At 63.2% G+C, this 113,465-nt stretch carries 118 protein-coding genes and 1 tRNA gene; 30 read left to right on the plus strand and 89 right to left on the minus strand.

Features of this window, described 5'->3' with window-relative positions:
• Positions 1-98 precede the first annotated feature (98 nt).
• On the minus strand, positions 99-1,046 hold the full coding sequence (locus OCL88_RS04970) for an N-acetylglucosamine kinase (RefSeq protein ID WP_264961805.1): 948 nt from the start codon (positions 1,044-1,046) through the stop codon (positions 99-101).
• Between the two features lie 40 nt (positions 1,047-1,086).
• On the opposite strand from OCL88_RS04970, the gene OCL88_RS04975 reads away from it, so the two are divergent.
• The 4 genes from OCL88_RS04975 to OCL88_RS04990 are packed head-to-tail and all read left to right on the plus strand — an operon-like array spanning position 1,087 to position 4,596.
• Entirely contained in the window at positions 1,087-2,118 is a 1,032-nt protein-coding gene (locus tag OCL88_RS04975; protein WP_264961806.1) for a nitronate monooxygenase, read from the plus strand.
• Between the two features lie 9 nt (positions 2,119-2,127).
• Positions 2,128-3,357: an MFS transporter gene (locus OCL88_RS04980; protein WP_264961807.1), complete on the plus strand. Its 1,230-nt coding sequence runs from the start codon at positions 2,128-2,130 to the stop codon at positions 3,355-3,357.
• 42 nt (positions 3,358-3,399) lie between these two features.
• Positions 3,400-4,038, plus strand: a complete 639-nt coding sequence (locus tag OCL88_RS04985; RefSeq protein ID WP_264961808.1) for a TMEM175 family protein — start codon at positions 3,400-3,402, stop codon at positions 4,036-4,038.
• A gap of 51 nt (positions 4,039-4,089) precedes the next feature.
• The gene (locus OCL88_RS04990; RefSeq protein WP_264961809.1) at positions 4,090-4,596 is read left to right on the plus strand and encodes an Lrp/AsnC family transcriptional regulator; all 507 of its coding nucleotides are present in this window, start codon (positions 4,090-4,092) and stop codon (positions 4,594-4,596) included.
• Between the two features lie 41 nt (positions 4,597-4,637).
• On the opposite strand, the gene OCL88_RS04995 is transcribed toward OCL88_RS04990, so the two are convergent.
• The gene (locus tag OCL88_RS04995) at positions 4,638-5,873 is read right to left on the minus strand and encodes an MFS transporter (protein ID WP_264961810.1); all 1,236 of its coding nucleotides are present in this window, start codon (positions 5,871-5,873) and stop codon (positions 4,638-4,640) included.
• Between the two features lie 173 nt (positions 5,874-6,046).
• Here OCL88_RS04995 and OCL88_RS05000 point away from each other — a divergent pair, with 173 nt between their 5' ends.
• From OCL88_RS05000 to corA, 3 genes are read left to right on the plus strand one after another with little or no spacing between them, the layout of a single operon-like run.
• The gene (locus OCL88_RS05000; protein WP_021472509.1) at positions 6,047-6,559 is read left to right on the plus strand and encodes an Lrp/AsnC family transcriptional regulator; all 513 of its coding nucleotides are present in this window, start codon (positions 6,047-6,049) and stop codon (positions 6,557-6,559) included.
• 10 nt (positions 6,560-6,569) lie between these two features.
• Positions 6,570-6,995 (plus strand): DUF1761 domain-containing protein, encoded by a 426-nt coding sequence (locus tag OCL88_RS05005; protein ID WP_264961811.1) that lies wholly within the window; start codon positions 6,570-6,572, stop codon positions 6,993-6,995.
• A 10-nt stretch (positions 6,996-7,005) separates the two neighbouring features.
• A complete protein-coding gene (gene corA / locus OCL88_RS05010; RefSeq protein ID WP_264961812.1) occupies positions 7,006-8,001 on the plus strand; it encodes a magnesium/cobalt transporter CorA in 996 nt (331 codons plus the stop codon).
• An 11-nt stretch (positions 8,002-8,012) separates the two neighbouring features.
• Here the strand turns inward: corA and OCL88_RS05015 are convergent, their stop codons facing one another.
• From OCL88_RS05015 to galU, 12 genes are all read right to left on the minus strand, one after another.
• Positions 8,013-8,543, minus strand: coding sequence for a ferritin (locus OCL88_RS05015; protein WP_031216600.1), 531 nt, complete (start codon positions 8,541-8,543; stop codon positions 8,013-8,015).
• Positions 8,544-8,575: 32 nt separating this feature from the next.
• Positions 8,576-8,947: a fluoride efflux transporter CrcB gene (gene crcB, locus OCL88_RS05020; RefSeq protein ID WP_264961813.1), complete on the minus strand. Its 372-nt coding sequence runs from the start codon at positions 8,945-8,947 to the stop codon at positions 8,576-8,578.
• On the minus strand, positions 8,944-9,396 hold the full coding sequence (locus OCL88_RS05025; RefSeq protein ID WP_264961814.1) for a fluoride efflux transporter FluC: 453 nt from the start codon (positions 9,394-9,396) through the stop codon (positions 8,944-8,946). The genes crcB and OCL88_RS05025 overlap by 4 nt, the downstream gene beginning before the upstream one ends.
• The gene (locus OCL88_RS05030) at positions 9,393-9,923 is read right to left on the minus strand and encodes a universal stress protein (RefSeq protein ID WP_264961815.1); all 531 of its coding nucleotides are present in this window, start codon (positions 9,921-9,923) and stop codon (positions 9,393-9,395) included. The genes OCL88_RS05025 and OCL88_RS05030 overlap by 4 nt, the downstream gene beginning before the upstream one ends.
• 35 nt (positions 9,924-9,958) lie before the next feature.
• Positions 9,959-11,665: an ABC1 kinase family protein gene (locus OCL88_RS05035; protein WP_264961816.1), complete on the minus strand. Its 1,707-nt coding sequence runs from the start codon at positions 11,663-11,665 to the stop codon at positions 9,959-9,961.
• A 4-nt stretch (positions 11,666-11,669) separates the two neighbouring features.
• Positions 11,670-12,209 (minus strand): PadR family transcriptional regulator, encoded by a 540-nt coding sequence (locus OCL88_RS05040; protein ID WP_264961817.1) that lies wholly within the window; start codon positions 12,207-12,209, stop codon positions 11,670-11,672.
• A gap of 80 nt (positions 12,210-12,289) precedes the next feature.
• A complete protein-coding gene (locus tag OCL88_RS05045; RefSeq protein WP_264961818.1) occupies positions 12,290-12,736 on the minus strand; it encodes a VOC family protein in 447 nt (148 codons plus the stop codon).
• A 109-nt stretch (positions 12,737-12,845) separates the two neighbouring features.
• A tRNA-Ala gene (locus tag OCL88_RS05050) sits at positions 12,846-12,918 on the minus strand.
• Between the two features lie 38 nt (positions 12,919-12,956).
• The gene (locus tag OCL88_RS05055; RefSeq protein WP_264961819.1) at positions 12,957-13,757 is read right to left on the minus strand and encodes an SDR family oxidoreductase; all 801 of its coding nucleotides are present in this window, start codon (positions 13,755-13,757) and stop codon (positions 12,957-12,959) included.
• Between the two features lie 4 nt (positions 13,758-13,761).
• Positions 13,762-14,685 (minus strand): hypothetical protein, encoded by a 924-nt coding sequence (locus OCL88_RS05060; RefSeq protein WP_410868347.1) that lies wholly within the window; start codon positions 14,683-14,685, stop codon positions 13,762-13,764.
• A gap of 98 nt (positions 14,686-14,783) precedes the next feature.
• Positions 14,784-15,410, minus strand: a complete 627-nt coding sequence (locus tag OCL88_RS05065) for a GNAT family N-acetyltransferase (RefSeq protein WP_021472497.1) — start codon at positions 15,408-15,410, stop codon at positions 14,784-14,786.
• A gap of 5 nt (positions 15,411-15,415) precedes the next feature.
• Complete coding sequence (gene galU / locus OCL88_RS05070) at positions 15,416-16,321, minus strand: UTP--glucose-1-phosphate uridylyltransferase GalU (protein ID WP_031216593.1); 906 nt, start codon at positions 16,319-16,321, stop codon at positions 15,416-15,418.
• 134 nt (positions 16,322-16,455) lie between these two features.
• Between galU and OCL88_RS05075 the strand changes: the two genes are divergently transcribed.
• The 3 genes from OCL88_RS05075 to OCL88_RS05085 all read left to right on the plus strand — a co-directional run bounded on the left by OCL88_RS05075 (position 16,456) and on the right by OCL88_RS05085 (position 18,327).
• Entirely contained in the window at positions 16,456-17,058 is a 603-nt protein-coding gene (locus OCL88_RS05075) for a 5-formyltetrahydrofolate cyclo-ligase (protein ID WP_264961820.1), read from the plus strand.
• Positions 17,059-17,211: 153 nt separating this feature from the next.
• Positions 17,212-17,478, plus strand: coding sequence for an FmdB family zinc ribbon protein (locus OCL88_RS05080; RefSeq protein WP_264961821.1), 267 nt, complete (start codon positions 17,212-17,214; stop codon positions 17,476-17,478).
• A 66-nt stretch (positions 17,479-17,544) separates the two neighbouring features.
• Positions 17,545-18,327: an RcpC/CpaB family pilus assembly protein gene (locus OCL88_RS05085; protein WP_264961822.1), complete on the plus strand. Its 783-nt coding sequence runs from the start codon at positions 17,545-17,547 to the stop codon at positions 18,325-18,327.
• 3 nt (positions 18,328-18,330) lie between these two features.
• Here the strand turns inward: OCL88_RS05085 and OCL88_RS05090 are convergent, their stop codons facing one another.
• From OCL88_RS05090 to OCL88_RS05170, 17 genes are all read right to left on the minus strand, one after another.
• On the minus strand, positions 18,331-22,602 hold the full coding sequence (locus tag OCL88_RS05090; RefSeq protein WP_264961823.1) for a DUF4011 domain-containing protein: 4,272 nt from the start codon (positions 22,600-22,602) through the stop codon (positions 18,331-18,333).
• 153 nt (positions 22,603-22,755) lie between these two features.
• Positions 22,756-24,345, minus strand: a complete 1,590-nt coding sequence (gene guaA, locus OCL88_RS05095) for a glutamine-hydrolyzing GMP synthase (RefSeq protein ID WP_031216589.1) — start codon at positions 24,343-24,345, stop codon at positions 22,756-22,758.
• A 123-nt stretch (positions 24,346-24,468) separates the two neighbouring features.
• Positions 24,469-24,969 carry a DUF3817 domain-containing protein gene (locus tag OCL88_RS05100; protein WP_264961824.1) on the minus strand — a complete coding sequence of 167 codons (501 nt, stop codon included), beginning with the start codon at positions 24,967-24,969 and terminating at the stop codon, positions 24,469-24,471.
• Positions 24,966-25,865: an SURF1 family protein gene (locus tag OCL88_RS05105; protein ID WP_264961825.1), complete on the minus strand. Its 900-nt coding sequence runs from the start codon at positions 25,863-25,865 to the stop codon at positions 24,966-24,968. The genes OCL88_RS05100 and OCL88_RS05105 overlap by 4 nt, the downstream gene beginning before the upstream one ends.
• Positions 25,866-25,908: 43 nt before the next feature.
• Positions 25,909-26,397 carry a PTS sugar transporter subunit IIA gene (locus OCL88_RS05110; protein WP_021472486.1) on the minus strand — a complete coding sequence of 163 codons (489 nt, stop codon included), beginning with the start codon at positions 26,395-26,397 and terminating at the stop codon, positions 25,909-25,911.
• A 60-nt stretch (positions 26,398-26,457) separates the two neighbouring features.
• A complete protein-coding gene (locus OCL88_RS05115) occupies positions 26,458-28,212 on the minus strand; it encodes a glycerol-3-phosphate dehydrogenase/oxidase (protein ID WP_264961826.1) in 1,755 nt (584 codons plus the stop codon).
• Between the two features lie 103 nt (positions 28,213-28,315).
• A complete protein-coding gene (locus OCL88_RS05120) occupies positions 28,316-28,963 on the minus strand; it encodes a hypothetical protein (protein ID WP_031216587.1) in 648 nt (215 codons plus the stop codon).
• Positions 28,960-29,592 carry a hypothetical protein gene (locus OCL88_RS05125; RefSeq protein ID WP_062097422.1) on the minus strand — a complete coding sequence of 211 codons (633 nt, stop codon included), beginning with the start codon at positions 29,590-29,592 and terminating at the stop codon, positions 28,960-28,962. Before OCL88_RS05125 ends, OCL88_RS05120 begins: the two co-directional genes overlap by 4 nt.
• A 48-nt stretch (positions 29,593-29,640) precedes the next feature.
• The gene (locus OCL88_RS05130) at positions 29,641-30,450 is read right to left on the minus strand and encodes a hypothetical protein (protein ID WP_264961827.1); all 810 of its coding nucleotides are present in this window, start codon (positions 30,448-30,450) and stop codon (positions 29,641-29,643) included.
• A gap of 212 nt (positions 30,451-30,662) precedes the next feature.
• Positions 30,663-31,799, minus strand: a complete 1,137-nt coding sequence (locus OCL88_RS05135; protein WP_021472481.1) for a GuaB3 family IMP dehydrogenase-related protein — start codon at positions 31,797-31,799, stop codon at positions 30,663-30,665.
• Positions 31,800-31,868: 69 nt separating this feature from the next.
• The gene (locus tag OCL88_RS05140) at positions 31,869-33,728 is read right to left on the minus strand and encodes an ABC transporter ATP-binding protein (protein WP_021472480.1); all 1,860 of its coding nucleotides are present in this window, start codon (positions 33,726-33,728) and stop codon (positions 31,869-31,871) included.
• A 178-nt stretch (positions 33,729-33,906) separates the two neighbouring features.
• On the minus strand, positions 33,907-35,415 hold the full coding sequence (guaB, locus tag OCL88_RS05145) for an IMP dehydrogenase (RefSeq protein ID WP_021472479.1): 1,509 nt from the start codon (positions 35,413-35,415) through the stop codon (positions 33,907-33,909).
• 210 nt (positions 35,416-35,625) lie between these two features.
• Positions 35,626-37,683, minus strand: coding sequence for an acyltransferase family protein (locus OCL88_RS05150; protein ID WP_264961828.1), 2,058 nt, complete (start codon positions 37,681-37,683; stop codon positions 35,626-35,628).
• Positions 37,680-39,743: an acyltransferase family protein gene (locus OCL88_RS05155; protein WP_264961829.1), complete on the minus strand. Its 2,064-nt coding sequence runs from the start codon at positions 39,741-39,743 to the stop codon at positions 37,680-37,682. Before OCL88_RS05155 ends, OCL88_RS05150 begins: the two co-directional genes overlap by 4 nt.
• Before the next feature lie 443 nt (positions 39,744-40,186).
• Entirely contained in the window at positions 40,187-41,800 is a 1,614-nt protein-coding gene (groL, locus tag OCL88_RS05160) for a chaperonin GroEL (protein WP_021472476.1), read from the minus strand.
• An 86-nt stretch (positions 41,801-41,886) separates the two neighbouring features.
• Positions 41,887-42,183, minus strand: coding sequence for a co-chaperone GroES (gene groES, locus OCL88_RS05165; RefSeq protein ID WP_011775524.1), 297 nt, complete (start codon positions 42,181-42,183; stop codon positions 41,887-41,889).
• A 198-nt stretch (positions 42,184-42,381) separates the two neighbouring features.
• Positions 42,382-42,801 carry a hypothetical protein gene (locus OCL88_RS05170; protein ID WP_264961830.1) on the minus strand — a complete coding sequence of 140 codons (420 nt, stop codon included), beginning with the start codon at positions 42,799-42,801 and terminating at the stop codon, positions 42,382-42,384.
• A gap of 68 nt (positions 42,802-42,869) precedes the next feature.
• On the opposite strand from OCL88_RS05170, the gene OCL88_RS05175 reads away from it, so the two are divergent.
• A complete protein-coding gene (locus tag OCL88_RS05175; RefSeq protein ID WP_264961831.1) occupies positions 42,870-44,102 on the plus strand; it encodes a THUMP-like domain-containing protein in 1,233 nt (410 codons plus the stop codon).
• A gap of 41 nt (positions 44,103-44,143) precedes the next feature.
• On the opposite strand, the gene OCL88_RS05180 is transcribed toward OCL88_RS05175, so the two are convergent.
• The 3 genes from OCL88_RS05180 to OCL88_RS05190 form a co-directional block, all read right to left on the minus strand.
• Positions 44,144-44,962: a shikimate 5-dehydrogenase gene (locus OCL88_RS05180; protein ID WP_264961832.1), complete on the minus strand. Its 819-nt coding sequence runs from the start codon at positions 44,960-44,962 to the stop codon at positions 44,144-44,146.
• Between the two features lie 78 nt (positions 44,963-45,040).
• Positions 45,041-45,163 (minus strand): type B 50S ribosomal protein L36, encoded by a 123-nt coding sequence (gene ykgO, locus OCL88_RS05185; protein ID WP_021472472.1) that lies wholly within the window; start codon positions 45,161-45,163, stop codon positions 45,041-45,043.
• 25 nt (positions 45,164-45,188) lie between these two features.
• Complete coding sequence (locus OCL88_RS05190) at positions 45,189-46,319, minus strand: GTP-binding protein (RefSeq protein WP_264961833.1); 1,131 nt, start codon at positions 46,317-46,319, stop codon at positions 45,189-45,191.
• Positions 46,320-46,480: 161 nt separating this feature from the next.
• Between OCL88_RS05190 and OCL88_RS05195 the strand changes: the two genes are divergently transcribed.
• Positions 46,481-47,632: a glutamate--cysteine ligase gene (locus OCL88_RS05195; RefSeq protein ID WP_062097439.1), complete on the plus strand. Its 1,152-nt coding sequence runs from the start codon at positions 46,481-46,483 to the stop codon at positions 47,630-47,632.
• Between the two features lie 42 nt (positions 47,633-47,674).
• Here OCL88_RS05195 and tsaD read toward each other — a convergent pair whose 3' ends face one another.
• The 6 genes from tsaD to OCL88_RS05225 all read right to left on the minus strand — a co-directional run bounded on the left by tsaD (position 47,675) and on the right by OCL88_RS05225 (position 53,000).
• Complete coding sequence (gene tsaD, locus OCL88_RS05200; protein WP_071416252.1) at positions 47,675-48,811, minus strand: tRNA (adenosine(37)-N6)-threonylcarbamoyltransferase complex transferase subunit TsaD; 1,137 nt, start codon at positions 48,809-48,811, stop codon at positions 47,675-47,677.
• Positions 48,808-49,311: a ribosomal protein S18-alanine N-acetyltransferase gene (gene rimI / locus OCL88_RS05205; RefSeq protein ID WP_021472468.1), complete on the minus strand. Its 504-nt coding sequence runs from the start codon at positions 49,309-49,311 to the stop codon at positions 48,808-48,810. Before rimI ends, tsaD begins: the two co-directional genes overlap by 4 nt.
• Positions 49,311-49,982 carry a tRNA (adenosine(37)-N6)-threonylcarbamoyltransferase complex dimerization subunit type 1 TsaB gene (gene tsaB, locus OCL88_RS05210; RefSeq protein WP_264961834.1) on the minus strand — a complete coding sequence of 224 codons (672 nt, stop codon included), beginning with the start codon at positions 49,980-49,982 and terminating at the stop codon, positions 49,311-49,313. Before tsaB ends, rimI begins: the two co-directional genes overlap by 1 nt.
• The gene (gene tsaE / locus OCL88_RS05215; protein ID WP_264961835.1) at positions 49,982-50,569 is read right to left on the minus strand and encodes a tRNA (adenosine(37)-N6)-threonylcarbamoyltransferase complex ATPase subunit type 1 TsaE; all 588 of its coding nucleotides are present in this window, start codon (positions 50,567-50,569) and stop codon (positions 49,982-49,984) included. The genes tsaB and tsaE overlap by 1 nt, the downstream gene beginning before the upstream one ends.
• Complete coding sequence (gene alr, locus OCL88_RS05220) at positions 50,566-51,843, minus strand: alanine racemase (protein ID WP_264961836.1); 1,278 nt, start codon at positions 51,841-51,843, stop codon at positions 50,566-50,568. Before alr ends, tsaE begins: the two co-directional genes overlap by 4 nt.
• Positions 51,844-51,905: 62 nt before the next feature.
• Entirely contained in the window at positions 51,906-53,000 is a 1,095-nt protein-coding gene (locus tag OCL88_RS05225; protein WP_264961837.1) for a carbohydrate kinase family protein, read from the minus strand.
• Positions 53,001-53,046: 46 nt separating this feature from the next.
• Between OCL88_RS05225 and OCL88_RS05230 the strand changes: the two genes are divergently transcribed.
• On the plus strand, positions 53,047-54,444 hold the full coding sequence (locus OCL88_RS05230; protein WP_264961838.1) for a 6-phospho-beta-glucosidase: 1,398 nt from the start codon (positions 53,047-53,049) through the stop codon (positions 54,442-54,444).
• On the opposite strand, the gene OCL88_RS05235 is transcribed toward OCL88_RS05230, so the two are convergent.
• Entirely contained in the window at positions 54,441-54,956 is a 516-nt protein-coding gene (locus OCL88_RS05235) for a GNAT family N-acetyltransferase (RefSeq protein WP_264961886.1), read from the minus strand. The genes OCL88_RS05230 and OCL88_RS05235 overlap by 4 nt on opposite strands.
• A 92-nt stretch (positions 54,957-55,048) precedes the next feature.
• Here OCL88_RS05235 and mshA point away from each other — a divergent pair, with 92 nt between their 5' ends.
• A complete protein-coding gene (gene mshA / locus OCL88_RS05240) occupies positions 55,049-56,305 on the plus strand; it encodes a D-inositol-3-phosphate glycosyltransferase (protein ID WP_264961839.1) in 1,257 nt (418 codons plus the stop codon).
• A 78-nt stretch (positions 56,306-56,383) separates the two neighbouring features.
• Positions 56,384-58,072 carry a formate--tetrahydrofolate ligase gene (locus tag OCL88_RS05245; protein ID WP_264961840.1) on the plus strand — a complete coding sequence of 563 codons (1,689 nt, stop codon included), beginning with the start codon at positions 56,384-56,386 and terminating at the stop codon, positions 58,070-58,072.
• 185 nt (positions 58,073-58,257) lie between these two features.
• Here the strand turns inward: OCL88_RS05245 and OCL88_RS05250 are convergent, their stop codons facing one another.
• The 8 genes from OCL88_RS05250 to glmS form a co-directional block, all read right to left on the minus strand.
• Entirely contained in the window at positions 58,258-59,343 is a 1,086-nt protein-coding gene (locus tag OCL88_RS05250) for an inositol-3-phosphate synthase (protein WP_021472459.1), read from the minus strand.
• Between the two features lie 308 nt (positions 59,344-59,651).
• A complete protein-coding gene (mgrA, locus tag OCL88_RS05255) occupies positions 59,652-60,689 on the minus strand; it encodes an L-glyceraldehyde 3-phosphate reductase (protein ID WP_264961841.1) in 1,038 nt (345 codons plus the stop codon).
• Between the two features lie 82 nt (positions 60,690-60,771).
• Entirely contained in the window at positions 60,772-62,538 is a 1,767-nt protein-coding gene (gene treZ, locus OCL88_RS05260) for a malto-oligosyltrehalose trehalohydrolase (protein ID WP_264961887.1), read from the minus strand.
• Between the two features lie 96 nt (positions 62,539-62,634).
• Positions 62,635-64,947 carry a malto-oligosyltrehalose synthase gene (treY, locus tag OCL88_RS05265; RefSeq protein ID WP_264961842.1) on the minus strand — a complete coding sequence of 771 codons (2,313 nt, stop codon included), beginning with the start codon at positions 64,945-64,947 and terminating at the stop codon, positions 62,635-62,637.
• Positions 64,944-67,256, minus strand: a complete 2,313-nt coding sequence (gene glgX, locus OCL88_RS05270) for a glycogen debranching protein GlgX (protein WP_264961843.1) — start codon at positions 67,254-67,256, stop codon at positions 64,944-64,946. The genes treY and glgX overlap by 4 nt, the downstream gene beginning before the upstream one ends.
• Positions 67,257-67,325: 69 nt before the next feature.
• Positions 67,326-68,897 (minus strand): NAD(P)H-hydrate dehydratase, encoded by a 1,572-nt coding sequence (locus tag OCL88_RS05275; RefSeq protein WP_264961844.1) that lies wholly within the window; start codon positions 68,895-68,897, stop codon positions 67,326-67,328.
• 18 nt (positions 68,898-68,915) lie between these two features.
• Positions 68,916-69,263, minus strand: a complete 348-nt coding sequence (locus tag OCL88_RS05280) for a holo-ACP synthase (RefSeq protein WP_011775548.1) — start codon at positions 69,261-69,263, stop codon at positions 68,916-68,918.
• A gap of 4 nt (positions 69,264-69,267) precedes the next feature.
• Positions 69,268-71,148, minus strand: coding sequence for a glutamine--fructose-6-phosphate transaminase (isomerizing) (gene glmS / locus OCL88_RS05285; protein ID WP_062097453.1), 1,881 nt, complete (start codon positions 71,146-71,148; stop codon positions 69,268-69,270).
• Between the two features lie 136 nt (positions 71,149-71,284).
• On the opposite strand from glmS, the gene coaA reads away from it, so the two are divergent.
• Both coaA and OCL88_RS05295 read left to right on the plus strand, forming a co-directional pair.
• On the plus strand, positions 71,285-72,259 hold the full coding sequence (gene coaA, locus OCL88_RS05290; protein WP_170828570.1) for a type I pantothenate kinase: 975 nt from the start codon (positions 71,285-71,287) through the stop codon (positions 72,257-72,259).
• A 5-nt stretch (positions 72,260-72,264) separates the two neighbouring features.
• Entirely contained in the window at positions 72,265-73,104 is an 840-nt protein-coding gene (locus OCL88_RS05295; RefSeq protein WP_264961845.1) for a D-alanyl-D-alanine carboxypeptidase family protein, read from the plus strand.
• Between the two features lie 70 nt (positions 73,105-73,174).
• Here the strand turns inward: OCL88_RS05295 and glmM are convergent, their stop codons facing one another.
• The 3 genes from glmM to rplM form a co-directional block, all read right to left on the minus strand.
• On the minus strand, positions 73,175-74,539 hold the full coding sequence (gene glmM / locus OCL88_RS05300; RefSeq protein ID WP_264961846.1) for a phosphoglucosamine mutase: 1,365 nt from the start codon (positions 74,537-74,539) through the stop codon (positions 73,175-73,177).
• A 153-nt stretch (positions 74,540-74,692) separates the two neighbouring features.
• A complete protein-coding gene (gene rpsI / locus OCL88_RS05305) occupies positions 74,693-75,199 on the minus strand; it encodes a 30S ribosomal protein S9 (RefSeq protein ID WP_021472449.1) in 507 nt (168 codons plus the stop codon).
• 37 nt (positions 75,200-75,236) lie between these two features.
• The gene (gene rplM, locus OCL88_RS05310; RefSeq protein WP_021472448.1) at positions 75,237-75,680 is read right to left on the minus strand and encodes a 50S ribosomal protein L13; all 444 of its coding nucleotides are present in this window, start codon (positions 75,678-75,680) and stop codon (positions 75,237-75,239) included.
• 283 nt (positions 75,681-75,963) lie between these two features.
• On the opposite strand from rplM, the gene OCL88_RS05315 reads away from it, so the two are divergent.
• From OCL88_RS05315 to OCL88_RS05355, 9 genes are all read left to right on the plus strand, one after another.
• The gene (locus OCL88_RS05315; RefSeq protein WP_193593156.1) at positions 75,964-76,608 is read left to right on the plus strand and encodes a prepilin peptidase; all 645 of its coding nucleotides are present in this window, start codon (positions 75,964-75,966) and stop codon (positions 76,606-76,608) included.
• A 339-nt stretch (positions 76,609-76,947) separates the two neighbouring features.
• Positions 76,948-77,142 carry a Flp family type IVb pilin gene (locus OCL88_RS05320; protein ID WP_264961847.1) on the plus strand — a complete coding sequence of 65 codons (195 nt, stop codon included), beginning with the start codon at positions 76,948-76,950 and terminating at the stop codon, positions 77,140-77,142.
• Between the two features lie 86 nt (positions 77,143-77,228).
• Complete coding sequence (locus tag OCL88_RS05325) at positions 77,229-77,630, plus strand: TadE/TadG family type IV pilus assembly protein (protein ID WP_062097462.1); 402 nt, start codon at positions 77,229-77,231, stop codon at positions 77,628-77,630.
• Complete coding sequence (locus OCL88_RS05330; RefSeq protein WP_394357963.1) at positions 77,618-78,664, plus strand: pilus assembly protein TadG-related protein; 1,047 nt, start codon at positions 77,618-77,620, stop codon at positions 78,662-78,664. The genes OCL88_RS05325 and OCL88_RS05330 overlap by 13 nt, the downstream gene beginning before the upstream one ends.
• 41 nt (positions 78,665-78,705) lie before the next feature.
• Positions 78,706-79,473: a Flp pilus assembly protein CpaB gene (locus OCL88_RS05335; RefSeq protein ID WP_062097466.1), complete on the plus strand. Its 768-nt coding sequence runs from the start codon at positions 78,706-78,708 to the stop codon at positions 79,471-79,473.
• Positions 79,470-80,669 carry an AAA family ATPase gene (locus OCL88_RS05340; RefSeq protein WP_062097468.1) on the plus strand — a complete coding sequence of 400 codons (1,200 nt, stop codon included), beginning with the start codon at positions 79,470-79,472 and terminating at the stop codon, positions 80,667-80,669. Before OCL88_RS05335 ends, OCL88_RS05340 begins: the two co-directional genes overlap by 4 nt.
• Positions 80,666-82,120, plus strand: a complete 1,455-nt coding sequence (locus tag OCL88_RS05345; protein ID WP_264961849.1) for a CpaF family protein — start codon at positions 80,666-80,668, stop codon at positions 82,118-82,120. Before OCL88_RS05340 ends, OCL88_RS05345 begins: the two co-directional genes overlap by 4 nt.
• Before the next feature lies 1 nt (position 82,121).
• Positions 82,122-83,063 carry a type II secretion system F family protein gene (locus tag OCL88_RS05350; RefSeq protein ID WP_243541154.1) on the plus strand — a complete coding sequence of 314 codons (942 nt, stop codon included), beginning with the start codon at positions 82,122-82,124 and terminating at the stop codon, positions 83,061-83,063.
• A 9-nt stretch (positions 83,064-83,072) separates the two neighbouring features.
• The gene (locus OCL88_RS05355; protein ID WP_264961850.1) at positions 83,073-83,951 is read left to right on the plus strand and encodes a type II secretion system F family protein; all 879 of its coding nucleotides are present in this window, start codon (positions 83,073-83,075) and stop codon (positions 83,949-83,951) included.
• A 130-nt stretch (positions 83,952-84,081) separates the two neighbouring features.
• Here OCL88_RS05355 and OCL88_RS05360 read toward each other — a convergent pair whose 3' ends face one another.
• From OCL88_RS05360 to OCL88_RS05395, 8 genes are all read right to left on the minus strand, one after another.
• Positions 84,082-84,972, minus strand: a complete 891-nt coding sequence (locus OCL88_RS05360; RefSeq protein WP_071416230.1) for a tRNA pseudouridine synthase A — start codon at positions 84,970-84,972, stop codon at positions 84,082-84,084.
• A gap of 20 nt (positions 84,973-84,992) precedes the next feature.
• Entirely contained in the window at positions 84,993-85,553 is a 561-nt protein-coding gene (gene rplQ / locus OCL88_RS05365) for a 50S ribosomal protein L17 (protein ID WP_031216566.1), read from the minus strand.
• A 66-nt stretch (positions 85,554-85,619) separates the two neighbouring features.
• Complete coding sequence (locus tag OCL88_RS05370) at positions 85,620-86,630, minus strand: DNA-directed RNA polymerase subunit alpha (protein ID WP_021472436.1); 1,011 nt, start codon at positions 86,628-86,630, stop codon at positions 85,620-85,622.
• A 137-nt stretch (positions 86,631-86,767) separates the two neighbouring features.
• Positions 86,768-87,169, minus strand: coding sequence for a 30S ribosomal protein S11 (gene rpsK / locus OCL88_RS05375; RefSeq protein ID WP_021472435.1), 402 nt, complete (start codon positions 87,167-87,169; stop codon positions 86,768-86,770).
• A gap of 51 nt (positions 87,170-87,220) precedes the next feature.
• Positions 87,221-87,598: a 30S ribosomal protein S13 gene (gene rpsM, locus OCL88_RS05380; protein ID WP_021472434.1), complete on the minus strand. Its 378-nt coding sequence runs from the start codon at positions 87,596-87,598 to the stop codon at positions 87,221-87,223.
• Between the two features lie 194 nt (positions 87,599-87,792).
• On the minus strand, positions 87,793-87,906 hold the full coding sequence (gene rpmJ / locus OCL88_RS05385) for a 50S ribosomal protein L36 (protein WP_011775570.1): 114 nt from the start codon (positions 87,904-87,906) through the stop codon (positions 87,793-87,795).
• Between the two features lie 70 nt (positions 87,907-87,976).
• Positions 87,977-88,198, minus strand: a complete 222-nt coding sequence (gene infA, locus OCL88_RS05390) for a translation initiation factor IF-1 (protein ID WP_011775571.1) — start codon at positions 88,196-88,198, stop codon at positions 87,977-87,979.
• Between the two features lie 195 nt (positions 88,199-88,393).
• Positions 88,394-89,326: a P1 family peptidase gene (locus tag OCL88_RS05395; RefSeq protein WP_264961851.1), complete on the minus strand. Its 933-nt coding sequence runs from the start codon at positions 89,324-89,326 to the stop codon at positions 88,394-88,396.
• 224 nt (positions 89,327-89,550) lie between these two features.
• Here OCL88_RS05395 and OCL88_RS05400 point away from each other — a divergent pair, with 224 nt between their 5' ends.
• The 3 genes from OCL88_RS05400 (at position 89,551) to OCL88_RS05410 (ending at position 92,794) form a co-directional block, all read left to right on the plus strand.
• The gene (locus OCL88_RS05400; RefSeq protein WP_264961852.1) at positions 89,551-90,453 is read left to right on the plus strand and encodes a carbohydrate ABC transporter permease; all 903 of its coding nucleotides are present in this window, start codon (positions 89,551-89,553) and stop codon (positions 90,451-90,453) included.
• 65 nt (positions 90,454-90,518) lie between these two features.
• On the plus strand, positions 90,519-91,394 hold the full coding sequence (locus OCL88_RS05405) for a carbohydrate ABC transporter permease (RefSeq protein ID WP_264961888.1): 876 nt from the start codon (positions 90,519-90,521) through the stop codon (positions 91,392-91,394).
• Positions 91,395-91,447: 53 nt separating this feature from the next.
• On the plus strand, positions 91,448-92,794 hold the full coding sequence (locus OCL88_RS05410; protein ID WP_069695776.1) for an ABC transporter substrate-binding protein: 1,347 nt from the start codon (positions 91,448-91,450) through the stop codon (positions 92,792-92,794).
• A gap of 102 nt (positions 92,795-92,896) precedes the next feature.
• Here the strand turns inward: OCL88_RS05410 and map are convergent, their stop codons facing one another.
• The 28 genes from map to rpsJ all read right to left on the minus strand — a co-directional run bounded on the left by map (position 92,897) and on the right by rpsJ (position 111,451).
• Complete coding sequence (gene map, locus OCL88_RS05415) at positions 92,897-93,724, minus strand: type I methionyl aminopeptidase (RefSeq protein ID WP_264961853.1); 828 nt, start codon at positions 93,722-93,724, stop codon at positions 92,897-92,899.
• 31 nt (positions 93,725-93,755) lie between these two features.
• Positions 93,756-94,667 (minus strand): NAD-dependent epimerase/dehydratase family protein, encoded by a 912-nt coding sequence (locus tag OCL88_RS05420; protein WP_264961854.1) that lies wholly within the window; start codon positions 94,665-94,667, stop codon positions 93,756-93,758.
• Entirely contained in the window at positions 94,664-96,451 is a 1,788-nt protein-coding gene (locus tag OCL88_RS05425) for a class I adenylate-forming enzyme family protein (RefSeq protein WP_264961855.1), read from the minus strand. The genes OCL88_RS05420 and OCL88_RS05425 overlap by 4 nt, the downstream gene beginning before the upstream one ends.
• A complete protein-coding gene (locus tag OCL88_RS05430) occupies positions 96,441-97,622 on the minus strand; it encodes a cytochrome P450 (RefSeq protein ID WP_166183591.1) in 1,182 nt (393 codons plus the stop codon). The genes OCL88_RS05425 and OCL88_RS05430 overlap by 11 nt, the downstream gene beginning before the upstream one ends.
• 2 nt (positions 97,623-97,624) lie before the next feature.
• Entirely contained in the window at positions 97,625-98,428 is an 804-nt protein-coding gene (locus OCL88_RS05435; RefSeq protein ID WP_193593139.1) for a glycosyltransferase, read from the minus strand.
• Positions 98,425-99,480 (minus strand): 3-oxoacyl-ACP synthase III family protein, encoded by a 1,056-nt coding sequence (locus OCL88_RS05440; protein WP_264961856.1) that lies wholly within the window; start codon positions 99,478-99,480, stop codon positions 98,425-98,427. Before OCL88_RS05440 ends, OCL88_RS05435 begins: the two co-directional genes overlap by 4 nt.
• Before the next feature lie 112 nt (positions 99,481-99,592).
• Positions 99,593-100,162 (minus strand): adenylate kinase, encoded by a 570-nt coding sequence (locus OCL88_RS05445; RefSeq protein WP_193593686.1) that lies wholly within the window; start codon positions 100,160-100,162, stop codon positions 99,593-99,595.
• Positions 100,163-100,167: 5 nt separating this feature from the next.
• Complete coding sequence (gene secY, locus OCL88_RS05450; protein ID WP_031216558.1) at positions 100,168-101,478, minus strand: preprotein translocase subunit SecY; 1,311 nt, start codon at positions 101,476-101,478, stop codon at positions 100,168-100,170.
• 188 nt (positions 101,479-101,666) lie between these two features.
• Entirely contained in the window at positions 101,667-102,137 is a 471-nt protein-coding gene (gene rplO / locus OCL88_RS05455) for a 50S ribosomal protein L15 (protein WP_021472421.1), read from the minus strand.
• Positions 102,137-102,343 carry a 50S ribosomal protein L30 gene (rpmD, locus tag OCL88_RS05460; RefSeq protein WP_003803757.1) on the minus strand — a complete coding sequence of 69 codons (207 nt, stop codon included), beginning with the start codon at positions 102,341-102,343 and terminating at the stop codon, positions 102,137-102,139. Before rpmD ends, rplO begins: the two co-directional genes overlap by 1 nt.
• A 2-nt stretch (positions 102,344-102,345) precedes the next feature.
• Positions 102,346-103,017, minus strand: a complete 672-nt coding sequence (gene rpsE, locus OCL88_RS05465; RefSeq protein ID WP_170828566.1) for a 30S ribosomal protein S5 — start codon at positions 103,015-103,017, stop codon at positions 102,346-102,348.
• Between the two features lie 29 nt (positions 103,018-103,046).
• On the minus strand, positions 103,047-103,430 hold the full coding sequence (rplR, locus tag OCL88_RS05470) for a 50S ribosomal protein L18 (RefSeq protein WP_021472419.1): 384 nt from the start codon (positions 103,428-103,430) through the stop codon (positions 103,047-103,049).
• Positions 103,431-103,433: 3 nt separating this feature from the next.
• Positions 103,434-103,970, minus strand: a complete 537-nt coding sequence (rplF, locus tag OCL88_RS05475; protein ID WP_021472418.1) for a 50S ribosomal protein L6 — start codon at positions 103,968-103,970, stop codon at positions 103,434-103,436.
• A gap of 18 nt (positions 103,971-103,988) precedes the next feature.
• Positions 103,989-104,387, minus strand: a complete 399-nt coding sequence (gene rpsH, locus OCL88_RS05480; RefSeq protein WP_062097496.1) for a 30S ribosomal protein S8 — start codon at positions 104,385-104,387, stop codon at positions 103,989-103,991.
• A 78-nt stretch (positions 104,388-104,465) separates the two neighbouring features.
• On the minus strand, positions 104,466-105,041 hold the full coding sequence (gene rplE / locus OCL88_RS05485) for a 50S ribosomal protein L5 (protein WP_021472416.1): 576 nt from the start codon (positions 105,039-105,041) through the stop codon (positions 104,466-104,468).
• Positions 105,041-105,400: a 50S ribosomal protein L24 gene (rplX, locus tag OCL88_RS05490; RefSeq protein WP_021472415.1), complete on the minus strand. Its 360-nt coding sequence runs from the start codon at positions 105,398-105,400 to the stop codon at positions 105,041-105,043. Before rplX ends, rplE begins: the two co-directional genes overlap by 1 nt.
• A gap of 3 nt (positions 105,401-105,403) precedes the next feature.
• On the minus strand, positions 105,404-105,772 hold the full coding sequence (rplN, locus tag OCL88_RS05495; protein WP_003803789.1) for a 50S ribosomal protein L14: 369 nt from the start codon (positions 105,770-105,772) through the stop codon (positions 105,404-105,406).
• A 353-nt stretch (positions 105,773-106,125) separates the two neighbouring features.
• Positions 106,126-106,425, minus strand: coding sequence for a 30S ribosomal protein S17 (rpsQ, locus tag OCL88_RS05500; RefSeq protein ID WP_021472414.1), 300 nt, complete (start codon positions 106,423-106,425; stop codon positions 106,126-106,128).
• Positions 106,422-106,742, minus strand: coding sequence for a 50S ribosomal protein L29 (rpmC, locus tag OCL88_RS05505; protein ID WP_021472413.1), 321 nt, complete (start codon positions 106,740-106,742; stop codon positions 106,422-106,424). The genes rpsQ and rpmC overlap by 4 nt, the downstream gene beginning before the upstream one ends.
• Before the next feature lie 2 nt (positions 106,743-106,744).
• Positions 106,745-107,161, minus strand: a complete 417-nt coding sequence (gene rplP / locus OCL88_RS05510) for a 50S ribosomal protein L16 (RefSeq protein ID WP_021472412.1) — start codon at positions 107,159-107,161, stop codon at positions 106,745-106,747.
• Positions 107,162-107,983, minus strand: a complete 822-nt coding sequence (rpsC, locus tag OCL88_RS05515; RefSeq protein ID WP_021472411.1) for a 30S ribosomal protein S3 — start codon at positions 107,981-107,983, stop codon at positions 107,162-107,164. It lies immediately after the preceding gene.
• Positions 107,984-108,349 carry a 50S ribosomal protein L22 gene (gene rplV, locus OCL88_RS05520; protein WP_021472410.1) on the minus strand — a complete coding sequence of 122 codons (366 nt, stop codon included), beginning with the start codon at positions 108,347-108,349 and terminating at the stop codon, positions 107,984-107,986. It abuts the gene before it with no gap.
• Positions 108,350-108,387: 38 nt separating this feature from the next.
• A complete protein-coding gene (gene rpsS / locus OCL88_RS05525; RefSeq protein WP_003803803.1) occupies positions 108,388-108,669 on the minus strand; it encodes a 30S ribosomal protein S19 in 282 nt (93 codons plus the stop codon).
• A gap of 12 nt (positions 108,670-108,681) precedes the next feature.
• Complete coding sequence (gene rplB, locus OCL88_RS05530; RefSeq protein WP_021472409.1) at positions 108,682-109,521, minus strand: 50S ribosomal protein L2; 840 nt, start codon at positions 109,519-109,521, stop codon at positions 108,682-108,684.
• A gap of 29 nt (positions 109,522-109,550) precedes the next feature.
• Complete coding sequence (gene rplW, locus OCL88_RS05535; RefSeq protein WP_021472408.1) at positions 109,551-109,856, minus strand: 50S ribosomal protein L23; 306 nt, start codon at positions 109,854-109,856, stop codon at positions 109,551-109,553.
• Positions 109,853-110,470 (minus strand): 50S ribosomal protein L4, encoded by a 618-nt coding sequence (rplD, locus tag OCL88_RS05540; RefSeq protein ID WP_264961857.1) that lies wholly within the window; start codon positions 110,468-110,470, stop codon positions 109,853-109,855. Before rplD ends, rplW begins: the two co-directional genes overlap by 4 nt.
• Positions 110,471-110,474: 4 nt before the next feature.
• Positions 110,475-111,125 (minus strand): 50S ribosomal protein L3, encoded by a 651-nt coding sequence (gene rplC, locus OCL88_RS05545; protein ID WP_021472406.1) that lies wholly within the window; start codon positions 111,123-111,125, stop codon positions 110,475-110,477.
• A 17-nt stretch (positions 111,126-111,142) separates the two neighbouring features.
• Positions 111,143-111,451: a 30S ribosomal protein S10 gene (gene rpsJ / locus OCL88_RS05550; RefSeq protein ID WP_003803825.1), complete on the minus strand. Its 309-nt coding sequence runs from the start codon at positions 111,449-111,451 to the stop codon at positions 111,143-111,145.
• A gap of 384 nt (positions 111,452-111,835) precedes the next feature.
• On the opposite strand from rpsJ, the gene OCL88_RS05555 reads away from it, so the two are divergent.
• Positions 111,836-113,275: a GH1 family beta-glucosidase gene (locus OCL88_RS05555; protein ID WP_264961858.1), complete on the plus strand. Its 1,440-nt coding sequence runs from the start codon at positions 111,836-111,838 to the stop codon at positions 113,273-113,275.
• A gap of 55 nt (positions 113,276-113,330) precedes the next feature.
• Here the strand turns inward: OCL88_RS05555 and OCL88_RS05560 are convergent, their stop codons facing one another.
• The gene (locus OCL88_RS05560; RefSeq protein ID WP_021472403.1) at positions 113,331-113,456 is read right to left on the minus strand and encodes a hypothetical protein; all 126 of its coding nucleotides are present in this window, start codon (positions 113,454-113,456) and stop codon (positions 113,331-113,333) included.
• Between the last annotated feature and the right edge of the window lie 9 nt (positions 113,457-113,465).

Genomic DNA, 113,465 nt, shown 5'->3' on the forward strand with positions numbered 1-113,465 from the left:
GACCGACGCCCGCTGGCATGACCGACGCCCGCTGGCATGACCGACGCCCGCTGGCTTGACCAGGCCGGGGCCTGACCGACAGCCGCCGGCGCTGACCGTCAGGCGCGCTGTTCGGCCACGAGCCGTGGCACGCCGAACACGGGGTCTTGATCAAGGATCCGGACGTCCGTGATGCCGCACTCAGCCAAACGGGCCTTGAACGCCTCTTGGATTGGCACCACGTTCATCCCCAAGCCGCTGCCGAGGATCACCGGTCCGTCCAGGCCCAGTTGACGCACGGCTTGGGCGGCAAGGTCCGCGAGGTCGTTGCCCGCTTGAACGAGCAACCGTTGGCTGGTTTCATCGCCCGCGGCGGCCGCCTCCACAACAAGCCGGGCCTGCTGCGCCCAATACCGGCGACCCGTGTCCGGGGAGTGGAAAAGGGCGATCAGCTTTCCCGGATCATCAACGCCGCAGGAGTCCAACAACGCCTGGCTCAACGCGTCAGGCTCCAGGCCCTGGTTCATGCGCCTCAGGCTGTGGCGTACGGCTTCCCTGCCCAACCAATAGCCGCTGCCTTCGTCCCCCAACAAATAGCCCCACCCACCGGCTCGGGCTTCCTCGCCGGCCTGGTTCCGGCCCCAGGCAGCCGATCCTGTGCCCGCAATGACAGCCACGCCCGAACTCGCTCCACCTGCTGCCAGCAGGAGCCGCGAATCGTGCACCACCGTGATCCGGGCACCCGGCACATGGGGGGCTATGAGATCCGCGAGCGCCTTGGCGTCTTCATCAGTGTCAATCCCGCCGGATCCTGCGTAGACCTCATCCACGGTTCCCCCGCCGATCTTGGCGAACAATTCGGCCAGGTTGGCCTTCGCCTGTTCCCGGGTGACGTTCTGGACGTTGGAGCTCCCTGCACTCTCATCCCGGACGGGAACGCCGTCCTGGAACCTGACGCCGCGCGTCTTGGTGCCGCCAATGTCCAGCCCGATCACCGTGCCGGCCGGGGCAGCCAGGCCAGAGGAGGAGTTGGAAGGGGAATGGCTTGCGGAGTCAAGGTTGTTCACCGTGAAAGACTAGCTTGGAGCGCCCCTAGGAGAAACCGCCATGCCCTTGTTCGACACTCCCTTCATCGCGGCACCCATGGCCGGCGGAACGTCCACCACGGCGCTGGTCCGCGCTGTCCAGGAAGGAGGCGGCCTGGGCTTCCTGGCGGCCGGTTACAAGAGCACCCAGGCCATGGCGGCAGAGATTGCCGCCGCCCGGTCCGAAGGCCTCCGCTTCGGCATGAATGTCTTTGTGCCCGACCCCGGCCAACTCCACCCCGGCCCCGCAGTCCTGGCACAGCTGGAGGCCTACCGGGCGGAACTGCAACCTGACGCCGCGCGCTACTCAGTGACCCTGCCCCCGCTGCGCCTGGATGACGACGACGCATGGCAGGAAAAGATCGAAGCTCTCCTGGCAGATCCGGTTGAATACGTCAGCTTCGCCTTCGGGCTCCCCGGCACCTCCGTGGTCAAAGCCCTGCAGGAGGCAGGGAGCGTCGTGATCACCAGCGTGACCACCGTCGAAGAGGCCCGGGCGGCCGCTGAAGAAGGCCCGGACGCACTGGCCGTTCAGCACAGTTCGGCAGGAGGCCACACCACGGCCTTCCTCCCGCGCGCTTCCGGGGGCGCCACCGCACCAGGAACGACGGCGGCGCTCCTCACCCAGGTGCGCTCCGCCGTCGACCTTCCCTTGATAGCCGCAGGCGCCATCACCGACGGCGAGGCCCTCAGGGAAGCTCTCGCCGCAGGCGCTTCGGCAGTCCAGGTTGGCACCGCCCTGGTCCGGACCGAGGAAAGCGGTGCCCGGCAAACCCACAAAGACGCCTTGGGCGATGCGCAATTCAGGGAGACTGCCATGACGCGTGCGTTCACCGGCCGCCTGGCGCGTTCCTTGGTGAACGACTTCGTCCGCGATCACGCCAACGCACCTGTTGGGTATCCGGCCATCCACCACCTGACAGCACCCGTGCGTGCCGCCGCGTCGGCCGCCGGCGACCCGCACCGCCTCAACCTGTGGGCCGGAACCGGTTGGCGGACCGCCCGGACCGGCTCAGCAACCGACGTCGTCAAGGACTTCCTCGGCGGGGCATAACCTGAAACGGTGACAAAAGCACCTGACACCACTGCCGCAACCGATACCTGGGACGGCCACCCCAAAGGCTCCAGTGGCTACCGCCGGATCCTGGCGGCCCTGGCAATGGCAGGTGTAGCCACGTTCGCCCAGCTGTATTCCACCCAAGCAATCCTGCCCCTCATGGCCGCTGACCTCCGCATCTCCGCCGCGGACGCGGCACTCAGCATCTCCCTGGCCACCGTGGGCCTGGCCGTCACCGTCCTCCCCTGGTCTTTCCTCGCCGACCGCATCGGCCGGGTCCGCGCCATGGCAATCGGAATCGGCGCCGCCACCGTCCTTGGACTATTGGTTCCACTCTCGCCCACCGTTCCGGTCCTCCTGGGCCTGCGGGCCCTCGAGGGCATGGCATTGGGAGGAATTCCCGCCATAGCCATCGCCTACTTGAACGAGGAAGTCACCAAAATCCACACGGCACTCGCCGCCGGCAGCTACGTGGCCGGCACAACCCTGGGCGGATTGGCCGGCCGGCTGGTGGCCGGCCCCGTGGGCGAGCTGTGGGGGTGGCGGGCGGCTGCGCTTGCGGTGGCCGTGCTGGCCACGTTGTCAGCAGTCCTGTTCCTGGTCCTGGTCCCCAAGCAGCGGCGCTTCACACCGGCTCCTGTCCAAGGCCTTCGGGGCGCGTGGCGCACCTTGAGCGGACACGCAACCAACCCCAAGCTCTTCGCCCTCTACCTCCAGGCCTTCCTGCTCATGGGCGGGTTTGTGGCGGTCTACAACTACCTGGGCTTCCGCCTGCATGCCGAACCGTTCAATCTTCCAGCGACGCTGGTCAGCCTCATCTTCCTGGCCTATCTCTCAGGCACGGTGACGTCACGGTGGGGAGCGGGACTGACGACCCGGTTTGGTCGCCGCAACGTGCTCCTGGCCGGCATCGGCGTGATGTGCGCCGGGCTTGCCCTGACTCTTTTCGATCACCTCGTGGCCACCTTGGCAGGACTCGTGGTCTTTACCGGTGGCTTCTTTGCCGCGCACAGCGTTGGGTCAGGATGGACAGGGGCCATCGCCACGAAAGGCCGGGCACAGGCTGCCTCTCTGTACAACCTCTCCTACTACATGGGCTCGAGCATCATCGGATGGGCAGGCGGGCTCGCCTTCCAGGCCTATGGGTGGACAGCTTTGGCATTGGCCGTAACCGCCCTGGCCATCACGACGGCCGTTGTCACCGCGGTGGTTCACCGAACGGTTCCCAAGGGCTAATGACAGGCTGGTTTCGGCGAGGAACCCCCTACAATCAGTCTCATGGCACAGGTCACCAGGCCCCGGGAACTGTCCTCGCCGGAGCGGCTTCAGGCATTTACCGACGCTGTTGTGGCGATCGCCCTGACGTTGCTGATCCTCCCGCTCATGGAGAGCGTGGGCGACCTCGCCGACGAGGATGGAACCACCGCCGAATGGTTCGACCATGAGCGGTTTGCCTTGTTGGGCTTCGCTCTGAGCTTCCTTCTAATCGCAGTTTTCTGGGTTCACCATCACCGTCTCTTCCGGGTAGTGCGCCGCGTGGATTCCGGTTTGCTCTGGCTGACCGTGGGGTGGATGTTTACTATCGTCTGGATGCCGGTGGCCACTGCCCTGTCAACACAGATGCATCCGGACTGGGCCCAACCACTGGTCTACATCGGCACCTTGCTGGCCACCAGCGTCATGCTCCTGGCCGCCCGCCTGTACTTGCGCCGCCACCCGGACCTCCACACCATGGACCGCGTGGAGTCCGCGGCCGGAATCCTTTCCGGGGCCATTGTGGCGGGCCTCTTCTTCCTGGCGCTCATCGTTGCCCTCATCGCTCCCGGCCTCGGCAATCTGCCGTTGATCCTCATGGTGGCCAGCGAACCGCTGCAGCGGCTCTCCACCAAACGCCTCGAGGGGGCGGCAACCGCTTAGTTGCAGGGAATTCACCGTTATGATGAACAAACGGCAATTTCAGGAGGACAAGTGAGCAGCGCCGCGAAGAATATTCGATCCAGCCCGGGGAACGCGGAGCCGCTGGACGCTATCGACGAGCGAATCCTTGCCGCCCTGGTGGAGGACGCCCGCATCTCCAACAAACAACTGGCTGAACTGGTGGGCATTGCCCCTTCCACGGCGTTGATGCGGACCCGGGCTTTGTCAGAGCGCGGCATCATCGAAGGGTTCGAGGCCGTGCTGAGCCTGCCCGCAATCGGCCGTTCGGTGCAAGCACTCATCGCCGTGCGCCTCCGCGCCCACGACCGCGATCAGATCGACCGCTTTACCGCCCGGGTGCCCAAGCTGCCGGCAGTGATTTCCACGTTCCACACCACGGGTTCCGTCGACTACCTGCTGCACATCGCCGTCGCCAATACGGACGATCTCCGCAACTGGCTGCTGGACAATCTGGCCACCGACCCCGTGGTGGGCCATACGGAAACCACCATGGTTTTCCAGCACATCCCGGGCAACCGGGGTCCCCTCCCCGAGTAAGCACGGTTGGACCGGGCTGCCCAGGTGCGCGACCGGCGTCGTTAGCCCTTACGGGCAACCCGCAGCGAAACGGCGGCGAGCAGCAGCGCCGCCACCCCGCACAGGACCGTGAAACCCACGACGGCGGCCTGAAGGCCCACGGCGGTGACGGCGAGTCCCAGCCCAATCACCGGGACGGCGCTGCCCATATAGGTGATGACGTAGACGGTACTGATGACCTGCGCGTGGCGGGCGCTTTCGACCTTGCCTGCGACGTCGTTGAACACCTGCCGGAACGCAACGCCCTGGCTGGCTCCCGCCGTGATGCTGACCAGCACCAACAGAACCGGGCTGGACCAGGCCGCAGCGGCCCCCAGCAGGCCAACCGATACACCCAACAGGGCCAGAGCCACGGGAACCAGGTACTTTCCCCGGACGCCCACCAACTGGCTCATCGCCGAGGCGCCCAGAGTGAGACCGGCGAGCAAGCCGATGAGCGGCCGCGAGTCCGCTTGCACAATGCCCGCAAAGTAGCCCGGCGCCAGGGAAAGGCAAAATCCGAAGACCGCGAAGCTCAGGAACCCCACCGAGGAAGCCATCCAGAAGGCACCCCGGGCAGCCCGGGAAATGGCAGGACGCCTGGGAGCAAGGACCTTGAAAGCCGGCTTGCCCGGGGCGGGCGCAATAGCGGGCCGTGCCTTGAGCAGCCACAGCGGCAAAAGCGCAGCAAGCAGGACTGCGGTGTGGATGTAATAGGGCGTGCGGGTGGGATCGGGCAGGAGGGACAGCAGACCGCCGATGAACGGGCCTGCCGCCACTCCCCCGGCAGAGGAGAGCAGCGTGAACCGGGACGCCCAATCAGGCCGGTGCGGCAACAACTCCCGCAGCGCAGCCGAACTGGCGCCGGTTGCCAGGCCAACCGCCACGCCTTGGAGCGCGCGACCCACCGACAGTGCGGGAAGGCCGCCCGCGTTGGCGAAGATGATGCCGCCAAGAAGGCCCACCAGGACAGCCAGCACCAGGGCAGCGCGGCGTCCGATGTGATCCGACCAGTGGCCGGCAACCATGAGGACGAGGATCAGCGCCAGCACGTAGCTTGAGAACGCGACCGTCACGTCGAGGGAAGACAATCCCATCTGTGCCTGCAACAACGGATACAGCGGAGTGGCCAGGTTGGCGCCCACCAGCAAGGTGAAAATCACCACTCCGGACAGGACCAGCCGTGCCGTGGTTCCGGCATTCCAGCTCCAGCGGACGGCTGTGGCCGGACGCATGCGGAGCTCGCTCAAGACAGTCATTACATGCCTTCATTGCTTCGTGGCCCCACCGCCTCCTTGTGGGAGGGTCTGCGGCCAAGTGTGTTCATAGGTGGCAACAGGATGTCGCATCACTGAGCGTAAAGAAGAACTTGGATGAGATGATTGAGCGAAAACATCAAAGTATTAGGATCTAAGTGAGCCAGAGTGATCATTTGAACAGCTTGGACCCCATGGATCTGCGGATCCTGCTGGAGCTCATCAAAGACCCCCGCATCCAGATAGCGGAGCTCAGCGACACCCTCGGCATCGCCAGGAACACGGCGCAGAGCAGGGTCAAGAGGCTGTTGCGTTCCGGCGTGCTGCAGGCCGCGGGCCGTGAAGTGGACCTCGAGAAGGTCGGCTATGACGTGGTTGCCTTCGTGACCATCGAAGTGACACACCGCGAACTCGATGGAGTGATCGGAGCCCTGCGCCTCATTCCCCAGGTCTTGGAGGTTCACGAGATCTCCGGACGAGGCGATCTTTGGTGCCGGGTAGTGGCAACAGACACCCACAACCTCCAATCGGCGCTTCGATCCGTGCTTCGCACCAAGGGCGTCATCCGGACGGAGACCGTCCTTGCCCTGCACACCCATATCCCCTACCGCACTGAACCCTTGATCAGCCGGATGGCGGCCCCAACACGCGGTCGTCAGGACCACGTACAGAACGGTTCCGGGACCTAGGATTTTGGGTATGGACTGGCTTTCACACATTTCCGACATCAACTGGCTCGCCGTGCTTCTGGCCTTCATTTCCAGCATGGTGGTTGGGTTCGTCTGGTACATGCCGGCGGTCTTGGGACGCAAGTGGATGGAAGCCATCGGCAAGACCGAAGACGACCTGAAGAACATCGAAGGCGGAGCGGGCATTTGGCTTCCCATGACGTTGGCCGCGGCCATCACGAGCATTCTCCTGGCAGTGTTCATCAGCGCCTTGGACGCGAACACCTTCTGGGGCGGAGCCTTCCTCGGCATCATCATCGGCCTGATCTTCCGGGCAGGCGGCCACGTGATCCACAACGGTTTTGCCGGTCGGCCGTCCGCTGTGACCTTGATCGACTCCGGTCATGACGTGCTGGCCCTGGCCATCGCGGGTGCCATCATCGGAGCCATCCAGTAGCGTTCCACCAGTGACCATCATCGATAACGCCGTCTATGTGGACGGTGTCCGCACCGCCACCCCCGCGAGCCTGGAGCAGACGTTCGAAACACTCGCCCGGCACGGCGGTATGGCCTGGATTGGGCTCTACCGTCCAACGCAAGAGGAGATGGCGGGCGTCGCCGCGGAATTCGGGCTCCATGAGTTGGCCGTCGAGGACGCTGTGTCCGCGCACCAGCGCCCCAAACTGGAGAGGTACGACCACAACCTCTTCACCGTGCTTCGTCCTGCGAGGTATGTGGACCACACCGAAACCGTGGAGTTCGGGGAGTTGCACGTCTTCACCGGACCGAACTTCGTGGTGACCATCCGGCACGCTGAAACGGCTGGCGTCGCGCAGGTCCGCAAACGCTTGGAGGGCAGGCCCGACCTCCTCAGGCACGGGCCGGAAGCAGTGCTGTACGCCCTCGTAGACCAGGTGGTGGATGACTATGGCCCGGTTGTCGCCGGCCTCGAGAACGACATCGACGAAATCGAGGACCAACTCTTCAGTGGCGACACCAAAGTATCGCGCCGCATCTATGAACTTGCCCGTGAAGTCATCCAGTTCCAGCGTGCCATCCACCCACTGCCCGAAATGATGACGCTCCTGGAGAAGGGGTTCGAAAAGTACGGCGTGGACATTGAACTTCAGCGCTCCCTGCGCGACGTCGAAGACCATGCCCAGCACTTTATTTCCCGGGCCAACTCTTTCCGGGACATCCTGCAGAACGCCCTCACGCTGGATGGCACTCTCACGGCTAACCGTCAGAATGAAGCCAGCGCCGCCCAGAACGAGCAGGTCAAAAAGATCTCATCCTGGGCGGCGATCTTCTTCGCCCCGTCGTTCGTGGCCGGCGTCTACGGCATGAACTTCGACGTCATGCCGGAACTGCATTGGGATTTCGGTTACCCCATGGCGTTGGCGTTCATGGTTGGCTCGGCGCTGCTGATGTATGTGATCTTCAAACGCAAGGGGTGGCTCTAACGTACCCTCGGCTAGAGGGCACCGCCTGCCGCTGATGGCGCTCCGGAGTCGTGCCCGCCGTCGCCCACGGCCTCGCGAGCCACATAGTTCTCAATGTCGAACAGGTTCTCGGCACGCTCGGTGATGTTCAGCAGCGTCGTCATCGATGCCACTTCTTCGACCTGCTCTTTCAGGAACCACAGCATGAACTGCTCACCGAGGGCGTCACCCTCTGCACGGGCCGCCCGGAACATTTCCTCGATGTTCCGGGTCACTTCCTTTTCCTGCTGCAGGGCCAACTCGATCGGTTCCCTGGCATTGGCGAAATTGTTGCGCACCGGTGCTACGCCCGGGATCTCCACGCGCAGGTTCCTGTCCAGCATGTACTGGACCATCATCATGGCGTGATTGCGTTCTTCCAAAGCCTGGCGGTAGAAATGTCGCGCCAATTGCGGCAGGTCCTCTCCATCGAAGTACACCGCCACGGCGATGTACTGCTGCGAGGCTGCGAACTCATTGGCGACCTGCGCGGACAACAACTCAGTGAATCTATTCTTAGCCATGGCCTGATCCTACAACCGCGTCGCCACGGTTTTCAGGGCAAGGCGAAAGCAATCCATAAGCCCGCACCGGCCGCCCCGACACTCGCCACCAGAGATCCCAAGGCATTGGCCAAGGCCAACCCCGTGCGCCCGCTCTGCACCAACCTGATCGTCTCAACGCTGGCCGTGCTGAACGTGGTGTAACCACCCAGGAAACCGGTACCCAGAACCAACTGCAGCGAATCCGGAGCGTGGCCCCGCACCACCAGCCCGCCCACGAACCCCAGGACCAAGGACCCGGAAACGTTGATCAGGATGGTGGCCCACGGCAGCGCCGTGCGCAGCCTGCTCCGGATCAGGCCGTCCACAATGAACCTCACTGCCGCGCCCACGCCGCCGGCGAGCGCAAGGAAAACCACCGTCATGGCTCCACCGTGCCATCCCCTGGGCCTCCATGGGCCAGGGACCTGCGATGCTGCCTCGCGGCGAGCCAGATGCCCGCGATAGTCGCCACGGCGCCGCCAACAACGGTGGCCCCCGCGTACCACACAGCTCCGGCCAGGTCGGCGGAGGTCATCAGATGCACTGTATCCAGCGCCAAGGTGCTGTATGTGGTGTAAGCACCAAGGAAACCCGTGACCAAGGCGAGGCGCAGGACACGGCGACGCCCGGCGTCGGGCCCTCTCCTGGACAGTCCCTCCAACAGGGCGCCCAGTGCCAGCGCCCCCGTAATGTTGATGATCAGCGTAGGCAGCGGCCACCTGTCGGGTGAGGGGATGACCAGCCCCAGCCCGTAACGGGTCAGAGCTCCCAACGCTCCTCCGGCAGCCACGAGCCCCACGAACCTCCACTTGAGGTGGACCGGCCGGGTCACTCCCCCGGTCCCGTCAGTCGGTCCATGTTGTCCGGGGTCACGGGCACCACCACGACCGGCCGATCCTGCAGGTGCACCAGGTGCCGCGCAACGGACCCACCCGCGAACTCCTTGATGGCCGAACTTGGTTTCCGTTCCCTCGCGCCGACGACGATCAGGGAGGCACCGATCGCCTTGGCGTGTTGTGCCAGCGCGTGGGCCGGTTCGCCGGACAACCATTCCATGGACCACGTGACACCTTTGCCCCTGAGCACAGCAGCAAGAATCTTTTCCAAGGACTCCGGCAACAGGCCTGCGGTGTCATCAACGCCGTCGGGGTCTATGGGAGCCAGCCGCCGCCCCGCCGGACCGTCCACGCGGTAGGCCGTGACATCGACAAAAACGCAACTTAGGTCAAGGCCCGCCGCAGCAGCAAGGACCGCGGCGGCATCGAGAACCTGCGCGCTCTGCCCGGGAACGACGCCCACAACAACCGGGCCTGACATCCCAAGCCTTGGCTCGTTACGCGCTGCAGGGGTCTCGGTCACAGGGAAAAGTCTACGGCGCTTTGCAGGACGCGCTGTCAGGGACGCGGCGGTTTCAGGACGAAGAGCAAAGGCAGGACAGAAAGGATCATCAGGACGTTGCCAAGCCCGCTGTCGGCTGCCCGCACCAGGGCTCCGGCGAGCAGCAGGGCACTGAAAACCAGAGCAGCAACACCGCGTTGGCCAAGACGGACAAGCCTCGCCAACTGCCGCTCCACCCGCGGGTCGGCCACCTCCACGGCACCTTCATTCAGACGGGTGAGGACGGCATCCAGGCGCTTGGGGAGGCCGACGGCCACCGTTGCGATCTCAAGCGCCTGCGAGGCCGCGTCCCGGGCGAAGTTGCCGCGCTCCTCACGCAGCAAGCCGGCGGCGTAAGGTTCCACGGAATCCCAGAGGTTGAACCTCGGATCAAGGGAGCTGCAGACCCCGGAGGTCAGGGACATGGCGCGGATGACAAGGAGGAAATTCTCCGGCAGCTGGAACGGCAAGGAACGAACAACGTCTCCAAACTCCACGGCAAACTCGCGGAATTCCCGCGGATCCACCTCACGCAGCTCAGCAAACCCCATACCGCCAAAGCGTGCGAACAGCTGCGTCATGGCCCGTTCCAGAGTACGGGTGTCTGCGGATGGAACCAGCACACCGATATCGCTGATGGCGGCCACCAGTCCTTTCCCGTCCCTCGCGGCCGCCGCAATCAGCAGCTTCCGCAGGCCACCGCGTGTCTTCGGAGGCACCTGCCCCATCATGCCGAAGTCAATGAAGGTCAGTTTCCAAGGGTGTTCTCCCGCAGCATCGCTGGCAGGGGTAACGAAGATGTTGCCAGGATGCGGATCTGCGTGGAAGAAGCCGTTGGTGAACAGCTGGTCGAACATGACCGATGCAAAGACGGGTGCGACTTCCGCGGGGTCGATTCCGGCGGAACGGAGCCCGTTCGCATCGGTGATCTTGATGGCTGTGACATCCTCCAGCGTGAGTACCCGGCGCGACGTCCGCTCCCACACCACGCCCGGGACAGCGACCCGGCCATCGCCTGCAAAATCCGCCGCGAACTGCTCAAGGTTTGCTGCCTCATTCAGGTAGTCGATTTCCTCAAGGCTGGTTTGGGAGAACTCCTTGATGATCGCGGGAACGTCGGCCCGGCTGGCGACCAAGCGGATCCGGCTTAGCCAGCCACCCACCTTCCGCAATGCGGCGAGGTCCACGTCCACAATCTTGCTGATACCGGGCCTCTGGACTTTGAAGACGACGCTGCCCAGCCCGGTGTCCTCCCGATCGGCGGCACGAAGTTCAGCACGGTGGGCCTGCCCCAGCGAGGCTGCAGCAAGGGGGACCTCGTCAATGGAGGCAAAGACCGCCTCCAGTGGCGTCCCCAGCTCGGCCTCCGCCAGTGCCCTGATCTCATCGAAAGGAACAGCCGGCACCTCGTCCTGCAGCCCTTCGAGTTCCTTTGTGATCTCGGGAGGAAGCACATCCAGCCTGGAGGACATAAACTGCCCAACCTTGATCATCAGGCCACCAAGTTCCACAGCCAGCACATGGAACCGCCGGGCGAACTGCTGCATTCTCCTCGCCCGGTTGCGTTCCGGAATCCTCCGCAAGCCAAGCCGGGGCAACGCAAGCTCGAACCACCACGTAACAGCGAGGTGCCACGCCGCGAAACGCAGGATACGGCGGTACCGGGCACGCGTGTTCCCGAAACCGGGCGACTGGACAGACCGGCTTCCCCTAACCGATGCCACCCCCTCAGTCCCTAGCGAGGATGGTGTAGATCCGGCGTCTGGCGTCCTCCAGGACGGCAATAGCTTCCTGCACCTGCTTGGGAGTTCCGGAACGACCAACCTGGGCCGCTGCCTGGGCCAATTCCATGCCGGCCTTGGGCAACGCCCCGAACCCGGGCCCGGCCTCCGCCCCGCTACCCCACAACGACGACGTTTCAGTGCTGTTGACGTCCTCCCGGCCGGCCTCGGTCAGTGAATAAATCTTGCGGCCGTTGGATTCCTCGGCACTGACGAAACCTTCATCCGCCAGCAACTGCAGTGTCGGATACACGGAGCCCGCGCTGGGCTTCCAGTTCCCGCCGCTGCGCTCCTCGATTTCCCGGATGATTTGATAGCCATGCATGGGCCGCTCAGCCAGAAGCGCCAGGATGGCCGTCCGCAGTTCGCCGCGGCCCGCCCGGCTTCCTGCCCGCTTTTCAAAGCGGGACTTGAAGTCCTCCACCGCTTGCCATACGCCGTCGAAATTGTTTCCCATGAACCCGCTTGCGGGGAATGAATCACGCATGATGCCCACCTCGGAAGATCGCGAACGATACTGAACGATAGCTAACGCTATACCCGGTACATTAGAGGGACAATGGCTGGTCAGCCCTGATGGATTCTTTCCGCCAGCGCCACGATGATTCCTTCAGGACCCCGTATGTAGGCCATGCGCCACATGTCCTCATACCGGCCAACGCCGCCGATGAGTCCATAGCCAGCCGAACCCACGCGTTCAATGGCGGCATCAAGGTGGTTCACCTCGAATGCGACATTCCGCAGCCCGAGATGGTTGGACATGGCCGCGGGCGAACCGGGTTCGTGCCCGGGGTGGGTAAACGAGGACAGTTCCACACCCGTTCCACCGTCAGGAGCCCGCAGAGTGGCAATCTCGCTGCGGGAACCGGGGATGCCGATCACCGTATCAACGAATTCACCCTCCATGTGCATGCGGCCCTCGAGTCCAAGGCCCAGGCTTTCAAAGAAGGCTATGGCTCCATCGAGGTCAGCAACGGTGATGCCGACGTGGTCGAAGTGTTTTACGAAGGACATGCGGCCAAGGCTAGCCCAGGCCGGAAGCGTTCGTTAAGGCAGCCTGAGAACCGCTGGAGCCATGAGAGCAAAAATCCGGGCTTGATAGCCACGGGATGGAGAAAATCTGTGGAGCTAAGGAGATTCGAACTCCTGACCTCTTCGATGCGAACGAAGCGCTCTACCAACTGAGCTATAGCCCCCGAACCTGCGCCCTTGCGGCGCGGCCAGTGTCCCTAGGCTATAAAGTTTTCCGACCGTTTTCCAACCACGACACGAACGTCTCCCGGCCATACTTCTGCTCCGGCGCCAGGTTCAAACCCGCCCGCAAGTAACGGCCCATCGCTCCGGGCAACGGTACGTGGATGAGTTTGCCCCGCGAGCCGGTGGCTGCCTTCCATGACACCGCCAACTCCTGCATGCTGAGCACTTCCGGCCCGCCGACAGTCCGCACGTGATGACGCGCCCCCTGCCCCGGCCCCTCCGCTGCTTCCAGCACTGCCTTGGCCGCGTCCGCCGGGGAGATGGTCTGGAACCTTGCGCCTTTGAAGACAGGGATCAGCCCCAAACGGGAACCGGCTCCAAAAACCATTGCCACCAGGCTGTGGAACTGGGTGGCCCGCACCACCACGCTCTCCAGCCCGGAGCCGGCGTAGGCCCGCTCCTTTGCAGCTTTGGACTCGTAATAGGGATACGTGCTGCGATCGCAATTGATGATCGACAACACCACGGCCCTGCCCGCCCCGGCATCGCCCGCTGCCTGAGCAAGCCGGGCACCGCCGGCGGCGAACTGCTTCCGTGCCTTGCCGAATTGACCCTCCAGGCAGTCGATCACGACGTCGGCACCCGCCACTGCGGCATCCAAGCCAACACCGGTGGTGACGTCGCCCGCGAAGTAGGTGGCGCCGTCGTGATGCGTGGACGATCCAGGGGACGGCATGTGGCGGCTCAACACCCTGACGGTGTGGCCTGCTTCCAAGGCGAGCCGCACGACTTCGCTGCCAACCTGTCCGGTTCCGCCCGCAACGCAAAGAACCGCCATAGGCCTAGGCGCGCCGGCGTTGAAGGACGTCGTCGAGGTTGCTCAGGGCGCTCTGTCCCTTGACGGCGGTATGGGCCGGCCCTGCAGCCTCCTGCTGGACGGCACCCTGCTTGAGCACAGGCTTGCCCACCGGTTTGGGGGCCTCGGGCAGGTCCAAGGGCTCAGGGGCAGGACGGTTCGCCTTGGCCGCGCCCACGTACGTGGGCTTGGGGATCTCAACCGGTTCCCAGGGAGTTCCCTCGTTCCCGGCGGACGTTTCTGCCGACTTATCGCCTGCTGCCACGGCAACTGCAAGCGCCGCTTGCCGGAGTTCCAAGGCAGAAAGCCGTGGCGTTTCCGGTTTGTCCGCTTCCGCATCAAAAACGGGAGTTTCCTTGGCCTCGCTCACGGTCTCCTTGGGCAGGTACCTGGCCGGCGTGGGAATCCGCGTGGCCTGTGCCGCGCGGCGGGCGCGCCGTTCACGGAGATCACGCAGTGCCAGCTTCCGCAGGACGACCACGGCAAGAACGGCACCGGTGAACGACACCAAAGGCAACCAGAAGGAGCCTTGGCCGAAGAGGGTGAATACCCCCGAGACGGCGGCAGTGACCAGCAGTATCAAACCAGCCAGGGCAAGGGTCAGCCTTGCGTAGCGGATGGTAAACGGCGTACTGGGCGTAGCCCGGGGAGACGACTCAGCCACACGGGATTCCTGGGGCGACGCCTGTGCTTTGCTGTGCATGGTCTCCATCGGTTTCTCCTGCTGAGGTGCCACGGTAAAGACCACCCCTGCCTGCGTTTCGTCTGGCTTGTCCTCGAATACGTCACCCGGCACGGTTGCCGTTTGGACCTGCGTCCGTTTGCTCCGAAGAACATAGGGCGCCACCCACACCATCCACAGCGCAACAGTGACAACGAGTATCACTGAGCTGCTGAGAGGGAAGTCCACATTCAAAACCGTAGAAGCAAATCGTCAGGTGCTGCGGCATTGCCTGCGGTGTGTCGCTTGCGAGTCCCCAAATGATGGCCGCGAACGGGGAAAACGGCCTATGACCTGCCCGTTCTTCGTTCCAGCCAACCTCGCAGGAGTCCCTGCGGCACTTCCTCGGACGTCAGCGCGAAGGACCGGTGGTCCGCCCATTCACCATTGATGTGCAAGTACCGCTGCCGGTAGCCCTCGTCCCGGAATCCGAGCTTTTCAACCACGCGCAGGCTGGGCCCGTTCTCTGGACGGATATTGATCTCCATCCGGTGCAGTCCGAGCGCGCGGAAACAATGATCGGTAGCCATAGCCACCGCCGTTGGGGCTATCCCGCGTCCGGCGCGGTCCTTGTCCACCCAGTACCCCAGCGTGGCCATCATCGCCGATCCCCAAACGATCGAGGAGACGGTCAGCTGTCCCACGATGCGCGGCTCGCGGAAACCGGGAGTCCTTTCGGTGATCAGGAAAGGCAGCGCGGTAGCCTGCCTCGCCTGGTCATTAAGTGACGCCACCATCTGGCGGTAGCTCGGGAGCCGTCCGCCCGGAGCCGGATTGGATGCCTCCCACGGCGCGAGCCACTCACTGTTCCGCGAGCGGACCTCGGACCACTCCCGCTTGTCGCGGTACCGGATTGGCCGAAGTACGAGGTCTCCGCTTTCCAGCGTTACCGGCCAGATCGCAGAGCCGTACACCGCAGTTACTTGGGCAGGGAAGCCGTGAAGTCCGGCAGCCACTCGCGGAGCTCGGGACCGAGGTCCTCACGCTCGCAAGCAAGCTCGATGCAGGCTTTGAGGTAGCTCAGCTTGTCCCCGGTGTCATAACGGCGGCCGCGGAAGACCACGCCATAGACGCCGGATCCTTCGCCCTCTCCACGGGCCAGGACCTCAAGGGCGTCGGTCAACTGGATCTCGCCGCCGCGACCGGGAGCGGTGTTTTCCAGGACATCGAACACTGCCGGGTGCAGGACGTACCGGCCAATGACGGCCAGGTTGGAGGGTGCTTCTTCCGGGGACGGCTTCTCAACGAGCTGCTTGATGCGTACGTAGCCGTCTTCGTCGTTTTCTTCGACGTCGGCACAACCGTAGGCGCTGATCTTGGAGGGCTCCACCTCGATCAGGGCAACTACAGAGCCGCCGGTCTTCTGCTGCACGGCGATCATTTCGCTCAGGAGGTCGTCCTTGGGATCGATGAGGTCGTCACCGAGGAGCACGGCAAAAGGCTCGTGCCCCACATGCTGCTTTGCACGGAGCACAGCATGGCCCAGACCGTTGGGATCGCCTTGGCGGACGTAGTGGATGTCCCCGAGGTTGGTGGCGGACTGGATCGCCTCCAGCTTGGTGGTGTCCCCCTTCTCCGCGAGCGTGGCTTCAAGCGCCGGCACACGGTCAAAGTGATCCTCCAAGGCACGCTTGCTGCGGCCGGTGATCATGAGGACGTCGTGCAAGCCGACCTTGACTGCTTCTTCGACCACATACTGGATGGCGGGCTTGTCAACTACGGGCAGCATTTCCTTCGGCATTGCCTTCGTGGCAGGAAGGAACCTGGTACCGAGACCCGCTGCGGGGATGACGGCCTTACGGACAGCATTGTTATGGTGAGTCACCGGACTAATCTAACGGAAGGATCACGTCAAAAGGTAAACCCCCGCCGTGCGGGTGTGCACAATCTGTTGACGTTCACGTCCGGCAAGGGCAGCGCTGCCCGGCCCGCCGGACCACTTCGACGAAACGGACGGACATGGAATCCAAGGAAGAAATCCGCAGCGCCCGACGGCTGCAGCGGCGAAACCGCACGCCGGAACAAATTGCCGCGGCCGGAGAGGCGCTGGCACGGCACGGGGTGAGTTGGGCAAAGGACGTCTCAGGCGGGTCCCCGGCCACCTTTACCGTCTACTTGGGCGTGGCCTTCGAGCCGCCCACCCTGCCATTGATTGAGGCCCTCCATCAAGAGGGGCACAGGATCCTGTTGCCCGTCTGCGAGCCCGGCCGCACGATGAGCTGGGTGGAATGGACGCCGGAAACCACCTTCGTGAGGTCCTCCTACGCCCCCATCGATGAGCCCGAGGGCGAGAGGCTTACCAGTGCGGTGGCAGGAGCGGATGCGGCAGGCATCTTCATGCCCGCGACTGCCGTTGACGGCGATGGCAACAGGATCGGCCAGGGCGGCGGATACTATGACCGTTTCCTCCAGGGCCTCAAGGATTCGGCGCAGCGGCCGCGCACCATAGCGGTGACGTACGACGACGATGTGTTGCCGTCCGGTGCTATTCCCGCCGAGGCTTTTGACCAGCCGGTTACGGAGGTCCTGATGCCCTCGGGAATTGTCCGGCTCGGCCGGTAGTTATATGCCGTGGTATCCCGCACAGATAACGACCGGTCGACGGGCGGAATCCACGGGATGATAGAATTGGCACTCAGGCCCTGCGACTGCTAAGGGAGGTTATCCTCCCCTCGCCGCCGCCGGACCTGAACTTTGTTCTGAAGGAGGAATTCAGTGCCCACTTACGCATACGCCTGCAAAGACTGCAACCATGCCTTTGACATCGTGCAGTCCTTTTCGGACAGTTCCCTGACGGAGTGCCCGGAGTGCAACGGTGCGCTTCGCAAGAAGTTCAACAGCGTCGGCGTCGTTTTCAAGGGCTCAGGGTTCTACCGCACGGATTCCCGCGATTCCAAGGGAAGCACGGTTTCGGCCGCTCCTTCGGCTCCCGCGACCCCGGCACCCGCTGCGACTCCTGCGCCTGCTGCCGCCGCCAGCTGATCGCTTTATCCACATAGGGTTTCCGGCCGCTCCCCTGCGGCCGGACCCCTTGGCTAGCGTGGCCATATGCCACTCAAGCCACCCTCCGCACCGCGCTTCCGCACCAGGCAAACGCCCTTCGGGACCCGCCGCCATCGGGGCGCCGCCCGTACAACAGACCCCAGCCGTTACGGTGAGCACTGGACCGCCACTGCCGCTTCCTTTGGAGCCAGGCATCGGCGTCTGACAGTGGCCCTGCTGCTCTGCCTGGCCACGGGAATCGCCGTCCAGCAACTTACTCCAGTTCCCGAGCAACAGGTCAGCATTGTGGTTTCGGCCCGGGACCTCCCGGTTGGCGCCAGCGTCTCTGAAGCAGACTTCATCACCGCCGGCGTACCCCGAAGCGCTTCTTTCCCCGGAGCCATCGAGGACCCTGCACGTCTTCAAGGCCGCCAACTCGCTGCACCACTGGCCAAAGGCCAAATCCCCACCGAGACCAGCTTCCTGGGCCCGGGATTGCTCACCGGTGCGCCGCCCGGGTCCGCCGCCGTCCCGCTCCGAATGGCCGACCCGGCATCAATTCGCCTACTCTCGCCCGGGCAGCTCATCTCGGTTATCCTCTCGGCCACCGAGGCATCCGAATCTTCCCCACGCCATGACGTGCTGGCAGGCGCCGTTCCTGTGCTGTGGACCTCAGCCCAAGGCGATGCCCCCGGACAATGGCCGGGCACATCCGAAGCGGATGGGCTGGTAGTGGTAGCCGCAGACCCCCAGCAAGCAGAAAAGCTTGCCGGCGCTTCAACGCACGGCAAGCTTTTCTTTATGTTGGTGCATGGACCCCAATCCGGCCCACCGGACACCGCAGAATGAACGTCAGCCCCAATGCGGGGGCTTCTGCTCCTTCAGCCATTGGTCATGGTCATAGCCGGGTTCGTCACCCCATCGGCGCGGATCATCTTCAGCCGCCTTATTCGGCAGGACGCCTTCAGCAGCGGGCTTAGCCGCAGCACGCTTTCCCTTGGCGTCCTCGGGTGCCTCACTAACCACTTCCGGTTCTTCCTTTTCCGTGCTTTCCGTCATGCCGGTAGCATTTGCGTTGTCTTCATCATCGTCCGTTGCCTGGGCCATCCCGTCGGTACTCCCCTTGCTTCCGGACTCGTTGCTTCCGGAGTCGTCGCTGCCCTTGGCCACATCCTGGCTCTTCGCTCCGGGTTCAGCCGGGTTCACGGTAGCTTCGTTCCCGTCACCGGTTGCGGACCCTGACGCAACGCCCACGGGTGCCGCCGGTGATGAGCGAACGTAGGAGGGCTGGACGTCACGCAAGTCCAATTGTTCTACATCCATGTCCAGGAAACCATGGTGGGGCGCAGTCGCCGGCTGCGGAAGGTGGTTCTCGAGCCCCAGGTAGGAGCCGATCCGATCGGCACAGGAGGAGGGGTCGGTGAAAACCTCGATGGTCCACAAGGACATGTAGCGCCATCCCATCCGCTCGAGCAACTGCGGGCGGAGCCTGCTGCGCTCACGGACGCTCATCCGGCGGTACCGTTCCGTACCATCCGACTCGATGGCCACGGGGGTAGGAATCTCCGCGCCTTCCCTGCCGATGGTGTGCACGGGATCGGCGGCCGCGGCAATATCCAGGACGCCATCGTAGAGATGCCATACCCGGGCTCCCCTCGCCCGCAATCTCTCACCGAGGTCGGCAACCAGCGGATCTTCACCCAGGGCCTGTTCGCTGGCCACCGCGCGGGAAGCGGGTGTACCCAAATTGCTGTTACCCGAAAGCTCGCGGTCCAGCAGTTCGTAGAAATCAACCGCACCGTGCGAAAGCCGGTCCAGGTCCAGGTCCTCCGGGCGGAAGCAGCTCAGGACGTGCATCGAGCGCCTGGCCCGGGTCATGGCCAACGCGAAGCGGTTCCGCCCACCCTCAGTGGACAACGGACCGAAGGAGTGCAGTGCACGGCCGTGCGGCGTGCGGCCATAGCCGAGCGAGAAGATCACGTGATCCCGCACAAGGCCCTGCGCCCGCTCCAGATCAACCACCCGGAAGGACTCCGGCCCGGCACCGAAGAAGGTCTGCAGCAGAGGGTGGTTGGGCAACTGCAGCCTGATGGCCTCACCGATCCGGGCAGCGTGGCGCAGGCTGGCTGTCACAACGGCCAACGAGGTGCGGGGCCGCAGGCGGGCGTGTTCGAAGACCAGGTCAACTACCCGGTTCACCTCGGCTGCGACGGACTCAACGCCCTCATGGTCGGCTCCCGGCAGGCCGGTGCCGTCAGGAATGTACTCCACCACAATGGAGCGGTCCAGGCCCGTTACGGAGCTGCCGTCCGGGAGTCGCCGAAGTCCGCCGTCGTAATAGTTCTTGCTCAGCTGCAGGACCAGGTCCTCATCCACCGCACGGTAGACCCAGTTCAATTGCCACGTTGGCAGGATACGTGCCAGTGCTTTGAAGGCGCTGTCCACGGCTTCGTGGCTGGCTACCCCCGCAACCGGAGGTTCCACGGCCACGCTGAACGTCCGCGCATTGGCGATCTTCGCGTCACCGAAAGCCACCACCTGACGGGCCCGGGCAACAGCCGGGAGCACCGCTTGGAGGGACGTCGATTCGGCGTCGATGATCACCACGGCATCGAACTTCTGCTCGGCCGGAAGAACCCCGGTGAGAAGGTAGGGGCTGACCGACCAGACCGGGACCAAGCGCGGAACCAGGTCCGGCGCCTGTGCACTCAGGGCAGGCAAGGTAACCCGGCCGTCCTTGAGCAAAGCACGGAGAAGTTCGGCTTGGCGCGGATGTTCCACGATCCCCTGGCGCCACTTGGACGCGAGCTGCCACCGCAATCGGGCGGCCCCGCTGGCAATGTGCGCCTGGTCGGCGAGGCGGAACTCAGCTTCCAGCTTGCGCAAGGAGTCGCCGTCGGACATGGCCAGGTAATCGTCCCCGCTGATCATGGCTTCCAGAGCGGACTGCCACCAGGCCAGATCCAACTCAGCGGCCACGGATTCGGCGGGCACCTCCCGGGCAGCGAGGTCTGCCAGGAGCTCACCCAGGCCGTGCTCGCGCATCTGTTCGATGAGGAGGGTACGTTCGGGCAGCGTCTCCAAGGTGGCGGTATCGGCCACCAAACGCTCCAACCGCTCCATCAGCTCTTCATAGGGCGTCTTGTGCAGGGAGCCGCCATCGGAGGTGTACTTCAACGCCTCCCCCAGACGCTGCAGTTCGCCTTCCAACTCCCGGTAAAGCGCGCCCAGGTCCGCAAGGCCCGACGGTACGGCGGGATGCCTCTGCGTTGTGGCGTAGCCAGCCCACAGCGCACGCTGCTCCTGAACGAGGACCAGCGAGCTGTGCAGGTCAGCTATGTGGACGCCGGGACGAACGTATTCCTTGGCCACGCGGCGCAGCCTGGAACGTTGCATGGAGGGCATCTCGATGTTGCGTTCCCGCCGCCAGGCCGAGGTGGCCGTGGCCGAGATCAGGTCATGGACCGGGCGGTCGAAGATATCCGGGGTGAACTTGTCCAGGCTCTCGCGCACCGCGATCAGCAGTTCCAGCTGCGTGCCCCACTCAGCGAAGGTATCGCCCAGGCGGATCTCTGCGTGGTCCGCCAGTTGCTTCATGCGCTCCCGGAGAACAGGAAGCTTCTCTTCCGCCACTTGGGCCAGCTGCCGGGCCTCTTCGGTTTCCTTGCGGGTGAGGAGCCGGGCCCCGTACCAGGGGCTCGACGTCGATGCCCGGCTGAAGCTGCCAAGCTCCGCGGCGCGGCGCAAACGGCCCGCCAGCTCCTCGCGGTCCTTGATGTTGTCCAGCACGCTGCGCTTGAGTCGAACGGTGGTGGACGGTGCCGGGTGGATGGACGTCAGCTCGGCCAGCGACTGCATGGCCTGGTATGGGGAGCACCCCCACCGTTCACGGACGTTGTGCAGCGAGGCAACATGGTCCACCAGGGCGTGCCGGTGGCCGGTCAACGTGGCATGCAGGTTGCCGAGCTGCGGCTCCAGGGCTTTCTCGTTCCGCATGATCGCACGGACCAACTGCCCCTTCAATTGCTGCGGCGTGGTGCCGTTGCCGGGCCGGAAAAGCATGGAATCCAGGCCGAGGGACTCCAAGTGTGCAGACAGGCCCGCAACACTGGATTGACGTTCGCCAACCACCAGCACGGACTTGCCTTCGCTGACCAGGGCACCGATCGCGTTGATGGCGGTTTGGGTTTGGCCGCTGCCGGGAGGCGTGCTGACCACCAGGGAGTCACCGGCCCGGACCGCATCCACGACGTACTGCTGATCGGTATCGGCATCCAACAGCAGAAGCTCATCGGCGGGATCGCGATCATCCAAGCTGGGGAAACGCCCGGCCTTGATGGGCTCCGGTTCAATATCGGCACCATTGGCGGCCGCTGCCAGCGCGGCGACGATGGGGTTGTTCATGTTGATCCACGGATCATCGAGGTTGCCCGAAAGGTCGGCCAATGTGGTGACCAAGAGGTTGAACTCCACCTCGGCGCCGTGGATGGGCTGTACGAGCGTGGAAAGGCGGTCGAGGACCGGTTGGGGATCCAGCCGCGCGGTGTTGTAGGCCATGCGTGCCACAGCGTTGACGTCGAAGACGATGCCGTGAACATTCTTGAGATGGCGCACCAGGGCCGGGTTGATGCGGGCTTGTTCGGTCAACTGCAGTTCGAAGTCGTCCTCGCCCGGACGAACAGTGAGTGCAATGGACGTCAGCATCACGGGAGCCGAAACACGCTGCGGCTTCCCACCAACGGCCGATGTCCACACCACAGTGCCGGCCGACAGATAACCTGCTTCAATGCCGCGGTCGTTGCCCAGCTCGAAGATCTTTGAGCGGATGTTCCGGGCGGCACGGGCTGCAACCATGTATTGCTGCCTGTCCCGGATCAGGGTGGACAGGCGCGTTCTGCGACCCGCCAACAACTGCGCCAGTCCGGATGGATGGGCGTTGCTGAGATCAATGGCGCCTTCGGGCGTCTTGACGAAACGCAGCATCGTGTCCGCACCAGTAACGGGCTTAAGTCCGGACAGCCATTTCCGGAGCTCCTCGGAGCCGTCCTCGTGGCCTTGACCTACTGACACAACTTCTGCCTTCTTTTCTGTACTAGCTTTAGACGCCTTGGACCATACCGGCATACTTTCGAGGGTAGCGGGAATACCCTGCCAGCCCGCTTCACGACACTGGCCGGGGAAAAAATCGACCACAATTCGTGGGGGCCGCCACGTTCGGGCCTGCCCCTGGATAACGCAATGGCCGGCCTCCCAAAAGGAGACCGGCCATTTACGATGCTATTCCCACTCGATGGTTCCCGGCGGCTTGCTGGTCACGTCCAGCACCACGCGGTTGACGCCATCCACCTCGTTGGTGATGCGGTTGGAGATACGGGCCAGAAGGTCATACGGCAAGCGCGACCAGTCCGCCGTCATGGCATCCTCGGAGGACACCGGGCGCAGGACAATGGGGTGGCCGTAGGTCCGGCCGTCGCCCTGCACGCCAACGCTGCGGACGTCGGCGAGCAGCACCACCGGCATCTGCCAAACGTCGTTGTCCAGGCCGGCAGCGGTCAGCTCGGCGCGGGCAATGGCGTCCGCCTTGCGGAGGAGGTCGAGCCGTTCCTTATTGACTTCGCCGACGATCCGGATGCCCAGGCCGGGGCCGGGGAACGGCTGGCGGCCAACGATTTCCTGGGGCAGGCCGAGCTGTGCGCCAACGGCGCGTACCTCGTCCTTGAAGAGGGCGCGCAGCGGCTCAACGAGCTCGAACTGCAGGTCCTCCGGGAGCCCGCCAACGTTGTGGTGGCTCTTGATGTTGGCTGCGCCCTCACCACCGCCTGATTCGACGACGTCCGGGTACAGGGTGCCCTGCACGAGGAACTTGATCTTCTCACCTTCGGCCGCGGCCTGGGCAATGATGGCCCGTTCCGCTTCTTCGAAGGCCCGGATGAACTCACGGCCGATGATCTTGCGCTTGGTCTCCGGATCACTGACGCCGGCCAGTGCGTTGAGGAAACGCTCTTGTTCGTTGGCAACGTAGAGGTTGACACCCGTGGCTGCAACGAAGTCGCGCTCCACCTGCTCGGCTTCACCTTCACGCAGCAGACCGTGGTCAACGAAGACACAGGTCAGCTGGTCCCCCACGGCACGCTGCACCAATGCGGCGGCCACAGCGGAATCGACGCCGCCGGAAAGGCCGCAAATGACCTTAGAATCCCCGATCTGCTGGCGGATACGTTCCACCTGCTCTTCGAGGATGTTGCCGGTGGTCCAGTTGGGCGTCAGGCCCGCTCCCTTGAACAGGAAGTTCTCCAGGACGTGCTGCCCCAGTACGGAGTGCTTGACCTCGGGGTGCCACTGCACGCCGTAAAGGCGCTTCTGGTCATTGGCAAACGCTGCAACGGGGGCGCCCTCAGTGGTTGCGAGCACCTCGAAGCCTTCCGGGGCCTCGTGGACGGAGTCACCGTGGCTCATCCAGGTGTTCTGGGTGGCGGGAACGCCGTCAAGGATGGAGCGGGCATCGCCCACCAGCAGCGCTTCGGTTGCGCCGTACTCCCGCAGGCCCGTGCGGGCTACCTTTCCGCCCAGTGCGTTCGCCATGGCCTGGAAGCCGTAGCAGATGCCAAAAACCGGAACGCCGGCGTCGAAAAGGTCAGCGTCAACCTTGGGGGCACCATCCGCGTACACGCTGGACGGTCCGCCGGAGAGGATGATGGCTGCCGGGTTCTTGGCCAGAAGCTGCTCGGTGGTGAAGGTGTGCGGAACAATTTCCGAATACACATTTGCTTCGCGGACGCGGCGGGCAATCAGCTGCGCGTACTGGGCACCGTAGTCAACAACCAGCACCGGCTTCTGGGAAGTCTGGGGTGCGGTGGGAGTAGTCACCAAACAAGACTACTTTGCCCGGCCGCCCCGGCGCACGCCGGGGAACGCCCCTGACGGTCAAATAGAGCCTAAAACGGGCCCACCGTAAGCGATCTCACACCACCCGGCGGACGGACGACGTTTTCAGTACCGCTTTGACGCTTTAGGGTTGGCCGCAAGTTCCGCCTCGACCTGCGCGTGGAACTTCTTCTCCACAATGAAGGACAGGAGCGGGACCACGCCGCCCAGCGCCAACAGGATCAGCTTGGAGAACGGCCACCGCATGAGCGACCACAGCCGGAAGTTGGAAACCAGGTACACCACGTACATCCAGCCGTGGACGATCAGCACCGTGGTGGAAATGTTGAATCCGCCAATGACGCCCTTCGGTTCAGACTGGGCGAATCCGAAACCGAACGGCTGGCCGGTCACGGCGTTTGTCCCGCCGGCGAACAGCGAGACACCGAAGGCGTAGCGGGCCACCAGCTCTGCGCACAGCAGGAGAAGCATGGCACCGGTGAGGTAAGCCATCACTTTGTAGAACTTCAGGGCCGAACGGATCTGCGCTACGGTTCCGCCGAAACGCCGCTTCTTGGGCTTGGGTCCGGACTGTTCGGGCTGGATGGCAGGTTTGGGTTCAATCATGGCTGTACCTTATGTTCTGGTTCAGAGTGTTGGGATTCCTGGACGGCCGGTTCGCCGTTGTGGTGCGCTTCGCGGTTGTGGTGAGGGCCGCCGTCGTCGAAGTCGTCGTCGAAGTCGTCACCGTCGAACTCGTCGCCCTCGAGGTCCCGACGGTAGTCATCGGCGACCATGCGCCACCAGATGTACAGGGCGAAGCCTGCGAACACCACCCACTCAACCGAGTAGAACAAGTTCAACCAGTTGATCTGCGTGGCAGGCGGCTGGGCCGGGATGTTCAGGGCCTTCACGGCCTCGTTCGCCGGGACCGGGCCCGTGGGCGTCGATTCAGCGGTGGCTGCGACGAATCCGGGGTAGCTGGAAACGTCCCATTTGTTGATGAGCTCCGCGACGGAAACCGCCGAAGCCCGGCCTGGACCGGCGTCGACATTGGGCAATGGCGCTTCAGAGGCCAGCAGGCGGCCGGTCAACGTCAGAGGGCCCGACGGCGGCGGTCCGGCTTGGTCGGGTTCGGCCACCCAACCACGTGCAACAGGTATCCAGGTTTGGGGTGACGCCGCTGCTCCGCTGAGCTTGGGAGCGTTATCCACGGCGAAGGCCGTGACGATCCAGTAGCCCTTCCGGTTGTCGTACAGCCTGCCTTCAACGAGCACCTGCTTGCCCGGATCGTAGCTCCCGGTGGCTGTGACCATCTGGTCCTCCACCGAACCGGGAAAGAACTGCCCCGGCTTCAGGACGTCCACCAAGGGTTTGACTTCCTCCACGGAGGACGGGGTGGCCGGTTCGTGCTGTGCTGAACGGCTGAGCTGCCACTGGCTGAGCAGCACAAAAACCCCGGAGAGCAGGAGCGCAAAGACCAATCCTGCGATCCAGCGGGGTTTCAACGCAGTTTTCAACACCCCTTAACCGTACTTCGTCCGGCTGTAGAACAACGAAACGGGGTCAATGGTCGAAGAACACCAGGGAGGAGTTGATGAGCTCTGCGATGACTTCGGTGTCATGGGCCCGGCGCAAGGATTCCCGGAATGACTCCTTGGACAGTGACCTCGCCAACGTGGCAAGGACTTCCAAATGGTCGGAGAAGGAACTTGCAGGGGTGGCGATCAGGAGGATGACGGTGGCGGGACCGTCAGTGGCACCGAAGTCCAGGGCGTGCCCGAACTTGGTGACGCCAACGGCGATGGAGATCCGGTCCACGAACTCGCTGCGCGCATGCGGAAGTCCGATGCCGCCGGGAAGGCCCGTGGCCAGCTGGTGTTCACGCGACTGAACCTGCTTCAGGAACCCGTCGAGGTCCGTAATCCTGCCTGCTTCGTAAAGCTTTCCGGCCAACTGCGCCGCAGCGTCATTCTTGTCCTCGGCAACGAGTTCAAGAATGACGGTCTGCGGCGTTGTGAGTTCCGCGTCATACCGGTCAAGTGGTTCTGCCAAGTCCTGTTCCCTCCAGATGCGGCCTCCCGGCCGGAGTCCCCCGGCGGAGCCAAGCGAATGTCAGCGAAGGGGCATGATGTCATCGACTCCCATGCGGGCCGCATCCGCTGACTCGTCGTCCGGCTGCTCCTGGCTGAGCCTTTCGGCTTCCACCCTTGCCAAGTAATGCTTGATTTCGCTTTCGCGCTGGGTCTCGCTCCAGCCGAGGATTTCTCCCATCAGCTTAGCGACTACCGGAACGGCGGACACACCCCGGTCCCAGGCTTCGATGGATATCCGGGTCCGGCGCGTCAGGACATCGTGTACATGCCGTGCGCCTTCGTGGGTGGTTGCGTAGACCACTTCGGCTGCCAGGTAATCGTCCGCGCCGGGCAGCGGCTCCGCCAATTCCGGTTGCCGCGCAATTAGATCCAGTATCTCGGCTGTCATGGAGCCGTAACGGTTCAGCAGGTGCTCCACCCGTGCCACGTGGACTCCGGCTTCCTCCGCTGAACGTGCGCGCCGGTTCCACGCTGCCTTGAAGCCTTCGGCTCCGAGCAGCGGAATGGTATCCGTGCAGCTTGGCGGGACCCGCTCATCCATGGCCCGGGTGGCCTCGTCCACGGCATCCTTGGCCATGACCCGGTACGTGGTGTACTTACCGCCGGCAACCACCACGAGCCCTGGAACCGGATGCGCCACGACGTGCTCCCGCGACAACTTTGCCGTCGAGTCGTTGTCCCCGGCGAGGAGCGGCCGGAGCCCGGCATAGACGCCCTCCACATCCTCACGGGTCAACGGGCGTTTCAGGACACGGTTGACGTGCTCCAGGACGTAATCGATGTCCTTGCTGGAAGCTGCGGGGTGCGCTTTATCCAGCGTCCAGTCGGTGTCAGTGGTGCCGATGATCCAGTGGCGACCCCAGGGGATAACGAAAAGGACCGACTTTTCCGTGCGCAGGATGAGACCCACGGTTGATTGGAAACGGTCGCGGGGAACCACCAGGTGGATCCCCTTGGATGCCCGGACCTTGAGCTGGCCGCGATCGGTGACCATGGCCTGGGTCTCGTCCGTCCAGACGCCCGTGGCATTGACCACTTGCTTGGCCCGGACTTCGAAAACCTCGCCGTCCTCCTGGTTCTCAAGCTTGGCGCCGACCACGCGCTCACCCTCGCGGAGGAAGTCCACCACGCGTAGCCGGTTGGCAGCATGGGCTCCGTAGTGCGCGGCGGTCCGGACGACGTTGACCACCAATCGCGCGTCATCCACCTGCGCGTCGTAGTAGCGGATGGATCCCACGAACGCGTCGTCCTTGAGGCTGGGAGCTGCACGAAGAGTGCCGCGCTTGGTGAGGTGCCGGTGCATCGGCACGCCACGGCTGTGGCCGGAGGTGAGGCCCAGGGTGTCATAGAGCATGATGCCGGCGCCGACGTAGGGCCGCTCGACGAAGCGCCGCGTCAGCGGGTACAGGAACGGCACGGGGCGGACCAAGTGCGGTGCAATGGTCTGGATCAGGAGCCCGCGTTCCTGGAGCGCTTCCTGCACCAAGGCGAAGTCCAGCATCTCAAGGTACCGCAAGCCGCCGTGGATGAGTTTGGAGGATCGCGACGACGTGCCCGATGACCAGTCGCGCGCCTCGACGATGCCCACCGTCAAGCCACGGGTCACTGCATCAAGCGCGGCGCCGGCGCCCACGACGCCTCCGCCGACAATCAGGATGTCCAGTTCCTTGCCTGCCTCAGCAGTGGCCTTCAACGCTTCAATGGATGCGGCACGGGACTCGGGGCTTAGGGCTCCCGCAGAATTCACCTGCGAACCGCCTGCGATATTGCTCATCGGACTCCTCCTCAAACGCAACAGCTGGTAGTCCACTACCCTACTGGTTGGCCGCCGCCCGCGGCAGTGCCGGTTTCCCGGAGATCCTTGGGCGCGCCGGTCCCTACAGCGGGCCGAATGCCCTGCCGCCCTGGGTGTCCTGCCACGTGAGGGCCATTTCTTCCAGATATCGGCGCAGTTGCAGATCGGCGTCGATGCGCCTGCGGAAGTGCTCGCGTGCGTGTTCGGAGAAGAAGGCAGGGACCGCGAACAGGCTCACAACGACCACCAGCATCAACGCGTAGGCCGCCACGAACGCGAGGACTTGGAGTGGTCCTCCTTGAAGCAACGGGGCCACAACCGGGAACAGCCCGATGCCAAACACCACGGCCAGGAAGGCGGCCAGCCCGAGCCCGGAGGAAAATTTTCCGGGCGCCCTGGACTGCATCACGGCTTTGATACGGGGCACGCCGCGCAGCTTTTGCAACGCAAGCACGGCACCGCCGAGGAGGCCGAGCCCGGCCACAGCGAACAGGACTATCCCGACGGCCGGGCCACCGAGGATCAGGATGAGCAGTGCTGCCGCCAGCAGCGCGGCCCCGCTTCCGCCACAAGCGACGGCGAGGCCACGCCACTGGCCTTGGTTCCAGGCCATGTTTCGCAATACCGACTGCGTGCCTTCCGGGGTGGCCCGGGCGACATCACGGGACAGCCAGTAATCCAGGGGGTATTGCCTGGAATGGTGCCCTGGAGAGTGGAACTGTTGACTCATGCGAAGGTCAGCGCGGCCTCGAAGGAAGCGAGGGCCTCCGTTGCGGGCACCGGACGGGTAGGCGGATTGTCGCCGTCGCCCTCAGCAAGTGTCCAACTGCCGTCTTCACCGGCCTTGAGGTTGGCGACCAAAGGCTCACCCCCGGCCCGGTGGTGCTTGATCATCGCGGCTGCGGGTAGTCCGTCAGGGCCGTCCACCAAGTATTGCTTGGCGATCGCAACACCCAGTGACAGCATCCCTGAGCGCGAATCAACCGGCTGGATCTCATGAACCCCGTAACGGCTGAGGTTCAGCAGGACGGCGCCTTGCTCCGAACCCGCAATGAACAGCACATGGTCGCTGGTAGGCGTCACCAAAGCCATCTCCAGCCACTCGTCTGCGGTAGAGACCACGGCAGCCACAATGGCTCCCTTGTCCACGGGAACGATGTCCTCGCCGGCAACCTCCGCCAGGCCACGCACAAGGAGGGTGGTGATTCCCGCCTGCTCCAGCACGTCCTGGTGGTTCACGCCTGCAAGGCGGAACAGCTCCCGGGATCTTTCCGCGGCGGGCGTGGGGTTCATGGCAAGCAACGCCAGGAGTTCGTGATCGGTCAGTCGCAGTGTGTCCACGTTTGCTGTCTGTGTCATGCCATCCTCATGTTGTTCGTCTGTACAACGCTATCCCAGGACTGCCGGTCAACCACCGAGCCAGCCCCACACCTTCTTGGCTCCGTCCGCAATGGCTTGGGCTCCGTCCTCTACTGCCCCGGCCACGGCTTTGGCCCCGTCCACCACCATTTCCGAGGTGGATCCATAGCCGAGCCCCTTGGCGAGGAACCCCATTCCCGCCCAGGCCAGGCTTGCCCCGGCAAAGAAGGGACCCACCACGGGCACGAAGCTGCCGGCGGCCAGGACCGTGGTGATGCCACCATCGGCCATGGCATATCCATCGCCGCGCATGTACCCGTCGGCGAACTGGGCAACGCCGCCTACAACGCTCAGGACACCGGCGGCGCGGCCCACCATGGACAGGCCATTGAGCAGCTGGGTGCCCCTCACATAGCCCACGCCCGGCATCTGCCCGTACTGTGCACCGAGGACGCTCCACGGCATCCGGGACAGGAGGCCGCCTTGGGCCATCCTGTTCAGGAGGACATCAGCAATGAAGCCGCTGCCGGAAGCCGCAAAGTTCAAGGACTGGTAGACAGTGTTGCCGTTGGCATCCACCACGGGGGTGAAGGGCGTGGAAGGCTGAGCCGGCGTCGGGCCCTGGCCGGGCGACGTTCCGGAGCCTGTCCGGCTGGCCTGCTCCTGTTCATCCGCCTGGACCAGGAGGGCCTTTGCCTGGATTCGCAGGGACTCGCTGGCCTTGTGCAGCATGGGCCGCATCTTGCTTGACCAGTCAGCCCGGAACCGATCGCCGTCCGCGCCCTTCCAGGCGGCCGAAGCCACAATCCCGTTGATGTTGAGCTCGAGGTTGGCCAGCGTGTTCCCCGATGTTCCCATCACCTTTGACAGAGACCTCAGTGGTGCAATGTCTGCCCCGTAGATTCCCGGCGCCATACTTCCCCCGATTCATGACAGCAATAGTTCTTCGGCTGCCAGACTACGTGCGGGGGCAACACAACGCGATGGGGAGAACTTCCCCGGGCAACGAAAAAAGCCCCTGCAGGTCCCCGTAAAGACCGGGACCAGCAGGGGCGTTTCACGTCAGGAAATCAGTTGCCTTCGTAGGGCGAAACCACAACATCCACGCGCTGGAACTCCTTCAAGTCCGAGTAGCCCGTGGTGGCCATGGACCGGCGGAGTGCTCCGATGAGGTTGGACGTGCCGTTGGTGTGGTGACCCGGTCCGAACAGGACTTCCTCCAGCGGACCGACGGTTCCCACGTTGACGCGATCCCCACGCGGTGATTCAAGGTGGTGTGCTTCCGGGCCCCAGTGCCAACCGCGGCCGGGAGCCTCTTCGGCACGTGCCAACGCGCTGCCGAGCATCACGGCGTCGGCGCCCATGGCGATCGCCTTGACGATGTCCCCGGAGCTGCCCATGCCGCCGTCGGCGATGACGTGGACGTACCGTCCGCCGGATTCGTCCATGTAGTCCCGCCGGGCAGCAGCAACATCGGAGATGGCTGAGGCCATGGGCGAGTGGATACCAAGCGCACGCCGGGTGGTGGTCGTCGCACCGCCGCCAAAACCGACCAGGACGCCGGCAGCGCCCGTGCGCATAAGGTGCAGCGCCGGGGTGTAGCCGGCCGCGCCGCCCACGATCACGGGAACGTCGAGCTCGTAAATGAACTGCTTGAGGTTCAGGGGCTCGTGGTTCTTGGAGACATGCTCAGCCGAGACTGTGGTGCCGCGGATGACGAAGATGTCGACGCCGGCAGCCACCACGGTCTTGTAGTGCTCCTGGGTGCGCTGCGGCGTGAGTGAACCAGCAACCGTTACTCCCGCTGCGCGGATCTCGGCGAGCCTGGAGCTGATGAGTTCGGGCTGCACGGGAGCCTGGTAGAGGTCCTGCATGCGCCGCGTGACAGCGGGGCTGCTGGTTTCGTCGGCCAAGCCGGCAATTTCGTCGAGGACCTTTTGCGGGTCCTCGTAACGGGTCCACAAGCCTTCAAGGTCAAGGACGCCAAGGCCACCCAGCCGGCCAAGGGCAATGGCCGTTTCAGGGGACATGACGGAGTCCATGGGAGCGGCAATCACCGGCATGTCGAACTTGTAGGCGTCAATCTGCCAGGAGACCGAGACGTCCTTCGGGTCACGCGTCCGTCGGTTCGGAACGATCGCGATGTCATCCAGGGAGTAGGCTCGACGCCCACGCTTGCCACGGCCAATCTCAATCTCATAAGTCACGGCTACAACTCTACTGGACCCCTCCGGCAACCAGGCACCGCCCGGCACGCCGCGCGGTTTTCCACCGCTCTAAGCCTCTGGAGCCGCCCGACTGGTCTCATCCACTGACAGCTGGGACTCGAACATCCGGAAGTACCGGCCACGCAGCGCAACAAGTTCCTTATGCGTTCCCTGCTCCGCGATCCGGCCGTCCTCGAGCATGTAGACGACGTCAGCCTTCTCGATGGTGGCCAGGCGGTGGCTGATGGCGATGATGGTACTGCTGCGGTCGGCGAAAAGCCGCGAGAAGATGCGGTGCTCGGCCAGGGCATCGATGGCCGAGGTGGGCTCGTCCATCACCATGAAGGATGCGTCGCGGTAGAAGTTGCGTGCCATGGCGAGGCGCTGCCATTGGCCACCCGACAGCCCGCTCCCCTTGCGTCCGCGCGGATCCTCCATCCAGTTGCTGACGTGGTTGTCCAAGCCGTTGGGAAGCTTGTTGATGAAGTCCATGGCCTCAGCATCAGATGCCGCGCGCCTGATCCGCTGATCGTCCCGGGGTTGCTGGACGTCCCCCAGGTAGATGTTGTCAGCGGCCGTGGCGAACTCGTATTTGAGGAACTCCTGGCTCAACACGGCCAGATGGCGGTGCCAACTGGTCACGTCAACGGTGGCGAGGTCGACGCCGTCGAGCAGTACCTGGCCTGAGTCCGGCCGGTACAGCCCGGCCAGGATCCGGATCAGCGTGGACTTTCCAGCACCGTTCTCCCCCACGATCGCGATGTGTTGCCCGGCTTTGATGGTGAGCGAGATGCCCTTGATGACTTCAATATCGCTGCCGGTGTAGCTGAAGCGGATGTCCTTCATTTCCACGGTTTGCGGGGATTTCAGGAGCGGCGGTTCGTGGCCGGTGGGCACCGGCAGCGTCATGAAGAGCTCGTAGTCCTTGAGGTTGGCGAGGTCTTCGTCGATGGAGCTGAGCGAGGACACCAGGTTGTTGGCCGTGGACAGGGCCCGGCTCACGATCTGCTGAACATAGAGGAACTGGCCCACGGGCTGCGCCCTGGCAATGATCTGCCCGACCACCCAGATGAGCGAGACCACCTCGGCGCCGTACTGGAGTGCGTCGGCCGCCAATTGCTTGGGGATGTAGCGCTTCTGGAAATCGAGGCGCCGGCGCTCGTCCGCGTCACGCAACCTCGACCGGAGGCCCATAAGGTACCCCACGATCCCGTAGAGGCGCATCTCGGCAATGTGTTGCGGCCTCAGGAGGTTCTGTTCGATCATGCGGCGCTGCCGCCGGGAGTCGACCTGCGTGTTCCAGTGGGCGATCTGTTCACGCGAAAGTTTGAACTGCAGATAGACACTGGGCACGATCGCCACCAGGACGATCACCGCAATCCACCAGCTCACCAGGAACAAGGCTCCGACGGCGAGGATAACGGAAACCAATTGCGTGAAGATCGCGGCAATGCGGTCAAGGACGCGGGCATAGGAGTCGGAGAACCGCTTGGCACGATCGTAGAGGTCTACCGTTTCCTTATCGTCGTAACGCCAGAATTCCAAGGCAAGGAAGCGCTCATACATCATGTCGCCGACGATTGCGCCTACCCGGAAACTCATGAGCTGCTGGATGTAGCGGTCAACGCTGCTGAAGCCGCCCCAGAACAGTCCCAACGCCGCCGTGATGACGACGTACAGGATGGCGCGCGGACCGGCGTCGGGGTCTCCTGCGTAGCCGGCCGCCAGCGCCGTTGTGGTCAACGCAGCGAAGTATGTTGTCACCAGCGGCAGCGTGGCTGAAATCAGCGAGCCGGCCACCTTCATGATGACGGCGGCGGGCGAGGCCTTGAAGCTGACCTTCAGGACCTGCCCGACGGCGCGTGCATACGGCCGGAGTGCCAGCTTCCGGGGCGGCGCCTTGGTCACCCGGACGGACTCCGGATGCATAGGCCGGTCGCGGCCCGGGCCACCTGGGTTTTCTGACATACGCCCAGCCTATTCCTCCCCTCTGACACCAAGGCACCAGCCGCGAAGGGACCGCGGTTGCCCGCGGAACATGCCCGGACGCGAAGACTCCCCGTGGAACACCACGGGGAGTCTTCGATCGCGTCAATCCTGCAGGGAATCAGCGGGAGTAGTTCGGCGCTTCCACCGTCATCTGGATGTCGTGCGGGTGCGATTCCTTCAGGCCTGCAGCGGTGATGCGGACAAACTTGCCGCGCGCCTTCAGCTCCGGGATGGTGGGTGCGCCCGTGTAGAACATGGTCTGGCGCAGGCCGCCGACCAACTGGTACGCCACCGAAGCCAGGGGCCCACGGTAGGCAACGCGGCCTTCGATGCCTTCCGGGATGAGCTTGTCGTCACCGGAAACGTCGGCCTGGAAGTAACGGTCCTTGGAGTAGGACGTGTTCTTGCCGCGTGACTGCATGGCCCCCAGGGAGCCCATGCCGCGGTAGCTCTTGAACTGCTTGCCGTTGACGAAGATGAGATCGCCCGGAGACTCTTCACAACCGGCCAGCAGGGAACCGAGCATCACGGTGTCGGCGCCGGCAACCAGCGCCTTGCCGATGTCGCCGGAGTACTGGAGGCCGCCGTCGGCGATCAGCGGAACGCCGGCCGGAATCGCGGCCTTCGCGGATTCGTAGATGGCAGAGATCTGCGGAACGCCGACACCGGCCACCACGCGGGTGGTGCAGATGGAACCGGGACCGACCCCCACCTTGATGCCGTCGGCACCGGCGTCGATCAGAGCCTGGGCTCCCTCACGGGTGGCTGCCTGGCCGCCAATGATGTCCACGTGCGCGGCAACGGGATCGGACTTGAGCCTGGCAATCATGTCCAGCACGCCCTGGGAGTGGCCGTTCGCGGTGTCTACGAACAACGCATCCACACCGGCGTCGATGAGCTTCATGGCGCGCTCCCAGCCGTCACCGAAGAAGCCGATGGCCGCACCGACACGCAGGCGGCCCTCATCGTCCTTGGTGGCCAGCGGGTACTGCTCGGCCTTGGTGAAGTCCTTGGTGGTGATGAGGCCCTTCAACCGGCCTTGGTCATCCACGAGCGGCAGCTTTTCAATCTTGTTGGTGGCCAGCTTGTGCGAAGCTTCCTCGCGGCTGATCCCGACGTGGCCGGTGACCAGCGGCATCTTGGTCATGACGTCGCTGACGCTGCGCAGCGGGAAATCCGATTCGGGAACAAAGCGGGTGTCGCGGTTGGTCACGATGCCCAGGAGACGGCCGTCGGTGTCCACCACAGGAAGGCCGGAGACGCGGTAACGGGCGCACAGCTCATCAAGTTCCAGCAGCGTTGCCTCGGGGCCGATGGTCACGGGGTTGGTGATCATGCCGGATTCGCTGCGCTTCACGCGGTCCACATGCTCTGCCTGGTCATCGATGGACAGGTTGCGGTGGACGACACCGAGGCCGCCCTGGCGTGCCATGGCGATGGCCATGCGGGACTCGGTCACGGTGTCCATGGCTGCCGAGAGCAAGGGCGTCTGGACCGTGATGCGCTTGGAGATGCGCGAGGACGTGTCGGCCTCGGACGGGATGACGTTCGTGTGGCCGGGCAGCAGCAGGACGTCGTCGTAGGTGAGGCCTACGAAGCCAAAGGGATCGTGTTCGGGCTGGGTCATGAGTGCGCCTCTTACCTGGGTTTGGGGACTGGAAGTGGTAGGGGTTGCAACTGATGACCAGCCCGTCATTACGGGACTGGCCTGTGCAGAAGTGTTGGATAAATACTAGAACCTCCGCGGCGATCGCCATATTCCGCGGCAGCTGAGTGTGAGCAACGGCACTGGCGGCAGGCCGCCGTCGTGCATTTCAACCGCGGAGGGCACCCATGGCTACCGGGAAGTAGCCCAACCCGTCGCGGCCAGCAGCCTTTCTTCGAACATGGGAATCATGCTCTGCACATAGGTTTTGGTGAGGTGGTTGTCGTCCTTGTAGACGTACACATTGCCCACCACGGCCGGACACGTACCCTGCGCGCAAATGAAATCGCTCATGTCCATCAGGTACAGCCCGTCCACCTTGCCCGCGTAGTCGTCCAATGGCGAGGACGCCGCCAACGAGTGCTCCAATGGCGCGTTGCAGTCGGGGGAATCCGGCCCCTTCTTCTGGACACACTCCGGCATGTTGATGCTGAAGCGCGGATTGTCCCGAACGCCCACGACGTCGATTCCGGCATCGGTAAAGGGCTTGATGCCTTCCAGGTAGCCCGGGACCTCTGTTTCAAACGGTTCAGTGACATGGGTCAGTGATGCCACCGTGAACACGGCATCCGGCTTGTGTTCCAGGACGTAAGCCGCGCTGGCTTTGTTGAACGCGTTGCAGTCGTCCGGCCGTTCCGTGGACTCCGCGCCGAACCGGCAATTGCCTTTCAGGAGCGTCACGACTTCCCAGCCATGCGCTTTTGCAATCGGGCCCAGTGCCGCCATGTACTGTTGCGCGTGCGAGTCACCCAGGACCACGATCTTCTTGGTGGTGACGTCCGGCGGATCGTTCTGGAGGCAGCCCTCCAGCAGAGGATCCGACGGGACGTTATCGCCGGTGCAGAGGCCGTCGATGTCCGCCCACTCATCCTTCATGGCGGCCGGCGCCGGGATGATCTTCGCTTCGGGAGTCGGCTGCCCGGCTTTGTCCGGTGCCAGCGCAGCGGCACCCGGGGTCAGCTCCATGGGCTGGTCCGCGATCGCCGCCCCCTCAGCCGAGATGGCACCCTGCCATGCGGTGACAGGCAGCGCGAGCAGGGCACCGCAGGAGGCAATCACGACGGCGGCACGCCAGGAGCGCACGTTGGGCCACTCCCAGCGGCGCATGGGACGTTCCACGAACCGGGTAGTGGCCACCGCCAGGATCATGGAAACGGCCATGATGGCCAGTCCTTGCAGCAGGTTGGGCGTGGCGGTTTCCGTCACCAGGAGGAAGAACACCAGGACCGGCCAGTGCCACAGGTACAAGGCGTAGGAGTTGTCCCCCACCATGACCACCGGGCGGGAGGCAAGGAAGCGGTCGGCTCCGATCCTGCTTCCGCTTTGCCCTGCCACGATCACTGCGGCCGCGGCCAGGGTGGGCCACAGGGCAACAAAGCCGGGGAACGAACGGTTAACCGTGAGCACCAGTCCACAGGAAAGCATGGCAGCCAGGCCGCCCCAGCCGAGGAACACGCGGAGCTTGGGACCCGGTTTCAGGTACGGCAAGGCCAGGGCGAGCAAGGATCCCAGCGCGAATTCCCACAGCCGGGTGCGGGTGTCGAAGTAGGCGTAGCTTTGGTTGCTGGCCGTCTGGTCGATGGAGTACACCAGCGACGCCACGAAGACGGCCCCGAACGCCACCAGGAGCAAAGACCGGTGGCCCGCTGCCTTCCTGCCGGGGAAGGCCTTGGCGAGGAAGGGCTGCAGCAGGGCCACGGCGGCGAAGATCAACGGCCACAGGATGAAGACCTGACCTTGGATCGACAAAGACCAGAAATGCTGGAGGGGGCTGGCGCCTGAATGGTTCTGGGCATAGTAGTCCACGGCGGAATCAGCCAGTTGCCAGTTCTGCCGGTACAGCAAAGAGGCCCAGGCCTCCGCCAGAACGTCCGGCCAGCGGCTCTGCGGGACAAACGCCCACGTGGCAGTGAGGACTCCCAGCAGCACAACGACGACGGCGGGCAGCAACCGCTTGAACACGTGCAGCCAGTGCTGCAGCAGGCGCAGGGGCTTGCCGCCTTCAAGTTTCCTGGTGAAGGACAGCGTCAGCAGGAATGCCGAGATGAGCAGGAATACGTCCACCCCGCCCGACACCCGGCCGAGCCAGATGTGGTACGTGACGACCATCAACACGGCCAGGGCCCGCAGGCCCTGGACCTCCGGCCGGAAGGTGCGTTCCGCCGTCGTGCTTTTTGTCTGTTCCGTCATTGCGCCCATCCAGTCGCGGCAAACCACCTCTCGGAGAACATATCGCCCATGCTCTTGACGTAAGTCCGGGACAAGTGGTTGTCGTCAAGGTAGACGAACACATTGCCGATGACGCTGGGGCACGTGGTTCCGTCACAAAGGAAATCGGTCATGTCCAGGAACGCGGCGTTACCGAAAGTTCCCTGCACCTGGGCGAACGGACTGGTTGGTGCAAGGACATCGGGCTGGTCCGACTTGCACTCGGCACTGTCCACGCCCTTGGCGAGGGCGCACTCGGTCACGTTGTAGTCGTACCGGGGGTTGTCGCGGACGGCCACCACCTGGATGCCGAGGTCGTTGAGATTGGTGACGGTCTGGTCGAAACCATAAACAAGCTTTTCATCCGGGGACGATGGGGATGCCATGGTGCCCACCATGAACACTGCGTCCGGAGTCTGAGACGCCACGTAGCGGAAGGCCGCAGAGTTGAACTCGTTGCACTGGTCCTCCGCGTCCGGGTTTTCCGGCATGAAATGGCAGCCGCCCAGGAGGAGCGCCGTCACCTTCCAGCGATGCGCTTCGGCCATGGGGCCAAGGGCCGCAAGCCATTGCTGGGAATGGGAATCCCCCAGCACCACAATGTTCTTCACGGCGTCATCGCCAACATCGTTTTGCTGGCAGTTCTCCGCGAGGAGCTTGTCCTCGGGTTTGTCGGCGCCCTCGCACGTGCCGTTCAGGCGGGCCCAATCCTCCGGCAACTGCTCGGCCGTGGGCAGGGTCTTGGCTCCCTCGCTCACCAGATTGACGTAACCCGGAAGCAACGCGTGCGCGCCGGGGTTGTCATTGAAGGCTTGGGTTTCAGCGGCCTTTTGGTCAAGGTACTGCTTGTACTGGAAGCCCACCATCGGAGCGCTGGCAACCGCCAGGCATACGGCGATGGAGATGGCAGCGCGGCGCCGCTTCACCTCCGGCCACTTCCATTCGCGGAAGGGCTTCTCCACGTACTTGGTGGTAAGGAATGCCAGGCCCAAAGCAAGGGCAATGATCGCCGAGCCGGACAACCAACCGGCGTGGTCCTTGCCGCTCCAAGCCAGGTAGATCACCAGGATGGGCCAATGCCACAGATATAGCCCGTAGGAATTGTCCCCCAGGCGGACGAGGAACTTTGAACTCAGGATGCGGTCCACGCCGAGGCGGCTGCCCGTTTGGCCTGCTGCGATGACGGCAACGGCGGCAAGGGTTGGCCACAGGGCGACGAAGCCCGGGAACGCCGTCTGCACCTGCAGGAGGATGCCGCAACTGAGCATGGCGGCGACCCCCACCCAACCCATCACCACACGGACGGGTTTGGAGAAGTCGAGGGCAGGCAGGATCAGGGCAACCAAGGTTCCCAAGGCAAATTCCCATAGCCGGGCGAACGTATCGAAGTAGGCCACCGCCTGGTTGTTGGCGGTGAAGATGATGGAGTACGTCAGCGAAGCGATGAAGATCAGCGCGAAAACGTAGGCCAACGACGCCCGGTAACGGAGCTGGAACTTCCGGCACACCACTGCCACGGCGGCGAAAATGGCCGGCCACAGGATGAACACCTGCCCTTGGATGGACAGCGACCAGAAGTGCTGGAGGGGGCTGGCGAGGCTGTGGTCTGTTGCGTAGTAGTTGACCGCCAGCGTCTGAAGCAGCCAGTTCTCAAAATAGAACAACGACGCCCAGCCTTGGTTCACCACTTCCACCCACCGCGTGGGCGGCAGGAACACAAAGGTGGCGGCCAGGGTGCCAAGCAGAACGACGACGACGGCCGGCAGCAGGCGCCGGAACAGGTGCAGCCAATGCCGGACCAAGTCCATGGGACGGCGCTGCTTGTAGCGCCCGGTGAACTGGAGCGTCATGAGGAACGCCGAGATCAGCAGGAAGACGTCCACACCGCCGGAGACGCGGCCGATCCAGATGTGGTAGCTGACCACCATAAGGACTGCGAGCGAACGGAGACCCTGTATTTCCGGGCGGAATTTTGACTTGGCAACGGGTCCATGAGCCCGCCTGTCGGGACGGGCGGGCTGTTGGATCGTTGATGCAGACACGTTAGGCGATTCCTCAGGGGCTATTTTGCAAAGGTTCCATCATATGCGGTTTGGAGCATGCGACCCAGTCAAGTGGCTTGACCGGAGGCGCGGGGGAACGCCAATCAGCGCACCTTGCACTAAGGATCGGGACCGTGCCGGGGCTGCGCCCGGAGGACCAACACTGCTGTGACGAGGCAAAACGATAATAAGGGTACTTAGTCAAGACTACCGACCGCAATGTGACGCATTCCACGCAAAGAATCAGCCGGTTGCCGGGCTTCCGACCCAATGACGTCGGCCGGGACCGGGACGTGATGGAGGGACGGCCGAAAGCCGGCGGGACGTGATAGAGGGACGGCCGAAAGCCGGCGGGAGGTGATAGAGGGACCGTTTGCAGCCGCGGCGAGGCAGCAAAAAGCCCCGGCCACTGGGCGTGACCGGGGCTCTTTGGGGCAGGCAGCCTAGTGCTGGTGGCCTGCGTGTGCGTCTTCTTCCTCGGCCGGCTTCTCGGCAACCAGGGTCTCGGTGGTGAGAACCAGGGCAGCGATCGAAGCGGCGTTGCGGAGGGCGGAGCGGGTGACCTTGACGGGGTCGATGATGCCGGCAGCCGTCAGGTCCTCGTACTCGCCGGACTTGGCGTTGAAGCCGTGGTTCGCCTCGAGCTCGGAAACCTTGGCAACCACAACGTAGCCGTCAAAGCCTGCATTCTGGGCAATCCAGCGCAGCGGCTGGGTCAGTGCACGGCGGACGATGCCAACCGCAGCGGCGGCGTCGCCTTCGAGTGCCTTGACGGCCGGGTCCTCGTCCAGGGCCTTGAGAGCGTGGATGAGGGCCGAGCCACCGCCGGAAACGATGCCTTCTTCAAGGGCGGCACGCGTAGAGGAAACAGCGTCCTCGATGCGGTGCTTCTTTTCCTTGAGCTCCACTTCGGTAGCAGCGCCAACCTTGATGACGCCGATGCCGCCGGCCAGCTTGGCCAGGCGTTCCTGCAGCTTCTCGCGGTCCCAGTCGGAGTCGGTGCGGGCGAGCTCAGCACGGAGCTGGGCAACGCGGTCCGCAACGTCCTGCTCGGTTCCGGCGCCGTCAACAATGGTGGTGTGGTCCTTGGTGACGGTGATACGGCGGGCCGTACCCAGCACCTCCAGACCAACGGTGTCCAGGCTCAGGCCCAGGTCCGGGGAAACAACCTGCGCACCGGTGAGGGTGGCGATGTCCTGCAGCATGGCCTTTCGGCGGTCGCCGAAGCCGGGAGCCTTGACGGCAACAACGTTGAGCGTGCCGCGGATGCGGTTGACGATCAGCGTGGACAGGGCTTCGCCCTCGATGTCCTCGGCGATGATGAAGAGCGGCTTGGAGGCCTGCAGCGCCTTCTCCAGCAGCGGCAGGAATTCCTGCAGCGAGGAGATCTTGCCCTGGTTGATCAGGATCAGGGCGTCTTCGAGGACGGCTTCCTGGCGTTCTGCGTCGGTGACGAAGTACGGGGAAAGGTAGCCCTTGTCGAACTGCATGCCTTCGGTGAGGACGAGTTCGGTCTGGGTAGTGGAAGACTCTTCGATGGTGATGACCCCATCCTTGCCCACCTTGCCGAAGGCCTCCGCCAGCAGTTCGCCAACCTCTTCGCTCTGCGCGGAGATGGCAGCGACGTTGGCAACCTGGGTGCCTTCGACTTCGCGGGCGTTCTCCAGCAGGCGGGCGGCAACGGCCTCGACGGAAACCTCGATGCCGCGCTTGATTTCGCCCGGTGCGGCGCCGGCTGCAACGTTGCGCAGGCCTTCCTTGACCAGGGCCTGTGCAAGCACGGTGGCGGTGGTGGTACCGTCACCGGCAACATCGTTGGTCTTGGTGGCGACTTCCTTGGCAAGCTGTGCGCCAAGGTTCTCGTAGGGGTCGTCCAGCTCAACTTCGCGGGCGATCGTCACGCCGTCGTTGGTGATCGTGGGGGCGCCCCACTTCTTGTCCAGGACGACGTTGCGGCCGCGGGGACCAAGCGTCACCTTGACGGTGTTGGCGAGCTTGTCGATACCGGCCTCGAGGGACCGGCGGGCAGCGTCGTTAAACGCAAGCTGCTTTGCCATGGTTATGTCCTTTCAGAACGGAAAACCCGCACCGCAGGCGGCTGGAAGATATTCCAAGCGGGCCTGCAGCGCGGGATTCCAGGAAGTTACTTTACGACGATCGCGAGGACGTCGCGGGCGGACAGAACGAGGTACTCGTTGCCACCGGTCTTGACTTCGGTTCCACCGTACTTGGAGTAGATAACGACGTCGCCAACAGCTACGTCAACCGGCACGCGGTTGCCGTTGTCATCGAAGCGGCCGGGGCCGATTGCAACAACTTCGCCCTCCTGCGGCTTCTCCTGTGCGGAGTCCGGAATGACCAGGCCGGAAGCCGTGGTCTGCTCTGCTTCGAGCGGGCGAACAACAATACGATCCTCAAGAGGCTTAATCGAGACCGACACTCGGATCTCTCCTTTTCATGAGCTGATTCATGGACTAAGAACAAGGGTGCCGAGGCGTGCAACCGTCGTCGCGGTGCCGGCAGCGTACCTGGCGGTAGTGGTTAGCACCCTCACGGGGAGAGTGCTAACAAGACTCTATGTAAGGCGTTAGCACTCGGTCAAGGTGAGTGCCAGCATTTCGTCATGGGTGAACCCGGACTACTTATCCCGGAGGTCCTCGAGATCGTAGTCCTCGTCGTCGTTGCCGCCCGCCGTTCCGCGGTTCAGGTACAGCACGACGCCGGCGCCGATAGCTACGACGCCGGAGATCACCAGACCGATGATTCCCCCTGCACGGGCGCCGCTGTGCAGCTCGCGGATATCGCGGGCCTCGTCCGTCGCGTCGCCAATGTTTTTTCCGGAGACGGAATAGGCAGCTGCGTTGAAGGCGTCCAAGGCGAAAATAACGATCAACAGCGCCACGCAGACGACGGCGATAACGACGCCGGCGATCAACGCCGGGCGGGCGTAAGCAGAAAGCGACCGGCCCGGGCTATGCTCTTCGGCTCCGGAACGGGCGGAACTGTGGTCGTCCGGATTGTTGGTGTCGGAGGGCTGCGGGGCTGCGGTGTCTTCCATGAAAACAACCCTATCCGGATGATCTGGCCCGTCCCGGCCCGCGGGACATAAACGTTAGGCTGGATGGCATGCCCCACGCTCCCCAGGACCACCTCGCGCCGTTGCTGACTACCGAAGGATGGGAGCTTCTCGCCTCGTTAGGGCCCTACAAAGAGGCCGACGCCATGGCAGTGAACCAGGAACTGCGCAAGGCCGGGCACCCGGCAGAGCTGGTCGCCGCGGTCCTTACCCAATCCCGCCTCAGGACCCGCGCGGAGGCAAAGTTCGGAGAGTTCGCCCGGCAAATGCTCTTCACCCAGGCCGGCCTGGAACAAGCCACCAGGCTCAACGTTGCGGCACGTCACGCTGAACGTTTCGCCAAAGCCGGAATTTCGCACGTGGCTGACCTGGGTTGTGGATTGGGCGCCGATTCCATGGCAATGGCCTCCATGGACATCAACGTCACCGCCGTTGAAATGGACGAGACCACAGCCGCGTGCGCCACTATCAACCTCATGCCGTTCCCCCACGCCAAGGTCCTTCATTCCGATGCCACCTCCGTTGACCTGGACGGCGTGGACGGGGTGTGGCTTGATCCGGCACGGCGCACCACGTCCACCTCCGGAACCAAGCGGATCTGGGACCCGGAAGCTTTCTCTCCGCCGTTGTCGTTCGTGGAAGGCCTTGCCGCCACGGGACGCGCAGTCGGCGTCAAAATGGGTCCGGGCATGCCTCACGAATCAGTTCCCGCAGGCTGCGAAGCGCAGTGGGTGTCCGTAGGGGGCGACGTCACAGAGGTGACGCTGTGGTTCAACGCAGTGGCGCGGCCCGGTGTCCGTCGGGCGGCCATGGTAATCGGCCCCCAGGGCGCTGCGGAGATCACCAGCGGTGAGGATTTCGACGGCGGCCCGGCAGCCGCCGTCGGGCCCGTGGAGGGATTCCTGTACGAGCCGGACGGCGCAGTGATCCGGGCGGGCCTCGTCGCGGATGTGGCAGGAATGCTGAACGGCCACTTGGTGGACGAGCACATTGCCTACATCTGCGCGCCGGAGCTGCGCGACACGCCCTTCGCCCGCGCCTACCGGGTGCTGGACGTCATGCCATACAACGTCAAAGCCCTCAAGGCCTGGGTAAAAGCGAACGGAATCGGCGTACTGGACATCAAGAAGCGCGGAACAGCGGTCACGCCGGAAGAGCTCCGCAAGCAACTCCTGCCGGGCAAACCTGCCGGGAAAGCCGGAAAACCCAAGACAGCCACCCTGGTCCTCACCCGGATCGGGGAGGAGAGGGTGGCCGTCGTCGTGGAGCCGGTCAGCGCCTGACACAGGCCGGGGCGCTGGCGGGAGGGCCCCGGGGCCCGACCTTAGGCTTGGCGCCGCGAAAACTCCGACGCTTCGCGGACCTGTTCGGGAGTGGGACGGACGCCCGTGTACAGAACGAACTGTTCTTCCGCCTGGATGGCAATCACTTCCGCTCCCGTGATGACGGGCTTGCCGGCCTGGCGCGCCGCAGCGATCAGCGGAGTCTCAGACGGCAAGGCGACGACGTCGAACACCACCTTCGCCGCTGCAATGGTGGCGTCGTCGAAGGACTGGGCAGTCTCGTCGGCACCGGCCATGCCCAGCGGCGTGACGTTGATGATGAGGTCCGCTGTGGAGCCGTTCACGTCGTCCCGCCACGTAAAGCCATACAGCCCTGCGAGCGCCCTGCCCGTGGTTTCGTTGCGCGCCACGATAGTCACGTCGGTGAACCCGGCGTCACGGAGGGCGGCGGCCACTGCTTTGGCCATCCCGCCCGCGCCACGGAGCAGTACTGAGTGGCTGGTCGGCACCTCGTGGTCGTTCAGGAGCCGCGCGATGGCAATGTAGTCGGTGTTGTAGGCAGTGAGGACGCCGTCATTGTTCACGATCGTGTTGACGGAGTCGATGGCCTTCGCTGACGGGTCCATGACGTCCACCAGGTCAATGACCTGCTCCTTGTAGGGCATGGAGACTGCGGCGCCACGGATGGGAAGCCCGCGGATGCCCGCGACCGCCAGGGTGATGTCCGCGGGGGCGAAGGCTTTGTAAACGAAGTTCAGGCCCAACTGGTCATAGAGATAGTTATGGAACCTGGTCCCGATGTTGCTGGGTCGCGCAGCCAGCGAGATGCACAGGGACATGTCTTTGTTGAGGATGGGCATGCATCCATTAAACAGCCCGGACAGGGCGGGTGGACTACTAAGTCATATTTATGAACGCCGACCCGCCCGTGGTTCCGGCTAGCCTTGCCGGGCCTTCATGCGCGGGTTCTGCTTGTTGATCACGAACGTGCGTCCGCGCCGCCGCACGATCTGGGCTCCGGGAATCTTCTTCAAGGCACGGAGCGAGTTGCGGACTTTCATTGGTGTTCTCCTTTGTGTTGTAGGGCTAGAGGGCTTTGCTGAGCTCGAACGGGTCATCCCACGCCGCGGGTTGGGCCTCCATCTCCGCCTCGGTCAGCTGGCAGCCATCCAACAGCTGCCTGATTTCTTGGGCGTTCATGTCTTCCGACCGTCCGGTGAGGGCCAGCACGGTTCCGCGGTCGCCATGGAGGGGGCGCCCGTTAAGGACTATGTCGACGCCGGTGTCCGGCTTTGCCTGTGCGGCCGCGTCGACTGTCCAGGGCCCTGTGCTTTCGAGCCAAACGCGAGGGCCTATCCCCTGAACTGCGATCCGGATGTTGGCGGCCGAGGCAATCCAAAGGCGGCCCCGCATCCAGTGGGTGCCGGCGGCCAGCTGTGGCAGGACTTCACGAAAACGGCCGGGATGGAGTGGCTTGGACAGAGCGTGGAGGACGGTGCTGAACGTCCCCGTGGCGTCGTCCTGTGGACGGCGAACCTCACCGGGCCTGGTCCGGGCGACTGCCTCGGCGTGGTCGTAGCATCCAGGCGTGAACTTATCAGCGGATCCGATAACGGCAGCATGCGGCGCCAACTGCCCAAGGAGTTCTACGCCGGCCCGCCAGTGCGCGCTGTCAATCCGCGTTTCACCGCTCAGCCCGGCACTGAGGCCCGGAAACAGCATGACGGAGTCCACGTGGCCCAATTCTCCGATGAGGAACTCACCGCTGGTCCGGTCGTCTTCGGGCATTGCGGTGAAGCCGGACTCATACAGGGTGTGCCGGTCCCACATGTGGTCCTCGAGCTCCGCGGGGTCGACTGCCAGCACCGCGTTGTCGATGACCATGGGGCCATCCAGGGCCTGTTTCAGTTCGGCTGCCGCCATGGCTGCTGCCACTCCCGGCGGGAGTCCCAGGACTACTTGGTCGAAGCCGCCGGAAGCGAGCCGCTCCGCGGTAGGGACCACATCCAGGCGGACGGTGCAGCTGAGGCAGCCGTGCTCCAGAACCGTGGTTTCACGCTCAAAGAGTTGGCCGTCCCGGTAAACCCTCCGCAGGACGAGCGACCCGTCCAGGAGGTCGTGGAGGACTACCGCCGAGTTGCCGTGGGTACGGCCAAGCCGGGCAGCAGCAGAATCCCGGCAATGGGTGTCCAGTGAGCTAACGACGGTGATGTGCATGAAAACCATCATAATTGAGAATTGTTCTCAATAGCAAGAAAGGGGGAAGAGGTTAACCTTCGCCCGTCCGGTGCCCTGGGCTGCACTAGACTTGATCCGACCGCTGGCGGCCCCGCAGCGGGGCGGCGTCCGGCCGAATGACAAAACAACGAGGGGACTACGTGCACATAGAGTTTGCGCCATCCAGGCAATCGACGCTGGGTGTGGAATGGGAGCTGGGGCTCGTCAGCGCACGCACAGGAGAACTCGTTTCGGTCGCGAACGACGTCCTCAGGGGCGTCGCCGCCAATCATCCGGACCTCAACGAGGACGACGAGCACCCCCATATCAAGCGGGAGCTGCTCCTCAATACAGTCGAACTGGTCACAGGCGTATGCAACACGGTCAAAGAAGCCAAAGAAGACCTCAGCCGTTCGCTGGCAGCGGTCCGCGAGGTCACGGATTCCATGGGCGTTGAGGTTTTCTGCGCCGGAAGCCACCCCTTCAGCCCTCCCCTCCTCCAACCGGTGACGGACAAGGAGCGCTACGCCAAGTTGATCGAGCGTACCCAGTGGTGGGGACGCCAGATGGTGATCTACGGCGTCCACGTCCACGTCGGCATCGACCGCCGGGACAAGGTCCTTCCGATCCTTGATGGACTGGTCAACTACTTCCCGCACTTCCAGGCCCTCTCGGCCTCCAGCCCCTACTGGTCCGGCGAAGAAACAGGGTACGCGTCCCAGCGGGCCCTGATGTTCCAGCAGTTGCCTACCGCAGGGCTGCCCTTCCAGTTCCAATCCTGGGAGGCCTACGAGTCCTATGTGCAGGACATGTTTACCACTGGTGTCATCGATGCCATTTCGGAAATCCGCTGGGACATCAGGCCTGTGGCGGCGCTCGGAACTATCGAGATGCGCATTTGCGATGGCCTGGCAACGCTGGAGGAAGTCGGCGCCATCGCCGCCCTGACGCAGTGCCTGGTCCACGAATTTTCCGGAATCCTGGACGCAGGGGGCACTATTCCCACCATGCCGCCGTGGCACGTGCAGGAGAACAAGTGGCGTGCAGCCCGGTATGGCATGGAAGCCATCATCATCCTGGACGCCGAAGGCAACGAGAAACTCGTCACCGAGCACCTCACCGAAACCCTGGCACGGCTTGAGCCCATTGCCGCCGAGCTGGGCTGCTCGGAGGAACTCGCCGACGTCGCCAAAATCATCGAGCGGGGTGCCAGCTACCAGCGCCAGCGCCGTGTGGCCGCCGAACACAATGGCGATCTGCAGGCCGTGGTGATGGACCTCGTCCAGCAGATGCGCAAAGGCCCCGACGCCTGATCCCGCACCGGCTAGGTCGGGGCCGCACCGGTTAGGTCGGGGTCAGGCCGGGACCGACACCGTGGTGACGGGCATGGAGGAATCCGGCGCAAACGCCACCCCGCTGGGGGCTATCCCTCCCATGATGAGCTGAGCTCCGAGGGCAGCAACCATGGCACCGTTGTCCGTGCACAGGTTCAGCGGCGGGACGTGCAGCTTGATCCCGGCCGAAGCACACCGCTGTCCGGTCAGTTCGCGGAGCCGGGAGTTGGCGGCGACGCCGCCTCCCAGCAAGAGGTCGGTGATGCCATGCTCCTTGCAGGCCAGAACGGCTTTGGACGTAATAACGTCCACAACAGCCTCTTGGAAAGCCGCCGCGATGTCCGCCACGGGAACCTCTTCACCGCGGGCTTCGAATTGCTCCACGCAGCGCGCCACAGCCGTTTTGAGGCCGCTGAAGGACCAGTCATAGCGGTGCGGACCTTTTTCCTCGGCGGTGCCCATGTACTTGGGCTGGGTCAGGCCGCGCGGGAAGCGGATGGCTTTCGGGTTCCCCTGGCGTGCCAGCTTGTCGATGGCCGGACCACCCGGATAGCCCAGGCCCAGAATGCGGGCAACCTTGTCGTAAGCCTCCCCTGCGGCGTCATCGATCGTGGAACCCAGGAGTTCAACGTCATCGGTGATGCTCCGGATCCGGAGGATCTCCGTGTGTCCTCCGGAGACCAGGAGGGCACCCAGGTTCTCCGGCAGTTGCCCGGCGGCACCCAGGCCGGCGGCAGCACCGGCGTCGTGCTGTGCATCCAGAAGGCCGACGCCCACATGCGCCACCAAGTGGTTGATCGCGTAAAGCGGCTTGCCGGTGGCTACTGCGAGCGCCTTGGCCGCGCAGACGCCCACCATGAGGGCTCCGGCCAGGCCGGGCCCGGACGTGACGGCAATCGCGTCGATGTCCTCCAGTGTCACTCCCGCTTCCTGCAGCGATTCCTGCAGCGTCGGGACGAAGGCGTCCAGGTGCGCCCGTGAGGCGATTTCCGGAATGACTCCGCCGAAGCGGACATGTTCGTCCATGGACGAGGAGACCGTATTGGTCAGCAGCGTCGTCCCCCGCACAATGCCGACGCCGGTCTCGTCGCAGGAGGACTCGATGCCCAGGACCAGTGGTTCCTTGGGGAATGCGGCGTTGGGAAGTACGGCGCTCACGCCTCTGCTCCTTCTGTGGACCCGGCAACATTCAGTGGCAGCCGCATGATCAAGGCATCGGTGCCATCCCGGTAGTAGCGCGGGCGGATATGGATCTGTTCGAAGCCGAAGCGGCGGTACAGCTGTTGCGCCCGCGGGTTGTCTGCACGGACCTCCAGCAAGACATCAGCGGCCTTGCGGCGCCGCGCTTCGTCGATGAGTTCGGTGAGGATCGCTGAGCCGATGCCCTTGCCTTCGCATTCAGGCACGACGGCGATCGTCTGGATGTCCGCGATGGGCTCAATGCACATCAAACCCGCGTAGGCGATAATTTCACCCGCGGACTCTGCCACCACATAACGGCGTGTTTCGGGCTGGGACAGCTCATCGAAGAACATCTGCAGCGGCCAGGCGTCGATTGGAAACAGCCTGCGTTCCAAGGCCTCCACTGCGGGCACGTCTGCGTCTGTCATGTCCCGGAGGGAGATGCCGGCACGTTCGAGGTTGGGAGACAGCTTCATCACAAGGCCCGCTTCCGGGGTCCAGGCACCTGGGCATCGGACTCGCGCAGGTAAAGGGGTGTCGAATCCAGCAGGGTCTCCCCCGCGGCGAGCTTCGCCAAGGCGAACTGTCCCAAGGAAGCGGCGTCCGGCTGCGTCGCAGCGAAGTCTTCATTGGCGTCCAGGACCTCAGAGTACAAGCCGGCTCCGGCGCCGAACACGGGAAGATCCGGCAGTTGGGCCGCGAAGCCCACATGGGGACCATCCACCAGGTGGGGAAGTTGGCCATCAGCCAAGGTGTAGCGCGCCCAATAAACCTCTTTGCGCCGGGCATCCGTGGCCACCAGGAATTCCGGAACGGCGGACGTGGATCCGGCCACCTCCAAGGCGATGGCGTCCAGGCTCATCTGCCCGTACAGCGGCTTGTTCCAGACGAAAGACAGTGTCCGGGCCGTGGCGATGCCGGAGCGCAAGCCCGTGAAGGGACCGGGGCCGACGCCGGTGACGATGGCATCGATGTCCGCACCCGTGATGCCGGCGCGTGCCAGGAGCTGCCCGATCCTGGGCGCCAGGACTTCCGCATGGCTACGGGTGTCCTCGGTGACGAAGGAATCCACCACGGTTTCCAAGGCTTCATCGGAAATGAGCGCGGCACTGGCAACGGCGGAAGTGTCTATGGCCAGGATCAGCATCAGTTGTTTTCCCCTGTCAGCGCGGTTACCAGGACGTCCGGTGCTTCCGCCCAGCGGGGACCGTAGCCGCGGAAAACGATCGTCCGTGGCTCGTCGTCCTCCTCGGTATCGAAGTCAAGGACGTCGTCCTGCCGGGGAGTGTCACTTTCCGGCGTGGATTCGCCGCCGACGGCCCGGTGCAGTTCCACGTCCAGACGGCTTTCGGCAAGATGCTCCACCCGGTCGCGGCCCCATTCCACCACCGTCACGGACGTATCCATGGTGTTTTCGAGGTCAATGTCATCGATTTCGGCCGCCGACTCAAGGCGGTAGGCATCCACGTGCACCAGGTCCGGACCGCCGGGCCGGGGTCCGTCCGGAAGATTGGGATGGATGCGTACCAGGACGAAAGTGGGCGAGATGATGCCCGCCCGGACACCCAGGCCCTGGCCGAGGCCCTGGGTGAACGTTGTCTTGCCCGCACCCAGTTCACCGGTGAGGACCAGGAGATCTCCTGCTTCCAGTACCCCGCCCAGAGCTGCGGCGAGCGCGTGTGTCTGCTCCGCCGTCGTGACGTTGAAGCGGCGTTCCCATTGCGGTTGGTTCACAGCGAGGCTGCCTTCGCGGCCGCCTCGCTGGGCCGGACCGAGCCGGCAGCTGATTCAGCCCCGACCGCTGGCCCGGCAGCGGACTCATTGACGTAGGTGCGCGGAACACGGGGGCTGATGCGGGTGACGATCTCGTAGTTGATGGTGCCTGCGGCGCGGCCCCAATCGTCCGCGGTGGGACCGTCGTCGGTGCCTTCACCGAACATGACCGCCTCAGCGCCCTTGAGGTCGACTGCTTCCTCAGGCGTCAGCGGCCCGAAGTCGATCACCATCTGGTCCATGGCGATCCTGCCCACCACCGGGTACGTGACGCCGTTGACGCGGATCGGCCCGCCGGTGGCCACCCGCGGAACACCGTCCGCGTACCCCAGGGGGATCAGGCCCAGCGTGGTCTGGCCGGCGGTGTGATAGTTCAGTCCATAGGACACGCCTTGGCCCTCAGGGACCGTCTTGCAGTTGGAAACAAGGGTGCGGACCGTCATGGCCGGGCGGAGGCCCAGTTCGGCGGAAGTGGCACCTTGGAACGGTGAGAGTCCGTAAATACCCAGCCCGACGCGGACCAGGTCGAAGTGTGAATCGGGACGTGACAGGGTGGCCGGAGTATTGGCGATGTGGCGGACTTCCGTATCCACGCCGGCGTCCTCCGCAATGGCGATTGCTTCCCGGAAGACAGCCAGTTGCTGGTCCGTCTCCGGCCGCTGCGGTTCATCGGCTACGGCCAGATGCGAGAAGATGCCCACGACGCGCAGGAGCCCTTCGTCCTGGTACTCCATGGCCTGGCCCACCAACTGGTCCCAGTCGGCTATGGGGCAGCCGTTGCGGCCAAGGCCGGTATCGATCTTCAGGTGGACCCTGGCGGGACGTTCCTGCTCACGGGCCGCCGCGACCACCGCGTCCAGCTCCCAACCGGAGACCCCGACGTCGACGCCGGCGGCCACTGCCGCTTGGAAGTTGCTTTCCCGCGTGTGCAGCCAAGCCAGCATGGGGGCATCGAGGCCGGCTGCCCGCAGGGCCAACGCCTCGGAAATATGGGCAACCCCAAGCCAGCTGGCTCCTGCTTCCAGTGCTGCGCGGGCAACCTGCACCGCGCCGTGCCCGTAAGCATCGGCCTTCACGACGGCCATGACGTTGGCCGGGGAAGCGATTCCGGCGAACTGACGAACGTTGTGCCGCACGGCTTCGAGGTCGATCACGGCGGAGCGCTCAAGCACCGCTGTTTTGGCGATTGATGGTTTCGACCCGATTCCGATGTCTGCAGCTGCTTCGTAAGTCACCCTAGAGATTCTAGTGGCGCCAGTGAACTGCCGTTAACTGCGGGAAGGTTGGCGGCCCGCCGCTACTGCGCGTCGGACAGGTGCGCAATGGTCGCCCTGGCCCGGCGCTGCGCTTCGGCGGGGATGTCCTTGACGATCGGTTCCAGGAAGGCGAACCGCCTGAGCCATTGGCTCGTTTGGCGTTCCTTCCGTGCGTTGGCGCGCTGCCACCAGTCGGCGATGTCACCCCATCCGGGCGCCGCGAGCGAGCCGCCCACCTGCTGCACTGCCAGCGAGGCGCACAGGTTGGCGAACCGCAAGCGGTCCCCGAGCTTCCACCCGGCAAGGCTTCCTACGATGAAGGCCGCATCGAAGCAATCTCCTGCTCCGGTGGGGTCCGACGCCGGCACCGGCAGGGAAGGCACCCATTCTTCCTCGCCCGTTTCGGAGTCCACCGCCATGGCCCCTTGCGCCCCGAGCGTCACCACGGCCACGGGAACACGGTCGGCCAGGGAATACAGGGCAGCCCAGGGATCGGCTTTGCCGGTGAAGGCCATGGCCTCGGGCGCGTTGGGGAGGAACGCGTGGAAGTGTTCCAGTTGCTCCAGCCTGCGGTGGGACCATTCACCGCTGGGGTCCCAGCCGGCGACCCCGAAAAGTTTGGTGCCGCTTTCCTTCGCTGTGAGCATCCACGGCTCCAGCTCCTCGCCGAGATCCGCGACGGCGGCGAGCGCCTTGGGCGGTTTGCCGATCATCTCCGAGGCATTGACGGGGGCGGGATGGCCGTGGGTGACCATGGACCGGTCCTGGTTGACACACATGGACACCGTCACCGGAGAGTGCCAGCCCGGGATCCTGCGTGAGAGCGAAAGGTCCACGTGTTCCTGGGATTCGAGGATCTGCCAGTTGTAATCCCCGTAGCCGTCATCACCGAAAGTGGCCGCGAGGCTGGTCCGCAAACCCAGCCTGGCAGCGGCAATCGCCTGGTTGGCCACTCCCCCGGGACAACTGCCCATCCCTTCGCTCCACACTTCAGTGCCCGGTTCCGGGGAATGCGGAAGGCCGGTGAAAATGATGTCCTGGAAAACAGTCCCGGTAAGAAGTAGATCGCACTGGTGGTCGCCGTCGGGCCTTACAGCGGCAAGGGGATCGAAGCGACGCTGTGGCATTGCATCCATGCACGGCACACTACGCTGCACCCTCCGGGCTGCATAGACTCGAATCATGCGGCTCATGATCGCCGGCGGCGGCGGATTCCGGGTTCCCCTCATCTACCGCGCCTTGTGCTCCGGTCCTTTCGCGGATGTGGTGGACGAGTTGGTGCTCTACGACGTCGATCCGTCCCGCCTGGCGGCTGTTGAAGCCGTCCTCCGGGACATGCCGGTTGCGGACGGCGCGCCGCCCGCCGTCGTGACTTCCACAGACCTTGGCGCTGCATTGACGGGCACCGACGTGGTTTTCGCGGCCATCCGCCCAGGCGGTACGGCCGGCCGGATCATCGATGAACGCGTCCCGCTGGACCTCGGCCTCCTGGGGCAGGAGACCACGGGCGCAGGCGGGATTTCCTACGCCCTCCGGACCATTCCGCGGATGATCGAACTTGCCCGCGCCATGCGCCTGAACAGCCCGGACGCGTGGTTGATCAACTTCACCAATCCTGCCGGGATGGTGACCGAGGCGTTGGTGCCGGTGCTCGGACGGAAAGTGATCGGAATCTGCGATTCCGCCGGTGGCTTGGTCAAGCGCGCGGCGGCGGCCGCGGGCCATGCGTTGCCGGACGGAAGGCTCGACGGCGTGGGCTACTACGGGCTCAACCACCTGGGTTGGCTTTACCGCCTGGCACCGGAAGGACGGGACCTGCTCCCCGGCCTCCTTGCCGACCCCGCAGCGTTGGCGTCAATTGAGGAAGGCCGGCTCTTCGGGCAGCACACCCTGGAACTGCTCGGCTGCCTTCCGAACGAATATCTCTATTACTATTACGACACCCAGCAGGCCATCGACGGGATCCGCCGCCAAACGAGCACCCGCGGAGCATCGATCCATGACCAGCAGAAGGCCCTCTACACCGCGCTGGCAGGCCCTGCCAACGCCTACGCGTTATGGGAAGAAGCCCGCCGTTCCCGTGAGGAAGGCTATCTTGCGGAGTCGCGGTCCAAGGGCGAGCAAAGGGACGAGCAGGATCTGGCGGGGGGCGGCTACGAACGCGTTGCGCTGTCCGTCATGCGGGCGCTCTTCTCCGATTCTGCAGCTTCCGTGACGACGCAGTTGATCCTCAACGTTCCCAACTCGCCCGTGGCAGCCGTCCCGGGGGCTTCCCCGGTCGAGGTGGCGGTGCCCGGTTTGCCGGCGGACGCCGTCGTCGAGGTTCCCTGCGAGGTGACCTCCGACGGCGCCCTGCCGCTTCCGCAGGACCGCCCCGGCGGCCCGTTCCTCACCTTAATGCGCCACATCAAGGAAGTGGAAAGGCTCACGATCACCGCCGTGGTGGAGGGTGACCGGGAAGCCGCGGTGCAGGCGTTCGCCGCGCACCCTTTGGTGGGTTCCACTGAGCTGGGCCGCCGCCTCCTTGACGGGTATGAGGAGGGCTTCCCTGAACTCGCAGGGCTCTGGCGGGGACGCTAAAGCTCCTGGTACATCACGTGCAGGCCGACGTAGCCGATCTCCGGGTGCTCGAAGGCATCGGGGACGGTGGCCAGGATGCGGAAACCCATGGACTGCCAGAGCCACACAGCCCTGACGTTGCTTTCCACCACCGCGTTGAATTGCATGGAGCGGAAACCGGCGGCCTTCGCTTCCTTAAGGGAGTACGAGCACAGGGCGCGTGCCACCCCTTGGCCGGAATGCTTGGCGCCCACCATGTACCCCGCGTTAGCCACATGGCTGCCGCCGCCGGCCTGGTTGGGATGGAATTCACCGGTCCCCAGGACCGTGCCGTCTTCCCGGACCGCCACGAACGTCTGGCCCGGGGCGGCCTTCATCCACTTGGATTTGGCTGCTTCTTCATCGGTGTCCCGGTCCCACGTGAACGTTTCGCCCTCACGGATGACCGGTTCCATGACCGACCAAATGCCGGGCCAGTCATCAGGGGTTGCGGGGCGGATTTCAAAAGAATCGTCGTGGCTCACAGCGGACAGGCTAGCAGTTTGGCGTGCCTCCGGCAGGACCGCCGCAGGAGTAGTGTTTTCTGCAGGGAATTCCCTCGATACATCAGGGCAGGAGGTGAGCGGTGCCAATGATCCGCCGCGTCGCATTCCTGTCGCTGCACACCTCCCCCATGGAACAGCCGGGCGCAGGTGATGCCGGCGGCATGAACGTCTATGTGCGGGCGCTGGCCATGGCGCTGGCCGAGGTGGGCGTTGAGGTGGAGATCTTCACCCGTGCCACCACTGCCGGGCAGCCCGCCGTCGAACATCCCGGGCCGGGAGTCTGCGTCCACAACGTGATGGCCGGTCCGCGCCGCAAACTGCCCAAGGAAGAGCTTCCCGCCCTGTTGCACCAGATGGTGGATGAGATCGACCGCATCCGTAACCAGCAACCCCACGGCCGTTACGACGTCATCCATTCGCACTATTGGGTTTCCGGGGTTGCGGGCCTTGAGTTGTCCGAACGCTGGCGGCTGCCCCTGGTCCACACCATGCACACCATGGCCAAAGTCAAAAACCTCGTCCTTGAGTCCGGCGAGCGCCGCGAACCCCGCCGCCGGGAGGAGGGCGAGCAGAGGATCGTCGACGGCGCCACCCGGCTGATTGCCAACACCCCGGCTGAGGCGCAGGAGCTGGTGGCACACTACGGCGCTGACATCGACCGCATCGACGTGGCACCACCCGGAGTGGATCTGCGGGTTTTCACGCCCTCCTTCCGGCGCAAGGCCCGCAGGGAACACGACGTCGGCCCGGACACCTTCCACCTTGTCTTCGCCGGGCGGATCCAGCGGCTGAAGGGACCCCAGGTGTTCGTGAAGGCCGCCGGCCTCCTTCGCCAGCGCCGCCCGGACATCAACCTTGAACTGACCATCCTCGGATCGTTGAGCGGGGCCAAGGACTTCGACCTGACCAAGATCATCGAAGAAGCCGGGCTCAGCGATGTGGTCACCCACAGGCCGCCCGTAGTGGCGCCCGAGCTCGCAGGCTGGTTCCGGTCCGCTGACGTCGTGGTGATGCCTTCCTTCAGCGAGTCCTTCGGCCTGGTGGCCTTGGAAGCACAGGCGTGCGGCACTCCGGTCATTGCCACCAACGTCGGCGGGCTGACCCGGGCTGTGTCGGATGGCCGCACGGGGATCCTGGTGGACGGCCATGACCCTTCCGACTGGGCAGATGCCTTGGAGGACCTCTACGACGACGTCCGGACCCGTGAAGACATGGGCCGGGCCGCGGCGACATATGCCGAGTCCTTTGGCTGGCAGCGGACGGCGGCGATCACATTGGAAAGCTACCGGGAGTCAGTGGCCGGGCTGCTGGTTCCGGCTACCGGGAGCCTGGCCTGAGTGGCTGCTTCCGAGGGTCCGCGTGGGTGTGCTGATAGATTGTCGGGCACAGCGTAAGCACCCAGTCGAAGGACAACGATGTCTGAAAACAAAGTCTTGTCGGATCTTGAGATTGCCCGCCGTGCCGGCATCAGGCCCATTACGGAAATTGCCGAACGTGCCGGGATCAACGCTGACGCCCTGGAGCTTTACGGCCCGTACAAAGCCAAAATAAATCCGGCCCACCTGCGCCTGCCGGGCGGCAAGCCCGCGGGCAAAGTCGTCCTGGTTTCCGCCATGTCCCCCACGCCGGCCGGGGAGGGGAAATCCACCACCACCGTGGGACTGGCCGATTCCCTGGCACGTGCCGGGCACAAGGTGATGATTGCGCTCCGGGAACCGTCCCTTGGACCCATCCTGGGGATGAAGGGCGGCGCCACCGGCGGTGGCTACTCCCAGGTCCTCCCCATGGACGACATCAACCTCCATTTCACCGGAGACTTCCATGCCATCACCTCGGCCAACAACGCCCTCATGGCGCTCGTGGACAACCACATCTACCAGGGCAACCAACTGGGCATCGACCCCCGGCGGATGACGTTCAAGCGCGTCCTGGACATGAACGACCGCTCACTGCGGGAAATCGTCATCGGCCTCGGCGGCCCCGCCCAAGGCGTACCCCGGCAGGATGGTTTCGACATCACCGTCGCGTCCGAGATCATGGCCGTCTTCTGCCTCTCCTCGGACCTCGACGACCTCCGTACCCGGCTGGGCAGGATCACGTTCGGCTACACCTATGAGCGCAAGCCCGTCACCGTGGCCGACCTCGGCGTTGAAGGTGCCCTGACCCTGCTCCTCAAGGACGCCATCAAGCCGAACCTCGTCCAAACAATCGCGGGCACGCCGGCCCTGGTCCACGGCGGTCCCTTCGCCAATATCGCGCACGGCTGTAACTCACTCATTGCCACCCGTACCGCCCAGCAACTGGCCGACGTCGTGGTGACGGAAGCTGGATTCGGTGCGGACCTTGGTGCGGAGAAGTACATGGATATCAAGTCCCGAATCGCGGACGTGGCCCCGTCCGCCGTCGTGATTGTGGCCACCATCCGCGCCCTGAAGATGCAGGGCGGTGTCCCCAAGGACGAGTTGGGCGTGCCGAACGTGGAGGCGGTGGCCGCCGGCGTCGGCAACCTGAAACGGCACGTCGGAAACGTGGCCAAGTTTGGGATTTCGCCCGTGGTAGCCATCAATAAGTTCGGTACCGATACTCCCGAGGAACTTGACTGGCTCCTGGCCTGGTGCGCCGCGGAAGGTGTGCAGGCCGCCGCCGCCGATGTGTGGGGCCGGGGCGGCGGAGGCGACGGCGGGGACGAACTGGCGGCGAAGGTGGCAGCCGCGGTGGACGCGCCGTCGAACTTTCACCACCTGTACCCGCTCGAAATGCCGGTCGAGGACAAGATCCGGACCATTGTGCAGGAAATTTACGGTGCGGACGGCGTCGAATTCTCGGTCCCGGCGCTGCGGCGGCTGGCGGAGATCGAGAAGAACGGCTGGGGCGGCCTGCCCGTCTGCATGGCCAAGACCCAGTACTCGTTTACGGACGACGCGTCCCAGCTCGGAGCGCCGAAGGGATTCCGGGTGCATGTGCGGGAGCTCATTCCCAAGACCGGAGCGGGCTTCATCGTGGCGCTGACAGGCGCCGTCATGACCATGCCCGGCCTGCCCAAGGAACCGGCGGCGATGCGGATGAACGTGGACGAGGACGGCAACCCCACAGGCCTTTTCTGATCCTTTTCCACATCCCACCCCGTTCCGCGCGTTCCTCTTCCACATCCCGGGCCCTTTCCCACGTTCCTCTTCCACATCCCGGGCCCTTTCCCGCGTTCCTCTTCCACATCCCACGCGAACACGCGGAAACAAATGACGCCCCCGCACACAGTGCGGGGGCGTCAGAAGAACCGGGGTTTTGCTGTTTAGCGTTCGATGTCGCCGCGGATGAAGGCTTCGACCTTCTCGCGTGCGACGTCGTCGTTGAACTGCTCCGGCGGGGACTTCATGAAGTAGCTCGACGCGGAGAGCAGCGGGCCGCCGATGCCGCGGTCCAAACCGATCTTGGCGGCACGAATGGCGTCGATGATGACGCCTGCGGAGTTCGGGGAATCCCACACCTCGAGCTTGTATTCAAGGGAAACGGGCGCGTCACCGAAGTTGCGGCCCTCAAGGCGGACAAAAGCCCATTTGCGGTCATCAAGCCACGCGACGTAGTCCGACGGGCCGATGTGGACGTCGTCCGCATGCAGCTCAGCTTCAACGTTCGAGGTGACGGCCTGCGTCTTGGAGATCTTCTTGGATTCAAGGCGGTCACGCTCGAGCATGTTCTTGAAGTCCATGTTGCCGCCGACGTTCAGCTGGTACGTGCGGTCCAGGGTAACGCCACGGTCTTCGAACAGCTTGGCCATGACGCGGTGCGTGATAGTGGCACCGATCTGGCTCTTGATGTCGTCGCCAACAATCGGAATACCGGCCTCGGTGAACTTGTCAGCCCACTCCTTGGTACCGGCAATGAAGACGGGCAGGGCGTTCACGAAGGCAACACCGGCGTCGATGGCGCACTGGGCGTAGAACTTGGCAGCCTGGTCCGAACCGACGGGCAGGTAGCAGACCATGACATCCGCTTTGGCTTCGCGAAGGGCAGCGACGACGTCGACAGCTTCTTCGGGTGCCTCCACGATGGTTTCGCGGTAGTAGCGGCCAAGGCCGTCGAGCGTGTGGCCGCGCTGGACCTTGACGCCCGTAGCCGGGACATCGGCGATCTTGATGGTGTTGTTTTCGCTCGCACCGATGGCATCGGCGAGGTCCAGCCCGACCTTCTTGCTGTCGACGTCGAAAGCGGCGACGAACTGGACATCGTTGACGTGGTACGGACCGAACTCAACGTGCATCAGACCCGGAATCGTTGCTTTGGGGTCGGCGTCGCGGTAGTACTGGACACCCTGGACCAGCGATGCGGCGCAGTTACCTACGCCGACAATGGCAACACGAATCGGATGTGAAGACACGGAACTCCTTTGGGGAAACCTCAGGTGCCAAGCACCATCCGACTGAGCCCGGAGGGCGGCTTACAGGCACGGCGCCGCTCGGCGCCCACTTTGCATTGTAACCAACACCCGAGGAGCCCTTTTTGTTCCCGGCAGCCCCCCTCGCAATATGTCAGCGACGAACGTCGTCCGCCAAACACGACGGGATCTGGCAGAGCAACACCCCAAACACGACGGGATCTGGCAGAGCAACACCCCAAACACGACGGGATGTGAGAGAGCAACGACCCAAACACGACGGGATGTGAGAGAGCAAAGCGGGCGGCAGGTTACTTTTGGGCCCAGCGGTTGATGTCCGATTCGACGGCGAACTCATCGATTGCGGTGAGTTCGTCGTCGCTGAACCCCAGGTTGTTGATGGCGCTCAGGGTGTCCTCGAGTTGCGCAACGCTGGATGCACCGACGAGTGCGGAGGTCACGGGTGAACCCTTCGGCTGGTCGCGGAGGATCCAGGCGATCGCCATCTGGGCAAGCGTCTGACCGCGGCCTTCGGCGATGGCGTTCAGGCCCCGCACCCTGTCCAGCCGTTCCTCGGTCAGCGACGACTCGGAAAGGAAGCGTTCCTTCGCCGCGCGGGAGTCTGCAGGCACTCCGTTGAGGTAGCGGTTGGTCAGCATTCCTTGCGCCAAGGGCGAGAAGGCGATGGACCCCGCGCCCACTTGATCCAGTGCTTCGTAGAGGTTGGGCGCGCCGTCTTCGGTCCAGCGGTTCAGCATGGAATAGCTGGGCTGGTGAATCAGCAGGGGTGTGCCAAGGTCCTTCAGGATGCGGGCCGCCTCAAGCGTCTGCTCCGGAGTGTAGGAGGAGATACCCGCGTACAGCGCCTTGCCGGAGCGGACCGCGTAATCCAAGGCGCCCATGGTTTCTTCGAGTGGTGTCTCCGGGTCCGGGCGGTGGCTGTAGAAAATGTCCACGTAGTCCAGCCCCATGCGCTGCAGGGACTGGTCGAGGCTTGAGATGAGGTACTTGCGGGAGCCCCATTCACCGTAGGGTCCGGGCCACATGTAGTAACCGGCCTTGGTGGAGATGACCAGTTCGTCCCGGTACGGTTTGAAGTCCTCTTTGAGGTGCCGGCCGAAGTTGGTCTCCGCGGAACCGTCGGGCGGTCCGTAGTTGTTGGCGAGGTCGAAGTGGTTAACGCCCAGATCGAAGGCGCGGCGCAGGATGGCGCGCTGCTCGTCAAAACGTTTGTCGTCACCGAAGTTGTGCCACAAGCCCAGCGAGATGGCCGGAAGCTTCAATCCGCTCCGTCCAACGCGGCGGTAGGGCATGGTTTCGTAACGGTTCTCCGCAGCCGAATAAGTCATACGTACCATCCTGCCACCGGAGGCCGGACAGTGACGGCGCCGTCCGGAATGTGGGCGCCGCCACCTGACTGGGCCATTCGGCTTAGTTGACGCGTACGACGGCGGCGCTCTCACCCGGCAGGGTCAGCGAACCGTCGGCGATGACCGCTTCGGGTTCGGTTGCCAGGAGCAGGGTACCTTCGAGCGCAGTCTCCAGAGCTTCGCTGCCGAAGTTGCAGACGACGCGTACCTTGCCGCGGGAGAACTGCAGCCAGTGCTCGTCATCGTCGTATTCCACGGTGGTCTCGGCGAAGCCTCCGTCCGTCAGCTCCGGAGTTTCATGGCGCAGCCGTGCCAAATCCCGGTAGAGCTGCAGGAGCCGCGCATGGTTGCCCTGGCCGGCTTCCTCCCATTTCAGCTTGGAACGCTGGAAGGTTTCCGGGTCCTGGGGATCGGGTACCACGTCCGGGTCCCAACCCATCCGTTCGAATTCCTTGATCCTTCCTTCGGCCGTCGCCTTGCCGAGATCCGGTTCGGGGTGGGATGTGAAGAACTGCCATGGCGTGGATGCGGCAAACTCTTCGCCCATGAAAAGCATTGGGGTGAAGGGCGAGGTCATGGTGACCACCGCCCCGATCGCCAGCTTCCCGTCGGAGAGGGACGATGTGAGCCGGTCCCCTGTGGCGCGGTTCCCGATTTGGTCGTGGTTCTGCAAGCAGACCACCAGGGCTGATGGGTGGGCCAGGTCCTGCCGGATGGGCCGCCCATGGTGGCGTTCCCGGAAGCTGGAGTAGCTGCCGTCGTGCAGGAATCCGTGTTCCAGTACCTTCGCTAGGACGGCGAGGGAATCGAAGTCCGAATAGTAGCCGGTGGTTTCCCCGCTGAGGTTGACGTGGAGGGCGTGGTGAAAGTCGTCGCTCCACTGGCCTTCCAAGCCGTACCCGTTGACGTTGCGCGCATAGATGAGGCGCGGGTTGTTGAGGTCCGATTCGGCGATCATGGTCCGGGGAACCCCTGTTTCGGATTCGACCTGGTCACCCAACGCCCCGAACTCTTCAAGGATGTGCACAGCCCGTTCATCCTTGAGGGCGTGAACGGCATCCAGCCTCAGTCCATCCACGTGGTAGTCACGCAGCCACATGGCGGCGTTCTCCAGGATGTACCGGCGGACGTCGTCCGAGCCGGGACCGTCGAGGTTGACTGAGTCACCCCAGGTGTTCCCCTCACCGGACTTCAGGTACGGCCCGAACTTGGGCAGGTAGTTGCCGCTGGGGCCGAGGTGGTTGTAGACCACGTCCTGGATGACTCCGAGCCCGGCCTGATGTGCTGCGTCTACGAACTGCTGGTAAGCGGCAGGTCCACCGTATGCCTCCTGGACGGCGTACCAGAGGACGCCGTCGTAGCCCCAGTTATGGACACCGTTGAACGCGTTGACGGGCAACAGCTCGATGAAGTCGACACCCAGGTCCACCAGGTAGTCCAACTTTCCGGCAGCAGCTTCCAGCGTCCCTTCGGGCGTGAATGTCCCAAGGTGCAGTTCGTAGATCACAGCCCCCTGGAGTTTCCGCCCTTTCCAGTCCTGGTCCTTCCACTGGTGGGCGGAGGCATCAAAGGTCGCCGACAGCCCATGGACGCCGTCCGGCTGCCTCCTGGAGCGCGGGTCCGGAAAAGGGCCCTCGCCGTCCACCAGGTAACCGTAGGCGGTGTTGTCAGGCGTGGGGACACCCTCGGGGGCACGCCACCAACCGCGCGCACCGCCGTCGTGGTTTTGCTCCATGGCGTACTCGCGGCCGTCCGCGAGCAGCTTCACCGAATCCGCGTTCGGCGCCCAAACATCAAAAAGGTCTTTCCCGGCTGCGTGTTCCAGCATCATGCCCCCTGTCATTCGTTCAAACACTTAGTTCAGTTCAAACACGCTGTCCACGCGTGAGCAGCGCCCACGCGTGGACAGCGGAGGTTTGCAGACTCAGTCGACCGGTACCAGCAGCGCCACGGGGTACTGGTCCAGCAGTGTGCCCAACTCAACGGAGCCGGCCTGGTAGGTAGAGCCGGTGAGCTCATCCTTGTAGCTGGCAGGCAGGTCGATGGACGTGTCCCGCCAACCACCATCGCGGGCCAGGCGCTTGGGCAAGCGCGTGGCAACCGTGAGGGCGCCGGACTTCGCGTCGCCACGGTCGAACGCCACTGCGTGGGCAGCAGCCGAACCTTGGACAGGCACCGGACGGTAACCGCCGAACAGTTCCGGACGGTCCCGGCGCAGCCTCAGCGCCCGGGAGACCACCAACAGCTTCGCGGCTTCCTCCGTGTATTCAGGGTTGGCGCCTGCGTCGAGCTCGGCGAGCGCACTGATCCGGGCCTCGAAATCCACCGGGCGCCGGTTGTCCGGGTCGGTGAGTGATCCGTCCCGGAATTCCGTGCCCTGGTAAACGTCCGGCACACCCGGCATCGTCAGCTGGACAATCTTGGCCGACAACGAGTTCGAAGTACCGTACGGTTCCAGCTCGGCGACGAAGTTCTCCAGCGCAGCTTCCACTTCCGGGACGTCAAAGACGGCGTCGACGGCGGCAGCCAAGTGCCGCTCAAACTCCTGGTCCGGATCGGTCCAGTTGGTGGAGTTGCCGGCCTCCCGGGCGGCTTTCAGCGCGTAGGACTGCAGCCTTCCGCGGTCCGCGGGCCATGCCCCGGCGATGGCCTGCCAGATGAGCGCGGCGAGGGGGCCGTCCGGAATGGGAGCCAGTTCCTGCACGGTGCCCAGGAACAGCTCCCACTCCGGGACCGATTCCGCGATGACCGTAATCCGGGCCCTTGCATCCTCGCTGCGCTTGGTGTCGTGGGTGCTGAGGGTGGTCATGGACAACGGAAGCTCGGCTTGCCGCCGGGCCATGCGTTCGTGGAACTCCTCGGGAGCAATAGCAAACTCCGTCGGGTCCGCTCCGACCTCCGTCAGGGTGCCCAGACGGGTGTAGCGGAAGAACGCAGTGTCCTCCACGCCCTTGGCCATCACCATGCCGGAGGTCTGCTGGAAGCGGCGCGCCAGTTCTCCCGAGGTATCCAGCAGAAGGGGCTGGAGTCCCTCAAGGACCGACCTCAACTCGGGGCGGTGCGAGGCCGCGTTGGCGATGGCTTCCTCAAGGACTTCCCGCCCGTACGGAAGGTAGGAGCGGTAGATGGGGAACCAGCAAATGATCTCGGCCAGGGCGTCAGCGACGTCCAAGCGGGGCAAGGCGCTGGATTCGGGAACCAACCGGGACAAGCGAAGGATCTCCGAACGCAGGATGCCGTCCGCGATACGCCTCTTGGTGCCGTGGATCATCACGTGGTAATCCGCGGGTTCGGCTTCGTCGCGCAGGCGGGCATCCAGGGAGTTCAAGTACTCCTCCGCAGCCGGATCCACGAACAGACGGTCCACGTCCGCCAAGGCGTCGTAGCCCGTAGTTCCCTCGCATTGGAACGTCCCCGGGAGCTTCTCCCCCGGTTCCAGGATCTTCTCGATCAGCAAGTAGGCCCCACCGGTAGCTTCGCGAAGCCGGACCAGGTAACCCTCGGGATCCGCCAAGCCGTCGGGGTGGTCGATCCGCAGACCGTCCACCAGGCCCTCGCGGAACCACCGCACAATTTCCTCGTGGGACTCATCAAAGACCCAGGGGATCTCCACTCGAACGCCGGCCAGGGAGTTGACGGCGAAGAAGCGACGGTAGTTCAGTTCGGCATCTGCACGACGCCAGCCCACCAGTTCATAGTGCTGGCGGGAATGGACTTCCTGCGGGGTGTCGCCGTCATTGAAGCTGCCCTCGGCGAGCGGGAAGCGGTGGTCGTAATAATGGAGTTCACCATCGGCCAGTTTGAGCTGGTCAACATCGTCATCGCTGCCCAGCACCGGGATACGGATCTTGCCGCCGCCGAAGTCCCAGTCGACGTCGAAAGCCTCGGCGTACTTGGACTTGCGGCCTTCCTTGAGCAGGTCCCACCACCAAGGGTTCTGTCCCGGTGTTGCGACACCCATGTGGTTGGGCACGATGTCCGCCAGGACACCGAGCCCCTGCTCACGGGCCGCCTTGGACAAGGCAGCCAGCCCCTCCGGTCCCCCACGTGAGGGATCCACGGTGGAGGGATCGGTCACGTCATAACCGTGGTCCGAGCCCTCCTCCGCTGTGAGGATCGGCGAGACGTACACCCAGTCGATACCAACGTTGTGCAGGTAGCCGGTCAGCTTGGCCGCGTCCTGAAGCGTGAAGCTTGGGCGGATCTGGAGCCTGTACGTGGAGACCGGCGTCCTCATGCCTTATCCCCTTCTGCGTCCTCTTCCGCCTCCGGAGCTTCGGTAGCTTCGGCGTCTGTAGCCTCGCTGCCGGCGCCCTCATCCTTGTAATCCAGAGCCAACGACGACACCGCCGGCGCTGTGATCGAAGCGGTCTCAGGCGTGCTGGTCTGGGTCAGTGCCGCCAGCGAAGCAGCCACGGAGTGGTCCGGCTCGACCTCGGGCGCGGTGTGGGCGCGGAGGACCACGAGCGACTTTCCGGCGACCATGAGGATCTGCTCCGGCTTGACGACGTCGGCCTCTGCGCCTTCGCCGCCGGTGTCGATCATGACGTCCCAGGCGGGGGCGTACTCTTCGGACGGGATCCTGAAGCCCACCTCATCCACGTCCGCGTTGAAGTACAGCAGGAAGTTGACGTCGGTGATCCGCCGGCCCTGGTTGTCCTGGCCGCGGATGCCGTCCCCGTTCAGGAAGACTCCCACGGACCGGCCCAAGGCGGCGTCCCAGTCCTCGGGAGTCATGGTCCCGCCGTCGTTGTCCAGCCACACGATGTCCGGAAGGCGTTCGCCCTCGCCACGGACCGCAGGGCGTCCGTCAAAGAAGCGGCTCCGCCGGAGGCTCGGGTGCTTGGCGCGGAGGGCGCTGACTGCAGCGGTGAACTCGATCAGCGGCTGGTCGACGTTTTCCCAGTTGATCCACGTGAGCTCGGAGTCCTGGCAATAACCGTTGTTGTTGCCCTGCTGGGTGCGGCCAAGTTCGTCGCCGTGCAGGAGCATGGGGACACCCTGGGACAGGAACAGTGAAGCAATGAAGTTCCGTTGCTGGCGGGCACGCAAGCCGAGCACCGTGGGATCATCCGTTGGTCCTTCGACGCCGCAGTTCCAGGAGCGGTTGTGGGATTCGCCGTCGTTGTTGTCCTCACCATTGGCGTCATTGTGCTTCTCGTTGTAGGAAACGAGGTCCATCAAGGTGAAGCCGTCATGGGCGGTGACAAAGTTGATGGAGGCATAGGGCCGGCGGCCGGAGTGCTCGTACAGGTCGGCCGAGCCTGTGAGGCGCGAGGCAAATTCACCCAGGGTGGACGGCTCGCCCCGCCAGAAGTCGCGGACGGTGTCCCGGTACTTGCCGTTCCATTCCGTCCACTGCGGCGGGAAGTTGCCCACCTGGTAACCACCCGGTCCAACGTCCCACGGCTCCGCGATGAGCTTGACCTGGGACACTACCGGGTCCTGCTGAATGAGTTCGAAGAACGTGGAGAGCTTGTCCACGTCATAGAACTCGCGGGCAAGCGTGGAGGCGAGGTCAAAACGGAAACCGTCGACGTGCATCTCCGTGACCCAGTAGCGCAGGGAGTCCATGAGCAACTGGAGCGAGTGCGGGTGCCGGACATTCAGGGAGTTGCCTGTGCCGGTGTAGTCCATGTAGTACTTCTGGTCGTCCTCCACCAGGCGGTAGTAGGCCGAGTTGTCGATGCCCTTGAAGGACAGCGTGGGACCCAGGTGGTTGCCTTCGGCCGTGTGGTTGTACACGACGTCGAGGATGACCTCAATGCCTGCGGTGTGCAGGGCACGGACCATCGCTTTGAAGTCCTGGACCTGCTGGCCGGTATCGCCCTTGGAGCTGTAGCTGTTGTGCGGGGCGAAGAAGCCAATGGTGTTGTAGCCCCAGTAGTTGTTCAGGCCCTTGTCCTGGAGGATGCCGTCATTCACGAACTGGTGCACCGGCATCAGCTCGATGGCCGTGATCCCGAGCTTCTGCAGGTGGGAAATGACTGCCGGGTGGGCGACGCCGGCATAGGTACCGCGCTGCTCCTCGGGTACCTCCGGATGCAGCTGGGTGAGGCCCTTGACGTGGGCTTCGTAGATGACCGACTTGTGGTACGGGATGCGCGGAAGCTTGTCTCCGTCCCAGTCGAAGAACGGGTTAATGACCACGCCCAGCATCATGTGGGGCGCGGAATCGTCGTCATTGCGGGAATCGGGGTCTCCAAGGTTGTAGGAGAACAACGCCGGGTCCCAGTCAATCTGCCGGTGGACTGCCTTGGCGTAGGGGTCCAGCAGGAGCTTGTTCGGGTTGAACCGCAACCCTGCGTCGGGATCATAAGGACCGTGCACCCGATAGCCGTACTTCTGCCCTGGCTGTGCCTGCGGAAGGTAGCAGTGCCACACATAGCCGTCCACTTCCGTGACTTCGACGCGCTCTTCCGCGCCGTCGTCATCGAAGAGGCATAGTTCCACCCGCTCAGCCCTTTCGCTGAACAAAGCAAAATTGGTGCCCGTGCCGTCAAACGTGGCGCCGAGCGGATAAGCCGATCCAGGCCAGACTTCCATGCGTTCTCCTCTTGGATGATGCGAACAACTGCTGCAAGCCTACTCATGACCTACGACAAGACAGTAACCTTACCGTTTTCTCGAGTCGCATTCCGCGCTGAGCGAACCCAGAACGTGGGGTACAGCCGCCATGATCGCCGAGGCAGTAAGGGGCCCCCCGCCAAAAACCCGCGAGGCTGAGGTGCCGGCACGGCCATGAACGGTAGCCGCAACTGCCGCCACAGCAGCCCAGCGGTCCTCCACTGCCAGCCCCAAGGCTGCGTAAGCGCCGTCGTCGTCCGTCAGTGCCTCAGCGGACTGGGCCATCAACGATCCCAGCACCCCCGCCAGAACGTCCCCGCTGCCCGCGGTGGCCATCCAAGGCGTCCCCTCGGACTGGCTGAAAACAACGCCCGACGGCGACGCCACCAGTGTGGAGGCACCCTTCAGGAGCACTGTGGCCCCCGTTTGTTGGGCAGCCAGGCGGACAAAATGGAGCGGCCTGGACTCGACGTCCTCACGGGTCACAGCCACCTCCCCGGCGGCATGCAAAGAGCCAAGCAGGGTAGCGAGCTCACCGGCATGCGGGGTCAGGATCCAGTTCGCAGGACAACGCTCCGGAAGGAGGCTCAGGGCGCCGGCGTCGACCACCACCGGCAGCCTGGCGTCCAAGGCGGACCGGAACGCCCTGCGGGCCCGGTCCTGCTGCTCATTCCCGTCAACGCCGGGTCCGATCAGCCACGCTTGCACGCGGCCGGGTTCATCGCTTTCCCACAGCGACTCCGGGGTGCGGGCCAGGACTTGCCTGGCAGCAGCCTCCGGCCCTTGGTAACGGACCATGCCCACGCCGGAGACGGCGGCCGCATGCACGCACAATTCGGCCGCCCCCACATATCGCTCCGAACCGGCCACCACACCCAGCACTCCCCTGGAGTACTTCTGGGAGCGGCGGGTAGGCCGGGGCAGCAAGAGCGCTGCGTCCTTGGCGGCCAGCCGGCGCAGTTCCGGTGCTTCCAACAAGTGCTCGATGCCGATGTCCACCAGCGCCAGGCGGCCGGCACAGCCTTCGCCGGGATCGGCCAGCAGTCCGGCCTTGATACCACCGAATGTGACCGTGACATCGGCCTCCAGGACCGGCCAGTGCACTTCGCCCGAGTTGGCGTCAACGCCGCTGGGAACATCACAGGCCACCACGCACGCGGGACCGAGCTCCTGCAGGCAGGCAACCAACTCCGCAGCGGCACCGCGCAGCCCACCCCGGGCACCTGTCCCGAGCAGGGCATCGATGACGACGTCGCTTCCGGCAGCCACGACGGCCAGCTCTTCGGGGTCGCCGGATTCCAGGTGGAGCACCCGGCCACCCGCAGCTTCGAACGCAGCCAGCCCTTCCGGATGGGCCGCGTCCGCGGCGAGTACCGCCGTCGTTCGCAATCCCCGGCGCGCCAGCATGGAGGCAGCGAACAGGCCGTCGCCACCGTTGTTTCCCTTGCCGGCCAGCACGGTGACGCTGGCACCGGTGAGCTTGCGCCTTTTCCGGACTTCCCGGACGACTTCCTGCGCGAGGCCATAGGCTGCCCGCTGCATAAGAACAGCGCCCTCACCGGAGTCCAGGAGCGGTTGTTCCGCGTTCCTGATCTGTTGTCCGGTGAAGGCGCTGATCATTGTTCTGTTGTGCCTGCCCTAGCCCTCGGCCAGGACCGTGGCCGTGGCGATGCCGCCGTCGTGGCTCATGGACAGGTGCCAGCGCTTGACGCCCTTGGCTTCGGCAACGGCCAGAACCGTTCCCTTCACCTGCACGGTGGGGCCGTTCTCATCAAGGCCGATCCAGCAGTCCTGCCAGTTCATACCTGCAGGAGCGCCCAGGACCTTTGCCACCGCTTCCTTCGCGGCAAACCGGGCAGCCAGGGAACGCGTGTTGAGTTCCCTCTCCGCGGGCACGAACAAACGGTCCCTTAGTCCCGGTGTCCGTTCCAGCTGCCGTCCGAACCGCTCGATGTCTACGACGTCTACGCCAATGCCAACAATCATGCGGTTATTCTACGGTCACGCTCTTGGCGAGGTTACGCGGCTGGTCGACGTCGTAGCCCTTCGCTCCTGCAAGCTCTGCTGCGAAGATCTGCAGCGGAACCGTGGTGAGCAGCGGCATAAGCAGCGTGGGGGTCTCCGGTACGTAGAACACGTGCTCTGCGTAGTCCTTGACCGACTCGTCGCCTTCCTCGGCAATAACCAGGGTGCGGGCACCACGTGCACGGACTTCCTGGATGTTGCTGACCACCTTGGAGTGCAGGGAATCGCGGCCACGCGGGGAGGGCACCACGACGAAGACGGGCTGGCCGTCGTCGATCAGTGCGATCGGGCCGTGCTTGAGTTCACCGGCGGCAAAGCCTTCGGCGTGGATGTAGGCGATTTCCTTGAGCTTCAAGGCGCCTTCCAATGCCACCGGGTAGCCGACGTGACGGCCGAGGAACAGCACGGACTTCTCGTCCTTCATGCTGCGGGCAAGTTCGCGCAACGGGCCGGAGCCGTCCAGGATCTGCTGGATCTTGGCAGGAATCTTGCCGAGGTCCGCCAGGACATCCTTGATCTGGCCGCTGAAGATGTTGCCACGCAACTGCGCCAGGTAGAGGCCAAGGAGGTAGGCGGCGGTGATCTGAGCCAGAAACGCCTTGGTGGAAGCCACGGCGATTTCCGGGCCGGCGTGCGTGTACAGCACAGCGTCGGATTCACGCGGGATGGTTGATCCGTTGGTGTTGCAGATGGAGATCGTCTTGGCGCCCTGTTCGCGGGCGTAGCGGACGGCCATGAGGGTGTCCATGGTCTCACCGGACTGGCTGATGGAAACCACCAGTGTGTTCGCGTCCACGATCGGATCGCGGTAACGGAACTCGTGGGCGAGCTCAACCTCGGTGGGTATCCGGCACCAGTTCTCGATTGCGTACTTGGCCACGAGGCCGGCGTATGCAGCAGTACCGCAGGCGAGGACGATGATCTTGTTGACCTGCTTGAGCAGTTCAGGATCGATGCGGAGTTCATCCAGGGTCAGCTTGCCGTTCAGGTCCGAACGGCCCAGCAGGGTCTGGCCTACGGCGTCGGGCTGATCGTGGATTTCCTTCTCCATGAAGGAGTTGAAGCCGCCCTTTTCCGCGGAAGCAGGATCCCAGTCAACGTGGTATTCCTTGCCCTCGGCCGGAGCGCCGAAGAAGTCGGTGATCTCCACGGAGTCGGCGGTGATGGTGACGATCTGGTCCTGGCCGAGTTCGACTGCACGGCGGGTGTAGTCGATGAAGCCGGAGACATCCGAACCGAGGAAGTTCTCACCGTCGCCGAGGCCCACCACGAGCGGGGAGTTACGGCGGGCAGCAACGACGACGTCGGGCTGGTCGGCGTGAACGGCCAGGAGCGTGAAGGCTCCTTCGAGGCGCTGGCATGCCAGGCGCATCGCAGCGGTGAGGTCACCGCCGTCGCCATTCGCGGAACGGAAAATATCGCCCAGCAGGGCGGCAGCAACTTCGGTGTCCGTTTCGGATTCGAAGGTGACGCCCTTGGCGAGGAGTTCCTGCTTGAGTTCGGCGAAGTTTTCGATGATGCCGTTGTGGATCAACGCCAGGCGGCCACCGTCGGAGAGATGGGGGTGGGCGTTACGGTCGGTGGGTCCGCCGTGGGTGGCCCAACGGGTGTGGCCAATGCCGGTCAGGGATTCCGGGACCGGGTTTGCTTCAAGTTCGCTGACCAGGTTGCTCAGCTTTCCGGACTTTTTCCGGGACGAGATGGTCCCGTCAGCCACTACTGCGACGCCAGCGGAGTCGTAGCCGCGGTACTCAAGACGACGCAGCCCCTCCACAACGACGTCAAGGGCGCTGTGCTCAGCTGCCTTACGAGACGAATTGCCAACATAGCCTACGATTCCACACATGAGGTCAAGCCTACCGGCTCAGTCAAACAACTGACGTGGGACATCCCCCCTCCCCGCTTGACTGGTGAGATGCGGATCACGACTCCGGCCATCGCTGCTCGTCGCGCATTTCCTGATCAGCCCCGCGGAGGGCAGAATCGAGAGCGTGACTTTGCAACGCACCGAAGCAAATGGCGACGGCGCTTCTCCCTTTGTTGAGCTGGACCGGCAGACCTGGTCCCGGCTTGCGGCCCAGATGGAGCAGCCCCTCAACGAAGAGGACATCTTCCGCCTCCGCGGCCTCGGCGACCCCCTTGATATGAAGGAAGTACGGGAGGTGTATCTCCCGCTTTCCCGCCTCCTGCACCTCTACGTGGAGGCCTCGCACCAGCTGCACGCAGCCACCACCACTTTCCTTGGCGAACAAACACTGCGCACGCCGTTCGTGATCGGCGTGGCCGGATCCGTCGCGGTGGGCAAGTCCACCATCGCCCGCGTACTCCGCGAAATGCTCCGCCGCTGGCCCGGGACCCCGAATGTGGAACTCATCACCACCGATGGATTCCTCTATCCCTTGGCCGAGCTGAAGCGGCGCCATCTGCTGGAGCGGAAAGGGTTCCCCGAGTCCTATGACCGGCGTGCGCTGTTACGCTTCGTGTCCGCCGTCAAGGGCGGCGCCGAGGAAGTGCGGGCGCCCTGGTACTCGCACGTCACCTACGACATCGTGCCGGGCAAGGAAGTGGTGGTCCGCCGGCCCGACGTCCTGATCGTCGAAGGCCTCAACGTGTTGGCGCCCGCACGCCCCCGCATCGACGGGAAGCAGGGCCTGGCCCTGAGCGACTTCTTCGATTTCTCCATCTACGTCGACGCCAAGACCTCCTACATCGAGGAATGGTACGTAGACCGGTTCCGCAAGCTCCGCACCACGGCCTTCGCCCAGCCGGAGTCCTACTTCCACCGCTACGCCACCCTGTCTGACGAGGACGCCGAGTCAACCGCCCGTGGCATCTGGAAGCGCATCAACGAACCCAACCTCGAAGAGAACGTCCTCCCCACCCGGGGGCGCGCACAGCTGGTGCTCACCAAGGATGCGGACCACTCCATCCGGCGCATGCTTCTGCGGAAGGTGTGACGCCCGTGGGAAGCACAGGGCAGCCCAGCAGGCGGGCATTCACGGGGCTGTTGACTGCCGGCGCCGGCCTCATCGCCCTCTCCGCCTGCACCCCTGAGACGTCCACGCCCTCCCCCGCCGCGGTCGACGCGCCAAGCGGCACTCCCTCGGCAACTGCAACCACCCAGGCTCCGGAAGTCACTCCTGCGGCAGCGGCCACCAGCACCCAACCCGGCCCGTCGCCGTCGAGCGCTGCCGCTACGCAGTACTCACTCACCGACCCCACCAGCCCCTGGGTGGTGGTCAACAAGCACCGGCCCCTGAACCCGCAAATCTACGTGCCCGCCGATCTGGTGCAGCCCGCCGTGCGGCTCGCCGTCAGCGGCGAAGCGAGCCTGCTGAACAGTACGACGGCGGCTGCCGCAGAAAAGATGTTCGGCGCGGCGGCAGCGGAGGGCGTCATCATGGCGTTGGCCTCCGGCTACCGGTCCTATTCAACCCAAGTGGCTACCTACAACGGCTACGTTGCCGGCAGCGGCCAAGCAGCTGCGGACCGTGCGTCGGCAAGACCAGGGTTCTCCGAACACCAAACCGGCTGGTCCTTCGACATCTCCGACGGCGGTGGAGCCTGCAGCTTCCAGCCATGCTTCGCGGAACAGCCTGCTGCCGTGTGGGCCAAAGCCAACGCGCATAAGTTCGGGTTCGTGGTCCGCTACCCGTGGATGTTCCACGAGATCACCGGCTACTTCTACGAGTCGTGGCACCTGAGGTACATCGGCGTGGAGGCAGCCACGGCCATGGCCACGGGTGGCATTGCCACCTTGGAGGAGTACTTTGGCCTGGAGGCTGCGCCGGACTACCTGTGAGATCCAGCGCTTTAAAGCACGCGGCCCGCTCCCCTTCCCGGGGGCGGGCCGCATTCGTAAGGTCAGAGCCTCAGACAGCCAGCTCGGTAGACACTGCCAAACGTTCCTTGACCACGGCAGCCAGGCCGGTGCAGATGCGCTCAGCGGTTTCCATGTCCGCAGCTTCAACCATGACGCGCACCAGCGCTTCCGTGCCGGAAGGACGGAGCAGGACACGGCCGGTCTCGCCAAGTTCCTCAGTAGCGGCGGCAACGGCAGCTGCGACGCCCTCATCGGTTCCGGCGCGGGCCTTGTCCACCCCCTTGACGTTGATCATGAGCTGCGGGAGCTTGGTCATCGCGGTGGCGAGTTCCTGCAGGCTGCATCCGGTGAGCGCCACTTGGGCAGCCAACTGGAGACCGGTCAGGACACCGTCGCCCGTGGTGGCGTAGTCGGAGAAGATCACGTGGCCGGACTGTTCGCCGCCCAGGTTGTAGCCGCCGTCGCGCATCTCCTCGAGGACGTAACGGTCGCCAACGGCGGTTTCACGGATGGTGATGCCGGCGTCGCGCAGGGCGATCTTGAGGCCGAGGTTGCTCATGACCGTGGCAACCAGGATGTTGTCTTTGAGCTTGCCGGCCTTGTTCAGTGCCAACGCCAGGATGGCCATGATCTGGTCGCCGTCCACCTCGTTACCGGCGTGGTCCACGGCAAGGCAACGGTCGGCGTCGCCGTCGTGGGCAATGCCCAGGTCCGCACCGTGCTGAACCACCGCTTCCTTGAGCGGGCCAAGGTGCGTGGAGCCGACGCCGTCGTTGATGTTGAGGCCGTCCGGCTCGGCGCCGATGACAACCACATCAGCGCCTGCGTCCTTGAACACCTGGGGCGAGCAACCGCTGGCAGCACCGTGCGCGCAGTCCAGGACTACTTTGAGGCCGTCCAAACGCTTGGGCAGCGTGCGGAGGAGATGGACGATGTAGCGGTCTTCGGCGTCGGAGAAACGCTGGATGCGGCCAACGTCGCCACCCACGGGGCGCTGCGGCTCCTTGCCGAGCTGCGCCTCTATGGCGTCTTCCACCTCGTCGGGGAGCTTCTGTCCGCCGCGGGCGAAGAACTTAATGCCGTTGTCCGGCGCCGGGTTGTGGGAGGCAGACAGCATCACACCGAAGTCGGCGTCGAGGTCTGCCACCAAGTAAGCGGCGGCGGGAGTGGGCAGCACACCGGCGTCGTAGACATCCACGCCGGAGCTCGAAAGCCCGGCTTCGACGGCCGCGGCGAGGAATTCACCGCTGGCCCGGGGGTCCCTGGCGACGACGGCGCGCGGCCGCTTACCGTCGGTTGTGCGGTCATGGCCGAGTACGACGGCGGCGGCCTGGGCGAGCTGCATAGCCAGCTCCGCGGTAAGCAATCCGTTCGCGAGACCGCGCACGCCATCTGTTCCAAATAATCTAGACATCGGGTCAAGTTTAGACGACGGCGGCCCGGCACCCGTTCACGGCGCGTACGGGAGCGTCACGCCGGCGGCGGTTTCCGCACGTTAAACGACGGAAACCCGCCCCACCAAATAGTGGAACGGGCTTCCGTGCCCCGCGAGGGGGCGAAGCGCGATTTAGCGCTTGGAGTACTGCTGAGCCTTACGTGCCTTCTTGAGACCGGCCTTCTTACGCTCGATGACGCGGGCGTCACGAGTGAGGAAGCCAGCCTTCTTGAGGGTGGGGCGGTTGTTCTCGACGTCGATCTCGTTCAAGGAACGAGCAATGCCGAGACGCAGTGCGCCAGCCTGGCCGGAGGGGCCACCGCCGTGGATACGGGCGATGACGTCGTAAGCACCTTCGAGGTCAAGAACACGGAACGGTTCGTTGACATCCTGCTGGTGCAGCTTGTTCGGGAAGTAGTTGGCCAGCTCGCGGCCGTTGATGGTCCACTTGCCGGAACCCGGAACAACGCGAACGCGTGCAACGGCTTCCTTGCGACGGCCAACAGCTGCACCGGCAACGGTCAGTGCAGGGCGCTCCTTCTTGGGCGCGTCCTCGGCGGGTGCGCTTTCAGAGGTGTAGCTGGTGAGGTTTTCCTCAGCCTCGACGGCTTCGGCGGTCAGTTCTTCGTTCTGAGCCACGGTTCTCCTTGAATAAAAAGTTGTTTGGTGGCCAGGACTACTGGGCGACCTGGGTGATTTCGAAAGTCTTCGGCTGCTGCGCAGCGTGCGGGTGCTCCGGGCCTGCGTAGACCTTAAGCTTGCCCAGCTGCTGGGCTGCAAGGGAGTTCTTGGGGAGCATGCCCTTGATGGCCTTCTCAACAGCGCGAACCGGGTTCTTCTCCAGCAGTTCTGCGTAGTTGACGGAGGTCAGGCCGCCCGGGTAGCCGGAGTGGCGGTATGCGCGCTTCTGCTCCAGCTTGGCGCCGGTGAGGGCGACCTTTTCAGCGTTGATGATGATGACGAAGTCGCCCATGTCCATGTGGGACGCAAAGGTCGGCTTGTGCTTTCCGCGCAGCAGTGTTGCGGTCTGGCTGGCAAGACGACCAAGGACAACATCGGTGGCGTCAATGACGTGCCACTGGCGGTTGATATCGCCGGGCTTCGGGGTGTACGTACGCACGGTTTTGCCTCGTTCTTGTTCTGGCGTTCATGTTTTGGGACACGCAATAAGACGTGCACCTACTCTGTATGCGTTACCGGAGCAGAGGTGAGGGCTCTATAGACCAGTCATCCCAAAGTCTCGAAATGCCACCCGGGTTACTGACCCTGCAACTGGATCCCCAAGTGGGCATGTGTCATCGAGATAGGACACGCACAACGACTATAAACAATACCTTCAACGGTATGTCCGGGTCAAAATGGGGTGACCGCGCCTTGGGGCCGGCTGCCTTTAAGGAGGGCTCATGACCGACGGACCTACCCTGCCGCTCCTGCTCGCCCTGGGCGCCCTGCTGTTGAGTCCCTTGAGTGAGCTGCTCATCGCCCGGTCGCTCCCCCGGCTCAGCGGGCTTCCCTCCCTAAGGGTACGGATCACGACGGCGGCAGTCACCGCGCTGCTGTTCGGCTTACTGGGATGGCGTTTTGGCATTTCCCCGGAGCTGCCGGCCTTTCTTTTATTGGCCCTTCTTGGAGTGCAGCTTTCCCGAATTGATTTTGCCCTCCATTTACTGCCGAACGGCCTTGTTCTGAGTCTTCTGGGGGGCGGCTTGGTACTCCTGGGGGTCTCTTCCGCGGTCTCGCCGGGGTGGCCGGAGCTGCTCAGAGCCCTCCTGGGAGGGCTGGTTTTGTTCGCCGGCTACCTGATTTTGGGAATTATTTCGCCGCGCAGCCTCGGAATGGGCGATGTGAAGCTCGCAGCGCCACTTGGACTGTACTTGGGGTACTTGGGTTGGAAGCAAGTACTCTTCGGCGGACTACTGGGGTTCGTGGTGGGCGGGGTGCTCACGGTGCTGATGTTACGGCTGAGATCCGCGGAAAAACCGGCTGAAACGGCCCACGGCCCCGCTATGGTGGCAGCCGCCCTGGGCGTCGTACTGGTGCTCCAGTAGTACGTCCTTAGCTCTTTTCTTCCCCTTGGGCAGCGGCCGGTTTTTGCCCGGAAAAACCTAAGTCTCCTGAGCTTTCCAAGTAGTCCCTTGGCAGTTTCCGTGCCAAAACTGAGTACTCCCCCGGGACCCTACGTGTGAGCGCATATTGGCCCGCCAATAAATCGAGTACGACTACGCATTGTTCCTTGCCATGCCCCTGGGGAATTCTTGAGACATCGAATTCCGGACCGCTAAAGGAAATACGGGGGTAGTTCGGAGGACGTAGCAAATTCACATAATTTGCGGACCTATAACTGAAACCCATCATTTGACAAATCATTATCTGGGAAGGATTTTCCAATGTCTGCTCTTATGCTCTCCGTCACCTCGTTCATCGCCGGCGTCAAGACCCGCCTCACCCAAGAGGAGAAGGGCGCGACGATGGTTGAGTACGGCATCATGATCGCGTTTATTGCCCTCTTGGTTTTGGGAGCTGTTTCCCTCCTCGGCCCGCAGATCGCCAACCTGTTCACCCAGGTCGACAACGCCATCTAGCTGATCGCTTTACAGGCTGGCTCTGGTGGCGACCGTCACCGGAGCCAGCTTGCTTTCATCGTCCTATCTGGGAAGGCCATGGACTTATGGAACGGAAGGAACGCGGTGCAGTAGCTATTGAGATGGCTATTCTGCTCCCGCTGCTGCTCCTGATTTTGATCGGCATTATCGAATTCGGACGCGTCCTGAATGTACAAGTGTCTCTGACGCAGGCGGCCCGTGAAGGCGCCCGGTACGCCGCTGTTCACTACCAGGATGGAGCTTTGGATGTCTCGGGGACGGCGTTGGCTGCGGCTCCATCCCTGAACGGGTTGGGTGTAACGGTCAGTGACAATGCGGCCAGCTGCTCTCCTGGATCGAATGTGACCGTCACCACCAGCGTTGCGTTACCCTCCATGTCTGGTTTTCTCGACGCCGGCTTCTTCGGCGCACCGGGCATCTTTCCCATGAACATGTCTGGCGTCGGGGTGATGAGATGCGGTGGTTGAGCCGTCAGCAGAAGAAGGCGAATCGTCATCCAGGTTCGCGGCGAGATTCCCCTGAACGTGGCGCAGCCACCATCGTGGTTGCCGGATTGATGGTTGTGTTGCTGGGCTTTGCAGCCCTGGCAGTAGACGTAGGAGCGCTTTACGCCGAAAAGGCGCAATTACAAAACGGAGCTGATGCGGCTGCCTTGGCGATCGCCACCGATTGCGCCGAAGGCAGTTGCGGAGACAGCACCGCAACCGGTAACCAATTCGCCAACATCAACGCCAACGACAGTTCAAGCGGCGCGGCTGTCTCCTTTCCCGCTGCCACCACCGTTCGGGTGGAGACCAATGCCAGGGACAGCGCTGGTCAGAACAGCTTCTCCCTGTATTTTGCACGCGTTCTTGGGTTTGAATCCGCAACTGTGACCGCATCTGCAGAAGCCTCTTGGGGGGCGCCGTCCGCTGCCACGACCCTCCCATGGACGGTTAGTGAGTGCGTATTCAAGAAGTACCTCTCGCCAACACAATTGGCTTCTCTAAACTCCACCGGCAATTTCACGGGCGATCCGATACCCACACACCTTCTTCTGCGCTATGACGAAAACACGCCGACAGTGCCCGGATGCGCAGCACAGAATGGTTATCGTCCAGGAGGTTTCGGATGGCTCGATACAGACACTGGATGTTCAACGAACATCGATCTGGATATGACCGTCGACGGACAAACTGGAAATCATTTTCCCAACGGTGTCGGCTGTAACGCTGCACTTGCGAACATCATGAATGAGCCGGCACTCATTCCCCTCTTCAATGCAGCAACCGGCAACGGCGACAACACGACTTACACCCTTATCGGTTTCGCCGCGTTTCAAGTTACCGGCTATAAGTTCAGCGGCTCTGGGGCCGTTGTGGACCCTCTTGCTCCGAGTTGCAACGGAAATTGCCGCGGGCTTCAGGGGTACTTCACCCGCTTCGTAAGTCTCGAGGAGGGCATGCAGTCGACAGGCGGTGGTCCGAATTACGGCGCCTCTGTCGTCTATCTCACCGAGTAGCGCAGCTACTCAATCTCGCAGCACAATTCAAAGGAGTAGAAGTGAAAGCACGCCTACTGGGAGGCATTGCAGCACTGCTGTTAGCAGTCATCGGCACCGTTTTGCTGGTCACCTACGTTCAGGGGGCAGACAAGCGGGCGCAGCAAGGGCTCGATCCCGTCAATGTACTTGTAGTCAAAGAAAAAATCCCTGCCGGCACAAAGGCTGAGGAACTGGGAACCAAGGTCAAAACCGAAAGCCTGCCGCAATCCGCAGTTGCCCCGGGCACCATCAATGCCTTGGGTGACCAGAAAGGCAAAGTCACCAGTGTCGATCTGCAGCCAGGCGAACAACTCCTTGGTGTGAAACTGGTCAATCCGAACGAGTTGGTTCCGGGAACAGTTCCTGTCCCTGAAGGCCTGCAGGAAACCACCTTCGTACTTGCCCCGGAACGTATCCTGGGCGGGCGTATCGAAGCCGGCGACACGGTTACGGTTTTCGCATCGTTCAAGCTTGATGACGCTGTCTCAGCTGGAGCCAACCTTCCGGCTTCCATGACTGGCTGGAAGAACTTCACGGAACTGCTTTACCACGACGTCTTGGTTACAGCTGTCCAGCAAGCCGCTCCCGATGCTGAAAAGTCGGCAGGAAGCGACAAGGGCGTCGCCCTTCCAAATGGTTCGGCGTATGTAACTGTCGCGTTGAGTGATGCAAACGCCAGCAAGATGGTTTTCGGAGCCGAGTTCGGCACTCTCTGGCTTTCCAAGCAGACGGATAAGACGACGAAGAGCGAACCTCCCACAACGACTTTTGGAGGGCTGGTCCAATGACTCGCTTTGTAGCCATAACGGCAGTTCGCGATTTCGAGGCACGGGTGCGCCAGGCAATCTCCGGAGCTCTGCATGGTGACCTGCAGACCCTGTCTCCTGATGTCCTGCAGGGTGGAACGGACGACGTCTTTAAGCAGTTGACCGGAGCGCCCCCGGAAGTCATGATCCTGGGACCAGGCGTAGCGTCGGACGACGCTCTGAAACTGGCTACGGTCTTCGACCTGCAGTATCCGGAAATAAGCCTGCTACTGGTGTCGGCGCCTGAACCGGACCTCGTTTTGCGTGCAATGCACGCCGGTGTCAGGGACGTTATCTCACCTGATATCGAGGTGAGCGAACTTCGCGTTCTATTGGAGCGCGCGTGCTTGGCATCGGCCAGCCGGCGGAGAGGAATGCAGCCGCCGGCCGAATCCGGACACGACCGCGGCCGCGTTATCGCAGTCATGTCGCCGAAGGGTGGTGTTGGCAAAACGACGGTTGCTACGAATCTTGCAGTTGGCTTGGGTGCAGTGGCACCCATGAGTGTGGTGATCGTCGACCTGGATCTCCAATTCGGAGACGTGGCATCGGGCCTGCTGCTCGAACCCGAACACACCATCACGGATGCCGTTCACGGTCCGGCCGCCCAGGATTCGATGGTACTGAAAGCCTTTCTTTCCGTGCATCCTTCCGGGATCTACGCCCTCTGTGCTCCCAAGCATCCGTCCGAGTCGGACTACATCACCGCCGAGCATGTTTCCAAGCTGATAAATCAGCTTGCCACCGAATTCAAGTACGTCGTGGTCGATACGGCGCCCGGACTAGGCGAACACTGCCTGGCTACCTTGGAACTTGCCACGGACGGCGTGTGGGTATGCGGCATGGATGTACCCAGCGTCCGTGGTCTGAGGAAAAGCTTCAGCGTGTTGAAAGAGCTGCAACTTCTTCCACAAGGCAGGCACACCGTTCTCAATTTCGCCGACAGAAAGAGTGGCATCTCCGTTCAGGACGTGGAAGCAACCATCGGTGTTCCAATTGACACGGTCATTCCCAGGTCTCGAAACCTGCCCTTTTCAACCAACAGAGGGGTGCCTGTACTCCAAGGCAGCTCCCGCGACTCAGCCGCCAAAGGCCTCAGGAAGTTGGTCGACCGATTCGACCCGCGGTTGGCAACCGTCCAGCCGACCAAAGTTCACAGAAGGGTAGTGGTGTCATGAAGCTCTCCGAACGACTTTCGAAGAACCACCCGTTCAGTGCCGCCGAAGATCCGGGCGACAGCAACGGTAAAAGCGCCACCTTTGAATCGGACCTGCCCTTAGTTTCCGACACAGCTTCTCACGCAAGTCCACTCTTGGGAGGCGCGCCGACTACGCCGGTGGTTGACGCGCTGGCCGGTCTCAAACAACGGGCGGCATCGGCACTCTTCGAGAAAATGGGAACGCGGAGCAGCGACACGTCTGCTTCGGAAGAGGACCTCCGAACCTTCGCCATCGACGAGCTCTCTACCTTCATCGATGACGAGCAAGTGCCGCTCTCCCCCGAAGAGCGCCGGCGGCTGATACGGGAAATTTCCGATGAAGTAATGGGCTTCGGTCCACTCCAACGTCTGCTGGAGGACCCCTCGGTAACTGAGGTAATGGTCAACAGGTTCGATCAAATCTACGTGGAACGCCACGGGCAACTCGCCCTGACTGACCTGCAATTCAGTTCCGACGCCCAGCTACGGAAAGTCATCGAGAGAATTGTCTCCAAGGTCGGGCGCAGAATAGACGAATCATCGCCTTTGGTAGATGCCAGGTTGGAAGACGGCTCCCGCGTCAACGCCATCATTCCTCCGCTTGCGGTGAACGGCCCCTCGCTGACCATCCGCAAATTCAGCCATGTTCCATTGACCGTTCGGAACCTCATCGACTGGGGCTCAATGAGCCACGAGATGGCCGAGTTGTTGAGCGCTTGTGTTCAAGCGCGGCTGAACATCATTGTTTCGGGTGGTACGGGCACAGGAAAGACGACGCTTCTCAATGTCTTGTCGTCCTTTATCCCGGAGGCAGACCGGATCGTCACCATCGAGGATGCTGTGGAGCTCCAGTTGCAGCAGCGGCACGTTGTCAGGCTCGAGAGCCGGCCACCCAATATTGAGGGCAAGGGAGCTGTCACCATCAGGGACCTCGTGCGAAATTCGCTTCGAATGCGGCCCGACAGAATCATTGTTGGTGAGGTTCGAGGAGGCGAATCCCTCGACATGCTCCAAGCGATGAACACAGGTCACGACGGTTCCTTGTCCACCGTGCATGCCAATTCACCACGGGACGCCATCTCGCGTTTGGAAACCCTGGTGCTGATGGCCGGCATGGACCTGCCACTCCGGGCGATTAGGGAACAGGTTTCTTCGGCCGTTGACGTCATCGTCCAAGTGACGCGTTTACGTGACGGTTCCCGCCGGGTAACACACGTCACCGAAGTCCAAGGCATGGAAGGCGAAGTCGTGACGCTCCAGGACGCATTCCTGTTCGATTATTCGGCCGGTGTCGATCAGCAGGGGCGTTTCCTTGGCAAGGCATTACCAACCGGTATCCGACCGCGCTTTCTCGACCGGTTCTCCGAGCTGGGCATCAACGTTTCCCCCAGCATTTTCGGTGTCACACCACTTCCGGCAGGCAGGCGATGAGATGGACTCCACAGCTATCTTCATGATTGCCGTCGCCTCCTGTGTAGGTGCTCTGGTCATCTTCATCTTCGTTGTCCTGAAGCCCCGCCAAAGCATGATCCCCCTGGAGCGGCGTCGTATGGGAGCTTCCACGGAGGCTTCCGCTGTTGGAAGAGTCTCACAGACGGCTGTGCAGATCGTCGACTCGGCCATTGGTCGCTCTGGAGGGCCCTTTAATCGCGAGGTCCTGTATCGAGCCGGAGTACGCCAGTCGCCGGCTGACTTTACGGTCCTGGTGGTTTTTGGCTCTATCGTTGCTGGTGCTTTGGCCACATTCGTTGTGAACCTCTTCATTGGGATCCTTATTGCCGTCGCCATGCCCTTCGCGGCAAAAGTGGTGCTCGTCTACCGGACTGAAAAGCGCTGCTCGAAGTTCGAATCGCAATTGACGGACACCATCCAGATGCTGATTGGCGGGCTCAAGGTGGGTCACAGCATCATGCGATCAATAGAGGCCGCTGCCCAAGAGTCACAAGCGCCCACGTCGGAGGAACTTACTCGAATTGTGAATGAAGTGCGCGTGGGCAAAGATCCACGCGTTGCCATCGAGGATTGCGCCAACCGTATGGACAGCGAGGACTTCCGGTGGATCGGGCAGGCGATTCAGATCAACCGTGAAGTTGGTGGTGATTTGGCCGAGGTCCTGAATCAGGTCGCCGGAACGATTCGTGAGCGAAGCGAACTCAAAGGACACGTCAGGTCGCTGAGCGCAGAAGGCAGGATGTCTGCCATCGTTCTCATGGCGCTACCAGTGGTGGTGGGCCTGGTGATGGGGCTAATGAATCCTCAATACATCAGGATGTTCTTCACGCATCCCTTAGGTATTGCAATGAGCATTGTAAGTTGTGTCCTTTTTGTCATCGGCGGGTTCTGGATGAACCGCACGGTAAAAGTAAAGTTCTAGAAGGTTCCCATGACACCCATCGCCTGGCTCATCATTGCAGCCATCATCATTCCCGTTTCCTACTTTGCCTGGGCACTTATCACGGTCGATCGCAAAGCTGTTGCAGCCATCCAAACCAACTTGGGATCCGGCTACGCCCAAGGGACAGGGGCACTGACCAATCGCCCTCCTCTATTTTTGGGCGTAGCGAAAAAACTGACTCCCGGGAGCTATGAAGCAAAGCTTGATCACTGGCTTTCCCTGGCGGGCCGGCCGATGTCCATGCCGCTTCCGAAGCTGATCACACTCAAACCAGCGTTGGCTGGCATCGGAGTTGCATTCGCGGCCCTGCTGATCACTGCCTCGCCCTCCCCTTTGTCGGCGATATTGGGACTTTCCTTAACGGCCCTGTTGTATTTTCTTCCTGACCTGCTCATCTACAACATGGGTGTCAAGCGCCAGGAAACCATCAAGCTCGAGTTTCCAAACACATTGGATCAAATGCTCATCTCCGTAGAGGCCGGATTAGGTTTCGAAGCGGCCGTTGAACGGGCATCCGCGCAAGCAACCGGTCCTTTGGCGCTGGAGCTCCTGCGTACGCTGCAGGACATCCAGGTTGGACGTCCCCGGCAGGAAGCCTACGAGGCCCTGGCAGCCCGATCTACTGTTCCGGAAGTTCGTAGCTTCGTCCTCGCCGTTGTTCAGGCCGACAAGTACGGCATAGGCATCGCGAACGTTCTGAGGGCCCAAGCCAAACAGGCAAGGGTCAGGCGACGTCAGTCCGCGGAAGAAAGAGCCATGAAGCTGCCGGTCAAGGTTCTTTTCCCGCTTCTTCTTTGCATATTCCCCGTGCTCTTCATAGTCCTTCTGGGTCCCGCCGCGATCAGGATCATCCAAGCATTCAGCTGATGCTCCAGCGGGAAATAGACCGGCCGTCCGCGGATCCCAGACCACGGACGGTCACCATGGCCCCCTTCCGGTACCCAGAGCCGGGAGGGGGTCCTCCAACGCCCAGGTCCGGGAAGCAGCAACAGAAGAACTATTCCCGTCTGGCCCGCGTGAGCTCGGCCCGCGCAAGCAGCTCGTCATCCGAGGGGTAGGCGACTTCCTCGAGAACCAGCGGGTGCGGCGCAGCGAGCAAGGACTTCGGATCACGCGCCCGTTCCAGAAGGCGTTCGTGCAGCCACTCCGGAGGCTCAAGTCCCTCCCCCACGCGCAACGTCGATCCCACAAGGGAGCGCACCATGTTGTGACAGAAAGCGTCGGCCTGCACCGTTGCAACGATGATGCCGTCCGCGCCGCGCGAGAACGAGAACTGTTGCAGCTCGCGGATGGTCGTGGCTCCCTCACGGGGTTTGCAGTAGGAACGGAAGTCCTGCAACCCCAGCAAGAGTGACGCACCTGAGTTCATCAGGGACACGTCCAACGGCGCTTTGTGCCACAACGTAATCCCCCGCAGCACAGGATCCCAGCGCTCGGTGCCGTCGGCAATCCGGTAGCTGTAACGACGCCACAACGCAGAGAACCTGGCGTCGAAACCCTCCGGCGCCAGCCCGGCGTCGTGCACTTCGATCGCGCCGGTCAGGTCCCCGAGCACGCGGCTCAATGCACCGCGAAGGCGGCGCTGGAGCGAAACCGCAGGATCGACGTCGTGACCGCGGGTCAAACCCAGCCACTCGGCGGACGTGAAGTCGATGTGAACCACCTGTCCGCGGGCGTGGACACCTGCGTCCGTACGCCCGGCCACGGTGACCCGCACAGGCCTGCGCACCAGGAGGGCCAGTGCCTCCTCCAGTGCACCTTGGACTGTCAACAGTCCGGGCTGGACCGCCCATCCGTTGAAGGGGCCGCCGTCGTAGGACAGGTCCATTCGGATACGCAAAAACCCGCCGCCCTCCGAAACGGGGGCAGCGGGTTTTTGTTCGTTCATAGACTCAAGTCTACTGAAATTTACTTCTTGTCCTCATCGGCCGGAGCCTCTTCGGTCTGAGCTTCTTCAGTCTCGGCAGCTTCAGCAGCCGGAGCCTCTTCAGCCTCGGGGGCCTCAGCAGCTTCGGTCTCAACAACCTCTTCCTCAGCAGGAGCTTCGGCAGCCGGAGCAGCCTTGGCAGCGGCAGCGGTTGCTTCAGCAACTACAGCCTGCTTGGGGGAAACGGGCTCGAGAACCAGTTCGATGACAGCCATGGGAGCGTTGTCGCCCTTGCGGTTGCCGATCTTGGTGATACGCGTGTAGCCACCGTCACGGTTGGCAACAGCGCCGGCGATGTCGGTGAACAGCTCGTGGACGATGCCCTTGTCGCTGATCAGGCCGAGGACACGGCGGCGGGAAGCGAGGTCGCCACGCTTGGCGAAGGTGACCAGACGCTCTGCGTACGGCTTGAGGCGCTTGGCCTTGGTAACCGTGGTGGTGATGCGCTTGTGCTCGAAGAGCGCTGCTGCCAGGTTCGCGAGCATCAGGCGCTCGTGAGCCGGGCCGCCTCCGAGGCGCGGACCCTTAGTGGGGGTAGGCATAGTTATTTCTCCTGTTGTGTAAGCCGGCCGGGTCCATCACTGGACCCGTCGACCAAGATCTGCTTTTTAGAGCTCGTCGTCGCTGAACGCGGCGTCGTCCTCTTCGATGGCTGCGGCGCGGGCTGCGAGATCGAAACCGGGAGGGGAATCCTTGAGGGACAGACCCAGTTCGACGAGCTTTGCCTTGACCTCGTCAATGGACTTCGCACCGAAGTTACGAATGTCCATCAGGTCAGCCTCGGAGCGGGCAACGAGTTCACCCACGGTGTGGATGCCCTCACGCTTGAGGCAGTTGTAGGAACGGACCGTGAGGTCCAGATCCTCGATCGGCAGAGCCATATCAGCTGCCAGGGCAGCGTCAGTCGGCGACGGGCCAATCTCGATACCTTCAGCTGCGGTGTTCAGCTCACGGGCCAGACCGAACAGTTCCACCAGGGTGGTGCCTGCAGAAGCAACAGCGTCACGCGGAGCGATAGCCTGCTTGGTCTCGACGTCGACAATGAGCTTGTCGAAGTCGGTGCGCTGCTCAACACGGGTAGCTTCCACGCGGAAAGTTACCTTCAAGACAGGCGAGTAGATCGAGTCGACCGGGATACGGCCGATCTCGGAGTCGCCGGACTTGTTCTGAGCTGCCGAAACGTAGCCACGGCCGCGCTCGATGGTCAGTTCGAGTTCGAACTTGCCCTTCGAGTTCAGAGTGGCAATGTGCAGATCCGGGTTGTGGAATTCGACGCCGGCCGGCGGAGCGATGTCCGCGGCGGTGACGACTCCGGGGCCCTGCTTGCGCAGGTACGCAACAACCGGCTCATCGTGCTCGGAGGAAACCGAAAGGTTCTTGATGTTCAGGATGATCTCGGTGACATCTTCCTTGACACCCGGAACCGTGGTGAACTCGTGCAGCACGCCATCGATCCGGATGCTGGTTACAGCAGCACCGGGGATGGAGGAGAGCAGGGTACGGCGGAGGGAGTTTCCGAGGGTGTAACCGAAGCCCGGCTCCAGCGGTTCAATAATGAAACGGGAGCGGTTCTCGGCTACAACTTCTTCAGACAGGGTGGGGCGCTGTGCAATGAGCACTTAGGTTTCCTTTCGGCGAGCATCCGCTATATGACGCAACACAGGTGGTGGAAATCGGCTTCGGTTTCCAGCCTGACCAGCCGGACCATGCTTGTGGATTCACAAGCAGGCCCGGCCGTCAGGCAGGTGCAACCTAATTAGACGCGGCGGCGCTTCGGCGGGCGGCAACCGTTGTGGGCGCTGGGGGTGACGTCCTGGATGGAGCCAACCTCGAGGCCAGCAGCCTGAAGCGAACGGATTGCGGTTTCGCGTCCCGAACCCGGGCCCTTGACGAAAACGTCAACCTTGCGCAGACCGTGCTCCTGAGCGCGCTTTGCAGCAGCTTCAGCAGCCATCTGGGCGGCGAACGGGGTGGACTTACGGGAGCCCTTGAATCCAACCTCACCGGCGGAAGCCCAGGAGATCACAGCACCGGTCGGGTCCGTGATGGACACGATGGTGTTGTTGAAGGTGCTCTTGATGTGCGCCTGTCCAAGCGCAATATTCTTCTTATCCTTGCGACGCGGCTTACGAACCGCTCCACGAGTCTTCGGGGGCATTATTTCTCCTACAGAAAGTTATCGGGGGAAAACCAGGTCAATCCCGAGGGATTAACGTCCGGCCTTCTTCTTGCCGGCGACGGTGCGCTTCGGGCCCTTGCGGGTACGAGCGTTGGTCTTCGTACGCTGACCGCGTACGGGCAGGCCCTTGCGGTGGCGCAGGCCTTCGTAGCTGCCGATCTCAACCTTGCGGCGGATGTCAGCGGCTACCTCGCGGCGAAGGTCACCCTCAACCTTGTAGTTGCCTTCAATGTAGTCACGCAGCTGGACCAGCTCGGCGTCGGTCAGGTCCTTGACGCGGACGTCAGGGCTGATGCCGGTGGCAGCCAGGGTTTCGTGTGCACGGGTCTTGCCCACGCCGTAGATGTAAGTAAGCGCAATTTCCAACCGCTTTTCGCGGGGAATGTCTACGCCAGCGAGACGAGCCATAGTGGCGGTACTCCTTGAATAAACCGGAGGTCGTAGGCAGTACACCCGCACTGTCAGTGCGGCCCCAGCCTCCGACCGGGGGTACGCTGTCCGGGCTCTGTAAAGCGTCCTGGCTCAGCTTGTGCTGCCTTTATTTACTTGCGTGGGTAGCAACCCAGGTTTGCCCTCGCGGGCGCTGATTCCCTTGCGGGGAATTAGCCCTGGCGCTGCTTGTGGCGCGGGTTCTCGCAGATCACCATGACCCGGCCGTTACGGCGGATCACTTTGCACTTGTCGCAGATCTGCTTGACGCTCGGCTTGACCTTCATGGCGTTCCTTTGCGTGTTTTGCAGTTGATCTGCTGGAGCGGCCCAGGCATAGCCTCAGTCGCCCAGCAATTTACTTGTAGCGGTAGACGATACGACCACGTGTGAGGTCGTATGGGCTCAGCTCCACCACTACGCGGTCCTCGGGGAGGATTCGAATGTAGTGCTGACGCATCTTCCCAGAGATGTGTGCGAGAACGACGTGCTTGTTGGTGAGCTCAACACGAAACATCGCGTTGGGCAGTGCCTCAGTCACAACGCCCTCGATCTCAATGACCCCGTCCTTCTTGGCCATATCCTCCGCTAACTGTTGTTTGCCGCAGTCCTCCGGTTAGGCACCGGCGATCCAGCGGACGTTTTTTGTTTGCTTTGGTCTTCTTGGAACCACCACACCAAAAAGGGCGTGGCTGTACAGACAACCAACAGACAACTTTACGCCACAAAGACGGGAAAGTTAAATCCGCCATCGTAGCGCAACAACTCCGGCGCGTCACTCCCCGGCGGCGCGGTACGCGGGGAAGGTCCCGGCCGCCGTCGTGATACCTTCGGCCGCAAGGACGCCATCAAGGACTGCCAGCCGGACAGCTTCCGCCGCCGCGCTTTGCAGCGTGATCAGCGATACCTGCCGCGCCTGTTCGGTGCTGCGGTCAAGCCCGACGGCGCCGGTCGCCAGCGCGAACACAGTGTCGCCGTCGGCGAGGGTGTGGGAGGGGTCCACGGCGCGCGCGAGCCCGGCATGTCCGCTGTTGGCTGTCCGCTTGCACTCGGCGACGTCCAGGACCGCGTTCGTGGCGATGACGGCGAGCGTGGTGTTCAGCCCGCCCGGGTGGCCCTGCGCAACGGGACCTGCCCCCACCGGCGCACCCAAAGCATTGACCACGGCCAAGGCACCAACCACGACTCCCCCATCCAGCGTGATCGACGCCGTCCCCACGCCGCCTTTGTACTGTCCGCGGGCAACTACGGCTCCGGTACCGGCGCCAACGTTTCCACGCCCGACGGCGGCATGGTCGCCTGAGGCGAAAGCTGCGGCAGCGGCCTGGTAGCCCATGTCCGCGTCGGGCCGGGCATGCACGTCACCGCCGCGCCCGAGGTCGAAGATCGCCGCAGCGGGAACGATTGGCACCACGGTGCCCGGGACGGAGAATCCCCTCCCTTGTTCCTCGCACCAACGCTGCGCCCCATGCGCCGACACCAGCCCGAATGCGCTCCCACCGGTGAGGACCACGGCATCCACGGTGGGCACCAGTGTGGTGGGATCCAAGGCGTCAGTCTCGTGCGTGCCGGGTCCACCACCACGCACGTCCACCGAACCCACGGTTCCCGGAGGCGGAAGAACCACAGTCACGCCGGTCAGCCACCCGTCGTCGATCTTTTGTACCTGCCCCACCCGGATGCCGGGAACGTCGGTTATCTGACCCATGGCTCCATTCTCCACCCGCACCGCCGCGCTCCAACTGGTAGCCCAACCTCACGTAAGAACACTGCGGGAACTATCCGTAAACAGGCCCGTAAAAGTTAGCCAACTATCGCTTGAATGTCCCCGTTTGGCTCACCGGGCGCTATTCGCTGTGGTGAGCTAGGGCTGTCTCCGCCGCCCCGGTCCGGGCCCGGCACCAAAAACCCGCCTCACAACGTAAGTGATCCATGACTACCCGACTCGTAAACAAGTGGTCCGGCCGCAGCCGCAAGGATTTCGTCGTGTTCCTTGCCATGGCACTGCCGAACCTGGCCCTGATCGCCACCTTCACCTACTGGCCGCTCATCAACAACATCTACTACTCCACGCTGGACTGGACGCTCGGTTCGGCCTCGGCCACTGTGGTGGGCCTGCAGAACTACGTCACGTTCTTCACCGGCGAGGACGCTCCGAAGGTCCTGGGCACCACGGCGGTCTTCACGGTCGTCACCGTGGGCGGCTCCATGGTCCTGGGGCTGCTTGTCGCCCTGGCACTGAATTCCAAAGTCAGGGGCACTACGTTTGCCCGGTCAGTGGTCTTCGCACCGTACGTGCTCTCCGGCGTCGGCGTCGGATTGGTATGGCTTTTCATCTTCGACCCCGGCTACGGCGTCCTGGCCTGGATCCTCCGCGGCCTGGGGCAGCAGAGCCCGCAGTGGATGAACGATCCGCAGTTGTCCTTGGTGATGGTCATGATCGTCTACGTCTGGAAGAACCTGGGCTACTGCGCCGTGGTCTACCTCGCCGGACTGCAGTCCCTGCCACGGGACGTCATGGAAGCCGCTGCACTGGACGGCGCCAACAACGTGCGCCGGTTCTTCAACATCTCGGTTCCGCTGCTGTCCCCCACCACATTCTTCCTGCTGATCACCACCATGCTCAGTTCCCTGCAGGCCTTCGACCTGATCCGCATCATGACACCACTCGGAAACGGGACCAGCACCTTGATTTACGAGGCCTACCTCCAGGCGTTCGGTGCCTATAACCGGGCTGGCTATTCGGCAGCAATCTCCGTGGCGCTCTTCGCCATCCTGCTGGTCATTACGGTCCTCCAACTGCGCTTTGTTGAGCGAAAGGTCCACTACTCATGAGCGCCCAGTCTCCCGCCGCCGTCGTGCTTTCCAACGAACCGCAGCACAACGAGCCGGAACCCCACATGTCCCAGCCCCGCGAGCCGCAACCCGTGCCCCGGCCGTTGTCCAGGACGAACCTAATCCAAACGCTGGCCGCCGGCTACGTCCCGCTGGTCCTCACCACGTTGGTGGTGTTCCTGCCCCTGTTGTGGATGGTGCTCAGCTCCTTCAAGCAACCCGGCGAGATCGTCACAACCGACCTGAAGATCCTTCCGGACTCCTTGAATCTGGAGAACTACGCCACGGCGATGACCACGGTCCCGTTCGCGCAGTTCTTCGCCAACAGCTTGGTCGTTACCACCGTCGGCTCCACCATCAAGGTGGTCCTTGCCATCCTGACTGCCTACGCCCTGGTGTTCGTCCGGTTTCCGTTCAAGAACGTGATCTTCGTGCTGATCCTGGTGGCCCTCATGGTGCCTGCCCAAGTGTCCATCCTGCCCAACTACATCCTGGTCGCAGGCATGGGCGGAAAGAACACCCTGTGGGGCATCATCCTTCCGGGCCTGGGAACAGCGTTCGGCACGTTCCTTCTCCGCCAGCACTTCCTGACCCTTCCGCCGTCCATCCTTGAAGCCGCAGAAATCGACGGCGCCGGACATTGGCGGCGGCTGTGGCAAATCATCGTTCCGGTCTCCCTGCCCTCCGTGGCCACCGTTGCCCTGGTGACCGTGGTCAGTGAATGGAATGACTACATCTGGCCGCTCATCATCACCGATCGACCGGAAACCATGACGCTGCCGGTAGGCCTCACCCTGCTCCAAAACTCCGAAGGAAACGGGGCCGGCTGGGGAATCCTCATGGCGGGCGCCGTTCTGGTGATCGTCCCCATCCTGCTGGTTTTCGCCGCACTGCAGCGCTACATCGTCGCTGGCCTCACCCAAGGCAGCGTCACAGGCTGACATTCTCCAGCCACACCAATTCGCATCGTAGGAAGTAAGTGAGAGGAAGCACCATGCGCACCAATCTTGACCGTCGGCATTTCCTTGGCCTCGCAGGCCTGGGTGCCGGGGCCGCGGCATTAACTGCCTGCGGCGGGCCATCCACCGCGGGTCCGGGGACCGCCGTCGAATCTGCTGCCGTCGACTTCACCAACGTCAAGCCGGCCGCCTCGTTCGATTTCTGGACCAACCACCCGGGCAAGTCCCAGGACGTAGAAAAGGCCATCATCAGCAAGTTCCAGGCAAAGTTCCCCGACATCAAGGTGAACCTGGTGACCGCAGGCGCCAACTATGAGGAAATTGCGCAGAAGTTCCAGACTTCCCAAGCCGCCAAGACCGGACTTCCCGGCTTGGTTGTCCTCTCCGATGTGTGGTGGTTCCGCTACTTCTCCAACGGCAGCATCATCCCGATCGACAATCTGGTGAAGCACCTGGACATCCAGCTCGACGACTTCCAGAAGTCCCTGGTTGACGACTACAAGTACGACAACCAGCAGTGGGCCCTGCCATACGGCCGCTCCACCCCGCTTTTCTACTACAACAAAGACCACTTCAAGGCCGCAGGCCTTCCCGACCGGGCTCCGGCAACGTGGCAGGAATTCGCCGAGTGGGCTCCCAAACTGAAAGCCTCCTCCGGCGCGCAGTACGCCTACATTTATCCCGCGCTGGCCGGCTACGCGGGCTGGACCTTGCAGAACAACCTCTGGGGCTGGGGCGGCAACTGGTCCAAGGACTGGGAGATCACGTGCGATTCAGACAAGTCGGTTGCCGCTCTGCAGTGGGCCCAGGACTCGATCTACAAGGACGGTTGGGCAGGCGTTTCCTCCAAGGAGGCCGCGGACGACTTCGCCGCCGGCATCACCTCGGCAACCATTTCCTCCACGGGCTCCCTGCTGGGCGTCCTGAAAGCAGCGAAGTTCAACGTGGGAGTCGGCTTCCTGCCGGGCGGTCCCGAGGCAACCACCGGAGTCTGCCCTACCGGTGGCGCCGGGTTGGGCATTCCAAGCGGTATCAGCAAAGAGGAGCAGCTCGCCGCCGCGACGTTCCTCAAGTTCATGACGGAGCCGGAAAACACGGCCGCTTTCTCGGCCGCAACGGGTTACATGCCCACGCGACTGTCCGCCGACATGTCAGCTGTACTGGCCGCCACGCCGCAGATCAAAACGGCCATGGACCAGCTCGCTGTCACCCGTGTCCAGGACAACGCCCGGGTGTTCCTTCCCGGCGCCGACCAGGAAATGGCCAAGGCGGCAGCCAAGATCCTCACCCAGCAGGGTGACGTCAAAGCAACGATGACCGAGTTGAAGAAGACGCTCGAGGGCATCTACACCAAGGACGTCAAGCCCAAGTTGAAGGGCTGAAACCCTTGGGAAAAGGAAGTGCGGGGCTGCATGGGCAGCCCCGCACTTCCTTTTGACTCTTTGTTATGGCAACGCCAGGCCGGTTGACACCACCAGGGACGGTCAGGGGATGGGTACCGGCACGACGCCGAGCGGCGCAAGGTTGGCTGCCCCGCCGTCCGGTGAGGACAGGACCCAAATGCCCTTTTCATGGACGGCAACGGAGTGCTCCCACTGGCACGAGCGCTTGCCGTCGGTGGTGACTACGGTCCAGTCGTCATCCAGGGTCGCCGTTTCGATGCCTCCGCGCACCAGCATCGGTTCGATGGCCAGGCACAGACCGGGCCGGATCTTAGGGCCACGGTGGCTGGTGCGGTAGTTCAGGACATCCGGGGCCATGTGCATCTCGGAACCAATCCCGTGGCCGACGTAATCCTCAAGGATCCCGAGGGGCTTGCCCGGCACTGAGGACACGTAGTCATCGATCGCATTGCCGATGTCTCCCACGAACTTGCCCTTGGCCAGACCGGCGATGCCGTGCCACATGGCGGCCTCGGTGACATCGGAAAGCCGCTGGTCCTCGGGGTCAGCGGTTCCAACGATCACGGTGCGGGCCGAGTCCGAGTGCCACCCGTCCACGATGCAGCCGCCGTCGATCGAGATGATGTCCCCGTCTTCCAGGACCCTGCTTCCGGGGATTCCGTGGACGACTTCCTCGTTGACCGAGGTGCAGATGGTTGCCGGGAAGCCGTGGTATCCGAGGAAGTTGGACTTGGCGCCGGCATCGCTGAGGACGGCAGCAAAGACGTCATCGAGGTCCTTGGTGGTGACACCTGCCTTGGCTGCTGCAACCGCTGCGTCAAGGGCACGGCTAAGGACCAGTCCTGCCTCGTGCATCTTGCGCATCTGCTGGTTGGACTTGTATTCAATGCGGGGCTGACCGAACGCCATGTTCTCCTCTGGATGTTCCCACGAGCGCCGATCAGGCCCCGTGCTCCAACCATTTTCGCGCATCCGAGAGCGTGGTCGAAATTGGTTCGACCCCAAGCCCCTCGCGAAGCCTGTCCAAGCAATAGGTCCGCTCCCGCCCGAGTTGGCTCACGGCATAGCGGGTCAGCCGCGGCGGAGTCCCCGTTGCCATGGCAGCAGCTTCGGAAAAGCCGGCCACGGCCATCGCCACGGCCTCCGGAATATACCGAATGCCCGTGTGCGGGTGGCCCGTCACGTCAAGGACCTCACGCAGCACTGAACCGAGCTCCACAGGCTCCGCATCGGCCACATTTACGGCACCGCGGAGTTCGGACCCGCAGGCTGCGAGCGCGGCTGTAGTCAAATTGTCGATATGCGTCAGCTGATGCCTCACGGTGGGACGCCCGACGCTGAGGAGCCGTCCGCGCCGGATGTTGCCGATGAGCCGTGGCAACAGCGTCCGATCGCCTTGGCCATAGACTCCGTGTGGCCGGAGCGACAAGGCGTTGCCGTGCTTGCGTGCTTCGATGTCGGCCAGCGCCTTGCTGCGCCCATAGGCGTTCAGGTGCTTGGACGCGACTTCTTCCTCAACGCGGTTCACGCAGGACTCCCACCAGGGGTAGACGCTGGAACTTGAGATATGGACCAAGCGCGTCCGCGCATAGGCCTCGCTGAGGGCCCGCGTCCCCAGGACATTGACCCGGTGAAAGATCCGGGGGTCGCCCCAGTCCGCGACGTGGGCACCGGCATGCACGACGGCGTCAACCTCCGGCAGGCGCGCTGGCGGACGGTCCGCGAGGTCCCAGTATGCGTAGCCCGGGTCCCGGCGACGCCCGAACCTTACAACATCCCATCCCTTGGCTTCAGCGGCCCGGGCGATCGCTCCCCCGACGAAACCCGTGGCACCCGTGACGGCGATCTTCATGCCGGGCCCACCAGAGCCGCTGCGTCTGTAACCGCTCCGAACTGCTGCCTGAGCGCTTCACGATCCGGCTTCCGGTGCCGCCCGCTGACCGGCATATTGTCCAGGACTTCGATGCGGTCCGGGAGTGCCGATTCGTCGATGAGTCGCGGTAGCTCCTGCCCGAGCCGGGCCTTCAGAGCCGCCGCCGACTGACCGGCCCGCGGCACAACCGCCAGCCACACCGACTCGTCACCGATGCCGTCCGGAACACCTACCATCGCCGCTTCAGCGACACCCGCCACGCCGGCGATGACGGGTTCATACAGAGCGGGGTAGATGTTGGTCTTGCCCCGGATGATCATGTCCTTCTTGCGTCCGATCATCACCAGCCGTGGCCGCGCCCCGGAGCTGGTGGACGCGCCCCGTGCCCCCGAGCTGGTGGACGCGCCCCGTGCCCCCGCCCCGTAGTCGAGCCTCACCAAGTCTCCCGTCGCGTGTTCGATCATTGGGTCCTGGCCCAAGTAGCCGTGGCACATGTTGGGACCGCGGGCGAACAGTTCGTGGTCCTCACCGAGGCGGATTTCGACGGCGGGCAGCGGTTCCCCGAGGAAGTCGCCCTCACCACGGCCATCCTTGGTGAGGTGCCCGGCGTCAGCTCCCGAGGCGAACGCAAGCTTCTCCCTGCCGTCCGCTATTGCTATGGGCAGAAGCTCAGTCATTCCGTAAATGAGCTTGAAGTCCACATCGGGCAAGACCCGCATGGCCCGCTCCAGGAAAGGTGCCAGAACGGGGGCCGCTCCCAACATCACAGTTCCCAAGGTCTTCGGAAGCGTGACCTCCCCACGCTCAATCCCGTCGAGGATGGGCGCCAGCTGCGACGGCACCAGGAAAAGGTGAGTGGCGCCGTCGTACGTTGACCTTTTCCCGGCGACCGGCCCAAGTTCGCCGGCCAACCGAAGGGGGTCGATGTGCGCCGAAAAGCCGTACGAGGGCATGGTCCAGTGAGCCCCGGCGATCAGGGCCGGCAGGCCCATCATGAGCTGCTCCGAATGGATACGGTCCCCGTCGCTGAAAGTGCATTTGGTGCTCAACTGCTGGAAACCGGCAGCCAAGGAACCGCGGGTATGGACAACACCCTTCGGTGCTCCCGTGGTTCCGGAGGTGAAGATGATCACCGCTTCCTGGGCGGGATGGTGCCTGGGCTGTCCCTTGGTGGTGCCAGTAGTGGTGGTGCCAGTAGTCAGGGGACGTCTCAGCGTCTTCACCGGGGTAGCTCCCCGGGGCACCCCCGGCATCCAAGGTCCCGAATAGTAGTGGCGGACGTCCATCGCGCCGTAATCGGGCAGGAGCAGGCCACGCCGACGCGCCAGGGGGCGGAGGGGGCTCCTGGTACTCACTGCGTAGAGAAGCGATTCGGCAGCCGCCCAACCCGGCGCGGCCAGCTCCGCCCTGTCCCGGAACAACGAAGGACCGATGCCGGGGTCAATGAACACCACCGACCCTCCCGCCCGGACGGCACCCAACGCGAGGATGAACGCGGCCGGACTCGGCCTGACCGAGAAGAGCATCCTTTCACCCTTGCCAAAGCCGTCGGCCTGCAGGCGCACCGACGTTGCTTCGATGCCTTCCATCAGCTGCCTGTAGGTGATGGTCGGACCGGGCCTCACTGACACCTTGCCGCCGGGCCGATGCGTGGTCCTGCCCGGAGCTGTGATGGCGGGATTGTCCGGGACACGTTCAGCCGCCGCGTAGACGGCGGCAATGAGGTCAGGGCTGTCCCGCCCGCCGGTGATTTCAGAGGGCATTGGCGAGCTCCAGCTTCCGGTAGCCCGGAATCAGCACACGCGTGCTGACGGCCCGGGAGGCGATGACCCACGGCCTCTGCGCAAATCTGTCCAGGAGAACCTCCAAGGTTGCAGTGATCTCCGCCATGGCCAGCGGCATGCCGATGCAGAAATGTGGTCCTGCCCCGAACCACAACTGGCGCGCTTGCGTCGGGACGGGTTCCCCCGGGTTGAAACCACCCAGGCTCTTGGCAGCATGGATGGTGGACAACAGGATCCGGTCCCCGGTGCGCACAACCGTTCCTCCGATGTTCCCGGGGGCAACGGCGTTTCGCAGCATCATGGGCGACGGCACCGTGAACCTTAACGACTCGTTCACGGCTGCCCCCATCCCCGACCTGTCCGCAACCAGTTCCTCAACGCGCCCGGTGTCAGCAAGCAACGCCACCAGCCGGGGCACGAATGACACGAGCGTTTCCGTTCCCACCATCACGAAGGCACTGATGATGCCCATCGCTTCGTCTTCGCTCATGCCCAGCCCGCGGAGCCGACCCGGGAAGGTTGCAGGGTCTCCGTCGCAATAGGCGCTTCGGGCAGGTCCTGCGAGAACCTCGACGGCGGCCCTCCCCTTGGCAGCCTGCTCCGGCGTCAGGGTTGGGCGACCTAAACGAACCAAGGATGAGATGGAGGACCCTAAATCGAAGAGTTCCTTATTCGGCAGTCTGCCCGGAGCATGTTCCGGAACGCCCAGCAACCGTGAGATGACGCCGCCCGCCAGTTCCTTGACGCAGTCCACCAGGTCCACCCGTCCCGGCCCGTCCAGGTCATGCTCAACGCGGGCCTTCAACGCAACGGATGCCGGTTGGACGATTTCCGCCACCGAGGCCGGAGTGAACAAGTCAGCGAGCTTCCGCCTTAGCTCGCGATGCTCTGCACCGTCCATGTTGACCAGTGCCTTCGGGCCGACGACCGGTGTCCAAAGCCCTCCGGAGGCAGAGGGCCCGTTCTTTACGAAGCGTTCACCGTCCAACAGCACATCACGCACCAACCGTGCTTCGCTGACCAGGACACCCAGCCCCGGGATCCTCATCACCGGTTTCACGGCGCCCAGCGATCGGATGGTCGGGTACAGCAAGGGATGCGCTCCGAGGTGGACGCGCCGTTCCCAGCGCTCAGCGGCTGCAACTGACATGGCTACCGAATGTCCACGTGTTCGGGACGGTAACGGTGGTCCGCGTACCAAGCCAGCGTGTTTTTCAAGCCCCACGCTTTGACCCGCCGGGAGGACCCGTAGACCACGACGTCCCTCCGCAGCCCGTAGTTGCGTGTCAACTTCCGGACGCGGTTGGACAGTGCCCGGTCCTCGTGGAGGTCCTCGATCCTGGTCCGCGGGAATCCCCCGGAGCGGTGATACATATCCGCGGTGATAGCCATGTTGCAGCCCGGAAGCATTTGGTAGGGGCCCAAATAGCCCTCTCCCTTGTTGCCGGGCCTGATCTTTCCGAAGAAAGAGGCAACCTCGACGGCCACCAGCATCAAACGACGATCCCGTGCAGTGATGCCTTCGTCCTGCCGGGGAATCAGCTGCCCGGCAATCAGTTCCAAGCCATCGTGGAAGGCCGCCATGATCCGGGCCGTCCAATCCTTGGCAGCAAGGCAATCCGCGTCCGTGCGGGCCAACCATGTGGCACCGTGTTCGACTCCGAACCGCATACCCGTATCGGCAGCTGCGCCTGTGCCCTTCTCCGTTTCATGGATCAGCCTGATGTCCATGACAGGGTGCTCACTGGCGAAGGCTTCCACGATGGCGCAGCTGGCGTCGGTGGATCCGTTATCCACCACAACCACCGTGAAGTCCTGATAGTCCTGCGCAGCGAGCGAATCCAAGGCCTGGCGGACAAGCTTCTCTTCGTTGAGCATCGGCACTGCGATGCACAGCGGCCTGGTAGCGGAATCGCTGTGCAACCCTGCTCCGGCTCCTGCTGACGAGTGGTTCATAGCCGCACCACCGCGATGCCCAGGCTGACGCCGCCGGCCAGGCCTACCAGGGCAACCAGGTCTCCCGGACCACATCGTCCACCATCCAGGGCGAGCTTCAACTGCAACGGAAGACTAACGGAGGCCAAGTTGCCGAACTCTTCCACTGCCGGGACCAACAGGTCGCGCGGCACTCCCGCACGCTCTGCAAAGATCTCCCGGTAGGGCGCGCTGACTTGGTGGACACAGACCACCGCGAAGTCTTGCCAGTTCAGCTTGAGGGCCTCCAAGGTCTCTCCCAGGACATCGGAGCCCAAGTCCAGGAAGGCGTCCTTCAGCTTCTCCCCGTCCATGGTGAAATAGCTGGCTTCAGGAGCACGGGGAAACGCAGATCCACCGGCGGCCAAGGTCCCTACCGGCCAGTGGATGCTCTTTGCAGTGAATGCCATGCCAAGAATGCCCTCGGCCGCCGGGCTTGAAGGCTCACTGTCAGCAGTAGCGCCTTCGGAAGCTTCGAGCAGGACAGCCGCGCCGCCGTCGCTCATGGTGTAACCGGGGAAGCTGGACGCGAAAGTCGCGAAATCAGGAACAGACCACCGGACCGCCCGCGAGGGCGACTCCCCCGTCACCACCAGAACCCGACCGTAACGGCGGGAGGCAATCAGGGAATCGGCCACTTCCAGTCCGTTCAGGAAACTGTTGCAGGCGTTCTTGACGTCCATCACCGGGCAACTGAGTCCCAGCTTTGCGGCGGCAATATGGGCTGTTGCGGGCTCCACCATGTCCTGGCTCGCGGAGGCAAAAACCAGAAGGTCGACATCCGGGGCCTGGAGCCCGCAACTGGCCAGGACCTTGGCTGCTGCGTTGACGGCAAGATCTGACGCCTGCTCCGACTCGGCCATCACGCTACGGGACCGGATGCCTGTGACGCGGGATATCAAACCCTTGGGAATCCGGAAGCCCGGGCTCGATTCGACGATGCGCTGCTCTACGGCATCCGTGTCCAGACGTGCAGGAGGCACATAGACTTCCAGACCTGCAATCCGGCTCCTGCCGGACATGACTGTGTGCATGCGCTTCCCCCCAAAGACGGCCATGAAAAGGAAAAAGGGTGTGTCCCGCACTCATCGTACGGGACACACCCCTTGGCACATGAGCCGGAACACCGGCTATGTGGAGAAAGTGCTAGACAGCCTTGGCAGCTTCAATGGCGGTCAGGACACGGTCAGTGACCTCGTCGATTCCACCTATGCCGTCAACCTGGGTCAGGATGCCGCGCTCGGCGTACTTGGCCACGACGGCCTCAGTCTGCTCGTGGTAGAGGTCGAGGCGGTGGCGGATGACGGCTTCATTGTCGTCAGACCGGCCGGTCTCCTTGGCGCGGCCGAGGAGGCGGCTGACCAGTTCCTCGTCGTCGGCAGTCAGCTGGAGCACGACGTCGAGCTCCTGCTGGGTCTCGGCGAGAATGTTGTCCAGGTAGTCCACCTGTGCCGTGGTGCGGGGGTAGCCGTCCAGGAGGAAGCCGTTCTCGACGTCGCTCTCGCCCAGGCGGTCCCGAACCATCTTGTTGGTGACGCTGTCCGGTACGAAGTCACCGGCGTCCATGTACTTCTTGGCCTCCAGGCCAAGGGGGGTCTCTCCCTTGACGTTGGCACGGAAGATGTCGCCCGTGGAGATGGCGACTACGCCGAGGCGCGCGGAAATCCGTTCAGCCTGCGTACCCTTGCCCGAACCCGGAGGTCCAATGATCAGCATTCTCGTCATCGCAAAAGCCCTTCATAGTGACGTTGTTGTAGCTGCGCATCAATCTGCTTCACGGTTTCCAAGCCCACACCCACCATGATCAGGATTGACGTGCCACCGAACGGGAAGTTCTGGTTGGCGTTGATCAGGACGAGTGCAACCAGCGGAATGAGTGCCACGAAGCCCAAGTAAAGAGCTCCCGGCAAAGTAATCCTGGAAAGCACGTACTGCAGGTAATCCGCGGTCGGTTTACCCGCCCGGATGCCCGGAATGAATCCCCCGTACTTCTTCATGTTGTCCGACACTTCTTCAGGGTTGAAGGTGATGGCCACGTAGAAGTAGGTGAAAAACACGATCATGGCGAAGTAGAGAGCCATGTAGATGGGGTGGTCGCCCTTGGTGAGGTTGTTGTTGATCCACTCAACCCAGGGGGCCATCTGCTCTCCCGCCTGCGGCTGGTTGAACTGTGCAATCAGGCCAGGCAGGTACAGCATGGAGGACGCGAAGATGACGGGCACGACGCCGGCCATGTTCACCTTGATGGGAATGTAGGTGCTGGTTCCGCCAACAGTGCGGCGGCCAATCATGCGCTTGGCGTATTGCACCGGGACGCGCCTCTGGGACTGTTCGACGAACACCACTAGCGCCACCGTGACCAGGCCGATGGCAAGGACGATGAAGAAGGTTCCCGGGCCCTGCGCGGTCCAGATGGCACCCAGCGACTGCGGGAAGCCAGCAGCGATCGAGGTGAAGATGAGCAGCGACATGCCGTTGCCCACGCCCTTCTCCGTCACGAGCTCGCCCATCCACATGATGAGTCCGGTGCCTGCGGTCAACGTGATGATGATGAGGATCGTGGTGATGATGCTCTCATCAGGAATGATCGGCAGGTTGCAGCCGGGCAGCAACTGGCCGGAACGGGCCAGGGATACCAGGGTGGTGGCATTGAGCAGACCCAGCGCGATGGTGAGGTACCGGGTGTACTGCGTCAGTTTCGATTGGCCGGAGGAACCTTCCTCGTACAACTGCTGGAACCGGGGAATGACCACCCGAAGCAGCTGAACGATGATGCTCGCCGTAATGTACGGCATGATACCGAGCGCAAAGATGGAAACCTGCAGCAAGGCACCGCCGCTGAACAGGTTCACCAGCTGGTAGATGCCCTGCGAGGTGTCACCGGTGTCTAAGCATTGCTGGACATTCTGGTAGTTCACACCAGGCGAGGGGATGAAAGCTCCCAAGCGGAAGATTGTGATGATTCCCAGCGTGAACAACAACTTGCGTCGCAAATCGGGCGTCCGAAACGCCCGGCCGAATGCGCTTAGCAAGCGTCCTCCTGAGGTAAAGGTACAAGGATGTAGATGGGGTTAAGGAAACCCAACAATCGAGTCTAGCTGCTACGGACGCCGTCAGAATAATCGAGAGTCCACAACCAACAAAAAAATCCCGGTACACAGGGCCTCAGGCCCCGCGTACCGGGATTCTTTCTTACTGCGGGCAAGAGCCCCACGGGGTCTTAGAGAACCGTGGTGCTTCCGCCTGCTGCAGCGATCTTGTCAGCAGCGCTGGAAGAGAAAGCGTGGGCGGTGACGTCAACCTTGACGGTGATGTCGCCGGTGCCCAGCACCTTCACGGGCTGGTTCTTACGAACGGCACCCTTCTCAACCAGGGACTCAACGGTGACAGCGCCACCTTCCGGGAACAGCTCGTTGAGCTTCTCCAGGTTGACAACCTGGAACTCAACCCGGAACGGGTTCTTGAAGCCGCGCAGCTTCGGCAGGCGCATGTGCAGCGGCAGCTGGCCGCCGGCAAAGCCAGCCTTTACCTGGTAGCGGGCCTTCGTACCCTTGGTACCGCGACCGGCGGTCTTACCCTTGGAGCCTTCACCACGACCAACACGGGTCTTGGAAGTCTTGGCACCGGGGGCAGGACGCAGGTGGTGGACCTTCAGAGCGTTCTGCTTTTCAGCGGTCTCGTTCTCGGCCATTACTTCGCCTCCTCTACATTCACGAGGTGCGGAACCGTGTTGAGCATGCCAACGGTCACGGCGTCAGCGGTACGGACAACGGTGTGTCCGATGCGCTTGAGGCCGAGGGACCGAAGGGTGTCGCGCTGGTTCTGCTTGGCGCCAATGACGCCCTTGATCTGGGTGATTTCCAACTTGGCGTCGGAAGGAGTCAGGTTCTTAGCCATGACTAGACACCTGCCTTCTGGTTCTGGAGCGCACGCACCAGGGCAACCGGAGCAACCTCGTCCAGCGGCAGGCCACGGCGGGCAGCCACGGAAGCGGGCTCTTCGAGCTGCTTCAGGGCGTCAACGGTCGCGTGAACGATGTTGATCGCGTTGGAGGAACCGAGCGACTTGGAGAGGATGTCGTGGATACCCACGCACTCCAGTACCGCACGGACCGGACCACCGGCGATAACACCGGTACCGGCGGAAGCCGGACGCAGCAGGACAACGCCTGCAGCAGCCTCACCCTGCACGCGGTGCGGGATGGTGTTGCCAACGCGGGGAACGCGGAAGAAGGACTTCTTGGCCTCTTCAACGCCCTTGGCGATAGCAGCGGGAACTTCCTTGGCCTTGCCGTAGCCGACGCCAACCATGCCGTTACCGTCACCGACGACGACGAGAGCGGTGAAGCTGAAGCGACGACCACCCTTGACGACCTTGGCAACGCGGTTGATGGTTACAACGCGCTCTACGAACTGGCTCTTCTCAGCGTCGCGACCGCCGTCGCGGCCACCACGGCCACCACGGTCGCCGCGGCCCTGGCCACGCTCGCCGCGCTCACCACGACGTCCGCCGCGGCGGTCATCGGTAGCGGGTGCGGTCTCAGTTGCTTCAGCAGCTACAGCTTCAGTCACCTGAATGTCCTTTTCGTTGTTTTCAGCGGTCACAGTGCCAGCCCACCTTCGCGAGCACCGTCAGCGACGGCGGCGATGCGGCCGTGGTACTTGTTACCGCCACGGTCGAAGACAACAGCTTCGATGCCTGCAGCCTTTGCGCGCTCTGCAACGAGCTCGCCAACGCGCTTGGCCTTGGCAGTCTTGTCGCCTTCGAGTGCACGCAGGTCAGCTTCCAGGGTGGAAGCCGAAGCCACGGTTACGCCCTTGCTGTCATCGACAACCTGAACGAATACGTGACGTGCCGAACGGTTGACGACCAGACGAGGACGTACGGCCGTACCGGCGATGCGCTTGCGGATACGAAGCTGGCGACGGCTGCGTGCAGCAGACTTGCTCTTGTTCGAACGCTTCTTGTTAATTGCGATGGCCATGGTTTACTTACCAGCCTTTCCGACCTTGCGGCGGATGACTTCGCCGGCGTAACGGACACCCTTGCCCTTGTAGGGGTCAGGCTTGCGCAGCTTGCGAATGTTGGCAGCAACCTCGCCCACCTGCTGCTTGTTGATACCCGAAACAGAGAGCTTGGTGGGGCCCTCCACAGCGAAGGTGATGCCCTCAGGTGCCGAGACGTTTACAGGGTGGCTGTAGCCCAGAGCGAACTCCAGGTCAGAACCCTTGGCCTGAACGCGGTAACCGGTACCAACGATTTCAAGCTTCTTCTCGTAGCCCTCGGTAACGCCCTGGATCATGTTGGCGATCAGGGTGCGGGTCAGGCCGTGCAGCGAACGCGAGTTGCGCTCGTCGTTCGGGCGGGTGACCGTGAGAGTGTTCTCTTCGAGGGAAACCTCGATCGGGCTGGCAACAGTGTGGCTCAGCTCGCCCTTGGCACCCTTGACGCTGATGACGGAGCCATCGAGCTTGACCTCAACGCCGGCAGGAACGGTGATGGGGAGACGTCCAATACGTGACATTATTCTCTTCCTTTCCCGTTACCAGACGTACGCGAGGACTTCGCCGCCCACGCCCTTCTTGCCGGCCTGCTTGTCAGTCAGGAGGCCGGAAGAGGTGGACAGGATTGCGATACCCAGGCCACCCAGCACGTGAGGCAGGTTGGTGGACTTCGCGTAAACGCGGAGACCCGGCTTGGAGATGCGGCGGACACCGGCGATCGAACGCTCGCGGTTCGGTCCGAACTTCAGGCTGATGGTCAGCTTCTTGCCAACCTCTGCGTCCTCTTCCTTCCAGTCAGCGATGAAGCCTTCTGCCTTCAGGATGTCGGCAACGCGTGCCTTCAGCTTGCTGTACGGCATGGACACGGTGTCGTGGTATGCCGAGTTTGCATTGCGCAGACGCGTAAGCATGTCTGCGACAGGATCTGTCATAGTCATTGTGGGCTATAGCCCTTCCTCGTAACGGTTTCCGCTGCGCTGCCCTTGCGGGTCGGCGCGGCCGGACCTGATACGTAGTTAGTTTTCAGTCTTGAACGGGAAACCAAGCGCCTTGAGCAGCGCGCGGCCTTCGTCGTCGGTCTTGGCGGTGGTGACGACCGTGATGTCCATACCGCGAACGCGGTCAATGGAGTCCTGGTCGATTTCGTGGAACATAACCTGCTCGGTCAGACCGAAGGTGTAGTTGCCGTTGCCATCGAACTGCTTGCCGTTGAGGCCGCGGAAGTCACGGATACGCGGCAGAGCCAGCGATACCAGACGGTCCACGAATTCCCACATGCGGTCGCCACGCAGGGTTGCGTGTGCACCGATCGGCATGCCTTCGCGCAGCTTGAACTGTGCGATCGACTTGCGGGCCTTGGTTACCTGCGGCTTCTGGCCGGTGATGAGGGTGAGGTCGCGGACAGCGCCGTCGATCAGCTTGGAGTCCTTGGCGGCATCTCCAACACCCATGTTCACAACGACCTTCACCAGACGGGGAACCTGGTTGACGTTCGCGTAGTTGAACTCGTCCTGCAGGGACTTCTTGATGGTCTCTGCGTACTTCGTCTTCAGACGAGGAACGATCTTGGTTGCGACAGTGGTCTCGCTCATTAGATGTCCTTCCCGGTGGCCTTGGACACGCGGATACGAACGGTCTTGGTACGGCCGTCCTTCTCAACGGTGTCGAGACGGAAACCAACGCGGGTCGGCTTCTTGGTGGTCGGGTCTACCAGAGCGACGTTTGAAATGTGGATCGGGGCTTCAACAACCTCGATGCCACCGGTCTTGGTGCCGCGCTGCGACTGTCCGACCTTGGTGTGCTTGGTGACGCGGTTGATTCCTTCTACCAGCACGCGGTTGGTGTCAGGGAATACGCGCAGGACCTTGCCCTGCTTGCCGCGGTCGCCGCCACGTTCCTGCTTGGCGCCGGTGATGACCTGAACGAGGTCACCCTTCTTGATCTTAGCCATGGACTAGAGCACCTCCGGGGCCAGCGAAACGATCTTCATGAACTTCTTGTCGCGAAGTTCACGACCAACCGGGCCGAAGATACGGGTGCCGCGGGGGTCACCGTCGTTCTTCAGGATCACAGCTGCGTTCTCATCAAACTTGATGTAGGAACCATCCGCACGGCGGCGTTCCTTCTTGGTACGAACGATGACAGCCTTGACGACGTCACCCTTCTTTACGTTGCCGCCAGGGATAGCGTCCTTGACGGTTGCGACGATGACGTCGCCGATGCCTGCGTAGCGACGGCCGGATCCACCGAGAACGCGAATGGTAAGGATTTCCTTAGCACCCGTGTTGTCGGCGACCTTCAGTCGCGACTCCTGCTGAATCAATTTTTACTCCTTGCGTCGCGCCGGTTCTCAGACCGAAAACATGCATACGGAATGAGCCTTGCGGAACGGTTGATCGGGGTGTCTCTGGACCTGCCTGGATTTTGCCAGAACAGGCCTAAACGCCCGTGCCACGAGCATCAGCTTCCCTTGCAGAAAACTCTGCGCGGGGCAGTATGCAGCGGCACGATTGTTTACGAGGTGGTTGATGACACGCAAATGGCGCCATACAAACTCAAAATCTTAGCACGTTCAGCGGCCATACCATAACTGGCCGGAACAGCGGAAGGGCCCGCGCTCCAAACGGAACGCGGGCCCTTTCAGTAAGCCCAACCGGACGTTGTCCGGCGTCGGATTTACTTGGCCTTCTCGAGGATCTCCACCAGGCGGAACCGCTTGGTAGCGGACAGCGGGCGGGTCTCGGCGATCAGAACGAGGTCGCCGATGCCGGCGGTGTTCTGCTCGTCGTGAGCCTTGATCTTCGAGGTGCGGCGAATAACCTTGCCGTAAAGAGCGTGCTTCACGCGGTCTTCAACCTCAACAACGATGGTCTTTTCCATCTTGTCGGAGACTACGTAGCCGCGACGCGTCTTACGGTAACCGCGCTGCTGCTCAGCGCTGGCTGCTGCTTCCGTCACGTTTTCCTTCTCGCTCACTTGGCATCCTCTCCAGCTTCAACCTCGGCCGTTTCAGCCTTGGCAGCCTTCTTGGACTTCTTTTCTTCCTTGGCTTCCACAACCGGTGCGGCAACCTCGGCACGAATGCCCAGCTCGCGCTCACGGAGAACGGTGTAGATGCGTGCGATGTCCTTCTTTACCGCGCGCAGACGACCGTGGTTCTCCAGCTGGCCGGTGGCGGACTGGAAACGCAGGTTGAACAGCTCTTCCTTGGACTTGCGGAGTTCTTCAACGAGACGCTCGTTGTCGAAACCGTCCAGCTGTGCGGGTGCGAGATCCTTCGACCCTACTGCCATTTCTATTCACCACCTTCGCGACGCACAATGCGTGCCTTCAACGGCAGCTTGTGGATTGCCAGGCGCAGGGCCTCGCGAGCTACCTCTTCATTGACACCGGAGAGTTCGAACAGAACCCGGCCCGGCTTGACGTTTGCGACCCACCATTCCGGAGAACCCTTACCGGAACCCATACGGGTTTCAGCAGGCTTCTTCGTCAGCGGACGGTCCGGGTAGATGTTGATCCAGACCTTGCCGCCACGCTTGATGTGGCGGGTCATCGCGATACGAGCGGACTCGATCTGACGGTTGGTGACGTATGCCGGGCTCAGGGCCTGGATGCCGTACTCACCGAAAGTGACCTTGGTGCCGCCCGTAGCAGCGCCGGAACGACCCGGGTGGTGCTGCTTACGGTGCTTGACTCGACGTGGGATAAGCATTTAAGCCTGTCCTCCTTCTGCTGCAGGAGCAGCAGCTTCAGCGGCCGGTGCTTCAACGGCAGCAGGTGCTGCCTCGGCTGCCGGACGGTCGTTACGACGACGGCGGTCGCCACCCGGGCGGCCCGGACGGTCTCCTCCACGGCCGCGGGACGGAGCAGCAGCTGCCTGCTGAGCCAGTTCCTTGGCGGTGACGTCACCCTTGTAGATCCAAACCTTCACGCCAATGCGGCCGAAGGTGGTCTTGGCTTCGTAGAAGCCGTAGTCGATGTTCGCGCGGAGGGTGTGCAGGGGCACACGGCCTTCGCGGTAGAACTCCGAGCGGGACATTTCTGCGCCGCCCAGACGGCCCGAGCAAGCAACACGGATGCCCTTGGCACCTGCGCGCTGTGCGGACTGCATGGCCTTCTTCATTGCACGGCGGAATGCCACGCGGGAAGTCAGCTGCTCAGCGATGCCCTGGGCAACAAGCTGTGCTTCGATCTCGGGGTTCTTGACCTCGAGGATGTTCAGCTGGACCTGCTTGCCGGTGAGCTTCTCGAGCTCGCCGCGGATGCGGTCTGCTTCAGCGCCGCGGCGGCCGATGACGATGCCCGGACGTGCCGTGTGGATGTCCACGCGGACGCGGTCACGGGTGCGCTCGATCTCGACCTTGGCGATGCCGGCGCGCTCCATGCCGGTGGACATGAGCTGACGGATCTTGATGTCCTCGCGGACGAAGTCCTTGTAGCGCTGTCCCGGCTTGTTGCTGTCAGCAAACCAGTGCGAAACGTGGTCGGTGGTGATGCCGAGTCGGAACCCGTGCGGGTTTACTTTCTGTCCCACTTAGCGAGCCTCCTCTTTCTCCGGGGTTGCGACGACCACGGTGATGTGGCTGGTCCGCTTCTTGATGCGGTAGGCGCGGCCCTGGGCACGCGGCTGGAACCGCTTCATGGTCGGGCCCTCATCAACGAATGCTTCGCTGATGAAGAGGTCGCTGTCGTCGAATGCAACGCCATCGCGGTCCGCGAGAACGCGGGCGTTGGCCATTGCCGACTGAAGTACCTTGAATACCGGCTCCGAAGCTGCCTGGGGGGCAAACTTCAGAATTGCCAGAGCCTCATTCGCTTGCTTGCCACGAACAAGGTTGACGACGCGCCGGGCCTTCATAGGCGTTACGCGGATGTGACGCGCAATTGCCTTGGCTTCCATTGCTTTCCTTCTCTCGTCTAAGACGTAAGGTCAGGCGCCTAGCGGCGCTTGCCCTTACGGTCGTCCTTAACATGGCCGCGGAAAGTCCGCGTAGGAGCGAATTCGCCGAGCTTGTGCCCGACCATCGACTCAGTGACAAACACCGGGATGTGCTTGCGGCCGTCGTGTACGGCGATCGTGTGCCCGAGCATGTCGGGGATGATCATCGAACGACGGGACCAGGTCTTGATGACGTTCTTGGTGCCCTTTTCGTTTTCCCGTGCGACCTTCACAAAGAGGTGCTGGTCAACGAAAGGACCTTTTTTCAGGCTGCGTGGCATGTGTCCAGGCTCCTATCGCTTGTTCTTGCCAGTACGGCGGCGACGAACAATAAGCTTGTCGCTCTCTTTGTTCGGGCGGCGGGTACGGCCCTCGGGCTTGCCGTTCGGGTTGACCGGGTGGCGACCACCGGAAGTCTTACCTTCACCACCACCGTGCGGGTGGTCAACCGGGTTCATGGCTACACCACGGACGGTCGGGCGAACGCCCTTCCAGCGCATACGGCCGGCCTTGCCCCAGTTGATGTTCGACTGCTCGGCGTTGCCAACCTCGCCGACGGTTGCGCGGCAGCGCACGTCAACGTTGCGGATTTCACCGGAGGGCAGACGCAGCTGGGCGAAGCGGCCTTCCTTGGCGACGAGCTGGACCGAAGCACCTGCGGAGCGGGCCATCTTGGCGCCGCCACCCGGACGCAGTTCAACTGCGTGGATCACGGTACCGACGGGGATGTTGCGCAGCGGCAGGTTGTTGCCCGGCTTGATGTCAGCGTCGGGGCCAGCCTCGACGAAGTCACCCTGGGACAGCTTGTTCGGAGCGATGATGTAACGCTTGGTGCCATCAACATAGTGCAGGAGGGCGATGCGAGCCGTGCGGTTCGGATCGTACTCAATTTCGGCAACGCGGGCGTTGATGCCGTCCTTGTCGTGACGACGGAAGTCGATCAGACGGTACTGGCGCTTGTGTCCGCCACCCTTGTGTCGGGTGGTGATCTTACCGGTGTTGTTACGGCCGCCTGTCTTGTGCAGCGGACGCAGCAACGACTTTTCCGGAGTCGACCGCGTGATTTCAGCAAAGTCGGCTACGCTCGAGCCACGACGGCCCGGGGTAGTCGGCTTGTATTTACGGATTCCCATAATTTATTTCCTCGTTAAAGTGGTCTCCGCTACGCGAGCGGACCGCCGAAGATGTCGATTGTGCCTTCTTTGAGGGTGACAATGGCACGCTTGGTGCTCTTGCGCTGTCCCCAGCCGAATTTGGTGCGCTTGCGCTTACCGGCACGGTTGATGGTGTTGATCGATTCGACCTTGACGGAGAAGATCTTCTCCACGGCCAGCTTGATCTCGGTCTTGTTCGAGCGGGGGTCCACCAGGAAGGTGTACTTGCCTTCGTCGATCAGACCGTAGCTCTTTTCCGAAACGACGGGTGCAAGCACGACGTCGCGCGGGTCCTTGATGGTGGTTACGCTCACTTGGAGGCCTCCTCGTTCTTTGCCTTGTCAGCGACGAACGCGTCGAAAGCAGCCTTGGTGAAGACCACGTCGTCGGAGATGAGCACGTCGTAGGTGTTCAGCTGGTCTGCGTACAGAACGTGAACATCTGCGAGGTTGCGCACGGACAGTGCAGCAACGTCTTCGGCGCGGTCGATTACGACGAGCAGGTTCTTGCGCTCGGAGACTGCACGCAGCGACGCCAGTGCTTCCTTGGCGGACGGCTTGGTGCCGGCAACCAGGGCTTCAATAACGTGGATACGGCCGTTGCGGGCGCGGTCAGAGAGGGCGCCACGGAGAGCAGCAGCCTTCATCTTCTTGGGGGTGCGCTGGCTGTAGTCGCGCGGGGTCGGACCGTGGACGATGCCACCGCCGGTCATGTGGGGAGCACGGATGGAACCCTGACGGGCGCGGCCGGTGCCCTTCTGCTTGAACGGCTTGCGACCTGCACCGGAAACCTCGGCGCGGGTCTTGGTCTTGTGGGTACCCTGGCGCGCAGCAGCGAGCTGTGCGACGACGACCTGGTGCAGCAGGGGCACGTTGGTCTGGACGTCGAAGATCTCTGCAGGCAGGTCTACCTTGACAGTGCTAGTCATTTAACTAGGCTCCCTTCACGGCGGAACGTACGAGTACGACCTGGCCGCGGGCACCGGGGACGGCACCCTTGATAAGGAGCAGCGACTTCTCGACGTCAACAGCGTGAACGGTGAGGTTCAGGGTGGTGTGACGTACGGCGCCCATGCGGCCGGCCATTTTCAGACCCTTGAAGACGCGGCTCGGGGTGGATGCGCCACCGATGGAGCCAGGCTTACGGTGGTTCTTGTGGGCACCGTGGGAAGCGCCGACACCGGAGAAGCCGTGACGCTTCATAACACCGGCAAAGCCCTTACCCTTGGAGGTGCCGACGACGTCGATCTTTTGGCCGGCTTCGAAGATCTCAACAGAGAGCTCCTGGCCCAGCTCGTAGGATGCGGCGTCTGCGGTACGCAGTTCGACGACGTGGCGGCGAGGAGTTACGCCGGCCTTCTCAAAGTGACCAGCCAGCGGCTTGGTGACCTTGCGGGGGTCGATCTGGCCGTAGCCGATCTGTACGGCGACGTAGCCATCGGCCTCTGCGTTGCGCAGCTGGGTGATGACGTTGGAGTCAGCCTGGACAACAGTTACCGGGATGAGCTTGTTGTTCTCGTCCCAGACCTGGGTCATGCCGAGCTTCGTGCCCAGCAGGCCCTTCACGTTACGGGTTGCGGTCATAGTCTCTCAGCACCTCCCTAGAGCTTGATTTCGATGTTCACGTCTGCAGGCAGGTCGAGACGCATAAGCGAGTCAACGGCCTTCGGCGTGGGGTCGATGATGTCGATCAGACGCTTGTGAGTACGCATTTCGAAGTGCTCACGGCTGTCCTTGTACTTGTGCGGAGAGCGAATAACGCAGTAAACGTTCTTCTCCGTCGGCAGCGGCACCGGGCCGACTACCGTTGCGCCTGCGCGCGTGACCGTCTCAACGATCTTCCGCGCTGAAACATCAATGACCTCGTGGTCATATGACTTCAGCCGGATGCGGATTTTTTGTCCCGCCATGTCGCCTGACTCTCTTTCAGCTAGTGCTGCTCTAGTTAGGGCTGCTCTGTTTACTTACCTGTTGATGTGGCCGCCGAAGCGTTTGAGGTTGTACCACCACACGCCGCACAAGCTGAATCCGGAAACTCCGGGTTCCTCAACCTGCCGGCGCACCGACCCCCGCGGTCGGGCGTGTCGCGATTTTCACGCAAACTCGACCGCATTCCATGGGGTTCAGGGTTATGTTTGGGCTTCAGCTTGGACCCTGACATCCGGCATTATCCGAATCGGGACACGAAGAAGCGCTTGAACAACTCATCCAGTATGCCGGAAATATGGACCAAAGGCTAATCGAGGGCTCGCGGCCCATTGCCAGTGGCGGCAGCAGCTATGGATGATAAATGCATGACTGTCCAGGATACGGGTTCCGTAGAGGATTTGGCGGCACGCCTCCGTCCCGGTTTCACCTTGGGCGTCGCGACCGCAGCCTTCCAGATCGAAGGCAGCTTGACTGCGGATGGCCGGGGCCCTGCAGGATGGGACGCCTTCGCGGAGAAGCCGGGAACAATCGTCGACGGCGGCTCTCCCGCGATCGCCTGCGATCATTACAACCGTGCGGACGAAGACATCGCCCTGATGCAGGAGCTCGGCGTCGATTCCTACCGGTTCTCCTTGTCGTGGCCGCGGATCCAGCCGGAGGGGAAGGGCGCCGTCAATCCCCGTGGCCTTGAGTTCTACGACCGGCTGATCGATAAGCTGCTGGCCGCCGGGATCTCTCCCATGGTGACCGTCTACCACTGGGACACGCCGCTTCCCTTGGAACATGCCGGCGGCTGGCTGAACCGTGAGACCGCCCATCGTTTTGCCGAGTACAGCGCGATCGTTGCCGAGCGGTACGGCGATCGGGTCGATTCGTGGGTAACCGTGAATGAGCCTGTCTCAGTGACCTTGCAGGGCTACGCACTGGGCGCCCACTCCCCCGGCAACCAGCTTCTGTTCGATTGCCTCCCGGCAGCCCATCACCAGTTGCTCGGCCATGGGCTCGCGGTCCAGGCACTGCGGGCTGCCGGCGTTTCCGGCCAGATCGGCATTTCCAACATGCATTCGCCCGTTCGGCCGGCCAGCAACAAGCTTTCCGACCGACTCATGTCCGATGCCCTCGACATGATCCTCAACCGCATCTATGCCGACGCCATCCTCCTGGGCGAATACCCGAAGCCGCCGCTGGCCCTTTCGCCACTGTTCCGTTCCTTGGGCCCTGTGCAGGATGACGACTTGAAGATCATTAGCCAGCCGTTGGACTTCTACGGCCTCAACTACTACTACCCGCTCAAGGTTGCGTCCGGCTCCGGTCCTGCCGAAATCCCGACTGGAGCTGCACAGGAGATGGTGAACGTGCCGTTCCATCTTGCGGTATACGACGAATATGAGACCACCGGATTCGGATGGCCTGAGGCGCCGGATCAGTTGACCACCCTTTTGCAGGAAATGCAGCAAAGGTACGGGGAGGTACTTCCACCCGTTTACATCACGGAAGGCGGCGCAAGCTTCCCCGAGCCCGACCACGTGACCAGCCCGCTCCAGGACACCAACAGGATTACGTACCTGGCAGAGCACCTGGGCCACGCGCTAACGGCAACAGGCCCGGGTGGGGACGCTGAGGGAATCGACCTCCGCGGCTACTACGTGTGGACGTTGATGGACAACTTTGAGTGGGCCGCGGGTTATTCGCAGCGTTTCGGCTTGGTTCACGTGAACTTCGACACCTTGGAACGAACGCCCAAAGAGTCGTTCTACTGGCTGCGGTCCTTGGAACGGGCGCGCCGCCGCGAACAACAGCTGTAGTCCAAGCGGGTTAAAACCCCTGTCCGGGAGCGTACAATGCTATGCCCCCGGAGTGCTATTTGTTCTTGTTGGCCCGGTTGATCCGCTTCGCCCGGTCTATTTCGTGCCGGAAGTACTTCCGGCCCCACACAACAGAGCCGGCGATGGCTGCGATAACGACCAGAAAAATCAGGAATTCCATGGTGATCCT

Source organism: Paenarthrobacter sp. PAE-2, from assembly GCF_026013155.1.
In the GTDB taxonomy this organism is placed as follows: Bacteria; Actinomycetota; Actinomycetes; order Actinomycetales; family Micrococcaceae; genus Arthrobacter; species Arthrobacter ureafaciens.

Excerpts from the sequence above, each read along its gene's own strand:
- OCL88_RS05555 (WP_264961858.1), top strand. The coding sequence starts at position 111,836 with ATGACTGTCCAGGATACGGGTTCCGTAGAGGATTTGGCGGCACGCCTC.
- OCL88_RS05400 (WP_264961852.1), top strand. The coding sequence starts at position 89,551 with ATGACTACCCGACTCGTAAACAAGTGGTCCGGCCGCAGCCGCAAGGAT.
- rpsH (WP_062097496.1), bottom strand. The coding sequence starts at position 104,387 with ATGACTATGACAGATCCTGTCGCAGACATGCTTACGCGTCTGCGCAAT.
- rplO (WP_021472421.1), bottom strand. The coding sequence starts at position 102,137 with ATGGCCGAGAACGAGACCGCTGAAAAGCAGAACGCTCTGAAGGTCCAC.
- OCL88_RS05115 (WP_264961826.1), bottom strand. The coding sequence starts at position 28,212 with ATGAGCAATATCGCAGGCGGTTCGCAGGTGAATTCTGCGGGAGCCCTA.
- OCL88_RS05075 (WP_264961820.1), top strand. The coding sequence starts at position 16,456 with ATGGAATCCAAGGAAGAAATCCGCAGCGCCCGACGGCTGCAGCGGCGA.
- OCL88_RS05435 (WP_193593139.1), bottom strand. The coding sequence starts at position 98,428 with ATGAACCACTCGTCAGCAGGAGCCGGAGCAGGGTTGCACAGCGATTCC.
- OCL88_RS05090 (WP_264961823.1), bottom strand. The coding sequence starts at position 22,602 with ATGCCGGTATGGTCCAAGGCGTCTAAAGCTAGTACAGAAAAGAAGGCA.
- rplV (WP_021472410.1), bottom strand. The coding sequence starts at position 108,349 with ATGGAAGCCAAGGCAATTGCGCGTCACATCCGCGTAACGCCTATGAAG.
- treY (WP_264961842.1), bottom strand. The coding sequence starts at position 64,947 with ATGAGGACGCCGGTCTCCACGTACAGGCTCCAGATCCGCCCAAGCTTC.
- rplR (WP_021472419.1), bottom strand. The coding sequence starts at position 103,430 with ATGGCCATCGCAATTAACAAGAAGCGTTCGAACAAGAGCAAGTCTGCT.
- OCL88_RS04985 (WP_264961808.1), top strand. The coding sequence starts at position 3,400 with ATGGCACAGGTCACCAGGCCCCGGGAACTGTCCTCGCCGGAGCGGCTT.
- rpsM (WP_021472434.1), bottom strand. The coding sequence starts at position 87,598 with ATGGCTCGTCTCGCTGGCGTAGACATTCCCCGCGAAAAGCGGTTGGAA.
- glmS (WP_062097453.1), bottom strand. The coding sequence starts at position 71,148 with ATGTGTGGAATCGTAGGCTATGTTGGCAATTCGTCTCGTAAGGCAGCT.
- map (WP_264961853.1), bottom strand. The coding sequence starts at position 93,724 with ATGGCGTTCGGTCAGCCCCGCATTGAATACAAGTCCAACCAGCAGATG.
- OCL88_RS05425 (WP_264961855.1), bottom strand. The coding sequence starts at position 96,451 with ATGCCCTCTGAAATCACCGGCGGGCGGGACAGCCCTGACCTCATTGCC.
- OCL88_RS05280 (WP_011775548.1), bottom strand. The coding sequence starts at position 69,263 with ATGATTGTTGGCATTGGCGTAGACGTCGTAGACATCGAGCGGTTCGGA.
- OCL88_RS05395 (WP_264961851.1), bottom strand. The coding sequence starts at position 89,326 with ATGGGTCAGATAACCGACGTTCCCGGCATCCGGGTGGGGCAGGTACAA.
- OCL88_RS05055 (WP_264961819.1), bottom strand. The coding sequence starts at position 13,757 with ATGGCGGTTCTTTGCGTTGCGGGCGGAACCGGACAGGTTGGCAGCGAA.
- mgrA (WP_264961841.1), bottom strand. The coding sequence starts at position 60,689 with ATGACTTATTCGGCTGCGGAGAACCGTTACGAAACCATGCCCTACCGC.
- rplD (WP_264961857.1), bottom strand. The coding sequence starts at position 110,470 with ATGACTAGCACTGTCAAGGTAGACCTGCCTGCAGAGATCTTCGACGTC.
- rpsK (WP_021472435.1), bottom strand. The coding sequence starts at position 87,169 with ATGCCCCCGAAGACTCGTGGAGCGGTTCGTAAGCCGCGTCGCAAGGAT.
- OCL88_RS05175 (WP_264961831.1), top strand. The coding sequence starts at position 42,870 with ATGCCCCACGCTCCCCAGGACCACCTCGCGCCGTTGCTGACTACCGAA.
- rplC (WP_021472406.1), bottom strand. The coding sequence starts at position 111,125 with ATGACCGCAACCCGTAACGTGAAGGGCCTGCTGGGCACGAAGCTCGGC.
- OCL88_RS05180 (WP_264961832.1), bottom strand. The coding sequence starts at position 44,962 with ATGCCCATCCTCAACAAAGACATGTCCCTGTGCATCTCGCTGGCTGCG.
- OCL88_RS05430 (WP_166183591.1), bottom strand. The coding sequence starts at position 97,622 with ATGTCAGTTGCAGCCGCTGAGCGCTGGGAACGGCGCGTCCACCTCGGA.
- OCL88_RS05150 (WP_264961828.1), bottom strand. The coding sequence starts at position 37,683 with ATGACGGAACAGACAAAAAGCACGACGGCGGAACGCACCTTCCGGCCG.
- OCL88_RS05355 (WP_264961850.1), top strand. The coding sequence starts at position 83,073 with ATGACACCCATCGCCTGGCTCATCATTGCAGCCATCATCATTCCCGTT.
- OCL88_RS05325 (WP_062097462.1), top strand. The coding sequence starts at position 77,229 with ATGGAACGGAAGGAACGCGGTGCAGTAGCTATTGAGATGGCTATTCTG.
- rpsS (WP_003803803.1), bottom strand. The coding sequence starts at position 108,669 with ATGCCACGCAGCCTGAAAAAAGGTCCTTTCGTTGACCAGCACCTCTTT.
- OCL88_RS05420 (WP_264961854.1), bottom strand. The coding sequence starts at position 94,667 with ATGAAGATCGCCGTCACGGGTGCCACGGGTTTCGTCGGGGGAGCGATC.
- OCL88_RS05330 (WP_394357963.1), top strand. The coding sequence starts at position 77,618 with ATGCGGTGGTTGAGCCGTCAGCAGAAGAAGGCGAATCGTCATCCAGGT.
- OCL88_RS05405 (WP_264961888.1), top strand. The coding sequence starts at position 90,519 with ATGTCCCAGCCCCGCGAGCCGCAACCCGTGCCCCGGCCGTTGTCCAGG.
- OCL88_RS05100 (WP_264961824.1), bottom strand. The coding sequence starts at position 24,969 with ATGATTGAACCCAAACCTGCCATCCAGCCCGAACAGTCCGGACCCAAG.
- OCL88_RS05130 (WP_264961827.1), bottom strand. The coding sequence starts at position 30,450 with ATGGGAACATCGGGGAACACGCTGGCCAACCTCGAGCTCAACATCAAC.
- OCL88_RS05320 (WP_264961847.1), top strand. The coding sequence starts at position 76,948 with ATGTCTGCTCTTATGCTCTCCGTCACCTCGTTCATCGCCGGCGTCAAG.
- OCL88_RS05350 (WP_243541154.1), top strand. The coding sequence starts at position 82,122 with ATGGACTCCACAGCTATCTTCATGATTGCCGTCGCCTCCTGTGTAGGT.
- treZ (WP_264961887.1), bottom strand. The coding sequence starts at position 62,538 with ATGCTGGAACACGCAGCCGGGAAAGACCTTTTTGATGTTTGGGCGCCG.
- OCL88_RS05345 (WP_264961849.1), top strand. The coding sequence starts at position 80,666 with ATGAAGCTCTCCGAACGACTTTCGAAGAACCACCCGTTCAGTGCCGCC.
- rimI (WP_021472468.1), bottom strand. The coding sequence starts at position 49,311 with ATGAAGCTGTCTCCCAACCTCGAACGTGCCGGCATCTCCCTCCGGGAC.
- rplF (WP_021472418.1), bottom strand. The coding sequence starts at position 103,970 with ATGTCACGTATTGGACGTCTCCCCATCACCGTTCCTGCCGGCGTTGAG.
- OCL88_RS05005 (WP_264961811.1), top strand. The coding sequence starts at position 6,570 with ATGGACTGGCTTTCACACATTTCCGACATCAACTGGCTCGCCGTGCTT.
- OCL88_RS05170 (WP_264961830.1), bottom strand. The coding sequence starts at position 42,801 with ATGGAAGACACCGCAGCCCCGCAGCCCTCCGACACCAACAATCCGGAC.
- OCL88_RS05275 (WP_264961844.1), bottom strand. The coding sequence starts at position 68,897 with ATGATCAGCGCCTTCACCGGACAACAGATCAGGAACGCGGAACAACCG.
- rpmD (WP_003803757.1), bottom strand. The coding sequence starts at position 102,343 with ATGGCTAAGAACCTGACTCCTTCCGACGCCAAGTTGGAAATCACCCAG.
- OCL88_RS05040 (WP_264961817.1), bottom strand. The coding sequence starts at position 12,209 with ATGCGTGATTCATTCCCCGCAAGCGGGTTCATGGGAAACAATTTCGAC.
- OCL88_RS05190 (WP_264961833.1), bottom strand. The coding sequence starts at position 46,319 with ATGCACATCACCGTCGTTAGCTCACTGGACACCCATTGCCGGGATTCT.
- rpmJ (WP_011775570.1), bottom strand. The coding sequence starts at position 87,906 with ATGAAGGTCAAGCCGAGCGTCAAGCAGATCTGCGACAAGTGCAAAGTG.
- ykgO (WP_021472472.1), bottom strand. The coding sequence starts at position 45,163 with ATGAAAGTCCGCAACTCGCTCCGTGCCTTGAAGAAGATTCCCGGAGCC.
- glmM (WP_264961846.1), bottom strand. The coding sequence starts at position 74,539 with ATGTCTAGATTATTTGGAACAGATGGCGTGCGCGGTCTCGCGAACGGA.
- OCL88_RS05085 (WP_264961822.1), top strand. The coding sequence starts at position 17,545 with ATGCCACTCAAGCCACCCTCCGCACCGCGCTTCCGCACCAGGCAAACG.
- groL (WP_021472476.1), bottom strand. The coding sequence starts at position 41,800 with ATGGCAAAGCAGCTTGCGTTTAACGACGCTGCCCGCCGGTCCCTCGAG.
- rplP (WP_021472412.1), bottom strand. The coding sequence starts at position 107,161 with ATGCTTATCCCACGTCGAGTCAAGCACCGTAAGCAGCACCACCCGGGT.
- OCL88_RS05045 (WP_264961818.1), bottom strand. The coding sequence starts at position 12,736 with ATGTCCTTCGTAAAACACTTCGACCACGTCGGCATCACCGTTGCTGAC.
- guaB (WP_021472479.1), bottom strand. The coding sequence starts at position 35,415 with ATGACCCAGCCCGAACACGATCCCTTTGGCTTCGTAGGCCTCACCTAC.
- OCL88_RS05340 (WP_062097468.1), top strand. The coding sequence starts at position 79,470 with ATGACTCGCTTTGTAGCCATAACGGCAGTTCGCGATTTCGAGGCACGG.
- OCL88_RS05440 (WP_264961856.1), bottom strand. The coding sequence starts at position 99,480 with ATGCACACAGTCATGTCCGGCAGGAGCCGGATTGCAGGTCTGGAAGTC.
- OCL88_RS04975 (WP_264961806.1), top strand. The coding sequence starts at position 1,087 with ATGCCCTTGTTCGACACTCCCTTCATCGCGGCACCCATGGCCGGCGGA.
- OCL88_RS05120 (WP_031216587.1), bottom strand. The coding sequence starts at position 28,963 with ATGAGTCAACAGTTCCACTCTCCAGGGCACCATTCCAGGCAATACCCC.
- OCL88_RS05315 (WP_193593156.1), top strand. The coding sequence starts at position 75,964 with ATGACCGACGGACCTACCCTGCCGCTCCTGCTCGCCCTGGGCGCCCTG.
- OCL88_RS05560 (WP_021472403.1), bottom strand. The coding sequence starts at position 113,456 with ATGGAATTCCTGATTTTTCTGGTCGTTATCGCAGCCATCGCCGGCTCT.
- OCL88_RS05245 (WP_264961840.1), top strand. The coding sequence starts at position 56,384 with ATGTCTGAAAACAAAGTCTTGTCGGATCTTGAGATTGCCCGCCGTGCC.
- OCL88_RS05230 (WP_264961838.1), top strand. The coding sequence starts at position 53,047 with ATGCGGCTCATGATCGCCGGCGGCGGCGGATTCCGGGTTCCCCTCATC.
- rplQ (WP_031216566.1), bottom strand. The coding sequence starts at position 85,553 with ATGCCTACCCCCACTAAGGGTCCGCGCCTCGGAGGCGGCCCGGCTCAC.
- OCL88_RS05225 (WP_264961837.1), bottom strand. The coding sequence starts at position 53,000 with ATGGATGCAATGCCACAGCGTCGCTTCGATCCCCTTGCCGCTGTAAGG.
- infA (WP_011775571.1), bottom strand. The coding sequence starts at position 88,198 with ATGGCCAAGAAGGACGGGGTCATTGAGATCGAGGGCGTTGTGACTGAG.
- crcB (WP_264961813.1), bottom strand. The coding sequence starts at position 8,947 with ATGACGGTGGTTTTCCTTGCGCTCGCCGGCGGCGTGGGCGCGGCAGTG.
- rpsJ (WP_003803825.1), bottom strand. The coding sequence starts at position 111,451 with ATGGCGGGACAAAAAATCCGCATCCGGCTGAAGTCATATGACCACGAG.
- rplE (WP_021472416.1), bottom strand. The coding sequence starts at position 105,041 with ATGAGCGAGACCACTGTCGCAACCAAGATCGTTCCTCGTCTGAAGACG.
- OCL88_RS05445 (WP_193593686.1), bottom strand. The coding sequence starts at position 100,162 with ATGCTGATCATTGGACCTCCGGGTTCGGGCAAGGGTACGCAGGCTGAA.
- rplX (WP_021472415.1), bottom strand. The coding sequence starts at position 105,400 with ATGGCTAAGATCAAGAAGGGTGACCTCGTTCAGGTCATCACCGGCGCC.
- rpmC (WP_021472413.1), bottom strand. The coding sequence starts at position 106,742 with ATGGCAGTAGGGTCGAAGGATCTCGCACCCGCACAGCTGGACGGTTTC.
- tsaB (WP_264961834.1), bottom strand. The coding sequence starts at position 49,982 with ATGCTGATCCTGGCCATAGACACTTCCGCCGTTGCCAGTGCCGCGCTC.
- OCL88_RS04995 (WP_264961810.1), bottom strand. The coding sequence starts at position 5,873 with ATGACTGTCTTGAGCGAGCTCCGCATGCGTCCGGCCACAGCCGTCCGC.
- OCL88_RS05015 (WP_031216600.1), bottom strand. The coding sequence starts at position 8,543 with ATGGCTAAGAATAGATTCACTGAGTTGTTGTCCGCGCAGGTCGCCAAT.
- OCL88_RS05410 (WP_069695776.1), top strand. The coding sequence starts at position 91,448 with ATGCGCACCAATCTTGACCGTCGGCATTTCCTTGGCCTCGCAGGCCTG.
- OCL88_RS05125 (WP_062097422.1), bottom strand. The coding sequence starts at position 29,592 with ATGACACAGACAGCAAACGTGGACACACTGCGACTGACCGATCACGAA.
- glgX (WP_264961843.1), bottom strand. The coding sequence starts at position 67,256 with ATGGAAGTCTGGCCTGGATCGGCTTATCCGCTCGGCGCCACGTTTGAC.
- rplB (WP_021472409.1), bottom strand. The coding sequence starts at position 109,521 with ATGGGAATCCGTAAATACAAGCCGACTACCCCGGGCCGTCGTGGCTCG.
- OCL88_RS05140 (WP_021472480.1), bottom strand. The coding sequence starts at position 33,728 with ATGCATCCGGAGTCCGTCCGGGTGACCAAGGCGCCGCCCCGGAAGCTG.
- OCL88_RS05360 (WP_071416230.1), bottom strand. The coding sequence starts at position 84,972 with ATGAACGAACAAAAACCCGCTGCCCCCGTTTCGGAGGGCGGCGGGTTT.